This is a genomic window from Leisingera sp. ABM4_101, assembly GCF_056158725.1.
The window spans coordinates 1-111326 of record NZ_JBSWTV010000001.1 but is presented as its reverse complement, the minus strand read 5'-3'; the positions used below and the strand labels follow the sequence as shown (position 1 = coordinate 111326).

102 protein-coding genes and 1 pseudogene (1 of these 103 running past the window's edge) are annotated in these 111326 nt (G+C 62.9%); 61 read left to right on the top strand and 42 right to left on the bottom strand.

Annotated features, from left to right (window positions below; genetic code table 11):
* The 3 genes in view from ACXAEK_RS00515 to ACXAEK_RS00505 are tightly spaced (each overlapping or abutting the next) and all read right to left on the bottom strand, a layout consistent with a single transcriptional unit that may run on beyond the window.
* Positions 1 to 843, bottom strand: partial view of a flavin reductase gene (locus ACXAEK_RS00515; RefSeq protein WP_475039093.1) — the 5' portion only. It extends 84 nt beyond the left edge of the window; the window shows 843 of its 927 coding nt (coding positions 1–843); it begins with the start codon at positions 841 to 843; the stop codon falls past the left edge of the window.
* Entirely contained in the window at positions 840 to 1643 is an 804-nt protein-coding gene (locus tag ACXAEK_RS00510) for an alpha/beta fold hydrolase (protein WP_475039091.1), read from the bottom strand. Before ACXAEK_RS00510 ends, ACXAEK_RS00515 begins: the two co-directional genes overlap by 4 nt.
* Positions 1615 to 2217: an amino acid synthesis family protein gene (locus tag ACXAEK_RS00505; protein ID WP_475039090.1), complete on the bottom strand. Its 603-nt coding sequence runs from the start codon at positions 2215 to 2217 to the stop codon at positions 1615 to 1617. The genes ACXAEK_RS00510 and ACXAEK_RS00505 overlap by 29 nt, the downstream gene beginning before the upstream one ends.
* Positions 2218 to 2325: 108 nt before the next feature.
* Between ACXAEK_RS00505 and ACXAEK_RS00500 the strand changes: the two genes are divergently transcribed.
* On the top strand, positions 2326 to 3012 hold the full coding sequence (locus ACXAEK_RS00500; RefSeq protein WP_475039089.1) for a GntR family transcriptional regulator: 687 nt from the start codon (positions 2326 to 2328) through the stop codon (positions 3010 to 3012).
* Between the two features lie 65 nt (positions 3013 to 3077).
* Here ACXAEK_RS00500 and ACXAEK_RS00495 read toward each other — a convergent pair whose 3' ends face one another.
* Entirely contained in the window at positions 3078 to 3821 is a 744-nt protein-coding gene (locus tag ACXAEK_RS00495) for a creatininase family protein (RefSeq protein WP_475039087.1), read from the bottom strand.
* Between the two features lie 66 nt (positions 3822 to 3887).
* Between ACXAEK_RS00495 and ACXAEK_RS00490 the strand changes: the two genes are divergently transcribed.
* Positions 3888 to 4496: a helix-turn-helix domain-containing protein gene (locus ACXAEK_RS00490; RefSeq protein WP_475039086.1), complete on the top strand. Its 609-nt coding sequence runs from the start codon at positions 3888 to 3890 to the stop codon at positions 4494 to 4496.
* A 30-nt stretch (positions 4497 to 4526) separates the two neighbouring features.
* Here the strand turns inward: ACXAEK_RS00490 and ACXAEK_RS00485 are convergent, their stop codons facing one another.
* Positions 4527 to 5297 carry a transporter substrate-binding domain-containing protein gene (locus ACXAEK_RS00485; RefSeq protein ID WP_475039085.1) on the bottom strand — a complete coding sequence of 257 codons (771 nt, stop codon included), beginning with the start codon at positions 5295 to 5297 and terminating at the stop codon, positions 4527 to 4529.
* A 115-nt stretch (positions 5298 to 5412) separates the two neighbouring features.
* On the opposite strand from ACXAEK_RS00485, the gene ACXAEK_RS00480 reads away from it, so the two are divergent.
* The 4 genes from ACXAEK_RS00480 to ACXAEK_RS00465 are packed head-to-tail and all read left to right on the top strand — an operon-like array spanning position 5413 to position 8365.
* Entirely contained in the window at positions 5413 to 6186 is a 774-nt protein-coding gene (locus ACXAEK_RS00480; RefSeq protein ID WP_475039083.1) for an amino acid ABC transporter ATP-binding protein, read from the top strand.
* A 16-nt stretch (positions 6187 to 6202) separates the two neighbouring features.
* Positions 6203 to 6964, top strand: coding sequence for an amino acid ABC transporter permease (locus ACXAEK_RS00475; RefSeq protein ID WP_475036135.1), 762 nt, complete (start codon positions 6203 to 6205; stop codon positions 6962 to 6964).
* Between the two features lie 10 nt (positions 6965 to 6974).
* Positions 6975 to 7319 carry a carboxymuconolactone decarboxylase family protein gene (locus ACXAEK_RS00470; RefSeq protein WP_475039082.1) on the top strand — a complete coding sequence of 115 codons (345 nt, stop codon included), beginning with the start codon at positions 6975 to 6977 and terminating at the stop codon, positions 7317 to 7319.
* Entirely contained in the window at positions 7316 to 8365 is a 1050-nt protein-coding gene (locus tag ACXAEK_RS00465) for an aromatic ring-hydroxylating dioxygenase subunit alpha (RefSeq protein WP_475039081.1), read from the top strand. The genes ACXAEK_RS00470 and ACXAEK_RS00465 overlap by 4 nt, the downstream gene beginning before the upstream one ends.
* Positions 8366 to 8439: 74 nt before the next feature.
* Here the strand turns inward: ACXAEK_RS00465 and ACXAEK_RS00460 are convergent, their stop codons facing one another.
* Positions 8440 to 9543, bottom strand: coding sequence for a hypothetical protein (locus ACXAEK_RS00460; RefSeq protein WP_475039079.1), 1104 nt, complete (start codon positions 9541 to 9543; stop codon positions 8440 to 8442).
* A gap of 147 nt (positions 9544 to 9690) precedes the next feature.
* On the opposite strand from ACXAEK_RS00460, the gene ACXAEK_RS00455 reads away from it, so the two are divergent.
* Positions 9691 to 10272 (top strand): carboxymuconolactone decarboxylase family protein, encoded by a 582-nt coding sequence (locus ACXAEK_RS00455; RefSeq protein WP_475039078.1) that lies wholly within the window; start codon positions 9691 to 9693, stop codon positions 10270 to 10272.
* Between the two features lie 3 nt (positions 10273 to 10275).
* Here ACXAEK_RS00455 and ACXAEK_RS00450 read toward each other — a convergent pair.
* Positions 10276 to 11191, bottom strand: a pseudogene (locus tag ACXAEK_RS00450) (LysR substrate-binding domain-containing protein).
* Between the two features lie 139 nt (positions 11192 to 11330).
* On the opposite strand from ACXAEK_RS00450, the gene ugpB reads away from it, so the two are divergent.
* The 6 genes from ugpB to ACXAEK_RS00420 all read left to right on the top strand — a co-directional run bounded on the left by ugpB (position 11331) and on the right by ACXAEK_RS00420 (position 17345).
* The gene (ugpB, locus tag ACXAEK_RS00445) at positions 11331 to 12638 is read left to right on the top strand and encodes a sn-glycerol-3-phosphate ABC transporter substrate-binding protein UgpB (protein WP_475039077.1); all 1308 of its coding nucleotides are present in this window, start codon (positions 11331 to 11333) and stop codon (positions 12636 to 12638) included.
* Positions 12639 to 12708: 70 nt separating this feature from the next.
* Complete coding sequence (gene ugpA, locus ACXAEK_RS00440; RefSeq protein WP_475039076.1) at positions 12709 to 13590, top strand: sn-glycerol-3-phosphate ABC transporter permease UgpA; 882 nt, start codon at positions 12709 to 12711, stop codon at positions 13588 to 13590.
* On the top strand, positions 13590 to 14441 hold the full coding sequence (ugpE, locus tag ACXAEK_RS00435; protein WP_475036123.1) for a sn-glycerol-3-phosphate ABC transporter permease UgpE: 852 nt from the start codon (positions 13590 to 13592) through the stop codon (positions 14439 to 14441). Before ugpA ends, ugpE begins: the two co-directional genes overlap by 1 nt.
* 12 nt (positions 14442 to 14453) lie before the next feature.
* Complete coding sequence (locus ACXAEK_RS00430) at positions 14454 to 15509, top strand: sn-glycerol-3-phosphate import ATP-binding protein UgpC (RefSeq protein ID WP_475039074.1); 1056 nt, start codon at positions 14454 to 14456, stop codon at positions 15507 to 15509.
* The gene (locus ACXAEK_RS00425) at positions 15509 to 16459 is read left to right on the top strand and encodes a glycerophosphodiester phosphodiesterase family protein (RefSeq protein WP_475039073.1); all 951 of its coding nucleotides are present in this window, start codon (positions 15509 to 15511) and stop codon (positions 16457 to 16459) included. Before ACXAEK_RS00430 ends, ACXAEK_RS00425 begins: the two co-directional genes overlap by 1 nt.
* A 1-nt stretch (position 16460) precedes the next feature.
* Complete coding sequence (locus tag ACXAEK_RS00420; protein WP_475039072.1) at positions 16461 to 17345, top strand: HAD-IIA family hydrolase; 885 nt, start codon at positions 16461 to 16463, stop codon at positions 17343 to 17345.
* A gap of 45 nt (positions 17346 to 17390) precedes the next feature.
* Here ACXAEK_RS00420 and hutU read toward each other — a convergent pair whose 3' ends face one another.
* The 4 genes from hutU to hutI are packed head-to-tail and all read right to left on the bottom strand — an operon-like array spanning position 17391 to position 22538.
* Positions 17391 to 19073 carry a urocanate hydratase gene (gene hutU / locus ACXAEK_RS00415; protein ID WP_475039071.1) on the bottom strand — a complete coding sequence of 561 codons (1683 nt, stop codon included), beginning with the start codon at positions 19071 to 19073 and terminating at the stop codon, positions 17391 to 17393.
* Entirely contained in the window at positions 19070 to 19855 is a 786-nt protein-coding gene (gene hutG, locus ACXAEK_RS00410; protein WP_475039069.1) for an N-formylglutamate deformylase, read from the bottom strand. Before hutG ends, hutU begins: the two co-directional genes overlap by 4 nt.
* Entirely contained in the window at positions 19852 to 21375 is a 1524-nt protein-coding gene (hutH, locus tag ACXAEK_RS00405; RefSeq protein WP_475039068.1) for a histidine ammonia-lyase, read from the bottom strand. The genes hutG and hutH overlap by 4 nt, the downstream gene beginning before the upstream one ends.
* Positions 21372 to 22538: an imidazolonepropionase gene (gene hutI, locus ACXAEK_RS00400; RefSeq protein ID WP_475039290.1), complete on the bottom strand. Its 1167-nt coding sequence runs from the start codon at positions 22536 to 22538 to the stop codon at positions 21372 to 21374. The genes hutH and hutI overlap by 4 nt, the downstream gene beginning before the upstream one ends.
* Before the next feature lie 786 nt (positions 22539 to 23324).
* Here hutI and ACXAEK_RS00395 point away from each other — a divergent pair.
* A complete protein-coding gene (locus ACXAEK_RS00395; protein WP_475039067.1) occupies positions 23325 to 23618 on the top strand; it encodes a hypothetical protein in 294 nt (97 codons plus the stop codon).
* 31 nt (positions 23619 to 23649) lie between these two features.
* On the opposite strand, the gene repC is transcribed toward ACXAEK_RS00395, so the two are convergent.
* The 3 genes from repC to repA form a co-directional block, all read right to left on the bottom strand.
* Positions 23650 to 24792 carry a plasmid replication protein RepC gene (gene repC / locus ACXAEK_RS00390; RefSeq protein ID WP_475039065.1) on the bottom strand — a complete coding sequence of 381 codons (1143 nt, stop codon included), beginning with the start codon at positions 24790 to 24792 and terminating at the stop codon, positions 23650 to 23652.
* Between the two features lie 181 nt (positions 24793 to 24973).
* Positions 24974 to 25948, bottom strand: coding sequence for a plasmid partitioning protein RepB (repB, locus tag ACXAEK_RS00385; protein WP_475039064.1), 975 nt, complete (start codon positions 25946 to 25948; stop codon positions 24974 to 24976).
* Positions 25948 to 27123, bottom strand: a complete 1176-nt coding sequence (gene repA, locus ACXAEK_RS00380; RefSeq protein WP_475039063.1) for a plasmid partitioning protein RepA — start codon at positions 27121 to 27123, stop codon at positions 25948 to 25950. Before repA ends, repB begins: the two co-directional genes overlap by 1 nt.
* Before the next feature lie 480 nt (positions 27124 to 27603).
* On the opposite strand from repA, the gene ACXAEK_RS00375 reads away from it, so the two are divergent.
* From ACXAEK_RS00375 to ACXAEK_RS00355, 5 genes are all read left to right on the top strand, one after another.
* Positions 27604 to 29160 carry a trimethylamine methyltransferase family protein gene (locus ACXAEK_RS00375; protein WP_475039061.1) on the top strand — a complete coding sequence of 519 codons (1557 nt, stop codon included), beginning with the start codon at positions 27604 to 27606 and terminating at the stop codon, positions 29158 to 29160.
* Positions 29161 to 29283: 123 nt separating this feature from the next.
* Positions 29284 to 29835: a TetR/AcrR family transcriptional regulator gene (locus ACXAEK_RS00370; protein ID WP_475039060.1), complete on the top strand. Its 552-nt coding sequence runs from the start codon at positions 29284 to 29286 to the stop codon at positions 29833 to 29835.
* 37 nt (positions 29836 to 29872) lie between these two features.
* Positions 29873 to 30976 (top strand): mandelate racemase/muconate lactonizing enzyme family protein, encoded by a 1104-nt coding sequence (locus tag ACXAEK_RS00365; protein ID WP_475039059.1) that lies wholly within the window; start codon positions 29873 to 29875, stop codon positions 30974 to 30976.
* A gap of 14 nt (positions 30977 to 30990) precedes the next feature.
* Entirely contained in the window at positions 30991 to 31725 is a 735-nt protein-coding gene (locus ACXAEK_RS00360; RefSeq protein ID WP_475039057.1) for an SDR family NAD(P)-dependent oxidoreductase, read from the top strand.
* Complete coding sequence (locus tag ACXAEK_RS00355) at positions 31722 to 32456, top strand: SDR family NAD(P)-dependent oxidoreductase (protein ID WP_475039056.1); 735 nt, start codon at positions 31722 to 31724, stop codon at positions 32454 to 32456. Before ACXAEK_RS00360 ends, ACXAEK_RS00355 begins: the two co-directional genes overlap by 4 nt.
* A 97-nt stretch (positions 32457 to 32553) precedes the next feature.
* Here the strand turns inward: ACXAEK_RS00355 and ACXAEK_RS00350 are convergent, their stop codons facing one another.
* The 4 genes from ACXAEK_RS00350 to ACXAEK_RS00335 are packed head-to-tail and all read right to left on the bottom strand — an operon-like array spanning position 32554 to position 37021.
* Positions 32554 to 33894 carry an NAD(P)/FAD-dependent oxidoreductase gene (locus tag ACXAEK_RS00350; RefSeq protein WP_475039055.1) on the bottom strand — a complete coding sequence of 447 codons (1341 nt, stop codon included), beginning with the start codon at positions 33892 to 33894 and terminating at the stop codon, positions 32554 to 32556.
* The gene (locus ACXAEK_RS00345; RefSeq protein WP_475039054.1) at positions 33891 to 35387 is read right to left on the bottom strand and encodes an aldehyde dehydrogenase; all 1497 of its coding nucleotides are present in this window, start codon (positions 35385 to 35387) and stop codon (positions 33891 to 33893) included. Before ACXAEK_RS00345 ends, ACXAEK_RS00350 begins: the two co-directional genes overlap by 4 nt.
* A 3-nt stretch (positions 35388 to 35390) precedes the next feature.
* Positions 35391 to 36302, bottom strand: coding sequence for a dihydrodipicolinate synthase family protein (locus tag ACXAEK_RS00340; protein ID WP_475039052.1), 912 nt, complete (start codon positions 36300 to 36302; stop codon positions 35391 to 35393).
* An 8-nt stretch (positions 36303 to 36310) separates the two neighbouring features.
* Positions 36311 to 37021 (bottom strand): GntR family transcriptional regulator, encoded by a 711-nt coding sequence (locus ACXAEK_RS00335; RefSeq protein ID WP_475039051.1) that lies wholly within the window; start codon positions 37019 to 37021, stop codon positions 36311 to 36313.
* Between the two features lie 159 nt (positions 37022 to 37180).
* Between ACXAEK_RS00335 and ACXAEK_RS00330 the strand changes: the two genes are divergently transcribed.
* The 16 genes from ACXAEK_RS00330 to nqrF all read left to right on the top strand — a co-directional run bounded on the left by ACXAEK_RS00330 (position 37181) and on the right by nqrF (position 53874).
* Positions 37181 to 38263 (top strand): quaternary amine ABC transporter ATP-binding protein, encoded by a 1083-nt coding sequence (locus ACXAEK_RS00330; protein WP_475039050.1) that lies wholly within the window; start codon positions 37181 to 37183, stop codon positions 38261 to 38263.
* Positions 38264 to 38275: 12 nt separating this feature from the next.
* Entirely contained in the window at positions 38276 to 39211 is a 936-nt protein-coding gene (locus ACXAEK_RS00325; RefSeq protein ID WP_475039049.1) for an ABC transporter permease, read from the top strand.
* 53 nt (positions 39212 to 39264) lie between these two features.
* A complete protein-coding gene (gene proX, locus ACXAEK_RS00320; RefSeq protein WP_475039047.1) occupies positions 39265 to 40257 on the top strand; it encodes a glycine betaine/L-proline ABC transporter substrate-binding protein ProX in 993 nt (330 codons plus the stop codon).
* 70 nt (positions 40258 to 40327) lie between these two features.
* Positions 40328 to 41278: a GlxA family transcriptional regulator gene (locus ACXAEK_RS00315; RefSeq protein WP_475039046.1), complete on the top strand. Its 951-nt coding sequence runs from the start codon at positions 40328 to 40330 to the stop codon at positions 41276 to 41278.
* A gap of 169 nt (positions 41279 to 41447) precedes the next feature.
* A complete protein-coding gene (locus ACXAEK_RS00310) occupies positions 41448 to 42362 on the top strand; it encodes a LysR substrate-binding domain-containing protein (protein WP_475039045.1) in 915 nt (304 codons plus the stop codon).
* 95 nt (positions 42363 to 42457) lie between these two features.
* Positions 42458 to 43612, top strand: a complete 1155-nt coding sequence (locus tag ACXAEK_RS00305; RefSeq protein WP_475039043.1) for an aromatic ring-hydroxylating oxygenase subunit alpha — start codon at positions 42458 to 42460, stop codon at positions 43610 to 43612.
* Positions 43609 to 45060, top strand: coding sequence for an aldehyde dehydrogenase family protein (locus tag ACXAEK_RS00300; RefSeq protein WP_475039042.1), 1452 nt, complete (start codon positions 43609 to 43611; stop codon positions 45058 to 45060). The genes ACXAEK_RS00305 and ACXAEK_RS00300 overlap by 4 nt, the downstream gene beginning before the upstream one ends.
* Before the next feature lie 3 nt (positions 45061 to 45063).
* A complete protein-coding gene (locus tag ACXAEK_RS00295) occupies positions 45064 to 45303 on the top strand; it encodes a hypothetical protein (protein ID WP_475039041.1) in 240 nt (79 codons plus the stop codon).
* Positions 45304 to 45398: 95 nt separating this feature from the next.
* Positions 45399 to 46493: an alcohol dehydrogenase family protein gene (locus tag ACXAEK_RS00290; protein ID WP_475039040.1), complete on the top strand. Its 1095-nt coding sequence runs from the start codon at positions 45399 to 45401 to the stop codon at positions 46491 to 46493.
* A complete protein-coding gene (locus ACXAEK_RS00285) occupies positions 46490 to 47614 on the top strand; it encodes a mandelate racemase/muconate lactonizing enzyme family protein (RefSeq protein ID WP_475039038.1) in 1125 nt (374 codons plus the stop codon). The genes ACXAEK_RS00290 and ACXAEK_RS00285 overlap by 4 nt, the downstream gene beginning before the upstream one ends.
* 404 nt (positions 47615 to 48018) lie before the next feature.
* Positions 48019 to 49362 carry a Na(+)-translocating NADH-quinone reductase subunit A gene (locus ACXAEK_RS00280; RefSeq protein ID WP_475039037.1) on the top strand — a complete coding sequence of 448 codons (1344 nt, stop codon included), beginning with the start codon at positions 48019 to 48021 and terminating at the stop codon, positions 49360 to 49362.
* Positions 49363 to 49367: 5 nt separating this feature from the next.
* Entirely contained in the window at positions 49368 to 50576 is a 1209-nt protein-coding gene (locus ACXAEK_RS00275; protein WP_475039035.1) for an NADH:ubiquinone reductase (Na(+)-transporting) subunit B, read from the top strand.
* A complete protein-coding gene (locus ACXAEK_RS00270; RefSeq protein ID WP_475039034.1) occupies positions 50569 to 51372 on the top strand; it encodes a Na(+)-translocating NADH-quinone reductase subunit C in 804 nt (267 codons plus the stop codon). Before ACXAEK_RS00275 ends, ACXAEK_RS00270 begins: the two co-directional genes overlap by 8 nt.
* A complete protein-coding gene (locus tag ACXAEK_RS00265; protein WP_039132586.1) occupies positions 51372 to 52025 on the top strand; it encodes an NADH:ubiquinone reductase (Na(+)-transporting) subunit D in 654 nt (217 codons plus the stop codon). The genes ACXAEK_RS00270 and ACXAEK_RS00265 overlap by 1 nt, the downstream gene beginning before the upstream one ends.
* Positions 52025 to 52633, top strand: coding sequence for an NADH:ubiquinone reductase (Na(+)-transporting) subunit E (gene nqrE, locus ACXAEK_RS00260; RefSeq protein ID WP_019296950.1), 609 nt, complete (start codon positions 52025 to 52027; stop codon positions 52631 to 52633). Before ACXAEK_RS00265 ends, nqrE begins: the two co-directional genes overlap by 1 nt.
* A gap of 17 nt (positions 52634 to 52650) precedes the next feature.
* Positions 52651 to 53874, top strand: a complete 1224-nt coding sequence (nqrF, locus tag ACXAEK_RS00255) for an NADH:ubiquinone reductase (Na(+)-transporting) subunit F (RefSeq protein WP_475039033.1) — start codon at positions 52651 to 52653, stop codon at positions 53872 to 53874.
* Between the two features lie 136 nt (positions 53875 to 54010).
* Here nqrF and ACXAEK_RS00250 read toward each other — a convergent pair whose 3' ends face one another.
* Positions 54011 to 54592, bottom strand: a complete 582-nt coding sequence (locus tag ACXAEK_RS00250) for a YceI family protein (RefSeq protein WP_475039031.1) — start codon at positions 54590 to 54592, stop codon at positions 54011 to 54013.
* A gap of 151 nt (positions 54593 to 54743) precedes the next feature.
* Between ACXAEK_RS00250 and ACXAEK_RS00245 the strand changes: the two genes are divergently transcribed.
* Complete coding sequence (locus ACXAEK_RS00245; protein ID WP_475039030.1) at positions 54744 to 55187, top strand: MarR family winged helix-turn-helix transcriptional regulator; 444 nt, start codon at positions 54744 to 54746, stop codon at positions 55185 to 55187.
* Between the two features lie 177 nt (positions 55188 to 55364).
* Here the strand turns inward: ACXAEK_RS00245 and ACXAEK_RS00240 are convergent, their stop codons facing one another.
* Complete coding sequence (locus ACXAEK_RS00240) at positions 55365 to 55907, bottom strand: winged helix-turn-helix transcriptional regulator (RefSeq protein WP_475039028.1); 543 nt, start codon at positions 55905 to 55907, stop codon at positions 55365 to 55367.
* Positions 55908 to 55946: 39 nt separating this feature from the next.
* Here ACXAEK_RS00240 and ACXAEK_RS00235 point away from each other — a divergent pair, with 39 nt between their 5' ends.
* Positions 55947 to 56327, top strand: a complete 381-nt coding sequence (locus ACXAEK_RS00235) for a VOC family protein (protein WP_475039026.1) — start codon at positions 55947 to 55949, stop codon at positions 56325 to 56327.
* Between the two features lie 263 nt (positions 56328 to 56590).
* Here the strand turns inward: ACXAEK_RS00235 and ACXAEK_RS00230 are convergent, their stop codons facing one another.
* Positions 56591 to 57115 carry a CBS domain-containing protein gene (locus ACXAEK_RS00230; RefSeq protein ID WP_475039024.1) on the bottom strand — a complete coding sequence of 175 codons (525 nt, stop codon included), beginning with the start codon at positions 57113 to 57115 and terminating at the stop codon, positions 56591 to 56593.
* Positions 57116 to 57227: 112 nt separating this feature from the next.
* Between ACXAEK_RS00230 and ACXAEK_RS00225 the strand changes: the two genes are divergently transcribed.
* From ACXAEK_RS00225 to nqrM, 3 genes are all read left to right on the top strand, one after another.
* Entirely contained in the window at positions 57228 to 57416 is a 189-nt protein-coding gene (locus ACXAEK_RS00225; RefSeq protein WP_475039023.1) for a hypothetical protein, read from the top strand.
* Positions 57417 to 57495: 79 nt separating this feature from the next.
* Positions 57496 to 58542, top strand: a complete 1047-nt coding sequence (locus tag ACXAEK_RS00220) for an FAD:protein FMN transferase (RefSeq protein WP_475039022.1) — start codon at positions 57496 to 57498, stop codon at positions 58540 to 58542.
* A gap of 35 nt (positions 58543 to 58577) precedes the next feature.
* Positions 58578 to 58820: a (Na+)-NQR maturation NqrM gene (gene nqrM, locus ACXAEK_RS00215; protein WP_222482227.1), complete on the top strand. Its 243-nt coding sequence runs from the start codon at positions 58578 to 58580 to the stop codon at positions 58818 to 58820.
* Between the two features lie 102 nt (positions 58821 to 58922).
* On the opposite strand, the gene ACXAEK_RS00210 is transcribed toward nqrM, so the two are convergent.
* Positions 58923 to 60329 (bottom strand): efflux transporter outer membrane subunit, encoded by a 1407-nt coding sequence (locus tag ACXAEK_RS00210; protein WP_475039019.1) that lies wholly within the window; start codon positions 60327 to 60329, stop codon positions 58923 to 58925.
* A 394-nt stretch (positions 60330 to 60723) separates the two neighbouring features.
* Between ACXAEK_RS00210 and ACXAEK_RS00205 the strand changes: the two genes are divergently transcribed.
* From ACXAEK_RS00205 to ACXAEK_RS00185, 5 genes are all read left to right on the top strand, one after another.
* Positions 60724 to 62145 (top strand): aldehyde dehydrogenase family protein, encoded by a 1422-nt coding sequence (locus ACXAEK_RS00205; RefSeq protein WP_475039018.1) that lies wholly within the window; start codon positions 60724 to 60726, stop codon positions 62143 to 62145.
* A gap of 270 nt (positions 62146 to 62415) precedes the next feature.
* Positions 62416 to 64515 (top strand): hydantoinase/oxoprolinase family protein, encoded by a 2100-nt coding sequence (locus tag ACXAEK_RS00200; RefSeq protein ID WP_475039017.1) that lies wholly within the window; start codon positions 62416 to 62418, stop codon positions 64513 to 64515.
* The gene (locus tag ACXAEK_RS00195; RefSeq protein WP_475039016.1) at positions 64515 to 66191 is read left to right on the top strand and encodes a hydantoinase B/oxoprolinase family protein; all 1677 of its coding nucleotides are present in this window, start codon (positions 64515 to 64517) and stop codon (positions 66189 to 66191) included. The genes ACXAEK_RS00200 and ACXAEK_RS00195 overlap by 1 nt, the downstream gene beginning before the upstream one ends.
* Positions 66188 to 67255: a pyridoxal phosphate-dependent aminotransferase gene (locus tag ACXAEK_RS00190; protein WP_475039014.1), complete on the top strand. Its 1068-nt coding sequence runs from the start codon at positions 66188 to 66190 to the stop codon at positions 67253 to 67255. Before ACXAEK_RS00195 ends, ACXAEK_RS00190 begins: the two co-directional genes overlap by 4 nt.
* The gene (locus ACXAEK_RS00185) at positions 67252 to 68004 is read left to right on the top strand and encodes a maleate cis-trans isomerase family protein (RefSeq protein ID WP_475039012.1); all 753 of its coding nucleotides are present in this window, start codon (positions 67252 to 67254) and stop codon (positions 68002 to 68004) included. Before ACXAEK_RS00190 ends, ACXAEK_RS00185 begins: the two co-directional genes overlap by 4 nt.
* 106 nt (positions 68005 to 68110) lie before the next feature.
* On the opposite strand, the gene ACXAEK_RS00180 is transcribed toward ACXAEK_RS00185, so the two are convergent.
* The 7 genes from ACXAEK_RS00180 to ACXAEK_RS00150 are packed head-to-tail and all read right to left on the bottom strand — an operon-like array spanning position 68111 to position 76912.
* Positions 68111 to 69649, bottom strand: coding sequence for a trimethylamine methyltransferase family protein (locus tag ACXAEK_RS00180; RefSeq protein ID WP_475039010.1), 1539 nt, complete (start codon positions 69647 to 69649; stop codon positions 68111 to 68113).
* Positions 69650 to 69653: 4 nt separating this feature from the next.
* Positions 69654 to 70619, bottom strand: coding sequence for a D-2-hydroxyacid dehydrogenase (locus ACXAEK_RS00175; RefSeq protein WP_475039009.1), 966 nt, complete (start codon positions 70617 to 70619; stop codon positions 69654 to 69656).
* Positions 70619 to 71164: a hypothetical protein gene (locus ACXAEK_RS00170; RefSeq protein WP_475039007.1), complete on the bottom strand. Its 546-nt coding sequence runs from the start codon at positions 71162 to 71164 to the stop codon at positions 70619 to 70621. Before ACXAEK_RS00170 ends, ACXAEK_RS00175 begins: the two co-directional genes overlap by 1 nt.
* 2 nt (positions 71165 to 71166) lie before the next feature.
* Complete coding sequence (locus ACXAEK_RS00165) at positions 71167 to 74007, bottom strand: 2Fe-2S iron-sulfur cluster-binding protein (RefSeq protein ID WP_475039005.1); 2841 nt, start codon at positions 74005 to 74007, stop codon at positions 71167 to 71169.
* Positions 74004 to 74270: a sarcosine oxidase subunit delta gene (locus ACXAEK_RS00160; RefSeq protein ID WP_475039003.1), complete on the bottom strand. Its 267-nt coding sequence runs from the start codon at positions 74268 to 74270 to the stop codon at positions 74004 to 74006. Before ACXAEK_RS00160 ends, ACXAEK_RS00165 begins: the two co-directional genes overlap by 4 nt.
* 1 nt (position 74271) lies before the next feature.
* Positions 74272 to 75513 (bottom strand): FAD-dependent oxidoreductase, encoded by a 1242-nt coding sequence (locus tag ACXAEK_RS00155; RefSeq protein ID WP_475039001.1) that lies wholly within the window; start codon positions 75511 to 75513, stop codon positions 74272 to 74274.
* A gap of 46 nt (positions 75514 to 75559) precedes the next feature.
* Positions 75560 to 76912 carry an MmgE/PrpD family protein gene (locus ACXAEK_RS00150; protein ID WP_475038999.1) on the bottom strand — a complete coding sequence of 451 codons (1353 nt, stop codon included), beginning with the start codon at positions 76910 to 76912 and terminating at the stop codon, positions 75560 to 75562.
* Positions 76913 to 77134: 222 nt separating this feature from the next.
* Here ACXAEK_RS00150 and ACXAEK_RS00145 point away from each other — a divergent pair, with 222 nt between their 5' ends.
* From ACXAEK_RS00145 to ACXAEK_RS00135, 3 genes are all read left to right on the top strand, one after another.
* A complete protein-coding gene (locus tag ACXAEK_RS00145; RefSeq protein WP_475038997.1) occupies positions 77135 to 78022 on the top strand; it encodes a LysR substrate-binding domain-containing protein in 888 nt (295 codons plus the stop codon).
* Positions 78023 to 78095: 73 nt separating this feature from the next.
* A complete protein-coding gene (locus tag ACXAEK_RS00140) occupies positions 78096 to 78320 on the top strand; it encodes an AbrB/MazE/SpoVT family DNA-binding domain-containing protein (RefSeq protein WP_024092785.1) in 225 nt (74 codons plus the stop codon).
* Complete coding sequence (locus ACXAEK_RS00135; RefSeq protein WP_475038995.1) at positions 78317 to 78703, top strand: type II toxin-antitoxin system death-on-curing family toxin; 387 nt, start codon at positions 78317 to 78319, stop codon at positions 78701 to 78703. Before ACXAEK_RS00140 ends, ACXAEK_RS00135 begins: the two co-directional genes overlap by 4 nt.
* Positions 78704 to 78730: 27 nt before the next feature.
* Here ACXAEK_RS00135 and ACXAEK_RS00130 read toward each other — a convergent pair whose 3' ends face one another.
* On the bottom strand, positions 78731 to 79264 hold the full coding sequence (locus tag ACXAEK_RS00130) for a GNAT family N-acetyltransferase (protein ID WP_475038994.1): 534 nt from the start codon (positions 79262 to 79264) through the stop codon (positions 78731 to 78733).
* Between the two features lie 106 nt (positions 79265 to 79370).
* The gene (locus ACXAEK_RS00125) at positions 79371 to 81788 is read right to left on the bottom strand and encodes a GcvT family protein (RefSeq protein WP_475038992.1); all 2418 of its coding nucleotides are present in this window, start codon (positions 81786 to 81788) and stop codon (positions 79371 to 79373) included.
* A gap of 497 nt (positions 81789 to 82285) precedes the next feature.
* On the opposite strand from ACXAEK_RS00125, the gene ACXAEK_RS00120 reads away from it, so the two are divergent.
* Positions 82286 to 83383, top strand: a complete 1098-nt coding sequence (locus ACXAEK_RS00120; protein ID WP_475038991.1) for an AAA family ATPase — start codon at positions 82286 to 82288, stop codon at positions 83381 to 83383.
* A 335-nt stretch (positions 83384 to 83718) separates the two neighbouring features.
* Here the strand turns inward: ACXAEK_RS00120 and ACXAEK_RS00115 are convergent, their stop codons facing one another.
* Both ACXAEK_RS00115 and ACXAEK_RS00110 read right to left on the bottom strand, forming a co-directional pair.
* Entirely contained in the window at positions 83719 to 83934 is a 216-nt protein-coding gene (locus tag ACXAEK_RS00115; protein WP_475038990.1) for a hypothetical protein, read from the bottom strand.
* Between the two features lie 212 nt (positions 83935 to 84146).
* A protein-coding gene (locus ACXAEK_RS00110; protein ID WP_475038988.1) for an IS3 family transposase occupies positions 84147 to 85273 on the bottom strand; the annotation gives its coding sequence in 2 pieces (ribosomal slippage) (positions 84147 to 85009 and positions 85009 to 85273; 1128 coding nt in all).
* 92 nt (positions 85274 to 85365) lie between these two features.
* Here ACXAEK_RS00110 and ACXAEK_RS00105 point away from each other — a divergent pair.
* From ACXAEK_RS00105 to ACXAEK_RS00095, 3 genes are read left to right on the top strand one after another with little or no spacing between them, the layout of a single operon-like run.
* Entirely contained in the window at positions 85366 to 85575 is a 210-nt protein-coding gene (locus ACXAEK_RS00105) for a hypothetical protein (RefSeq protein ID WP_475038986.1), read from the top strand.
* A gap of 18 nt (positions 85576 to 85593) precedes the next feature.
* On the top strand, positions 85594 to 86901 hold the full coding sequence (locus ACXAEK_RS00100; protein WP_475038984.1) for a trans-sulfuration enzyme family protein: 1308 nt from the start codon (positions 85594 to 85596) through the stop codon (positions 86899 to 86901).
* The gene (locus tag ACXAEK_RS00095; protein ID WP_475038983.1) at positions 86898 to 87893 is read left to right on the top strand and encodes a ketoacyl-ACP synthase III family protein; all 996 of its coding nucleotides are present in this window, start codon (positions 86898 to 86900) and stop codon (positions 87891 to 87893) included. Before ACXAEK_RS00100 ends, ACXAEK_RS00095 begins: the two co-directional genes overlap by 4 nt.
* Positions 87894 to 88658: 765 nt before the next feature.
* On the opposite strand, the gene ACXAEK_RS00090 is transcribed toward ACXAEK_RS00095, so the two are convergent.
* From ACXAEK_RS00090 to ACXAEK_RS00065, 6 genes are all read right to left on the bottom strand, one after another.
* Entirely contained in the window at positions 88659 to 89273 is a 615-nt protein-coding gene (locus tag ACXAEK_RS00090) for a hypothetical protein (RefSeq protein ID WP_475038981.1), read from the bottom strand.
* Between the two features lie 419 nt (positions 89274 to 89692).
* Entirely contained in the window at positions 89693 to 90946 is a 1254-nt protein-coding gene (locus tag ACXAEK_RS00085; RefSeq protein WP_475038979.1) for an aminotransferase class V-fold PLP-dependent enzyme, read from the bottom strand.
* Between the two features lie 254 nt (positions 90947 to 91200).
* Positions 91201 to 91929 carry an aspartate/glutamate racemase family protein gene (locus ACXAEK_RS00080; RefSeq protein WP_475038978.1) on the bottom strand — a complete coding sequence of 243 codons (729 nt, stop codon included), beginning with the start codon at positions 91927 to 91929 and terminating at the stop codon, positions 91201 to 91203.
* Positions 91926 to 93209 (bottom strand): NAD(P)/FAD-dependent oxidoreductase, encoded by a 1284-nt coding sequence (locus ACXAEK_RS00075; RefSeq protein WP_475038976.1) that lies wholly within the window; start codon positions 93207 to 93209, stop codon positions 91926 to 91928. Before ACXAEK_RS00075 ends, ACXAEK_RS00080 begins: the two co-directional genes overlap by 4 nt.
* Positions 93206 to 95431: a TRAP transporter permease gene (locus tag ACXAEK_RS00070; RefSeq protein ID WP_475038975.1), complete on the bottom strand. Its 2226-nt coding sequence runs from the start codon at positions 95429 to 95431 to the stop codon at positions 93206 to 93208. The genes ACXAEK_RS00075 and ACXAEK_RS00070 overlap by 4 nt, the downstream gene beginning before the upstream one ends.
* Before the next feature lie 123 nt (positions 95432 to 95554).
* Complete coding sequence (locus ACXAEK_RS00065) at positions 95555 to 96565, bottom strand: TAXI family TRAP transporter solute-binding subunit (RefSeq protein WP_475038973.1); 1011 nt, start codon at positions 96563 to 96565, stop codon at positions 95555 to 95557.
* A 155-nt stretch (positions 96566 to 96720) separates the two neighbouring features.
* On the opposite strand from ACXAEK_RS00065, the gene ACXAEK_RS00060 reads away from it, so the two are divergent.
* From ACXAEK_RS00060 to ACXAEK_RS00050, 3 genes are all read left to right on the top strand, one after another.
* Positions 96721 to 97653, top strand: coding sequence for a LysR family transcriptional regulator (locus ACXAEK_RS00060; protein ID WP_475038971.1), 933 nt, complete (start codon positions 96721 to 96723; stop codon positions 97651 to 97653).
* Positions 97654 to 97883: 230 nt separating this feature from the next.
* Positions 97884 to 99575 carry a thiamine pyrophosphate-binding protein gene (locus tag ACXAEK_RS00055; RefSeq protein WP_475038969.1) on the top strand — a complete coding sequence of 564 codons (1692 nt, stop codon included), beginning with the start codon at positions 97884 to 97886 and terminating at the stop codon, positions 99573 to 99575.
* A gap of 203 nt (positions 99576 to 99778) precedes the next feature.
* Positions 99779 to 100894 carry a cystathionine gamma-lyase gene (locus tag ACXAEK_RS00050; RefSeq protein WP_475038967.1) on the top strand — a complete coding sequence of 372 codons (1116 nt, stop codon included), beginning with the start codon at positions 99779 to 99781 and terminating at the stop codon, positions 100892 to 100894.
* Positions 100895 to 100965: 71 nt separating this feature from the next.
* Here ACXAEK_RS00050 and ACXAEK_RS00045 read toward each other — a convergent pair whose 3' ends face one another.
* Positions 100966 to 101718: a sulfotransferase-like domain-containing protein gene (locus tag ACXAEK_RS00045; RefSeq protein WP_475038965.1), complete on the bottom strand. Its 753-nt coding sequence runs from the start codon at positions 101716 to 101718 to the stop codon at positions 100966 to 100968.
* 14 nt (positions 101719 to 101732) lie between these two features.
* The gene (locus tag ACXAEK_RS00040; protein ID WP_475038963.1) at positions 101733 to 102563 is read right to left on the bottom strand and encodes an aspartate racemase/maleate isomerase family protein; all 831 of its coding nucleotides are present in this window, start codon (positions 102561 to 102563) and stop codon (positions 101733 to 101735) included.
* Positions 102564 to 102664: 101 nt separating this feature from the next.
* On the opposite strand from ACXAEK_RS00040, the gene ACXAEK_RS00035 reads away from it, so the two are divergent.
* Positions 102665 to 103591: a LysR family transcriptional regulator gene (locus tag ACXAEK_RS00035; RefSeq protein WP_475038961.1), complete on the top strand. Its 927-nt coding sequence runs from the start codon at positions 102665 to 102667 to the stop codon at positions 103589 to 103591.
* On the opposite strand, the gene ACXAEK_RS00030 is transcribed toward ACXAEK_RS00035, so the two are convergent.
* Positions 103563 to 104453 carry a LysR substrate-binding domain-containing protein gene (locus tag ACXAEK_RS00030; RefSeq protein WP_475038960.1) on the bottom strand — a complete coding sequence of 297 codons (891 nt, stop codon included), beginning with the start codon at positions 104451 to 104453 and terminating at the stop codon, positions 103563 to 103565. The two genes, ACXAEK_RS00035 and ACXAEK_RS00030, sit on opposite strands and share 29 nt — an antisense overlap.
* Before the next feature lie 102 nt (positions 104454 to 104555).
* Here ACXAEK_RS00030 and ACXAEK_RS00025 point away from each other — a divergent pair, with 102 nt between their 5' ends.
* The 5 genes from ACXAEK_RS00025 (at position 104556) to ACXAEK_RS00005 (ending at position 111311) form a co-directional block, all read left to right on the top strand.
* A complete protein-coding gene (locus ACXAEK_RS00025) occupies positions 104556 to 106214 on the top strand; it encodes a GMC family oxidoreductase (RefSeq protein WP_475038958.1) in 1659 nt (552 codons plus the stop codon).
* Positions 106215 to 106227: 13 nt separating this feature from the next.
* Entirely contained in the window at positions 106228 to 107436 is a 1209-nt protein-coding gene (locus tag ACXAEK_RS00020) for a mandelate racemase/muconate lactonizing enzyme family protein (protein ID WP_475038957.1), read from the top strand.
* A 644-nt stretch (positions 107437 to 108080) separates the two neighbouring features.
* On the top strand, positions 108081 to 108848 hold the full coding sequence (locus ACXAEK_RS00015) for an inositol monophosphatase family protein (RefSeq protein ID WP_475038956.1): 768 nt from the start codon (positions 108081 to 108083) through the stop codon (positions 108846 to 108848).
* Between the two features lie 4 nt (positions 108849 to 108852).
* On the top strand, positions 108853 to 110550 hold the full coding sequence (locus ACXAEK_RS00010; RefSeq protein WP_475038954.1) for a Na/Pi cotransporter family protein: 1698 nt from the start codon (positions 108853 to 108855) through the stop codon (positions 110548 to 110550).
* Positions 110547 to 111311 (top strand): N-formylglutamate amidohydrolase, encoded by a 765-nt coding sequence (locus ACXAEK_RS00005; RefSeq protein ID WP_475038952.1) that lies wholly within the window; start codon positions 110547 to 110549, stop codon positions 111309 to 111311. Before ACXAEK_RS00010 ends, ACXAEK_RS00005 begins: the two co-directional genes overlap by 4 nt.
* Positions 111312 to 111326: the final 15 nt, after the last annotated feature.

The window sequence follows — 111326 nt, the reverse complement described above, 5'->3', positions numbered from 1 at the left end:
GGCCTCACTGGCGAACCGCTCCAGCATGGTGCACATCGCCGCGTCGGCAATGTCCATCAGCGTGGATTGGGTCAGGGCAGTGAAAACACCCTTGGCCGGTGTGCCGCCAGCCGATTGGCACAGAAACGAGATGTGCTGATGTTCGCGCGCTTTGTCTTCGTAGACGGAATAGATGAACCCCGGCTCAGCCTCGACGCCAGTGTCCGCGATCAGCTTGGCCAGGGCGGCAGAGGCGCCCTCCTTGCCAACCCGGATTTCCGGCAGCGTCAGCTTGCCCTGCTCATTGCCCATGAGCAGCACCTTGCCCTCATGCTCGATCAATGCCGAGACGATGAGCTTGGCACCCTGGCTCAGTGCCTCAGCCTCTGCGGCGGCGGTCACATAGGCGCCGCGGGCATAACCCAGCCCCGGCGCGGGTGAGGTCTCGAACGCCTCGACCCGGCCGATCAGGATCAGGTGATCACCGGCCTCAACCCGGTTGTGCATGGAGCAGTCGAACCAGGCAGAGACGCCCTCAAAGACCGGGCTGCCTTGCGGCCCTTTCTGCCAGCTGACGGCGGCAAAGCGGTCCTCAACCGGCCGGGCGAAGGTGTTGGAGACGTCCTTCTGGTCCTCCGCCAGCACGTTGACGGCAAATCCCGCGGCCTGATCGAAGGCAGCGTAGTTGCTGGAGGAGTTTGCAATGCACACCAACACCAACGGCGGGTCCAGCGACACGGAGGTGAAGGAGTTGGCGGTAAAGCCAATGGGGCTTCCGTCCGGGTCATGGGTTGTCACCACGGTGACGCCGGTCATGAAGGTGCCGAATGCATTGCGCAGGGCGCGCGGGTCGATATCGCTCATGACGTCGCTCCTTCGGTGTTCAGCCAGTCCCGCAGGGCGGCGTTGACCTCGGCGGGGGCTGTCAGGTTGACCATATGCCGGTGGCCTTCGATGACAACCGCCCTGCCCTGCGGCGCGGCAGCGGCCATCGCATGCGCCATATCGGGCGTCGAGTTCGGATCGCCATCGCCGGTCAGCGCCAGCAGCGGGCAAGCGATACCAGAAAATCCGTCCGCATAGGTGCTGTCACCCCAGGCAAATGCGGAATACGCTGTCGCGTACCCCTTGAGGTCCACGCAGGACAGCCATTCCGCCACCAGCTTCCGGGCCTGCTGGTCTGACTCGCTCTCCCCGAACCAGCGGGCCAGCGGGGTTTCCAGATCAAAGCTGCCGTCGCGGATCTGCTTTGCGCGGGCCACGACTGCCTCCCGCGCTTTGGAGGAGCGGCGGTAAACGCCGTTCAGCAATCCAACACGCGCAACAGCCTCGGGATGGGACACCGCATAACCGCCGGCGATCAGCGCGCCCATGGAGTGGCCTGCCAATGAAACAGGCCCCAAGCCCAGCACCTGCAGCACGGCGTGCAGCCAGGCCACGTATTCCGGCAGCTCCGCGCCTGCAGGCAGCGGTGCGCTGCCGCCATGGCCGGGCATGTCCAGCGCAATTACTTCATGGGTCGGCGCAAAGGCCTCAATCTGCGGCCCCCAGGCTGCCGACTGCATGCCGACCCCGTGGATCAGCACCAGCGGTGCGCCTGTTCCTGCCCGCTGGCAGGTGACAGGCCCAAAAGGCTCAGACAGCGGCAGGGTTGTCGGCGTCATGGCCCAGTTCCTTCAGGTCCTGATAACGGTCACCGATGCGGTGATGCGGCCGCCCGCCGATAGAGGCGCCAAGCGCGATCACGATCTCGTCCGGGGCCGGCGCATCCGCGACCGACAGCTGGATGGTCAGATAATGGCTGCGCCTGCCGCCGTCGTTCTTGTCCATCAGCGGGATCTGTAGCGCGGCATTGGCCGGCCCGCGGGTGTTGGTAAAGGCGAGGTAGGATTTCGCGCCCACGGCCTCGCGGAAGTGGTTGCCGAAGCGCAGCGTGTGAATGAGGGCAGAGGCATGCTCCACCTCGCCATTGACGCCGACGATGGCGGACTTGCCGTAGCCCTCGACCTTATCGCCGCCGCCTGCGGCTTCCAGGATCATCGCGGTCAGCTTTTCGCCCAGACCCGGCGCGCAGTCATGGATCGCCGGGCGCAGATCCTCGACAAAGCCCTGCCCGGCCCAGGGGTTTTTGATCACCGCCACCGCGGCAATCATCTTGAGCGGCTGTTCCGCTGCCTTGCCGCCCTCGATCAGGGTTTCTTCGACATGCAGCAGCGTCTTGCGGATTTCGGCGGGCATAGGCGGGTCTTTCCTGTCTGATTCCAGTTGCCGTAATATGGTATACCATCTGACCGTATGTCAATGCACACTTGTTCCCTTCTGACTGGGCTGCTATCGGAGATAGTCATGACCAGCCCCGTAATGCGCAAAATTGAACAACCGCCGCAGACCCTGCGCGATATCGTGCAGGAGCGGATGCGCGAGGCGATCATCTCCGGTCAGTTTGCCCCCGGCGAACGGCTGGTGGAGCGGCCGCTGTGCGACCAGCTTGGCGTCAGCCGCACTGTGGTGCGCGAGACGATCCGGTATTTGGAGGCGGAGGGGCTGGTGGAGATCCTGCCCGGCAAGGGGCCGATCGTGGCGCAGCTCACCTGGGCCGACGCACGGCAGATCTACGACATCCGCCAGATGCTGGAGACCGCCGCCGCCACCGCCTGCGCACGCAACATGACCCCGGATCTGGCAGCACAGCTGAGAGACGCGCTGCACCAGCTGCAAGAGGCCGTGGTGTCAGGCGTGCCCGGCCCGATGCTGCGGGCCACGACGGATTTCTACCGGATCATCTTTGAAGGCGCCGGCCACAGCGTCGCCTGGGAAGTCGCTCAGCGCTTGAACGGGCGCATCAGCCGGCTGCGGGCGGTCACGCTGTCGACCGGTGACCGCGAAAAACCCGGCCCGGCGCATATGCAGGACATTTGCGAAGCCATCGTCTCGGGTGATGAAGCGGCGGCGCGGGCGGCGATTGAACAGCATCTCAGCGATGCCAAGCGCACCGCGCAGCGGCTTTTGGCCGAAGAAATCCCGGCCAGCTGACTGCGTTTTCCGCATGGGCAGCCTGCCCTGACCCATGCGCCCGAACGGCTGATCAACCGGTTGCTTCAGACATCCGCACCGGTCGAGAACGCGCGGAAATCTTCGCAAATCCCCCGCGCTGCCGCTTCCAGCAGCCGCGCCCCGTCCGCCGGATCAGCCAGGGCGGAATGCGAACCGACCCGCCCGTCCGGAAACTCCGCCCGGTGCTCCTCCGGGGGGCCGTGACGGTCGCCGGCATGGGCCTTGATGAACTCCGGGGTCAGCCTGCGCGGCGGGTCTGCTGCCCCGCCTGCAGGCAGCGCGCCCAGCAACGCCTGGGTGATCGCGACCTCGGACGGGGTGGCGTGCATCCCTTCCCATGCGCCGTACAGATCCTTGCGCATGGCGTTGACCTCCGCCGGCTCCCACCAGCTGCGGATTTCCACCCGTCCCGGCGCCAATTCCTGCGACACCTGCTGCAAGGGCGCCACATTCGCACCGTGGCCGTTTACAACAAAGACGCCAGCGAACCCCTGTGCCAGCAGCCCGCGGAACACCGTGGCAGCATGGGCCTGAAACAGGTCCTTCGGCATCGAAACTGTGCCGGGAAAGGCGGTGTTGAACGGCGCCGGCGTATAGGCCAGCGCAGGCGCAACAATCGCGTCGCACAACTCCGCCGCCCGCAGCGCCACCGCCTCGGCGCAGATCGTATCGGTGCCGATCATGCCCATCGGCCCGTGCTGTTCGGTCGACCCCACCGGCACCATCACCGCCACACCGCGTTCCAGATGCGCCTCCACCTGCTGCCAGGTCATATGGGCAAGCTGCATGTCAGTCTCCTGTCTATTGCCCACGCGCTGCTTTTCCTTTGCGCGCGCGCGGCATAGTCTGAGGCCATGGAAGATTCATCGCCGACAGAAATCGAAAAACCCGCGCTGGACCAGATGGTCGGCGCCGCGGTCAAAACCCACCGGATGCTGGCCGGGCTGACACTTGCCGGCCTGTCGGAACGCGCGGGCGTCTCCACCGCGATGATCTCCAAGATCGAACGCGGCCAGGTTTCGGCCTCGCTCTCCACGCTGGAGGCCTTGGCCGCTGCCATCGGCGCGCCGCTGATCAACTTCTTTGCCGGCACTGTAGAGCATTCCGACGTGTCCTTTGTTGCCGCGGGCGAAGGCATGACCGTGCAGCGGCTCGGCAGCGGCTTTGGCCATACCTACAAGATGATCGGCCGGGCCGAGGGCAGCCACGTCAGCTTTGAAAGCTTTTCCGTGACCCTGGAACGGCCGTTGAAACCGCGCCCGCTGTACCGTCACCGCGGGCTGGAGTTCATGCATATCACCAGCGGTGAGATGGTGTTTCAATGCGGCGATGCCACCTATGAGATGAAGCCCGGCGACAGCATCAGCTTTGATTCCAGCAACGCCCACGGGCCAGTGGAGCTGAAAACGGACAAGGTGAGTTTCATCACCATGGTCACCAAGCCCGAATCCAGCGAGGTTTGACGCAGCCGCCGGAGCGGCTGCGCGGCAGGCTCACAGCCCCCATTTCTCGCGGTTGGCCTCAAAGAAGCCGGTGGCTTTCTTCACCTTGACCCAGTTGTTCACGTAGTTGATCCAGACCTGATCATCCTGCGGCAGCAGCATCGCAATCGGCGACGGTGCGCGCGGGCCTGTGTCCGGAACGCGGGTCACCGGGAATTTCGCCTCAAGGGTGGAGCCTTCGATGTTGGAGGTGATGAACACATCGGCACGGCCTGCCAGCACTTCCTGGAAGCCCCGCGCGGGCGCCTCGACAACCTTGATGTCCGCATCCGGGAACCACTCGCGTGCCAGCTTTTCAAAGGTGGTGCCCAGCGTGGTGGCAACCTTCACCCCCGGCTGGTTGATCGAGTCGTAGCCCGAGAAATTCCCCGCCTTGTCCTTGGTGGTGAACGGAAAAATCTCCACCGCGATATAGCTGTCGGAGAAGCCTGCAACCTTCATACGCGGCGGCGAGATCGAGGCCGAGCCGGTGAGATGATACTTGCCTGCAACCACGCCATTCACCAGGGTTTTCCAATCGGTGGGCACAAATTCAACCTCGACGCCCAGATCCTTGGCAAGCTCGGCCATGATATCAATGTCATAGCCCTTGTAGCTGTTGGTCGCCGGATCGCGCAGCGTCATTGGGTTCCAGTCGCCAGTGGTGCCGACCTTCAGCACGCCGGTATCCAAAATCTCGTTCAGGGCAGACTGCGCCTGCACAGCCCCCGCCAGCGCCACAGTCACAGCCGCAGCTGCCACGGCCTTGATAAAGCGTTTCATTGATATCTCCCGTTGGTGCGTTTCTGGTTGCCTAGGAAAAGTAGCAGATTTGATGCTTGATTTAACGGCAAGCAGGCAGTTAACCTCAAGAAAAATTTTTCTTGGGAAGAAAAATATGCCAGGGAACGCCCAGCCAAATACGGATACCGCGCCGGAAACCGCAATTGAATTGCGCGGTGTCAACAAGTGGTATGGCACGTTTCATGTGCTGAAGGACATCAACCTGTCGATCCGCTCCGGTGAAAAGGTTGTGATCTGCGGGCCGTCCGGCTCCGGCAAGTCCACTGTGGTCCGTTGCATCAACCGGCTGGAGGAACATCAAAAGGGCATCATCCGTGTCGACGGGATCGAGCTGACCAACGATCCGCAATCCGTGGCCGCGATCCGGTCCGAGGTCGGCATGGTGTTCCAGCAGTTCAACCTGTTCCCGCATCTGACAGTGCTGGAGAACCTGACGCTGGGGCCCATCAAGGCCCGCGGCATGTCCAAGGCGGAGGCCGAGGCAAAGGCGATGCACTATCTGGAGCGTGTCCACATCCCGGATCAGGCGCGCAAGCGCCCCGGCCAGCTGTCCGGCGGCCAGCAGCAGCGGGTAGCGATTGCGCGTTCGCTTTGCATGGAGCCCAAGGTCCTGCTGTTTGACGAGCCAACCTCCGCTCTGGATCCCGAGATGATCTCCGAAGTGCTGGATGTGATGGTGGAACTGGCCGAGGAAGGCATGACCATGGTGGTGGTCACTCACGAAATGGGCTTTGCCCGCAAAGTGGCCGACCAGATGGTGTTCATGGACGCAGGCGAAATCGTCGAACAGGGCCCGCCAGAGGAATTCTTCGGCTCCCCCCGCTCGCCGCGCTGCCAGAAATTCCTGTCGCAGATCCTGCAGCACTGACCGGAAGGATCCCGAAATGAAAAAGACCCTGATCCTTTTGCTGCCGCTGCTGGCGCTGGCCGGCTGTTCCAGTTCCTCGACCTGGGGTTGGTATGTCATCAACCCGATGACCCCCAGCGGCTGGGTGAATGTGAAATTCCTGATTTCCGGCATGGGCGACACCATCCTGATCTCGGTGATCGCCGCCGCGATCTCCATTGGCCTTGGCCTGATCGTCGCCCTGCCCGGCCTCGCCAAAAGCCGCGGCTGGCGGATGGTGAACCGAATCTATGTGGAGTTCATCCGCTCGATCCCGCTGCTGCCGATGCTGTTCTGGGTCTTCTACGGCCTGCCGATCATCTTCCGCGAGATGGGGATGAACGTGCCGATCGACCCGTTCTGGGGCGCGATCATCACCCTGGCGCTTTCCGACAGCGCCTTTACCGCCGAGATTTACCGCGCCGGTATCCAGTCGATTGCCAAGGGCCAGACCGAGGCCGCTCAGACCATCGGCCTCAACTACCTGCAAACGATGCGTTACGTGATCCTGCCGCAGGCGATCCGCCGTATCCTGCCACCGCTGGCAAACCAGTTCATCTACATCGTCAAGATGAGCGCCTTTGCCTCCGTCATCGGCATGCAGGAACTGACCCGCCGCGCCAATGAGCTGGTGGTCAGCGAATACCGCCCGCTGGAAATCTACACCCTGCTGATCCTCGAATACCTGGTGCTGGTTCTGATCATCAGTGCCGGCGTGCGCTGGCTGGAACGCCGCATGGGATCGGACGAAAGAGGCTGAGGAGAGACACATGGACTGGAAAACTTTCATGGCCGAGACTGAGGCCAATATCGGCACCTTTTCCAAGGAAGTCCCCGACACCGTGCGCGGTTTCGGCATCATGGGCCAGGCCGCCAAAAAGGACGGCGCGCTGAGCGAGAAGACCAAGGAATTCATGGCGCTCGGCATCGCCATCGCCACCCGCTGCGACAGCTGCATCGGCTTTCATGTGCGCTCCCTGGTGCGCCTGGGTGCCACTCGCGAGGAGCTGTGCGAAGCGCTCGCCATGGCCACCTACATGGGCGGCGGGCCGTCTTATGCCTACAGCGCCAAGGCGCTGAAAGCCTTTGACGTGTTCTCAGAGGGGCAGCCATGAGACCGGATCTGATCGGCGGCGAAGGCTATGTGAAAAACTGCTGGTATGTGGCCGGGCGCAGCGAGGATTTCGGGCGTGAGCTGACCGCGCTCACCATGCTGGAAGAGCAGATCGTGATCTACCGCGACACCCAAGGCAAGGCGATTGCGCTGGAGGACGCCTGCCCGCACCGCAAACTGCCCCTGTCGCGCGGCACCATCGAGGGCGACCATGTGGTCTGCGGCTATCACGGGCTGACCTTTGACTGCAGCGGCGAATGCGTGATTGCCCCGACCCAGCTCGACAACCCGCCGCGCCGGGCAGCGGTGCATTCCTACCCGGCAGAGGACCGCTGGGGATTCCTGTGGCTGTGGATGGGCGATCCGCAACAGGCCGACCGCGGCCAGATCATCGACATTCCCAATTTTGACAATCCGTCCTGGGGCAAGACCCAAAAGGGTGCGATGGAGATGGCCTGCCACTATCTCTACATCACCGACAATCTGCTGGATCCCAGCCATGTGGCCTGGGTGCATCTGACCTCATTCGCCGGGGCCGGCACCGACAACCGGCCGCTGGATCTGGAAGAAACGGAGGACGGCGTCATCGTCTCCCGCTGGGTGCTGGATGAGGCGCCGCCGCCCTATTACAAACCGATGCTGCCCTTCGGCCCCACATGCGACCGCAAGCAGCATTACGAATGCCGCCTGCCCGCCACCGCCATCAACATGTCAGTCTATGCGCCCCAGGGCGAAGGCGGCAAGGACAAGCCCCTGTCGCCGAATGCCTTCGTGAACATCTCTTATAACTTCATTACCCCGGTGGACGCAGGACACTCGCGCTATTTCTGGTTCCAGCACCGCAACATGCACGCAGACGACGAGGCGATGTCCCAGCGCATGTTCGAAGGCGCCATCATGGCCTTTACCGAGGACAAGGACGTGCTGGAATACGTCCAGACCGGCATGGCGAAACGCAAGACCCCCTATATCAATCTCGGGCTGGACGCAGGCGCGATGCGCTTCCGCACCCGGGTTGCCCGGCAGATCAAGGCTGAGGCCGGCTGACAGCGTCGCCGTTTCCCTGCAAGGGAAACGGCCATGAAAAATCGATTTTTCATGGCTGAAATCCGCGCCGGATTTCAGCTGGCGAGCCGCCCGCCAGGTCCCTGCCCCACCGCCTGTGCCGGGCTGTCGAACACCGCCCGGATGCAATCGTGCTGCGCCAGGATCTCTGCCCCGCCGGGCACCAGATGCGGGTCGAACACCCCGTCTTTCCAAACCGCCGCGCCGTCCACCTCGATTGTCGGGTCCAGCACGTTCAGCGAAATCTCCCCCGGTGCATAGTGCCCGCAGGTATGGAAATGCATCAGCCGCGGATTACCAAAAGCGCCGCCGCTCCAGCGTTCGTAATTCTCTGCCGCCGCCATGCCATAGGCACAGCCCGGATGAATGCCCGCATGCCAGGAGTGCATCGTCATCGGGTCCAGCCCGAATTGCTGCCCCACCTTGGCGTAGTGCATCCGGGCGCAATGCACATCCATCGCATCGCCCCCGAACCGTTGCAGCCCACTGCCCTCGAAATGCACCGCCAGCGGTTCGCGCAGATCGCAGCCATAGGGCTCATAAAATTTCGATCCCGTCCCGACCAGGAACCCGTCCTGCATCACCACACCGGAAAACCCCTGTGCCGGCACCGGTGCAAAGACCGACATCGGAAACCGCGTTACCGAAACATCTGCGGCGCCGGATTTGGGATAACCCGCCCCCGGCCCGCTGAAATCGGTGCCCAGCGGACAGGTCACCCGGATATGCTGCGCTGATGCCATCAGCGCATTAACCGCATCCTTCAGCGCCACAAACCCCTGGTAATTCGCGCGGCCAAAGCCCGAGGCCAGCATCCCCGCATCCAGCGCATAAGACATGATCGGGCGGATCCCCTGCATATCCGCGCTGAACCGAATCTGGTCACCGCTGCGCGACAGGAACAGCACACGGTCTGCGGCCTTCATCCGCGCCACTAGTTCAGCCGGCAGGGCCGTCCCCATGGGATCAAACGGCAGCACCTCAGACGCAACCCCGATCCCTAGCGCCTGGGCCGTGTCCTGCACCGCCTCCGCAATGGCGGCATCGTAATAACCGTTTGCAGGATCCTCCCGCAGGATCAGCAGCTGATTGCCGGCCGCCAGCCCGGCGCAGGCCACAAGCAGGTTTTCCGCGCCTGCGCGCAAATCCGCATCCTGCATCCCGCAATCCTCTCTCCTGATCTTCACGCGGATGTTATCCGCAGCGGCCCCTCCCGATCCAGACAAATTTCACTGCAGTAGAATTTTCTACTGTCATTCCGGTCACCCCTTCCCCTATCCTGCCACCGGAAACCGCGGAGGAAGATGATGAGCGCATGGATTGAGATGATCCCGGACGAGAAGGCCGAGGGCCGGCTCAAGGAACTGCTGGACAAGGCGCGCACGCCGCACGGCACCGTCGACACGGTGATGCGGGTGCATTCGCTGCGGCCCGAGACCATGAACGGCCATGTGACCCTCTACCGGTCGGTGCTGCACTCGGACGACAACAAGCTGCCGTTCTGGTTCCTAGAGGTGATCGCCAGCTACACCTCGATCCTGAACGACTGCACCTATTCGCTGACCCATCATTTCATGAACGTGCGCAACTTGTTGAAGGACCAGCCCCGCAGCGACCGGATCTTCACCGCGCTGAAAGCCCACCGGCCCGAGGATGAGTTCGCGGGCAAGGAACTGGCCCTGCTGCGCTATGCCGGCAAGCTCACCACCGATGTGGGCAAGATGGTGAAATCCGACTTTGAAGCGCTGAAAATCGCAGGCTGCGATGATGGCGAGATCCTGGAGGTGAACCAGGTCTGCGCCTATTTCAACTATTCCAACCGCTTGCTGAACGGCCTTGGCGCCACGACGGAGAACGACGTGATCGGCTATTACAAGGGCGACGAATAGGCCCTAGCGCTGCGCCGGTTCCAGATCGGCGCGAAACGGCGCCAGGCTTTCGGTAAAGGCATCCAGGAAATCCAGCGCCAGCAGCGACCGGCTGCCCGACACCGGGCGCAGGATCGACAGCCGGTGGTGGATAGCCGGGCTCAAATGGCACAATCGCAATGTTCTGGCCGCGGAACTGCTCTGCGTCCAGGGCGCTGACGACTGAGGCGCCCTGCCCCTGGCTGATGATAATGCAGGCGGTGGAGAACTGCCGCACCTCGATCCAGCTGTTCAATTCCACCCCGGATTCGGAAAACGCCTTGTGCAACCGGCGGAAAAACGGGCTGTCGCGGCGGGTGTGGATGATCTTGCGATACCGCAAATCGTGCGGCGTGATAACATCCTGTTCTGACAGCGGGTCATTCTGGGGCAAAACGCAAACACTGCGGACAGGTATGTCGATATTCTCCACCGCCGGATGCGAGGCGAAACCGTCGGTGATGCCGCAGTCATACTGCTCGCCGATGATCCACTCCAAGATCCGCTCCGGCCGGTCCGGCTCCAGCGTCAGCCGCACACCGGGGCGATGCTCCAGAAACCCGGCCAAGAGCTTGGGCAGCAGCGCCGTTGCAAACCCCGGCAGACAGGCGATGCGCAGGTGGCCGGCGGTGCGTTCGGTCAAGTCCCGGTTGAGCTCTTCCAGGTGGTTCAGACTGTCGAACACCCGCCCCACCTCAGACAAGAGATACCGCGCCTCGCTGGTGGGAATCAGCAGCCCGTCCTTGCGGGTAAACAGCTCCACCGCCACCGTTTTTGAAAAATCGGACAACAGCCGGCTGGCCGCGGGCTGGGAAATCCCCAGGCTTTCGGCGGCCCGGGTGACAGAACCTGTGCGGGCAACAGCCTGAAAGGCCTCAAGCTGGCGAAGTTTAAATTTCAAGGGGTTAGCCGTTCCTGGAAGAGTTCAATTACGGCACGGCATAACATCATGTTATGAAATTTGTCAAAAAACTTTTGCTTGAATTATCTTTTCCGGCAGACAAAAGGTATCCGCAGAGCCAACTTTGGGAGAGAAGCTCATGTCCGTTAAATCCTTGCTCTGCGCCTCGGCTGTTCTGGCCGTTGCTGGCAGCACCGCATTTGCAGAAACCGAAATTCAGTGGTGGCACGCCATGGGCGGCACCAACGGCGAACGCGTCAACAAGATCGCCGAAGACTTCAACGCGACCCAGGACGAGTACAAAATCGTGCCCGTCTACAAGGGCAACTACACCGAAACCATGACCGCGGCGATTGCCGCCTTCCGCGCCAAGGAACACCCGCAGATTGTGCAGGTCTTCGAGGTCGGCACCGCCACCATGATGTCCGCCAAGGGCGCCATCTACCCGGTGGAGAAACTGATGAAGGACGCAGGCGAACCGTTTGACGGCGACGCCTTCCTGCCCGCGGTGGTTTCCTATTATGAGACGCCGGAAGGCGAACTGCTGTCGATGCCCTTCAACAGCTCCACCCCCGTCCTGTGGTACAACAAGGACGCGCTGGACGCGGCAGGCGCAGAAGTTCCGACCACTTGGGATGAAGTCAAAACCGCCTCGCAGAAGCTGGTGGATAACGGCATGAAATGCGGCGTCTCCTTTGGCTGGCAGTCCTGGGTGATGATCGAGAACTTCTCGGCCTGGCACAACCTGCCCACCGGCACCCAGGAAAACGGCTTTGCCGGGTTCGACACTGAACTCACCTTCAACAACGCCAGCGTGGCTGCGCGCCTGGATGACGTCGCCTCCATGGGCAAGGACGGGTTGTTCGTCTACGGCGGCCGCCGCGGCGACAGCCTGCCGATGTTCACCAACGGCGAATGCGGCATGTGGATGAACTCTTCGGCCTATTACGGCTCGATCTCCTCGCAGGCGGAATTCGAATTCGGCCAGTCTATGCTGCCCCTGGACACCAAGGTGGCCGACGCACCGCAAAACTCGATCATCGGCGGCGCCACCCTGTGGGTGCTCGCAGGCCATGACGAGGCGGAGTACAAAGGCACCGCCAAGTTCCTGACCTATCTGTCCTCGCCCGAGGTTCAATCCTGGTGGCACCAGGAGACCGGCTATGTGCCGATCACCACCGCCGCCTATGAGCTGTCCAAGGAACAGGGGTTCTATGACAGCAACCCCGGCACCGACACCGCGATCAAGCAGCTGAGCCTGAACACACCCACCGCCAACAGCCGCGGGTTGCGCTATGGCAACTTTGTTCAGGTGCGTGACGTGATCAACGAAGAGCTGGAAGCCCTGTGGGGCGGCGAGAAGTCCGCACAGGAAGCACTGGACGCTGCGGTTGAGCGCGGCAACGACCTGCTGCGCAAGTTCGAGCGCACCGCCAACCCCTCCTAACCGATCCTGACGACCTGGCCCTGCCGCCCTTTCCAGGGCGGCGGGGCTACTTTTCTGACTGGGGCCTTTCATGCTCAAACGGGTGCATTTCCCAACCTCGGCGCTGCCCTATCTGCTGGTCGCGCCGCAGATCCTCATCACGCTGGTGTTTTTCATCTGGCCCGCCAGCCAGGCGATGTATCAGTCCTTCCTGATCGAAGACGCCTTTGGCCTTGGCACCGAATTCGTCTGGTTCGAGAATTTCGAGGTTTTGGCCAGCGATCACCACTACCTGGCCAGTTTCCAACGCACCGCGGTGTTCTCACTGCTGGTGGCCGCACTGTCGATGGGCTTTGCCCTGATCCTCGCGGGCTTTGCCCAGCGGGTGGTGCGCGGCGCCATGTTCTACCGCACCCTGCTGATCTGGCCCTATGCGGTGGCTCCGGTGCTGGCCGGTGCCCTGTGGGTGTTCATGTTCAACCCGACCCTCGGCATCTTCCCTTATTTCCTGGAATTCGCAGGCATCACCTGGAACCACTACTTGAGCGGTACCCAGGCGATGGCACTGGTGATCCTCGCCGCCGCGTGGAAGCAGGTGGCCTATAACTTCCTGTTCTACCTCGCCGCCATGCAATCGATCCCGAACTCGGTGATCGAGGCCGCCGCCATCGACGGCGCAGGCCCGGCGCGCCGCTTCTGGACCATCATCTTCCCGCTGATTTCGCCCACCACGTTTTTCCTGCTGGTCATCAACATGGTCTACGCCTTCTTCGAGACCTTCGGCATCATCCACGCCGTCACCCAGGGCGGCCCCGGCACCTCCACCACCATTTTGGTCTACAAGGTGTTCAACGACGGCTTTGTCGGCCTCGACCTCGGCGGCTCGGCGGCGCAGTCGGTGGTGCTGATGGTGCTGGTCATCGCCATGACCGTGGTCCAGTTCCGCTTTGTTGAAAGAAAGGTGGCATACTGATGGTCGAACACCGCCCTCTCACTGCTTTCCTCACCCATCTGGTGCTGGTGCTTGGCGTTCTGGCCATTGCGCTGCCGGTGTGGATCACCTTTGTCGCCTCCACCCATGATGAGCTGCGCATGAACCAGGCGCCGCTGCCGCTCTGGCCCGGCGAGTATTTCCTGGCGAACATGAAGCAGACCCTGTTCGGCTCCGGCCTCAGCGGCACCGAGCAAGCGCCGGTATGGCTGATGCTGCTGAATTCCTTGGCAATGGCGCTGATGATCTCCACCGGCAAGATCGCCATTTCGCTCTTGTCGGCCTTTGCCATTGTCTACTTCAAGTTCCCATTCCGCATGGGGTTCTTCTGGATGATCTTCATCACCCTGATGCTGCCGGTCGAAGTGCGGATCCTGCCCACGTTCGAGGTCGTCGCCAACCTGGGAATGCTGAACAGCTACTGGGGCTTGTCGATCCCGCTGATCGCCTCGGCCACCGCAACCTTCATGTTCCGTCAGGTCTTCCTGACGGTGCCGGATGAGCTGCTGGAAAGTGCCCGTATCGACGGCGCCGGGCCGCTGAGGTTCTTCTTCGATATCCTGCTGCCCCTGTCGCGCACCAATATCGCGGCGCTGTTTGTGATCCTGTTTATCTTCGGCTGGAACCAGTACCTCTGGCCGCTGCTGATCACCACCGACACCTCGATGACCACCATCGTGATGTCGATCAAGCAGATGCTGGAAGCGGCGGAGCAGAGCCCGCAATGGAACATCATCATGACCACAGCCCTGCTGGCGATGATCCCGCCGGTGTTTGTGGTCATCGCAATGCAAAAGCTCTTTGTGCAGGGCTTGACGGAAACTGATAAGTAAGGCGCCTGACAGATGGCAGACATTCAACTCACAGACCTGGTGAAATCCTACGGGCCGACCGAGGTGCTCCACCATATCGAGGGCGACATCAAGGATGGCGAATTCATCGTCATCGTCGGCCCCTCCGGCTGCGGCAAATCCACCCTGCTGCGGATGGTGGCGGGGCTGGAAACCGTCACCTCCGGCGAGATAGCCATCGGCGGGCGCCGGGTGAACGAGCTGGAGCCTTCGGCACGCGATATTGCCATGGTGTTCCAGAACTACGCGCTCTATCCGCATATGTCGGTGCGCCAGAACATGGCGTACGGCCTGAAGATCCGCAAACTGCCGAAGGACGAGATCAACCGCCGGGTTGAGGAAGCCGCCGAGATCCTGGAGATCAAGCAGTACCTCGACCGCAAGCCGCGCCAGCTGTCCGGCGGCCAGCGCCAGCGGGTGGCCATGGGCCGCGCCATCGTGCGCGATCCGCAGGTGTTCCTGTTTGACGAGCCGCTCTCCAACCTCGACGCCAAGCTCCGGGTGCAAATGCGCCTGGAGATCCGCAAGCTGCAGCAGCGGCTGGGGGTGACCTCGATCTACGTGACCCATGATCAGGTCGAGGCGATGACCCTGGGCGACCGGCTGATGGTGCTGAACGGCGGCTATGTCGAGCAGTTCGGCACCCCGATTGAGCTCTATGACCGCCCCGCTTCGATGTTTGTGGCCGGTTTCATCGGCAGCCCGTCGATGAATTTCCTGCCGGTTGAGGTCAGCGGCGGCAGCGCCGCCCTGCCGGGCGGCGCTGCGGTCCCGGTTGCCTCGGCCCATGCGGGCACAGCCACCCTGGGCCTGCGCCCGGAACACCTGACCGCGGATGACAGCGGCCCCATCGCCATCGAGGCCGACATGCTGGAACAGCTGGGTGCCAACACCCTGATCCACGGCCGCCTGCACGGCACGGATCACAGCATCACCGCCAGCGTCCCGGGCCACGCCAGTGACGGCATCGGCAGCATCCGCCGCTTCTCGGTGGCGGCAGAGCTGACCCACCTGTTCGACACTGCGTCCGGCAAACGTCTGGAAGACTGATGCATTACCCCCAGATAGCTGCCTTTGCAGGCGAACCAGGCGTCATCCGCCTGGCCGGCCACCGCGGCGCCCGCGGCATTCTGCCGGAAAACACCATGGAAGGCTTCGAGTTCACCGTGAACGCCGGGGTGAAACTGCTGGAGCTGGATGTCTCCGCCACCCAGGACGGCGTGGTGGTGATCACCCACAACCACCACCTGACCCGCTCAATGGTGCGCGATGCGGACGGCAACTGGCTGCAAGGCGAAGAACCCAAGGTCTCCGCCCTCACCTACGGCGAGCTGCAGCAATACGACGCCGGCGGGCTGGATAGCTCCAGCGCATATGGCCAGCGGTTCCCCGATCAGGCCTTCCTCAGCGGCGTGCGCATCCCGCGGCTGGCGGAGCTGCTGGCGCTGCTGCAGCAGCCCGCCCACCGGGATGTCCACCTGTTCCTCGAGATCAAGTCCGACCCGGACCTGCTGGCCGACACTGCCGCGCGCCAATCGCTGGTCGAGGCCGTCGTGGCCGAGGTCCGCGCGGCCGAAATGCAGCCGCGCACCGTGCTGCACAGTTTCGACTGGGAGCTGCTTGCCGACTGTCAGCGTCTCGCACCGGAAATGCCTGCCTCCTTCCTCACCCAACTGCCAGAGAATGCCGCGGATGTGGGGGAGGACTCCTCCAAGGAGGTGAACCCTGTGGCGGGCTGCAGCGTGCTCGACCTGCCAGCCCGCGTTGAAGCAGCCAATGGCCAGTTCTGGTGCCCCTATTACCTGGACATCACGGGCGAGGCACTGGCATTGGCCCGCGATCTGGGCCTCATCACCATGGTCTGGACGGTCAACGAGCCCGAGGACATCGAACACATGATTTCCCTCGGCGTCGATGTGATCTGCTCAGACTACCCCGGGCGGGTGCAGCGCCTGCTGCTGAAACACGGCCTCCACTGGCTGCCCGCAGCCGGGCGCTGACATGCAGACGGTCCACAGCGTTTTTGCCCGCTACGAGGAGCTGCGCCCCCGCCTGCCGGAAAACCGGACCCGGCCGGGCACCCGGCCCATCGCATCGCTGCTGGACCTGCAGGACCAGGCAGACGCCTTTGTCTTTGATGCCTTCGGTGTGCTGAATGTCGGCACCGAGCCAATCCCCGGCGCCGCCAGGCGGCTGGACCAGTTGCGGGCCGCGGGCAAGGCGATCCGCATCCTCTCCAACGCGGCCAGCAACGGCAGGGCGCAAACGCTGGAGAAATTCCGCGCCCTGGGAATGCAGGTCGCGCCCGAAGAGATCATCACCAGCCGCGACGCCGCCCTGCGCGCACTGGACAACCGCCTGTGGGGGGTGATCGCCGCCCCGGACGACGGGCTGGAGGATATCCCCTCCCCTGCCTTGCGTCTGGACCGGGATGCTGCCGCCTATGCCCGTGCCGAGGGGTTTCTGTTCCTCTCGAGTGCCGAATGGGATGCGGGCAAACAGGCGATGCTGGCCGCCAGCCTGGCCCAAGTGCCGCGCAGGGTGGTGATCGCCAACGCCGATCTGGCCGCCCCCCGCAGCGATGGATTGTCGCTGGAGCCCGGTTACTTCGGTCATCAATTGGCGGATCAGGGGCAGACGGACGTGCAGTTCTTCGGCAAACCCTACGCGGATGTTTACGCACTGGCAGCCCAGACACTGGCAGGCATCCCGCCAGAGCGCATCGTGATGTGCGGCGACACGCTGCACACCGACATCCTGGGCGCCGCGGCGCAGGGATGGAGAACGGTGCTGGTCACCCGGGACGGGGTGCTTGCAGGCCAGAACCCGCAAAATTTCATCGCGGCATCAGGCATCCATCCCGATTACAGGCTCGAGCGGATCTGAAAAAACGGAGGCCGAACTTCGATCTCGAAGTCCGGCCTCATCAATTCAGCCCAGAATTCCGGGCAGGTTCAGCCCGTGCTCCCGCGCGCAGTCCTTGGCAATGTCATAGCCTGCATCCGCGTGGCGCATCACACCGGTTGCCGGGTCGTTCCACAGCACGCGCCCGATGCGGCGGTCGGCGTCTTCGGTGCCGTCGCAGCAGATCACCACGCCGGAATGCTGCGAGAAGCCCATGCCAACGCCGCCGCCATGGTGCAGCGACACCCAGGTCGCACCGGAGGCGGTGTTCAGCAGCGCATTCAGCAGCGGCCAGTCGGACACCGCGTCGGAACCATCCTGCATTGCCTCGGTCTCGCGGTTTGGGGAGGCCACGGACCCTGAGTTCAGATGGTCGCGGCCGATCACCACCGGCGCCGACAATTCGCCATTGCGGACCATCTCGTTGAAGGCGAGGCCCGCCTTGTGGCGGTCGCCCAGACCGATCCAGCAAATCCGCGCGGGCAGACCCTGGAAGGCAATCCGCTCCTGCGCCATGTCCAGCCAGCGGTGCAGATGCTCGTTCTCGGGGAACAGCTCCTTCATCTTGGCATCGGTCTTGCGGATATCCTCCGGATCGCCCGACAGCGCGCACCAGCGGAACGGGCCGATGCCTTTGCAGAACAGCGGCCGGATATAGGCGGGCACGAATCCAGGGAAGTCGAATGCGTTCTCCAACCCCTCTTCCAGCGCCATCTGGCGGATGTTGTTGCCGTAATCGACGGTTGGGATGCCCATCGCATGGAATTCGCACATCGCCGCGACCTGCACGCGCATACTGGCGCGGGCGGCTTTTTCCACCGCTTTAGGGTCTGTTTCGCGTTTCTCTTTCCACTGCGCCATGGTCCAGCCCTGCGGCAGGTAGCCGTTGACCGGATCATGCGCAGAGGTCTGGTCGGTCACGATATCGGGCTTCACGCCGCCTGCCTTGGCGCGCTCCACCAGCTCGGCAAAGACACCCGCTGCATTGCCCAGAAGGCCCACCGATTTCGCCTCGCCTGCCGCGGTCCAGCGCTCGATCATCTCCAGCGCTTCGTCCAGGGTTTCGGCCTTTTCATCCAGGTATTTGGTGCGCAGGCGGAAGTCGATCGAGTCCGGGTTGCACTCCACCGCCAGACAGCAGGCGCCCGCGAACACGGCTGCCAGCGGCTGCGCGCCGCCCATGCCGCCAAGGCCGCCGGTCAGGATCCACTTGCCCTTCAGGTCGCCGCCGTAATGCTGGCGGCCCGCTTCGGCAAATGTCTCATAGGTGCCCTGCACAATGCCCTGGGTGCCGATGTAGATCCACGACCCGGCGGTCATCTGGCCGTACATCATCAGGCCCTTCTTATCGAGCTCGTTGAAATGGTCCCAATTGGCCCAATGCGGCACCAGGTTGGAGTTTGCGATCAGCACCCGCGGCGCGTCCTTGTGGGTCTGGAACACGCCGACCGGCTTGCCCGACTGCACCATCAGGGTCTGGTCCTCTTCCAGGCCTTTCAGGCTCTCGACGATCATGTCGAAATCCTTCCAGGTGCGCGCGGCGCGGCCGATGCCGCCATAGACTACCAGCTCATGCGGGTTTTCGGCGACGTCCGGATGCAGGTTGTTCATCATCATCCGCATCGGCGCCTCTGTCACCCAATGCTTGGCGGTGATTTCCGGGCCGGTGGGCGGGAAGATGTCGCGGGTGTTCTTGCGGGGATCGCTCATGCCGAGGGCCTCCAGTTTTTGAGATCAGTCAGAATTTTGGTGAGATGGGTGCGCAGCTGTTCCGCGCGCTCCGGCAGATAGGTCCAGGGGGGGCTTTCCTGGCAGTAGGTCGCCTGCGCCAGCTCCATCTGGATCGCGTGCAGGCCCTCAGCCGGCTGCCCGTAATGGCGAGTGGTCCAGCCGCCTTTGAAACGGCCGTTCAGAACCGAGGTATAACTCTCCGCCGCCTCGCAATGGGCCACGGTCAGGGCCTCGATTGCGGGGTCGCAGGTGGTGCCCAGATTGGTGCCGGTGTTGAAATCCGGCAGGCGACCTTCGAACAGGAACGGAATGTCGCCGCGGATCGAGTGGCAGTCATAGAGGATGGCAAAGCCGTGGATCGCCTTCACCCGCTGCATCTCCGCCGCCAGCGCCGCGTGATAGGGCGCGTGATAGGTGTCGCGGCGGCGGGTGATCTCCGCCTCATCCGGCTCCTTGCCCTCCTGCCAGATCGGCAGCCCGTCAAAATCCGTCAGCGGCACCAAGGTGGTGGTGTTTTGCCCGGGGTAGAGACTGATACCGCTAGGGTCGCGGTTCACGTCGATCACATAGCGGTGGATCGGCGTGCGGACAGTTGTGATGTCCTCCACCAGCCCGGCATAGAGCTCATGGATATGCCAGTCGGTGTCCGCCAGCGCCCTGCCCGTCTCGTTCAGGCAGTCCCAAATCTCCGGCGGCACATCGGTGCCGGTGTGGGGCAGCCCCAGCACCAGCGGCGAGGCCCCTTGGGTGACTTCGATCATGCGGCGACCTCCACACCTGCCGCCGCCGCCACACGGCCTGCGCGCACCATGGCGCTGGCCGCCTCGATGTCGGGCGCCAGGTAACGGTCCTCCGCCAGCGCGGGGATGTCCCCGCGCAGCATCGCCAGCACGTCCTGCAGCCGGGCCGAGGTTTGCAGCGGCGCGCGCGCCTCCACCCCTTGCGCGGCACAAAGCATCTCGACGCCGAGGATCACCGACAGGTTGGCGTTCATCTTCGCCAGACGCAGCGCGCCGTGGGCGGCCATCGACACATGGTCCTCCTGGTTGGCGGAAGTGGGCGTCGAGTCGGTCACGCAGGGGTTTGCCAAGTGCTTGTTTTCACTCATCAGCGCCGCGGTGGTCACCTCGGCAATCATGAAGCCGGAGTTCAAACCGGGATCAGGCGTCAGAAACGGCGGCAGGTCGTGGCTCAGGGTCGGGTCGACCATCAGCGCCACCCGGCGCTGCGCGATGGCGCCAATCTCTGCCACCGCCAGCGCGATCTGATCCGCGGCAAAGCCCACGTATTCGGCGTGGAAATTGCCGCCTGAGACGATGCGGCCCTCACCCACCAGCACCAGCGGGTTGTCGGTAACGGCGTTGGCCTCAATCTCCAGCGTTTTGGCGGCCATCCGCAGCACGTCCAGCGCTGCGCCCACCACCTGCGGCTGGCAACGGATGCAATAGGGATCCTGCACCCTTGTGTCGCCCTCGCGGTGGCTTTCGCGGATCTCGGAGCCATCCATGATGGCACGCATCTGCTGAGCCACGTCGATCTGCCCGGCATGGCCGCGCAGGGTGTGGATGTCGGCAACCAAAGGCGCGGTGGAGCCCATGATGGCGTCCGTCGTCAGCGCCGCGATGGTCATCGAGGCCTCTGCCATGCGCCAGGCGTCAAACAGCCCAGCGAGTGCACAGGCGGTGGAGAATTGGGTGCCGTTGATCAGACCCAAGCCCTCCTTGGGGCCGAGCACAATAGGCTCTAACCCGGCCTTTTTCAGTGCTTCAGCACTGGACATCCGGGTGCCTTCGTATGTGGCCTCCCCTGCCCCGATCATCGCCGCCGCCATATGCGCCAGCGGCGCCAGGTCGCCGGATGCGCCAACCGAGCCCTGCGACGGGATCACCGGGATCACGCCATGGGCCAGCATCTTCTCGATCTGGTCGATCACCAGCCAGCGCACGCCCGACGCACCGCGGCCCATCGACAGCAGTTTCAGCGTCATCATCAGCCGGGTCTTGTCTTCCGGCAGCGGCTCCCCTACCCCGCAGCAGTGGCTGAGGATCAGATTGCGCTGCAGGGTGGCAGTGTCTTCCGGCGCGATCTTGGTCGAGGCCAGCTTGCCGAAACCGGTGTTGATGCCATAGACGGCCGCCTCGCCCGCAGCGGCCTCGGCCACCATCTGCGCCGCGGCCTCCACCGGCTCACGCGCCGAGGCATCGAGCCTGGCCGGTGTCAGATTGCGGTAGATATCTTCCAGCGTGGACAGCGTCACCGTGCCGGGGATCATCTCGATCATTGTTTGCCCTCATAGATACGGGTGTGAAGGGGGTTGAAGCCGATGCGGTAGGCGAGCTCGCCGGGCGTTTCCACATCCCAGACCGCCAGATCGGCGCGCATACCGGCGGAAATCTCTCCGCGGTCCGTCACCCCCAGCGCGCGGGCTGCGTTGCGTGTGACGCCTGCCAGCGCCTCCTCCGGCGTCATCCGGAACAGGGTGCAGCCCATGTTCATGGTCAGCAGCAAAGACGTCAGCGGCGAGGACCCGGGGTTGCAATCGGTCGCCAGCGCCATCGGCACGCCATGGGTGCGGAAATGTTCGATCGGCGGCGCCTGGGTTTCGCGGATGGTGTAAAAGGCGCCGGGCAGGATAACGGCGACAGAGCCCGCTGCGGCCATCGCCTTGGCATCCTCCTCGGTCGCGTATTCCACGTGATCGACTGACAACGCGCCGTATTTCGCGGCCAAGGCCGTGCCGCCCTGATGGCTCAGCTGTTCGGCGTGCAGTTTCACCGGCAGGGCCAGCTCCTGCGCCACCTTGAAGACCCGTTCGATTTGCGCCGGCGAAAACGCGATGTTTTCGCAGAACCCGTCGACCGCATCCACCAGCCCTTCTGCATGGGCGGCGCGCAGGGCGGGAATGCAGACCCCGTCGATATATTCATCGTCGCGGCCCTTGTATTCGCCGGGTGTGGCATGGGCGCCAAGGAAGGTGGTTTTCACCGTCACCGGGCGCAGTTCCCCCAGCCGGCGGGCGGCGCGCAGCATGTTCAGCTCGGTCTCCCGGTCCAGCCCGTAGCCGGATTTCACTTCCACCACCGTGGCCCCTTCGGCAATCAGCGCATCCAGCCGCGGCAGCGCGTCCTGCACCAGAGCCTCCAGCGAGGCTGTGCGGGTGGCCGAAACGGTGGAGACGATGCCGCCCCCTGCCCTGGCGACCTCTTCATAAGAGGCCCCGTTCAGGCGCATCTCGAACTCCATCGCCCGGTTGCCGCCAAAAACGATGTGCGTGTGGCAGTCGATCAGGCCCGGCGTGACCAGCCGTCCGCCCAGATCGCGCTGCTCCCACGAAAAATTGTCAGCTGACAATTTTTCCCGCGGCCCGGCCCAGACAATCCTGCCGCCAGAAACCGCAACCGCGCCGTCCTCGATCAGGCCATAGGGCGCATCCGTGCCGGCCATCGTGGCCAGCCGCGCCCCTGTCAGAACAAAATCCTCTGCCACAGAATCTCAAATCCCCTTACTGCCGCTTTTGGATTAAACTACGGATTTAGGTCATTATGTCTAGTCATAAAATGAAACGAACAGCCCTGCTAAAACCGCCTGTGATGTGCGGAAATTGCAGGTGCTGATTAACGGGTGCCGTTCTTCTGAACGGGCTGACCGCATCTGCAAGCCTTCGGAGGTATCAGCTCGTCAGAAAACTCAGGTCTGTCATCATCTGGCTGATTGCCAGCCGTCCAAAGCCCGGCCGAGCAGCAATCGCAACGGGGCTCAAGACCGGAAACGGGCGGCGGCTCTACAGTCACCTGCCGATTGCTTCTAAGGATAAAGGCGTAACCGCAGCCCGATCATCGCAGTTCCCAGGCAGCAGACAGAGGCTGATTTGGTTAAGGACCAGCTCCGGCTTGGCGTTGGAGATGGCGCGGCCCGCGGCCGCAGCGTGATGCGCAGGCAGGGTGTTTCATGCCCGGTCGTTGAGATTATCCTTTGCAGTTTGTTCGGCTCTTATCCTTGCTGCGTAATGTTATTAGCAGCAAGGGATAGCGGTGTGCCTGGGGAGGCGCGGCCGTCCTTTAAGTGGAGAACCAAATACCGGAGAGGCTGCGGGAAATTGAACCTGATGCGCCGGATGGAGGCGGCCTTCCGGAAAATTGTCAGCTGACAATTTTTACGTTCTCATCCCTTGCAAGCATGTTTCAACCTGCGCCAGCGGCGAAAACCTGCATAGAAAGGGAAGCCAGATCAATGTGCAGTTCGTTTCAAAAATTGCCAGCTGACAACTTCACCGCAGCGCATTTCCGCCTGGCCCGAAAATATGCTTCCGGGCTGGAGGTTGCCGCAAATACCTGCCGCCGTCCGGTCAGTCGGTCACGCGCTGCTACACCAATGTTTCCAAGCGAACAGAAGAAATTGTCAGCTGACAATTCTGTCTGCTCTGCCTTTGAACAAGAAGAAAGTGCCCGAGTAGTGCTGCGTCCTTTTGCGGCAGGTTTGGATGCTGCGGGCAAGCGAATTCACACCAATGCGGTCCCGGATTGATAGGCGCGGCTGGTCGCATCCTGCAAAATTGTCAGCTGACAATTTCTGCAGGCCGGGATATCTGAAGCAACGCATTGAGCATCGGACCGATGGAAAACTGGCCTGCACGGGCCTTCTGCGCCAGACGCCGCAAATAGGCCCCTGGGCTGCGGATGGTTTCCAGCTTCTCCAGGATGCACATCACGGCTGCTGCCGCGTCCTTGCGGCCCATGGCAGCCCGTGCGTCGCTCAGAACCGGCATTTCAATGCCGATCATCGGGGAAAGGTCGTCTGCAATCCTGTCTGCGTCCTGCCAGCTGCGCAGCTTTCCTGGATAATAGGCCTGAACCTCCGGGCAGGCCCGCAGCAGGGTGGACAACTCATGTGTCTTCTCAGCGATGCCGGCCTCTATCGGGAGGGGCTGGAGCTGTTCAGATCCCCAATCGGGTTGCGCCGCTTCAGAGTCAAAATCTTTTTTTACTGAATCCTGTATGTGCCGCTCATTTTCGCCGCCGCTGCCGCTCATTTTGCGTGCGGCGAGTGTGGTTTCCTGTGCGGTTTCTGACGGCGCACGGCTGGCAATTTCATGCTGCAGCGTGCGGGCCATCTGGGTCAGACCGGCCTCGCAGGGCTTGCGGCGCAGCAGTTTGCGGGCGGTTTCCAGCAGATCATCCGCCTGGCCCTGAGCGCAGTCCAGCAGCTGCTGGCGCAGAACGGCAACCTTGTCGCGCAGAACTGCCAGTTGTTCCGCACGGGTGCGGGCGGTCAGGGCTGCGTCGAAAACCTGACCGGCATGGCGGGCGAGGGGGGACAGGTCGAAACCAAAGGCCAGCGGCATGTCCGAGCCGCAGCGGCGGGCATAGCGTTTGCCGTTGGGGCTGTTTTTCCGGCTGACAATCCCGGTCCGGGCGAGGGCGGCCAGATGGCGGCGCAGGGTGCTTTCGGGCATTCCATTGAGCCGTTCCATCAGTTTGCGGTTCGAGGGAAACACAATGGCGCTGTCCGGCTCTGCCGGCAGCGCGCGCTGGGGGTAGAATGTCAGCAAGGCCTTGAGCACGCCAAGGGTGCGGTGGCTCAGGTCGAATTCCTCTGCGGCATGGGTGAGCGCAGCCAGAAGGTCCCACTTGTCATGGGTACCTGCCAGCTGGCCGCACTGATCCATCCGCCCAACGGTAATTTGGGACGCATGTTCCATCTTTTTTTCACGAAAGACAAAAAATACCCGCCCCTGTGCAGCGCACAGAGTTGACAGTGACGAGTCTGAGAGGCTATTCCAAAGGTGCTAAATCTGAGAACGGCCTTCTGGGATGTAATGTCCTGGGGGGCTTTTCTTTTGCCTGTTTACGTGCCTCCTGTCCTTATTTCTGCTCTTCTTCTTACTCTTCCGGCTGCTCAGGCTGGTCTTGCTGCCAGCGGCCGTGAAGCTCTGCCATGATCTCCTCTGCGTTGGCATCGAACCAGGTGTCGAAACCGGGCGCGTCCTTGGCGGAGATCGTGAGGGTGATGCCCTTTGCGGTGGTTTTGATCCCGGCCACCTCAGCACCGTTGCTGCCGGGCAGGGCGCGGGTTGCCGCCGGGGCAGGGGCGGGTTTGGGGTCTTGCGGCACGCCTTGGGCATGTTTCAAAACCGCCTCGAACCGCCCGTCGGAGTTAAACATCGTAAAGTCAGGCCGGTTTGTCCTGATGACCGCCCGGGACCGTGCGGCGGGATCGTCGAACAGCTTGACCAGCATCATCCAGCGGTCGCGGCCAATGCCGGGGGCTGAACCGATCGTCCGCAGGAAGGGCAAATCAAAGGCGGTGCCGACCTTGAGCATCCGCGACACCATCGGCAGGTCGATCGACAGCGCGGCGGCAATTGTCTGCCGTCCATAGCCATCCGCCTGCAGCTGCGCCGCAAAGGCCGCCTTTTCGATAAAGCTGAGATCCTGGCGCGAGGTGTTTTCCTGGCCCTGGGCCATCACCAGCGCGTGGTCGTCCAGCTGCCGCACCATCGCCTTGACCGGCAGCCCCAGTTCGCGCAGCGCCTTCAGGCGGCGGCGGCCGTAGACGATTTCGAACCGTCCTGGCGTCTTGGGGTGCGGCCGCAGCAGCACCGGAACCTGCTGGCCGTAGGTCTGCAGGCTGTCCTTCAGCTGGTTGAACGCTACCCCGTCCATGCCCAGGCGGTCCTCATAGCCCGCGTCGTCGATCAGCGCGGTGTCGATTTCCTGCACCGCGCTTTCCTGCAGCTTGCTGAGCGAGGATTGCAGCGCCCCGACCGCACCGCGCGGCATCATCTTGGGTTTCGGCCCCGGAGCGGCTGCTGCGGGGCTGTTCAGGGCTGTGCTGAGAATACCTTTGCGTGCCATCAACGCCTCCATGATTGTTGCAGGAGGGATTCTATTTCATCGTTAACTTGATTCAGTGAATCCACCGCACGGTCGTAGGTTGACCTGTGAAACTGGGATCTTTCGACCTCATAGACCGTTTGCTGAGTCAGCCCGGCGTCGGAAATCGCAGTGGATTTCAGCATCGGGGCAACCATGACTTCCTCGCCGAACAACTGCCGCATGAATGCAACCACCTGTTGCTGTGGACCGTCGTTCGGCTCGTACCGGTTGATCAGAAAGCGCAGGAAATCGAACTCCAGCGCGGCGCCCGCGTTGGACACGACATCCAGCAGTTCGGCTGACATCTGCAGGAACTGCGACATCGACGCGATGTCGAGCATGTTTGGCACCACGGTGATGATCACACCGGTCGAGGCGCAGAGCGCCGACATCGTCAGATAGCCCAGCTGCGGCGGGCAGTCGAAGATGATCACGTCGTAATCCTTCTCGACCTCCTCCAGCGCGGCGGCCATGCGGGCAAAGAAAGCGGGCTGCACGTTGTTGATCAGCGCCTGCGGGGTTTCATGCTCGAATTCCTGCAGGATCAGACCGCCCGGCGCCAGGTCCAGGCCGGTGAAATAAGTCTGTTGGATGATCTGGCGCAGGGGCAGGGGGTCGTCATAGCGGATTGCGTCATAAATCGTCCCTGTTTCGAGGAAATCGACCTCTGGACGGTAGCCGAAAAGCGTCGTCAGCGATGCCTGCGGGTCAATATCCACAGCCAGCACCCGGTAGCCCTTCAGGGCCAGCCGCTGCGCGGTGTGAATGGACGAGGTGGTCTTGCCCGATCCGCCCTTGAAGTTCAGGAAGGACAGCACCTGCACCTTGTCGCCCTCGCGGCGGCCGCGCAGGTAAGTGCCGGGCGTTTTGGCTGAGGCATCCAGGATCTTGCGCATTTCCAGCAGATCAGCCGCGGAATAGTGGCGCCGGCCGCCCGGCGTGGTGTGCACCTCGGGGAATTTACCGTCAAAATGCAGCTTGCGCAGGAAGCTGGGCGAGATCCCCAGCATTTCTGCCGCTTCGCCGGCGCTGAACAGACGCAATTCCTTCCTTGCGTCCGGCGCAAAATTTGCCAGCATGTGGCTTTCTAGGGCCGCACTGAGGTTCTCCGCATTCTCGCGGATTCGCTGATTGATGTGGAGTGCTACTGCCAACTGCTGCCCTCTCGATAGTAACGCTGTTTTGCGTCAGCGCTTTATTTATCGTTTCTATACGCAATGCGAACGCAGTTGTGCAATAAATTCCTTCAGTTACAGGTTGCAAGCCCGGTGTCCAGATTGGCGCCATGTTCCGGAAAAAGGCTTCAAATTCATCTTAATCATCTGGAAATAAACAAAAATCCTGGCTGCGCCATTGGATGCCGCATCTGTGGATAATTTTTCTGCCAGTGTGCAGGATGCGAAAGCAGCAGCCGCGCAGCGAGTTGCACAGGGTCAGAGTTTTCCGGGAAATTTGCCTGTTTAGGCTCTGTTCCGTGGTTTCGCTGTTCCCAACCGGATCCAGCGTTCGCAGTATTACCGTCCCCCAAGACGGTTCCAGCAAACGGAGTGTCGGTTTCTGCAAGCGGATTTCGGAATCCTGCAGGCCGGGCTGCGCCGTCTCAGCCAAACTCTCCTCCAAAGGAGAACACTGCCATGACTGAGCAAGCCACCGCGACCCGCTCGCGTTCCGGCGGCCGCCACGCCCGCCGCGCCCTGCGCACTGCGCCGAAGTTTGACATGCTGCCCGGCCTCACCCGCAATATCCCGCTGTGCGAGGTGATGGACGGTGCCCAAGTCGAAAAGATCGACAATGCCTCGATGGACATTTTGGAGAACGTCGGCGTCCAGTTCCGCGACCCCATTGCGCTGGAAGACTGGAAACGCGCGGGCGCCAAGGTTGTTGGCGAGTTGGTCTATCTGGACCGCGGGCTGGTGCGCGAGCTGATCAAGACCATCCCCAGCGATTTCACCTACCACGCGCGGGACCCGAAAAAGAACGTGCGCCTGGGTGGCAAGCATTCGATCTTTGTGCCGATGACCGGCGCGCCCTTCCTGCGCGACCTGGAGGACGTGCGCCGCAACCCGATGCTGGAAGATCTGGCGATGTTCCACAAGCTGGCGCATATGATGCCGGCCCTGCATTCCTCGGCGCACCATATCGTCGAACCTTACGACCATCCGATCAGCCAGCGGCACCTGCGGATCACCTACTCGTCGATGAAATACTCGGACAAGACGTTCATGGGCATGACCACCAGCCCCAAGAACGCCGAGGACGTGATGGACATGTGCGCCATCCTGTTCGGTGAAGACTTCATCATGAACAACCCCGTCACCACCGGCAACTGCAACGGCAACTCGCCGCTGGTCTGGGATGAGACCATGCTCGGCGCCATGCGCGCCTTTGGCGCCCGCCGTCAGCCGGTGCTGTGCTCACCCTTTGTTCTGGGCGGCGCCAACACGCCGGCCTCGGTTGCCGCGTCGGTTGCGCAGCTGAATGCTGAGGCATTGTCGGCTCTGGCCTATACCCAGGTTTGCAACCCGGGCACCCCGGCGATTTACGGCCACTACCTGTCGACCGTCAGCATGAAATCCGGCGCCCCGATGGCGGGCACGCCTGAGATCAGCCTGATGAACTTCATGATCGGCCAGATGGCGCGCTATTACGATGTGCCGTGGCGGACCTCCAACACCCTGGGCGGCGCCAAGACGTTCGACGCGCAGGCGGGGTACGAATCCGCAACCACCCTGTCGGCCGTCATGCACGCGGGCGCCAACTATATCTGGCACTCGGCGGGCTGGAACGAGGCGGGTATGCACTGCTCGGTCGCGAAATTCATCGTCGACGCCGAGCAATGCGCGATGGCCTACCGGATGGCGGAAGGCCCGAAATGGGACGATTTCGATCAGGCCATTGCCGCGGTGCCGGACGTTGGCCCCGGCGGCCACTACCTGGGCCACCCGCACACCCAGGAGAACTTCCAGCAGGCGTTCTTCATGCCCGACATGTTCGACAACAACTCAATCGAGCAGTGGCAGGCCGAAGGCGGTGTCGAAATCACCGAGCGCGCCCTGAAACACGCCAAGAAACTGCTGGCCGAGTATCAGGAGCCCAAGCTGGACGAGGCCAAGAACGAAGAACTGCTGGACTATATCGCCCGCCGCGAGCGTGAAATTCCCGCCGCGGACGAGCTGAACCAGGATTACTGATCCCACCCTCCTCCCCTGACTGACCCGCCCTGCAAAGGGCGGGTTTTTTTATGTCGGTTGGGGCCAGGGCAGGGGTCGGATTCCTGCAAGTCCGGTGTAGAGCGATCGCTCTACCGTATCCCCATGACTGAAACACAGCACAGAATTGCCGAGAGCCTGGACCGCCAGTTTGCCGAGATGGGGTTTGCTACCCAGGGCGTTGAGGCCCTGCGCGCGGGCGCCGATGTCTCGCTCAGAACGCTCTACAAGTACTTTCCCAGCCGCGAAGCGATGGTGGTCGGTGCACTGGCCTACCGCGACCAGGCCTATGGCGACTGGATCGCAGGCGGGCCGGGGCAGGGGGCTGAACATGTGCTTTATCCGCTCAAGCGCCTTGGTGAATGGCTGGAGCAGGTCTCCAGCACCGGCTGCCTGTTTCTGAATGCGCTTGCCGCCTATCCGGACAGTGTTGCGATCCGCCAGACGGTCGAGGGCCACAAGACCCGGCTTCAGGCACAATTCCGCACCCGTCTGCTGGACGCGGCGCCGGGTTGCGATGCCGGGGGTCTCTCGGCCGCGCTGTTCCTGCTGCACGAAGGGCTGACCGAGGCGGCCCGGTTCCACGGACCGCAGGCCGCCGCTGCCACCGCCCTCAGCAGCGGCAAAACCATTCTGCTGGCTGCAGGGATCGACTGACACCGCCAGCCCCCTCACTCCAACACGGGAAACAACCATGAAAATCGCAGAAATCCACATCTATCAGCATGATCTGCCGGTCAAAAACGGCCCCTACACGATGGCCAACGCCGAGGTCTGGGCGCTAGACACTACGCTGGTGAAACTGGTGGCGGACAATGGTCAGGTCGGCTGGGGCGAAACCTGCCCGGTTGGTCCGACCTATGCCGAATCCCACGCCGCCGGCGCCCGTGCGGCGCTGAAAGCGATGGCCGAAGGTTTGATCGGAGCCGACGTAACGCCCATGACCCTGCACCGGCGCATGGATGAGCTGCTGACCGGCCACAACTACGCCAAGGCCGCCATCGACATCGCTGCCCATGACCTGCTGGGCAGGCATCTGGGCGTCAGCGTCTCGACCCTCTTGGGCGGCGCGGCCACGGACCGGGTGCCCTCCTACTACGCCACCGGCGTCGGCGCCCCCGATGACATTGCGCGCCTCGCCGCCGAGAAACAGACCGAGGGCTATCCCCGCCTGCAGGTTAAGGTCGGCGGCCGTCCGGTGGAGCTGGACATCGAGACCATCCGCAAGGTCTGGGAGAAGGTCCGCGGCTCCGGCATGAAGCTGGCGGTGGACGGCAACCGCGGCTGGACCACCCGCGATGCCCTGCGCGTCAGCCGCGAATGCCCGGACATTCCGTTCATCATGGAACAGCCCTGCAACACGCTGGAAGACTTGCAGAAAATCCGCCCGCAGATCAGCCATGGCCTCTACATGGATGAAAACAGCACCAGCCTGAACACGGTGATCACCGCGGCGGGCACCGGGCTGGTCGACGGTTTCGGCATGAAAGTCACCCGCATCGGCGGGCTGCAGCCGATGCGCGCCTTCCGCGACATCTGCGAAGCCCGCAACCTGCCGCACACCTGCGACGACAGCTGGGGCGGTGACATCATCGCCGCCGCCTGCACCCATATCGGCGCAACCGTGAAGCCTGGCAATCTGGAGGGCGTCTGGCTGGCCGCCCCTTACATCGAGGGCAACTATGACGCCGAAAACGGTATCCGCATCGAAGGCGGCCACATCGCGTTGCCGCAGGGCCCGGGCCTGGGCATCACCCCGGACGAAAGCCTGTTCGGCACCCCGGTTGCATCCTTCTGAGGGAGAAGAGATCCATGGAATTCCAAGAAAAATGCGCGCTGGTCACCGGCGCGGCGGGTGGCATCGGCGCCTCCATTGTCCAGCGTCTGCGCGCCGCCGGTGCCAAGGTGGCGGTCGCTGACCGCGACACCAGCGGCATAGAGGCCGAGGCGCATCTGCCCGGCGACCTGCTGGACGCGGATTATGCCAACATGCTGCCGCAAGCAGCTGCCGAGGCGCTTGGCGGGCTGGATATTGTCATCAATAACGCCGGTGTCATCACCCGCGGCCCGGTGACAGACACCTCGGACGCCGACTGGGACCTGTCGATGGGGGTGAATGTTCAGGCGCCCTTCCGCATCTGCCGCGCCGCGATCCCGCTGATGGCTGAAACCGGCGGCGGTGCCATCGTCAACACCGCGTCGTGCTGGGGCGGCAAGGCGCCGGGGCCGAACCACGCGCTTTACTGCATGACCAAGGCGGCGATTGCCTCGCTGACCCAATGCATGGGGATGGACCACGCCCATCAGGGCATCCGCATCAACGCGGTCTGCCCGAATGAGGTGAACACGCCGATGCTGCGCACAGGGTTCGCCAAACGCGGCTTTGACCCGGACAGCGCGGTTGCGGAGCTGGGCAAGACCGTGCCCCTGGGCCGCATTGCCCAGCCGGAAGACATCGCTGATGTGGTCATGTTCCTGGCCTCGGACGCCGCCCGCTATATGTGCGGCGCGCTGGTGGAGGTGAACGGCGGGAAACCGGTGTCATGAACCGGTTTGACGGCAAGGTGGCACTTGTCACCGGCGGCCGCAGCGGCATCGGCCAGGCCATTGCCCGCCGTCTGCGCGGCGAAGGGGCGCGGGTTTTCACTGCGCAGCGCGGAGAGGATGCCGAGTTCGAGGCAATCGCCGCCGATTTCACCGATCCGGACAGCCCGGCGCAGGTGGTGGCAGAGGCCGTCAGCCGGGCAGGGCGCCTGGATGTGCTGGTCAACAATGCCGGCATGATGCAGGAGGCCGGTGTCGAGGAGATGTCCCTCGCCGACTGGCAGCGCAATCTGACGGTGAACCTGACGGCACCTTTCCTGATGATCCAGGCGGCGCTGCCGCACCTTCGCAAGACCAAGGGCAGCATCGTCAACACCGGCTCCATCGAAGGCCTGGGCAGCAACCCCGGCCATGCCGCCTATTGCGCTTCCAAGGCGGGCCTGCATGGCCTCTCCCGCGCGGTGGCGGTGGACCACGGCCATGAGGGCATCCGCTGCAACGCGGTGGCGCCGGGCTGGATCGACACCGAGCTGAACATGGATTTCATCGAAAGTATGCCCAACCCGGAGGCCTTCCGCCGCGAAATAGGCCGCATCCACCCGGTTGCCCGCACCGGCAAGCCGGAGGAAGTGGCAGCTTTGGTTGCTTTCCTGGCGTCTGAGGATGCCGGCTTCATCACTGGCCAAGTCTACACGGTGGACGGCGGCCGCATGGCCAAGCTGAGCCTGCCTTGAACAAAGAAACGGGCCTCAAAGGCTCGGATCCCCTGTTCATCTGGCTGAAAATATCCCGGGGGAGGCCGCAGGCCGGGGGCAGAGCCCCCACTGCCCTCTATTCCTTGCCGGACCGCCATTCCTTCCACATCAGATAGGTATTTGCGCCCAATGAGGCAAAAGGTTCCGGCGGCAGCCTGGGCGGTTCGGGCTGGGCCAGGAAATGGCTGGCAATCTCCGATCCCCCTTGCAGAACCAGTTCCGCAATGCCCATGCCCTGCAAGGTGCCGCGGGCAATGCCGAGGCCGTTCTGGCAGCAGGCGGAATAGACGCCCTGGTCCAGCTCACCGAAAGCTGCCGAGCCGTTGCGGCTGAGGCACAGCATCCCGGCCCAGCGGTGTTCCATCTGCACGCCTTCCAGATGCGGAAACCGTTCCCTGAACTTGCGGTCATGCACCCAGCCCGCGTTGCGCAGGCGCATTTCGCTGGTCTCGATGGTGGGGTGGAAGCTGGAACAGGTGCGCACCAGGATCCGGTCGCCGTAAGAGCCGGAGATCCGCCGCACAGAGGTGCCCATCGGGTCCGCGGGAGTAACTGACCAGCGGGCCTCGCCACCCAGGCGCTGGACCTGTTCCGGTGTCAGCCGTTCGGTCATCGAGGCATAGAGGCAGATGTGCATCAGGCGGCGCTGGTAGAAGCCGAAACTTTCCAAATGGCCGTTGTTGGCCAGGATGATCGAACCGGTGGTGACGCGCCCCTTAAGGCTTTTCACCAGCCATCCGTTACCCTGTTTTTCAAACCCAATAACCGGGGAGTTTTCAAACACGCTGATCCGGCCCGCCAGATGCGCCGACAGGATCCGGATATAGGCGGCGGGCTGAATCATCACCGTGCCCGGTGCATAAAGGCCGGAAGTGTAGTGCGGACTGCCGGTCAGCTCTTGCATTTCGGCCTGCGAATAGAGCGTATGCGGCTCTCCCAGCCGCTCCAGATGGGCGGCGAAATCGCGGTTGTGCTTGTCGCCCGCGCGGGTGGCGGCGGCGTTGATCTTGCCTGCGGGATCGAACATCTCCTGCGGCAGGGCGCAGTCTTCGGCGATACTGGCGGCAAAACGGATTGCCTGCCGGTTCAAGGCAATCGCTGCCTTGTCAGCCTCCAGCCCTGTGCCTGCGTAATTGTCTGAGGCCAGATCATGCGGCAGGTCGATCATGAAGCCGGAATTGCGCCCGGCGGAGCTTTCGGCAAAGGGTCCTGCCTCCAGCAATGCGATCTTCAACGAAGGGTCCAGCTGGTGCAGGCGGCGGGCTGCCGACAAGCCTGCAAATCCGCCGCCGATGATGGTCACATCAGCGGTCAGATCGTGGTCCAGCACCGGCAAAGGCGCCTGGGGCGGCAGGATGGCATTCCATCCCGCAGCACCAGTCTGCCGGGGCAGGCGTTTGGCGTCGTAGCGGCTCAATCCACGGCCTCGTCTGCGTCATCGGCCAGGTCGATCCAGATGGTCTTCAGCTGGGTGTACTGGTCGTGGGCATGGACCGAGTTGTCGCGGCCGCCAAAGCCCGACTGTTTGAAGCCGCCGAACGGGGTGGAGATGTCGCCTTCGCCGAAGCTGTTCACCGTAACGGTGCCTGCGCGCAATTGACGGGCGCCACGGATGGCGCGTTTGGCGTTGGCGGTGAAGATCGACGCGCAGAGGCCATATTCGGTGTCGTTGCCAACCTCGATTGCCTCGTCAAAACCGGAGACCTCGATCACCGACAGCACCGGGCCAAAGATCTCCTCGCGTGCCAGCAAGGCGTTGTTATCCTCGACTTCGACCACGGTGGCCTCGACAAAACCGGCCTCAGCCTTGCCGCCGATCACCACGTTTTCGGCCTTCTCCAGGTAAGAGCAGACCTTGGTGTAGTGGCCTTCGCTGACCAGCGCGCCCATACGGGTTTCCGGGTGCAGCGGGTCGCCGATGTTCCACTGTTTGGCGTGGTGCGCGATGCGCTCCAGGAGCTCCGCCTTGACGTCCTTGTGCACGATCAGGCGGGACGAAGCCGAGCAGTTCTCACCCATGTTCCAGAAGGCGCCATTGACCAGATGCTGGGCCACGCGGTCGAGGTTCTCGGCGTCGTCCATGACGATGGCGGGGTTCTTGCCGCCCATCTCCAGCACCACTTCCTTGGCGTTGCTTTCCGCCGAATAGGTCAGGAACTTCTTGCCGGTCACGGTGGAGCCGGTGAAGGAGACCATGTCGATGTCCATGTGGCGGCCAATCGGTTCTCCCACCTCGCCGCCGCCGCCGGGCAGGATGTTCAGCACGCCTGCCGGGACGCCTGCCTCAGCCGCCAGTTCCGCAATCCGCAGCGCGGTCAGGGTGGTTTCCTTGGCGGGTTTCACCACCAAGGAGCAGCCCGCCGCCAGCGCCGGGCCGATCTTCCAGGCCAGCATCAGCAGCGGGAAGTTCCAGGGCAGCACCAGGCCAACCACGCCGATGGGTTCGCGCACCACCATGGCGATGTGATCGTCAGACGCCGGCGCCACTTGATCATAGATCTTGTCGATCGCCTCGGCGTGCCATTTCAGGCAGTGGATGGTCTCCGGCACATCGACGGTTTCGCAGTCATAGATGGTCTTGCCGCTGTCGATGCTTTCCATCACCGCCAGCTCGCGGGCGTTGCGGGTCATCAGCTTGCACAGGCGGATCAGCACATCCTTGCGCTCGGACGGGTGCAGTTTCGACCATCGGCCGTCGTCAAAGGACTCGCGCGCCTTCTCCACCGCAAAGTCGACGTCCGCGGCACCGCAAGCTGCAATATCCGCCAGCTTTTCGCCGGTGGCCGGGTTCAGGGTCTCAAAGGTCTTGCCCGAGGCCGCGGGGCAGAACTTGCCATCGATGAAAGCCGCCGTCGGCAGATCCAGGCCGGCGGCAATGGATTTGTATTCGTCATGAGTAAGCAGCGACATGGATCAGCCCTCCGCCTGGATATCTGCGATTTTCTGTTTCAGCACCCGCACAACCTGTTCCAGCGCGCGTTTGTCGTCCTTATTGAGGCCGGTCAGCGGCGCCCGCATGGCGCCTGCGTCAAAGCCGTTCATGGTGACGCCGTGCTTGATGGTCTGGATGAACTTGCCGCCCTGCTCCAGCACCCGCATCAAGGGCAGCATCGCCGACATGATCCGGCGGCCTTTGGAGAAGTTGCCCTCGACCACGCAGGCATTGTACAGCGCCACGTGTTCTTCCGGCAGGAAGTTCGACCCGCCGCAGACCCAGAAAGGCGCGCCCCAGGCAAAGAACTCCAGCGCCTGGTCGTCCATGCCGCAGCCCAGCTGGATGTGCGGATAATCCCGCGCCAGCAGATGCACCCGGTTGATATCGCCGGAGCTTTCCTTGATGCCGCAGAAGTTGCGCGAGCGGCAAACGCGGTCCAGGAACTCCTCGCCCATCATGGTGCCGGTGCGGTGCGGGTAGTTATACAGCATCACCGGCAGATCGGCCGCCTTGTCGATGGCCAGCGCATTCAGCGCGTTTTCGCGGTCGGTCGGAACCGAATAGGCGGGGCTCGCAAGCAGGATGCTTTCTGCGCCCAGCTTGGCGGCGCCTTCGGCCAGCGCGATGGAATCGGGCGTGCGCATGGCGCCGGTGCCGACAACCAGCGGCAGCTTGCTGTGCTCGCGGGTGAACCGCGCCAGCTCCAGCCGTTCCTCAACGGTCTGGGCATAGTTCTCGCCGGTCGAGCCGCCGGAGATCAGGCCGTGCACGCCGCTCTCGATCAGATAGTCGATCACTTGGGCCAGGGCGTCCCAGTTGACGCTGCCGTCCTCGTGATAGGGCGTCACCACGGGGGTGTAGATCCCTTCAAACTTGAAAATAGGGGTCATCTGCGTCCTCATGCAGGGGTTTTACGCGCCACCGTCCCAAGCGGCAGGTCAAGCCCGGCGGGCATGACAAACAGCTCGATCTGATCGCGCGACAGGTTCCAATGGTCGATCGCCAGCTGCCCCGCCGCCGCCTCGTCGCCGGCCTCGATGGCGGCGATGATGGCGTCGTGCTGGGAGCTGGCCTCGCCCAGGTTCTCCGCCATCTGGCGGTCCTGGGGGCGGTAGAAGGTCATGCCGATGCGGGCATGATCGATCAGCAGGCGCTGAAAGGACGGGGCGAGATAGATGTTGTCGGCCATCTCGCCGGTGATCTCGTGAAAACGGTTGTTGGCCATCGCCCGGTCGGCGCCCGAGCCGGTGCGCAGCGCCGCCTTGAAGGCCTCCTGCGCCTCCTTCAGCTCGGCAATCTGCGCCTCGGTCGCGTTTTTGGCCGCCAGCTGCAGCACCGCGCCGTACATCATCGGCGCCGCCAGGAAGAAGTCCCGCAAAGTCATATGCGACATCTCGCTGACCCGCGCCCCGCGGTTTTCCCGCAGATCGACATAGCCCTCGCCCGCCAATTGCCGCAGCACTTCGCGCAGCGGCGTGCGGGACAACTCGAACTCTTCCGACAGCTTTGATTCGTCGAGATCGGCGCCCGGCCGCAAGGCAAGCGTCATGATGGCCGTTTTCAGATGGCCATAAAGCTCTGCCTTTCTGCGTTTGGACGCGTCCTTCATTCCAGTCTCCATCGTTGCGTTTGAACCTGTCCGGGCAGGATGACCCGGCTGTTCAGCTTCGGCAACCACATTGCTCATTTTGTGTTAGGAGAAAATACAATTTGTGTACAGAGAAAAAATATGCAGTATGCACGAAATGTTTTCGGAGGAGGGGAACAGGTGACGACCCATACGGAAGACGCCGTGATCGACTGCCGCAATTTGTGGAAGATCTTTGGCCGCCGCGCAGATGAGGCAATGAAAGCCGTTAAGGAACAGGGGCTTGGCAAGCTGGAAGTGCGCGACCGCTTTGACTGCGTGGTGGGGGTGCAGGATGCCACCTTCACCGTCGGCCGCGGCGAGATCTTCTGCATCATGGGCCTGTCCGGCTCCGGCAAATCGACCTTGATTCGCCATGTGAACCGGCTGATCGAGCCGACTTCCGGCCAGTTGTTCATCGAAGGCCAGGACGTCAACAAGCTGTCCGCGAAGGATTTGCGCGAAGTGCGGGCCGAGAAAATCGGCATGGTGTTCCAGAACATGGCGCTGATGCCGCACCGCACCGTGCTGGAAAACGTCTCCTTCAGCCAGGAGGTGCGCGGCCACGATCCCAAGGAACGCCGCGAAAACGCGATGCGCGCCATTGATGCCGTGGACCTCAACGGCTGGGACCAGAAATACCCGGATGAACTGTCGGGCGGTATGCAGCAGCGCGTCGGCCTGGCCCGTGCCATTGCCGCCGATCCCTCGATTCTGCTGATGGACGAACCTTTCTCGGCGCTTGATCCGCTGATCCGCCGCCAGTTGCAGGACAAGTTCATGTCGCTGTCGGCAGAGATGAAGAAGACCACCCTGTTCATCACCCACGACCTGGACGAGGCGATCCGCATCGGCGACCGCATCGCCATCATGAAGGATGGCGCCCTGGTGCAGGTTGGCACGCCAGAGGACATCGTGACCAACCCTGCAGACGATTATGTCGCAGACTTTGTTGCCGGCATCTCCAAGCTAGAGCTGATCTCGGCGGCCAAGATCATGACACCTGTCGAGCAGTATGAGCAGAGCAATGGCCCGGCAAATGTGGACAGCTGGCCCGAGGCGCATCCGGACCATTCGCTGGACGATCTGGTGAACCTCTCCATCGCCACCCAGCACCCGGTGGTGGTCAAGGCTGACGGCAAACCCATCGGCATCGTCACCAAGAACGCCTTGCTGCGCGGCATCCAGGGCGATGTCGAAGACGCAGCCAGCCTCAAGCACTAAGGAGCGGGACCCATGGCAGACAAAGAATTCAGCATCCTGGACCCGTTTTCCTCGATTGATCTTGGGCTGGCGGAATTGGCGGACGGCGTAAAGCAATGGGCGATTGCCAACCGCGGCATCATCCAGCCGATCAAGAAGTTCTTTAACGAGATGATCGTCGGCATCGACACTGCGCTCAATGCAGTGCCGCCGATGATCATGCTGGCGATCCTGATCCTGATCGCCTGGCAGGCCGCGGGCCGCCGGGTGGCGATCCTGGTCGGCGTGGCGATGTTTGCGCTTGGCTTCCTGTCGCCCAACGCCTGGGGGCTGGCGATGACCACGCTGGCGATTGTGGTTTCGGCGGTGATCCTCTGTTTCATCATCGGTCTGCCGCTGGGGATCCTGGCGGGCAAGAACGACCGGTTTGAGACCGCCATGCGGCCGGTGCTCGACACCATGCAGACCATCCCGGCCTTTGTTTACCTTGTGCCGGTGGTGATGCTCATTGGCATCGGCAATGTCTCCGGCGTGATTGTGACGATCATCTTCGCGCTGCCGCCGCTGATCCGCCTGACCTCGCTGGGCATCCGCGGCGTGAACCCTTCAGTCGTCGAGGCCGCCCGTGCATTCGGCGCCAACCCCCGCCAGATCCTGTTCAAGGTCGAGCTGCCGCTGGCGACTCCCACCATCCTGGCCGGCGTCAACCAGACCATCATGCTGTCGCTGTCGATGGTGGTGATTGCCTCGATGATCTCGGTCAAGGGGCTGGGCAACGAGGTGCTGCGCGCCATGGGCCGGCTGGATGCGGGCAAGGCGCTGGTCGGCGGCCTTGGCATCGTGATCCTGGCTATCGTGCTGGACCGCATCACCCAGGGCATGGGCCAATCGGGCCGCGAACGCGGCCACCGCCACTGGTGGCAGGGCGGCCCCGTCGGCGCAGTGCTGCGCCTGGCGGGCAAGGCCTGACGGGCAAGACCGGACTTTCAATTTCATCTGAACACCTAAGGGAGGACACATATATGTTCAGAAAAACCGCACTGGCTGCGCTGGCAGCCTCGACTATGCTGGCAGGCGCGGCGTTTGCTGCAGACAACCCCGGCGAAGGCGTCACCGTGCGCCCGGTGATCCAGCCGACCGTCGAGGAGTTCTTCCAGGCGCGCATCGTGTTCCAGGCGCTTCGCGACCTCGGCTATGACGTGGCAGAGCCGGAAGAAGTGCTGGCCCAGACCATGCACCTGGCCCTCGGCACCGGCGACGCGGATTTCACCACCGCCTCCTGGAACAAGCTGCATGACAACTTCTTTCAGGAATCCGGCGGCGACGACGTGCTGGAGAAGGTGGGCCACCTGATCGACGGCGCACTGCAGGGCTATCTGGTGAACAAGGCAGCCTATGATGCCGGCGTGCAGAACCTGGGCGACCTCAAGGACCCGGCAAAGGCCGCCATGTTCGACGCCGATGGCGACGGCAAGGCCGATCTGGCCGGCTGCGTGCCCGGCTGGGGCTGCGAGCGCGTGATCGAACATCAGCTGACCGAGTTCGGCCTGCGCGACACCGTGAATCACAACCAGGGTGAATATAACGCCATCATCGCCGACACCATCGCCCGCAACGCAGGCGGCGAAAACGTTCTGTACTACACCTGGACGCCTTACTGGGTCTCCGGCGCACTGGTGCCGGGTGAGGACGTGGAATTCCTGGCCGTGCCCTATTCCTCGCTGCCCGATGGCGCCACCGCGGAGACCACCTTCAACGGCAAGGACCTGGGTTTTGCGGTGGACAGCATCCGCATCGTCGCCACCGATGAGTTTCTGGACGCCAACCCGGCAGCTGCAAAACTGTTCGAAGTGGCGCAGATCAACATCAACGACATCTCCATCCAGAACAAGAAGGTGGCGGATGGCGAGGACAGCTCGGAAGACATCGACCGCCATGTGGCCGAATGGATCGACGCCAACCGCGCCGCCTATGACGGATGGCTGGACGCGGCCCGCGCTGCAGCCAAGAAATAGGGGATAGACCCGACTCACTGGACTGCGCGGGGCTTTCTCCGCGCAGTCCGTTTCATTTCTGGGGCAAACCATGACCAAGACACAGCATTTTGCCTTTCTCCTGGTGGAGGAATTCTCCCATCTCGCCTTCTCCTGCGCGGTGGAGCCCTTGCGCATCGCCAATCTGGTCAGCGGCAAGGATCTGTATGATTGGTCCTTCGGATCGGAAAACGGCGAGACCGCAGTCTGTTCCAACGGCTCGGTGACCCTGGTGCACTACGGCTTTGACGCGATCCCGAAATGCGACCAGCTGTTTGCACTGTCGGGCATCCACATGCGCAATCATGTGACCAAACCCCTGCTGGCCGCTTTGCGCCGTGAAAAGGCGCGCGGCATTTCGGTTGGTGCGCTGTGCTCCGGCGCCTGGGTGCTGGCGGAGGCCGGATTTCTGAAAGGCATGCAGGCGGCGATCCACTGGGAATACCACGACAGCTTCATGGAGGCGTTTCCGGAGGTGAACCTAGTGCGCAGCGTCTTCGTGGCGGACGAAAAACACATGACCGCCTCTGGCGGCACGGCCACGGCCGACCTGATGCTGCACCTGATTGAGCGCGACCACGGCTATGACCTGGCCGTCGCGGTGGCCGATCAGATGGTCTATAACGCGGTGCGCAATGCAACCGCTGAACAGAAGGTCTCGCTGCAATCGCGCAACGGCATGCGCAACACCCATCTGGCCCGCGCTATCCAGATGATGCACGACCACATCAGCGATCCGGTCTCTCCCACGGTGATTGCCGACGACATCGGTATCTCCACCCGCCAGCTGGAGCGGCTGTTCGGCAAATACCTGAACACTTCGCCCAAGAAGTATTTTATGGAAATGCGGCTGGAGCGCGCCCGCAACCTGCTGATCCAGACCGAATCCTCGGTGACAGAGGTGGCGCTGGCCTGCGGTTTCGACAGCCCGGGCCATTTCTCCCGCGTTTACCGCGCTGCCTTCAACGTGACGCCGATGCTGCAGCGCGGCCGGATCAGCTGAGGCCGCCGGAAACCGGCGCGGTTTCCGGCCATGAAAAATCGATTTTTCATGGCCGTTTTCATTGCATGAAAACGGCGGGCGCCCGGTGCAATCTCTGCTGGCTTTCAAAGCTGTATTTCCCATATTGAAATGAAGCCCGTTCATCCCAGCCACAGGCCAGGAGCCGCCAATGTCCCGCCGCCATTACAACCTGCCGCCACTCACCACCTTGGCTGCCTTTGAGGCCGCGGCCCGGCATCTGAGCTTCAAGAACGCGGCACAGGAGCTGTCGGTGACCCCAGGTGCAGTCAGCCACCAGGTCAAGGCGCTGGAGGCGGAGCTGCAGGCGCCGCTGTTTCAGCGCAAGCACCGCGGGGTTGAGCTGACAGAGGAGGGCGAGGCGCTGTTTGAAACCCTGGCCTCCTCGTTTTCCAAGATTTCGCTCAGCCTCAAGACCATACGCGACCGCCGCACCGGCGGTACCGTCACGATCGGCTCCACCTCCGCCGTTGCGTCGCTGTGGCTGTCGCCCTCAGTGGTACGGTTCTGGGGCAGGCACCCGGATGTGAACGTCAATCAGATCGTTAACGACCGGCCCCTGCGCAGCATGCCGGATGTGGACTTTTACATTCGCTATGGGCGCGAGCGGGATACCAGGCTGGAACAGGCTGAGCTTTACCGCGATCACCTGGTGCCAGTTGGGAACGCGGAGCTGGCAGACAGGCTGACCGGCTGCGCTCTGGAGGAATTGGCGCAGCAGCGGCTTTTGCATCTGGAGTCGGACGATAGAAGCTGGACCACCTGGGCCGACTGGTTTTTGCAGCTGGGTTATGACGGGCCCATCGCGCCGGGGGTGCGGGTGAACAACTATTCGGTGGCGCTGCAGGCGGCGCAGGACGGGGTGGGTCTGGCGCTGGGGTGGCAGCGGCTGCTGACACCCTTGCTGACCACTGGCCAGCTGGTGCCGATCGGGCCGCATGTTCTGGCCGCACCTCATGGCTTCCACCTGGTGGGCCGTCCGGACGCGGAATTGTCGGAAACCGCCCGTTTGCTTCGCAATTGGGTGATTGACGAGGTCCGTCAGGGGTCGGATGAGCTCAGCTAATCTCAGCGTGAAAATTCCTGATATTGAGTAAATCCGCCGTCTCCCTTCAATGGCGCAAAATCCGCACATCTTTTTCCTGCCTTGGAGAGACCCAGATGAACAAGCATGACACGCTTGCCCCGGTTATGGCTCCGGTCAACGTCGCAAACGGCCTGCCGAACGCCCATTACATCGACCCCGCCGTTTTTGCCGAAGAGAAACGCTCGGTTCTGTTCAAGAACTGGTCCGGCATCGGCTTTGGCAAGGACGTGCCGGAGCCGGGCTATGCCAAACCGGTGGATTTCCTCGGCATGCCGCTGTTGATCGTGCGCGACAAGGACGGCGAGATCGGCGTTTTCCAGAACACCTGCCGCCACCGCGGCATGATCCTGGTCGAGAAGGCCGGCAAGATCCGCGGCGCCATCCGCTGCGCCTATCACAGCTGGTGCTATGGCCTGGACGGCCGCCTGGTCTCCACCCCGCATGTGGGCGGCCCCGGCAACAACAAGCATGAAGACATCAAGCTGGACGAGCTGGGCCTGGTGCGCATCCGTTCCTACGTCTGGCGCGACGTGGTCTTTGTGAACGTCGACGGCACTGCACCCGAATTCGAAGAAGCCCACGCCACCCTGCTGGAGCGCTGGAAGGAATTTGAAACCCCGGTGCATCACGGCGGCGAAGGCTCCGGCTTCAAGCTGGAAGTCAAAACCAACTGGAAGCTGGCGGTCGAAAACTATTGCGAAAGCTACCACCTGCCGTGGGTGCACCCGGGGCTGAACAGCTATTCCCGCCTGGAAGACCACTACAACATCGAAGTGCCGGGCCACTACTCCGGCCAGGGCACCCTGGTCTACCGCCAGCTGAAGGGCGAAAACGGCGAGCTGTTCCCGGATTTCGAAGGCCTCAGCAGCAAGTGGGACGAGGGCGGCGAATATGTGGCCGTCTACCCGAACGTCCTGCTGGGTGTTCAGCGCGACCACGCCTTTGCGATCATCCTGGAGCCGGTTGATACCGAAAACACCGTCGAACATATCGAACTCTACTATTCCAAATCTTCCGACGACACGCCGGAGCTGGAAGATCTGCGCACCGAGAACGCGAAGCTGTGGAAGACCGTGTTCGAGGAAGACGTCTTTGTGGTCGAAGGCATGCAGAAGGGCCGCCACGGCGAGCTGTTCGACGGCGGCCGGTTCTCCCCGGCGATGGACGGCCCGACCCACAATTTCCACGCCTGGGTGGCCGATCAGGTGACCAAGGGCCGCGAGGCATGAGTTCTTTTCTGAACGGCGGGCTGGCCAGGAACTTCCTGGCCGGCAAATGGGTCGAAGGCGACGGCGGCAGCCGCATGGCTGTCGAAGATCCCGGCAATGCCGAACACGTGGCCGACTGCGCACTGGCAGGCGAGGAAACCCTGGCGAAAGCGCTGGACGCCGCCCGCGCCAGTTATGAACGCGGCGACCTGGCTGCGATGCAGCCCTCCAAGCGCGGCCAGCTGATGCAGCGCATCGCCGCTGAAATCCGCGGTATCGCCGATGAAGGCGCCAGGCTCTTGTGCCGCGAAAGCGGCAAGAGCCTCAGCGCTGCGCATGATGAATTCGAGGAAGCCGCGCAGTATTTCGAATACTACGGCGGCATGGCTGACAAGATCGAAGGCAAGTCGATCCCGCTCGGCCCCGATTACGCTGATTACACCGTCTATGAGCCCTATGGCGTCTCCGCCCAGATCGTGCCGTGGAACTTCCCGGTGTCGATTGCCGCGCGTTCGCTGGCACCGGCCATGGCGGCTGGCAACTCCGTGATCATCAAATCGCCGGAGCTGGATCCGATGGCGCTGGCGATGCTTGGCGTCGCACTGGAACGCGCGGATGTGCCTGCGGGAACAGTCTCCATTTTGAACGGCATCGGTGCAGACCTCGGCGCGCGGCTGGTGGAAAGCTCCGCCGTCGATCAGATCGTGTTCACCGGCTCGGTTCCGACCGGCCAGGCGATCTTGCGCGCGGCGGCCAACCCGGTGACGCCCGCGCTGATGGAGCTGGGCGGCAAATCGGCAGCGGTGGCCTTTGAGGACACCAACCTCGACACGCTGATGTCCTCCTTGCAAAGCGGCATCTTCTATAATGCGGGCCAGGTCTGCTCTGCCATGTCGCGAGTGCTGGTGCACCGCTCGATCTATGACGAGGCCGTCGAACGCGCCGCCGCGCTGGCAAACGGCCTCAGCGTCGGGCATGGCTTGGAAAACCCCGGCCTCACGCCGGTGATTTCGGCCAAGCAACTTGACGGCATCGAAACCCTGACCGCCACCGCCCGCCAAAGCGGCGCCCGCGCGGCTTCGGGCGGCGCCCGGCTGGAGCGGGAGGGCTATTTCATGGCTCCCACAATTCTGGCCGATGTGGACCCTGCGTCCCGCGTCGCACAGGAGGAGATCTTTGGCCCCGTCACCTGCTTCACACCCTTCGACACCGAAGCCGAGGCAATCGCCATGGCCAACGGCACCGAGTTCGGGCTGGTCGCCGGCGTCTTCACCCGCGATCTGGCGCGGGCACATCGCGTGGCGAACCGTTTGCGCGCCGGGCAGGTCTTTGTGAACGAATGGTTCGCGGGCGGCATCTCCACCCCGTTCGGCGGGGTCGGAAAATCCGGTTTCGGCCGTGAAAAGGGGCTGGAAGCGCTTTATAATTATGTGCGCACCAAGAACATCGCGATCTCGCTGAAGGGCTGAGCCATGGACCGCGACGACCTCGACCGCGCGCTGCTCAAGGCGCATGAGGACAACGACCACACCGTGCTGGTCCGGCTCTACACGCTGGCCGGTGACCGGGCCGAGGAAGCAGGCGACATCGACGCCGCCTGTTTCTTCCTGACCCATGCCTTTGTCTTTGCGCTGGAGGCCGGGCTGCCGGAAGCCAAAGAGCTGAACCGCCGCCTGGCGGCGCGGGGCCGGGCGCATCCGCTGGAGCTCTGATACATGTTTCAGGCTGCTGCCCCCGCAAGGGCAGCGGCCTGTTTTGGCCGGCAGGGGAGGGCCGGCCAATCTATTTTCCAAAGGGAGAGGCAATCATGATCCCCAATAAAATGGCGGCGGTCCTGCTGACTGGCCACGGCGGTATCGAGAAACTGGACTACCGCACGGACGTCGATGTGCCGCAGCCCGGCCCAGGCGAGGTGCTGATCCGCGTCGCGGCGGCCGGCATCAACAACACCGACATCAATACCCGCATCGGCTGGTACTCCAAGGCGGTGGATGCCGACACCAACGCGGGCGGCGCCACCGGATTTGACAGCGTCAACGACGACGACGCCAGCTGGTCTGGCAAACCGCTGGAATTCCCCCGCATTCAAGGCGCGGATGCCTGTGGCCATATTGCAGCCGTGGGGGAAGGGGTCGATCCCGCCCGTATCGGCGAGCGGGTTCTGGTACGCAACATGCTGCGCACTTATGTGGACTACCGCCCCTATGAATGCTGGACCTTCGGCAGCGAATGCGACGGCGGTTTTGCCCAGTTTGCAGTTGCGCCCGCGCGCGAAACCCACGCGGTGAATTGCGACTGGTCCGACGCGGAGCTGGCCTCGATCCCCTGCGCCTATTCCACGGCTGAAAACATGCTGCACCGGGTTGGCCTGGGGGCTGAGACCGTGCTGATCTCCGGTGCCTCCGGCGGCGTCGGCTCTGCCGCCGTGCAACTGGCGAAACGCCGCGGCGCCACCGTGATTGCGCTGTCCTCTGCCGCCAAGGCGGATGAGGTTCTGGCGCTTGGCGCCGACCGGGTTGTCGATCGCAACGCCGATCTGGTCAAGGAACTGGGCGAAGGCTCCATCGACGTGGTGGTCGATCTGGTGGCGGGTCCGCAGTGGCCGTCTTTTCTGGACGTGTTGCGCCGAGGCGGGCGTTACACCACCGCTGGCGCCATCGCCGGGCCGATTTCCGAGATCGACGTGCGCACGCTCTATCTGAAGGATCTGACCCTGATGGGCTGCACCTTCCAAGAGGATGAGGTTTTCGCCAATCTGGTCTCCTACATCGAGGCGGGCGAAATCCGCCCGCTGGTCGCCAAGACCTATCCGCTGAGCGAGATTGCGACCGCGCAGGAGGATTTCCTGAGCAAGGCCCACACCGGCAAGCTGGTGCTGATGATCCCGGACGTGGCGCCATGAAGATCAAGAAGATCGAGCTGTATCAACTGGACCTGCCGTACTCGGGCGGCGTCTACATGCTGTCGGGCGGTCGGGAGTACCGCAGCTTTGATGCGTCCTTCGTGCGCATCACCACGGATACGGGGCTGGAAGGCTGGGGCGAGAGCACGCCGTTCGGCTCCACCTATATCGCCTCCCATGCCTTGGGCACGCGGGCCGGTATTGCCGAGATTGCGCCCTACCTGCTGGGCCGCGATCCGCGGCAGATGGACCGCATCAACGAGGCGATGGATGAGGCGCTGCTGGGCCACAACCATGCCAAATCAGCCATCGACCTCGCCTGCTGGGACCTGTTCGGCAAGTCAGTGAATATGCCGGTTTGCGAACTTCTGGGCGGCTCCACCGGCAAACGCCTGCCGGTGATCTCATCAATCTATGCGGGCTGCCCCGAAGACATGCGCGCCCGCGTCGCGCAGCACCGGGAGATGGGGTATCTGGGCCATTCGGTGAAGATCGGCGCGCTGGACAGCGAAGGCGGCCCGGCGCTGGACGCCGAGCGCATCCGTGCGTCGCTGGCCGACCGGCAGCCGGGCGAGTTCTTTCTGGTCGACGCAAATGGCGGGCTGACGCCGGAAACCGCGCTGCGGATGCTGCGGATGCTGCCCGAGGGGCTAGATTTCGTGCTGGAGGCGCCCTGCAAGACCTGGCGCGAGACCCTGTCGCTGCGCAAGCGCTGCACTGTGCCGATCATCCTGGATGAGCTGGTGCAGCAGGATGAGGACATCGCCCTGATGCTGGCGGAGGACGTGGCCGATGGCATCGGCCTCAAGATCTCCAAGGCAGGCGGGCTGACCCACGGGCGGCGGCACCGGGACATGTGCCTGGCCGCGGGCGCGACCGTCAGCGTGCAGGATACGGTGGGGTCTGTGGTGGCGTTTTCCGCCATCGCCCATTTGGGCACCACGGTGCCGGAGCGGTCCCTGCGCTGCATTCTGGACTGCCGCGATATGGTGACGCTGCAAACGGCGGAATTCGATGCGCCTGTTCAGGACGGCGGCGTGCTGGTGCCGGACGCGCCGGGGCTGGGCATTACCGTCGACCGCGATCTGATGGGCGCGCCGCAGGCGGTCTGGGAAGCATGACAGCATCGTAAAATGCGGCAGCTGCCGCGAATTATATTCCCAATGTCGCAAACGTTAGCGCCATCAAACTGACTCGCCCCGGCAGACCCAGGTTTGCCGGGGTGTTTTGTCCACAGGCCGGAGCTTTGGTTGCCGGTTCCGCGGGCTGGATCTGACGTATTAACAGCCCCCGGATGCGGCATTCTGGCTTAGAAGCTGCGATCACGGAGGAATTTACCCGGGAGGCGGGGCGGCGCCCTTGCCATTCGGCGGCAAATTTGATTCGAGTGCGCCCGATCAAACAGGGCCGGACCCGGCTGGTAAAGAGTCAAAAGCGACCGCTGACCCGCGTTTTCTTTGTCTCCGCCGCCGGAAACAGATAAGAACCGCCACGGGAATCGGCCTCGGAAGGACGTAGCGCAAACATGAAAACATTTAACTTGAGGAAGGGGCTGGATCTGCCGGTGACAGGCGCACCGGAACAGGTCATTCACCCTGGCCCGGCCATCACTTCGGTGGCGGTGCTGGGCCCCGACTATCTGGGTCTGAAACCCCGTATGCTGGTGCAGGAAGGCGAGGAGGTCGAACGCGGCACTCCGCTGTTCTGCCACAAAGATGCCGAGGCCGCGATGATGGTGGCGCCGATGACCGGCAAGGTCGTGGCGATCAACCGCGGCGCCCGCCGGGTGCTGCAAAGCGTGGTGATCGCGGTATCTGATGCCGAAGACAGGGGCATCGACTTCTCCGCCACCGGCAATGCCGATACTGCCGAAGGGCTGACCGAGAAGCTGTGCGCGGCCGGTCTGTGGACCTCTTTCCGCACACGTCCCTATTCCAAGATGCCGGTGCCGGGCTCCAAGCCGGGCGCGATTTTTGTCACCGCGATGGACAGCGAGCCGCTGGCCGCCGATGCCGCGCTGATCATCAACGACGCTGCTGAGGCGTTCGAGGCCGGCCTGAAGGCGCTGACGCTGCTGACCGAGGGCACCACCTACCTGTGCCAGAAGACTGGCGACAGCATTCCGGGCGCGAACCTTGCGGGCGTTGAGGCGGCTGCTTTCTCCGGCCCGCACCCCTCCGGGCTGGCTGGCACCCACATCCACTTCCTGAACCCGGTGCGCGCCGAGGATCAGGTCTGGACGATTTCCTATCAGGATGTGATCGCCATTGGCCGTCTGCTGCAGACCGGCCACCTGGACCCGTCCGTTGTGGTTGCGCTGGGTGGTCCCGCTGCGCGGTCGCCGCGGCTGGTTCGGACCGTGATGGGCGCCTCCACCGATGAGCTGACCCGCGGCGAGATTTCCGAAGACGGCCCCGTCCGTGTGATCTCTGGTTCGATCCTGTCGGGCCGCCAGGCGGCTGGCCCGGTTGCTTACCTCGGCCGGTTTGCACGTCAGGTTGCCCTCATCAAGGAAGACCGCGAGCAGATCCCGCTGGGCTGGATCCGCCCGATGGGCAGCAAATACGCGGTTCAGCCGGTGCTGGGCTCGGCCCTGACCAGCAAGCTGTTCGGCCTGACCAGCAACCTGAACGGCGGCCGCCGTGCGATGGTGCCCACAGGCACCTTTGAGCAGCTGATGCCGCAGGACTATCTGCCGACGCAACTGCTGCGCGCGCTGCTGGTCAAGGACACCGACACCGCACAGGCACTGGGAGCGCTGGAGCTGGACGAAGAGGACATGGGCCTCGTCGGCTTTGCCTGCCCGGCCAAGTACGAATACGGGCTGGCGCTGCGCGACTGCCTGGCCAAGATTGAAAAGGAGGGCTGAGCCGGATGGGATTGCGCAGCTTCTTTGACAGGATCGAGCCCCATTTCGAGAAGGGCGGCAAGTACGAGAAGTACTTCCCCGTCTACGAGATGGTGGAGTCCTTCCTGTATACCCCGAAAACCGTCACCACCGTGGCGCCGCATGCCCGCTCATACGTGGATATGAAGCGGATCATGACCTATGTGGTGATTGCCACCATCCCCTGCATCCTGTGGGGCATGTGGAACACCGGCTACCAGGCGAACTCGGCGATTGCCGCACTTGGTGCCGATGCCGCCACCGGCTGGCGGATTGCCATCCTGAACACGCTGGGTGTGTCGCTGGATGCGGCCAACCCGCTGGCGAATATTGCCCATGGGTTCTTGTATTTCCTGCCGATCTACATCGTGACGCTGGTTGCGGGCGGTATTTTCGAGGTCATCTTTGCCACCGTGCGCGGCCATGAAGTCAACGAAGGCTTCCTGGTCACCTCGATGCTTTACACCCTGATCATGCCGGCCTCGACGCCGCTGTGGCAGGTGGCGCTTGGCATCATCTTTGGCGTGGTGATCGGCAAGGAAGTCTTTGGCGGCACCGGCAAGAACTTCCTGAACCCGGCGCTGACGGGCCGTGCGTTTCTGTATTTCGCCTATCCGGCAAACATGTCGGGCGATAGTGTCTGGACTCCGGTTGACGGCTTCTCCGGCGCAACAGCGCTGGGTGTTTCTGCTGCTGAGGGCGTGCAGGCGCTGGCGGCCAAGGGCATCGAATGGTCCGACGCCTTCTATGGCACCATTCAGGGCAGCTTTGGCGAGACCTCGACCCTGGCCTGTGCCATTGGCCTCGCGTTCCTCTTGGCGACCAAAATTGCCAACTGGCGCCTGATCGCGGGCTGCCTGGGCGGCATGATTGCTTTCTCGCTGCTCTTGAACGTCATTGGTTCCGATACCAACCCGATGTTTGCCATGCCGTGGTACTGGCATCTGGTGCTGGGCGGCTATGCCTTTGGCCTGGTGTTCATGGTGACCGAGCCGGTTTCCGCGTCGCACACCAACGTTGGCCGCTACATCTATGGCGCGCTGATCGGTGTGATGGTGGTGCTGATCCGGGTGCTGAACCCGGCCTTCCCCGAAGGCATGATGCTGGCCATCCTGTTCGGCAACGTCTTTGCACCGCTGATCGACTACTTTGTCGTGCAGGCAAACATCAAACGGAGGGCGCGCCGCCATGGCTGAGACCCAAAGCAAAGGCCTGATCGGCCGCTTCCTCGCCGCGTCTCCGGACTCGGTCGGCAAGACCCTGGTGATCGCGGTTGGCGTCTGCCTGCTGGCTTCGATGATCGTGTCCACCGCCGCCGTGTCCCTGCGCCCGGTGCAGGAGATCAACAAGAAGCTTGATAAGCAGCTGAACGTTCTGCAGGTGGCGGGTCTTTACCAGCCTGGCCAGGATGTGGCCGAAGCCTTCAAGGCGTTTGAGCCGCAGGTGCTGGACCTGCAGACCGGCCAGTTCACTGATCAGTTCGACGCCGCCAGCTTTGACGACCGCGCCGCCGCGCAGGACCCGGAGCTGAGCCGCGCGCTGGATGTGGATCCCGCGGGCATCGGCCGCCAGTCGCGCTACAAGACCGTTTACCTGCTGCGCGACGAAGCAGGCGCACTGGACAAGGTGATCCTGCCGATCCACGGCTATGGCCTGTGGTCGACCCTCTATGGCTTCATCGCGGTAGAGGAGAACGGCAACGACATCTTTGGCCTGCAGTTCTATCAGCACGGCGAAACCCCGGGCCTGGGCGCCGAGGTGGACAACCCGCGCTGGAAATCCCTGTGGAGCGGCAAGAAGCTGCATGATGACAGTGGCGAGCTGCAGATCAGCGTTGCCAAGGCACAAGGCCCCGCCGGACCCGACCACCATATTGACGCGCTGGCCGGTGCCACGCTGACCTCGGTGGGTGTCGATAACCTGGTGAAATTCTGGATGGGCGAAGAGGGCTACGCACCCTTCCTGGCCGCCCTTAAAGCGGGAGAGCTCTGATGGCGCAGACCAAGAAAGAAATGCTGGTCGACCCATTGGTCGACAACAACCCGATCACTCTGCAGGTTCTGGGCATCTGCTCGGCGCTGGCGGTGACCTCTTCGCTGCAAGTGGCCTTTGTGATGACCCTGGCGGTGACCTTTGTGACCGCGTTCTCGTCGATGTTCATCTCGATCCTGCGGAACCAGATCCCCAGCTCGATCCGGATCATCGTGCAGATGGTGATCATCGCCTCGCTGGTGATCCTGGTGGACCAGGTGCTGAAGGCCTACGCCTTTGAGATCTCAAAAACCCTGTCGGTCTTTGTGGGTCTGATCATCACCAACTGTATCGTGATGGGCCGCGCCGAAGCCTTTGCCATGAGCAACCCGCCGGTGGCCTCGTTCATCGACGGCATCGGCAACGGCCTGGGCTACGGCCTGATCCTGATGCTGGTGGGCGTGATCCGCGAGCTGTTCGGCTCCGGCTCCCTGTTCGGCATCACCATTCTGGAGACCGTGAACAACGGCGGCTGGTATGTCCCGAACGGCATGCTGCTGCTGCCGCCCTCGGCGTTCTTTGTCATCGGCCTGCTGATCTGGGCCTTCCGCACCTGGAAACCCCAGCAGGTGGAAGAGCGTGAATATAAAATCCAATCCGTGGAGGCGCACTGATGGAAGGGCTGATTTCACTCGCCGTCAAGGCCATCTTTGTCGAGAACCTGGCGCTCTCCTTCTTCCTGGGCATGTGTACTTTTATTGCGGTGTCCAAGAAGATCTCCACAGCACTTGGTCTGGGGATTTCGGTGATGCTGGTGCAGGCCATCACCGTGCCGACCAACAACCTGCTGCTGACCTACCTGCTGAAGCCGGGCGCGCTGGCCTGGGCGGGCTTCCCGGATGTGGATCTGACCTTCCTCGGCCTGATCTCCTATATCGGGGTGATCGCGGCGATGGTGCAGATCCTGGAGATGATCCTCGATAAGTATTTTCCGCCGCTTTACAACGCGCTGGGGGTCTTCCTGCCGCTGATCACGGTGAACTGCGCGATCCTGGGTGGCTCGCTGTTCATGGTGGAGCGCGATTACAACTTTGCGGAAGCAACGACTTACGGCCTCTCCTCCGGCTTTGGCTGGGCGCTGGCGATCACCGCGATGGCGGGCGTGCGCGAGAAGCTGAAGTATTCCGACGTGCCGGACGGGCTGCAGGGCCTGGGCATCACCTTTATCACCGCGGGTCTGATGGCGATGGCCTTCATGTCCTTCAGCGGCGTCAAACTGTAAGGGAGCGTTATCAAGTTATGGAAACTTTTTCGCTCGGCGTTGTCCTGTTCACGTTGATCGTGCTGGCGCTGGTGGCCATCATTCTGGCCGCCCGCTCCCGCCTGGTCTCGACCGGCAATGTCAATATCACCATCAACGGTGAAAAAACCATCTCGGTGCCTGCAGGCGGCAAGCTGCTGCAGACGCTGGCGGCCGAAAAACTGTTCGTCCCCTCCGCCTGCGGCGGCGGGGGCACCTGCGCCCAGTGCCGGGTGCGTGTGCATTCCGGCGGCGGCTCGATCCTGCCGACCGAGGAAAGCCACATCACCAAGCGTGAGGCGTCTTGCGGCGACCGGCTGTCCTGTCAGGTTGCGGTCAAGCAGGACATGGAAGTTGAAGTTCCCGAGGAAGTCTTCGGCGTCAAGAAATGGCGCTGCAAGGTGCGCTCGAACGACAACGTGGCGACCTTCATCAAGGCGCTGGTTCTGGAACTGCCGGAAGGCGAAGACGTGAACTTCCGCGCCGGCGGCTACATCCAGATCGAGGCGCCCGCGCACCAGCTGTCCTACACCGATTTCGACGTGCAGGAAGAGTACCGCGAGGACTGGGACCGCTTTAACCTGTGGCAGTATAAATCCGTCGTGGACGAGCCGGTTGAGCGCGCCTATTCGATGGCTAACTACCCGGATGAAAAGGGCATTATCATGCTCAACGTCCGTGTTGCCTCGCCGCCGCCGGGCTCCAGCGACATTCCGGCCGGTAAGATGTCGTCCTATATCTTCAACTTGAAGCCGGGTGATGAAGTCACCATTTCTGGCCCGTTCGGCGAGTTCTTTGCCCGCGACACCCAGAAGGAAATGGTCTTCATCGGCGGCGGTGCCGGCATGGCCCCGATGCGCAGCCACATCTTTGACCAGCTGAAGCGGCTGCAGAACCGCGACCGCAAGATCAGCTTCTGGTACGGTGCGCGTTCGAAGAAGGAGATGTTCTTTGTCGAGGACTTCGACCAGCTGGCCGAGGAGTTCGACAACTTCGACTGGCACGTGGCCCTGTCCGACGCGCAACCTGAGGACGACTGGAAAGGCTACACCGGCTTTATCCATAACGTGCTGTTCGAGGAATACCTCAAGAACCACCCGGCGCCGGAAGACTGCGAGTTCTACATGTGCGGCCCGCCGATCATGAACCAGTCGGTGATCAACATGCTGCTGGATTTGGGCGTGGATCGCGAGGACATCATGCTGGACGACTTCGGCGGCTGAGCCGGAGCGCAGAGCGGAATATCAAAAGCCCCGGATGGAAACATCCGGGGCTTTTTCTGTTCTCATGAGCGGGCCGGGGAGGGGGGTGCCATGCGTGCACCCCCTGTACACCCCCCGTGCACCGGCTGTGCAGCAATTACTCCGCTTTCAGCTCGCTGACGATATTGATGGTGATTGGCCCGGTGGAGAAGCCGCCGACGCCGAACGCCTGGTGGTCGATGGTGGTGGAGGCCTCAAACGCTGCCCAGTCGCCCTGGTAGTATTCGATCGCGCCGCCCAGCGGGTGCGGGCCGAGGTGGGTCATGGTGGTATCCAGCACCACGGACTGGGTGGTGCCGTGAATGGTCAGATCGCCGGTCACCTTGGCGGTCTTGTCGCCGGTCTTCTCGATCCCGGTGCTGACAAAGGTGATCTCAGGGTAGGTGGCGACCTCCAGGAAATCGGCGCTGGACAGGTGATCGTCCAGCGGCCCGAACCCGGTGGCGACGCTGTCCGTCTTGATGGTGACATTCAGGGTGGAGGCTTCGGGGTTTTCCGGATCCAGAACCAGCGTGCCCTGGGCGTCGGTGAACTCGCCGCTCTGCATTGAGACGCCGGCGTGGCTCCAGCTGAACTTGACTTCGGTATGGCCCTGGTCGGTCTTGTAGGTGGTGGCGGCAAAGGCGGCGGGGGCGGCCAGCAGCGCGGCGGCGGCGAGGGAGGCAATCCTGATCATCATGGCAGTCTTCCTGTCGGATGGGGTTGGGCCGGGAACGGCTCTTGTTACGTGAGGATGCGATTGATCCAGGATGGATGCTATGACATCTATTTCTGAGCATCCACTGGCAACGGCGGAACCGCTCTCTTGTTCACCAATTCGTGAAGACGTGATGACCCCCAGCCCACGCGAAACCGCAATCTGGATCCTGTTGAACCGCGCCCACCGGCAGACGCACCGCGACATGGAGGCCAAGCTGCGCGCGGCAGGCCTGCCGCCGTTGCGCTGGTACGACGTACTGTGGGGGATCGAAATGGCGGGCGAGGACGGCGTGCGGGCCTATGAGCTGACCCGCAACCTGCTGTTCGAGCAATCCAACCTGTCGCGCATTCTGGCGCAGATGGTGAAACAGGGTCTGGTGCGCGAAACCGTGTTCGAACGGGACCGCCGCGGCAAGCTGCTGCATCTGACAGAGGCCGGCGCGGCGCTGCGGCTGGAGATGTGGCAGATCTACGGTGCGGCGATCAAGCAGGCGATGGAACCGCTGGACAGCGCGGGGGATCTGGAGGTGTTTCTGGAGCGCTTGCAAAAGACCGGCGGCGGCCCGTTTCCGTGACCATCAGGCGCCGGGCTGAAGAGGCCATGCGCTGGTTTCCAGGGCAGAACTTACTGGCCCCTGGATCGCAGGCTGCCAGGCTAATCAGAGGCGAGCCAGACCTTCAGAACGGGACATGCTGGAAATAGAACGCGGCCTTTGCTGATTTTGGTCATTTTTCAACTAGCGGCCGATTTTCTAAATGAAGCTAATTTCAGGCGCGATGAGCTGGCTGATTTGGCCACCAGTGTTCACCGCACAATAGATAGGCCTGGGCGGGCGGGCGACGCCATCTACGCTGCGGCACACCCAGTTTCTTGCCTTCATGGATTTCAATGATTGCGACAACGCACGATCTGTTATCGCCGGCAGGTTTCGCTTGATGTCGCTGAAATGGCTTGGTGTGTGGAGCGATGTCAGAATCGGCAAAGTCCATGACCGGCGCAGCAAAGGTTGATCTTCTTCTGCCGAAACATCGTGGATCTTATGGGCAATGGCCGCCGCTGCAATCCCCAGCTGTGTAAGGCGGAATTCTGGACGCAGCGGATGGCCATACCCAGGATTTCGTTCAATCAATCCAATTTCAATCAGGTGATCCATGCTTTGCGCGAAGGCGGTTCTGCCTGCACCGGTCGCAGCCAATAGGGGCGCCTGCCGCCCGGCGACACCCGAATGCAGGCACGCGAGTATGGGCATCGCCCAAGCCTTTGATGTGATGTTGACAAACACTTTAATGTCCATAAAGTATAGTTAGTATATTTTAAGACATAAGGAAAGCCCATGTCACTCGTTGCAGTCGACCAAACCATCACCATCGCAATGTCGGTCAAGGATCGCCATGCGAGCGCAAAGTGGTACGAATCCATGTTGGGATTTGAGCTGCTCTACCATGCCGATGAAGCGGGCTGGTCCGAGCTTCGGACGAACACGCCCGGTGTTGCCATCGGCCTTGGCGAGCACACCAAGCCAGCACCCGGCAATTGCGTGCCAGTCTTTGGGATCGCTGATCTGGACACGGCCCGGCAAAAACTGGAGCAGGCCAAAGTCAAGTTTGATGGCGAGACGGATGTTGTCGAGGGCATGGTCAAAACCGCGACTTTCTACGATCTTGATGGCAATGCGCTGATGCTTGCACAGGATTTGACCGGTGGAATTGAATAACACGCGAATTTCTTGCGGCCACTGCGGCGTGTGTGCTGTTGGCAGACACGTCCTGAATTGCACCTTACGGCACTTCTTCAGGGCATTATGTTCAGCTGTAGCCGTCAGGTGTTATCACCATAGCGGCCGCCAGAAACCTTCGCGGCTTTGGCCTGAATGGGCCCAAAACGGAGTTTTGCTGCATCAGGCGTGAATGGCGGCAAGATGCAGCAAAACCTGCTGCCAGAGGTGATCCGCCCGAAGGCGGACCATGTGGTTTAGGCCTAGCCGACGATCATCTGCTTCATGCGCAGGGCTTCGTATTCCAGCTCCTTCAAGCGGAAATTCACCACGTCGCCGACGGTGATCATGCCCGCCAGCTTGCCGTCCTTCAGCACCGGCAGGTGGCGGAAGCGGCCCTCGTTCATCACTTTGGCCACGTCGATCAGCAGGTCGTCAGGCGCGCAGGTCTGCACCTCGCGGGTCATGATCTCTTCGACCAGCTGGGGCAGGGTGTGGCCGGGGGTGTCTGCCAGGCGGCGCACGATGTCGCGTTCCGACAGGATGCCCTGCAACGCGCCGTTCTGGTCGGTGACCACCAGCGCGCCGATGCGTTTCTCCTTCAAGGCCTCGACCGCGTGGCCGACCGTATCGTTGGGGCGGATCGCAAAGATCGCATCGCCCTTGGTGTCCAGCAGACTGGCGACAGTGGACTGGCCGTGCGACAAATTCAACTCGGGCGATTGGCTGTGGCTTTCCTGCCCGGCCTTGTCGCCCCGGGTGGGAGGCTGGTATGAGAACGGTGCCATGCGCGGGGTCTCCTCCTGTATCCTGCATCAGGTCATACCCCCATCTTAGCGGCGGATTATGATCCGGGAAGGGGCGAAATGACGCGAGCGCTAACAACAGCGGAAAAACAACATGTTCGAAAGCCTCTACCTGACCCCTGTAACCGGCGCGCTGACCGTGTTCCTGGTGGTGGTCTGCGGCCATCTGTACCGGCAGAACTGGAAGTCCGAGGCGCCGAACGCGCGGTTGCGGGCCTGGCTTTACGGGCTGCCTGCGGCGGTTGGCCTGCTGGCGCTGGCTTTTCTGCCGCTGAAGTTCTGAGGCTTGCCCCGGCGCTCCGTTTGACTCTGGCACAGGGCAGGGGCATAGCTGCGCCAGTTTTGCTGCCGGAGGTTGCCGAATGCCCAGCCTGATGCCCAGAAAGTTCCTGATTGCCCTGACCCTGCCCGCGGTGCTGGCCGTGTCCGGCTGCTGGTTTGGTTCTGAGCCGGAAGAGGTGCGGCTGACCGGTGAAACCATGGGCACCACTTACAGCGTGATTGCCATCGGCGATGAGCTGGACCAGGAGGCGCTGGGGGCCGCCGTGGAGGGCACCTTGGCCGCGGTCAATGCCAAGATGTCGAACTGGGATCCAGCCTCGGAGGTTTCCACCTTCTCGGCTGAACGCAGCACTGCGCCGGTGCGGGTGTCGCCGGAATTTGCCCATGTGCTGGCGGCGGCGGGGGATGTGCACGCCAAGACCGGCGGCAAGTTCGATGTGACCCTTGGCCCGCTGATTGAGCTGTGGGGCTTTGGCCCGCGCAAGCCGGAGGACCCGGTGCCCTCTGACGCCGCCATTGCCAAGGCGCTGGAAGGCGTCGGGCAGGCGCGGCTGCTGGTGCTGGATGCCGAGGCGGGCACCCTGAAAAAATCCGCGCCGGAGACCGGCATCAACCTGTCGGCCATCGCCAAGGGCTATGGCGTGGATGCGGTGGCGGAGGCGCTGCAGGGGTTTGGAGTCGAGCATTACATGGTGGAGATCGGCGGCGATCTGGTGACCAAGGGTGAAAACGCCAAAGGCGAGGCCTGGCGCATCGGTATCGAAAAACCGGATGCGGCGGCGCAGACGGTGCAGCTGATCGTGCCGGTGAGCAATCACGGGCTGGCGACCTCGGGCGATTACCGCAATTACTTCGAGCATGAGGGCAAGCGTTATTCCCACATCCTCGACCCGGTTGCGGGGCGGCCGGTGACCCATGCCACCACCTCAGTCACGGTGATTGCGGAAAACGCGATGCTGGCGGATGCCTGGGCCACCGCAATGCTGGTTTTGGGCCGCAAAGAAGGGCTGAAGCTTGCGGAGGAGCATAAACTTGCCGTGTTTTTCATTGATCGGGACGTGCAAGCCGGGCCGGATGCCTATATGACAGCGGCAAGCAGTGCCTTTGAGGCGCTGACCGCAAACTGACGCCGCGTATTGAGCGGGACCGCGAGGGACTAAACATGAGCACCTTTCTTCTGGCCTTCATCCTCTTGCTGATCGTCACCCTGGGCATGTCGCTGGGGGTCATTTTGATGGGCAAGAAGATCAAGGGCAGCTGTGGCGGCCTGAATGCGATTTCGGGGGCCGACAAATGCGTGGTCTGCTCCAAGGACATCGACCCCGACAGCCCGCTGCGCGACAAGCTGCAGTGCAAGCGCGCCCGCAAGATGGTCGAGCAGATGGAGCGCGAAGCGCAGGCCTGACCGCTGTTCGCGGGCTGAAATCCGGCGCGGATTTCAGCCATGAAAAAACGCATCCTTTTCCTGCCTCCGGCGGCCGGGGCTGTATGCGGCTGCCGGAACTCTCTATTCTGATGCGGCGGCGGCTGCAGCGCTTGCCGGGGTCTGGTCCGGCGCCCAGCCCTTGCCCAGCGAGATCTGCAGGTTCGCCCAGGCCAGCGCCAGATCCCGGCGGGCGGAGATCAGGTTCAGCTCATTGCTGCGCAGGGCCTCTTCGGTGTTCAGCAGATCGAACAGGGTAATTTCATTCGCCTTGAACGTTTCCCGGGCCAGATCCGCAACCTTGGTGCCCAGGTTGACAGCCCGGACCTGGGCTGCGGTACGCTGGCGTGCCGCACGCAGGGCGCTTTGCTGGGACTGAACTTCTTCCACCGCACTGCGCACGGCAGAGCGGTAGTCGTATTCTGTGGCCTTGGCTTCTGCGATTGCCTGTTCATGGAAGGCGCGCAGGACGGGGCGGTTGAACAAGGGAAGGTTCACGGCGGGGCCGATCTGGTACAGATCCGGCACGCCGCGGGTTGCCTGCACGGTTCCGGTGATTTCCAGCGAGGGATAAAGCTCTGCTTCGGTGACCCCGATATCGGCTGTTGCACTGCGCATCTGCGCTTCGGCCAGCAGAACATCCGGGCGGTTGCGCAGCAGGGCCGCCGGCACGCCGAGTTCGGGCTGGGTCGCGGGGTAGGGCTGGCTGTAGCTGCCCTGCATCAGCGAAAAGACTTCGGAGGCGTCGCGGTCCAGCAGCGTGGCCAATGCAAAAACAGAGGTTTCGTAGCTGGCCAGGAATTCCGGCAGGTCGGCCTTGGCGCTGGCGACCTGCAGCTTGGTGCGCTCCACATCAAGCGCGAGAACAGCCCGGGCCGCCTGCAGATCTTCCACGGTTCGCAGGATTTGTTCCCGCAGGCGTATGGTGTTGCGGGTGACAGCGGCACCGCGCTGGAAGAAACGGGCCTGAATATAGGTGCGGGTGATCGCGTCGATGACGGCGAGCCGGCTGGTGGCGAGCTGATAGAACTGCGCGTCCCGGTCGGCGACGGCGCGTTCCGAGCGGCGCTGGAACTCGCCGAACAGGTCGAACACATAGGTGGCGCCGATTTCGGCGGTGTCGGTGCTGGTGGAGCCGTTCTGCGATTCGCGGCGCGAGAAGATTGAACTGCCTTCCAGATCACCGCTGACCTGCTGCGGGCGGCCGCTGCCGCGGCGCAGCGCCTCGGCTGCCCTCAGCCGTTCGCGGGCTGCCTTGAGGCTGAGGTTCTGGGCCAGCCCGGCGTCGACAAGCCGGTTCAGGGTGGCGTCGTTCAGCCCCTGCCACCAGGCCTCTGTTGCGCCCTGCACCGTTGCATAGTTGCGGGACTGGTAATAGGCGGGCGGCACCGCGAAATCAGGGCGGTGATAGTCCACACCGACAACGGTGCAGCTGCACAGGAATGTCCCGGCCAGCAGCACGGAACGGGCTGTCCAATTAGATCTGCTCATGTCTTGCCTCTCGGCGCCCGGTTATTCTGCGTGCCGGGCTTTGGGAGGAGCGTAGACGACTGCGGGCAGCCGGGCGACCCTATTCCTGACGTATTTGCGGCCTTCGCCTGGCACTGATGCGCGCAACCCACAGGCTGGCGGTTTCGCAATTTGCCTGCAACCTGCCGCTTTTGACGCATCTTGGCGGTTGCAAGACGGTCATGCTGCGGCGTCAGAACGGGCGCCGGGCAAGGACATAAGGAGTTCGGCGGCGCCATGCACCACGCTTGACCGGGGGATTGCCGCGGTCCACTGTTTCCAGCACCGAAGCCGGAGCAGGGGGCCGGGGAAACGTCCTTGAAGGTCACTGCGAAACGAGCAACGAAATCACCAGCCAAACAGAGAGAAGCCCCTGATGGATCTGCAGAAATTCTATATCGGCGGCGCCTGGGTGACGCCTCACTCCAGCCGCGAATTCCCGGTTCTGAACCCGGCAACTGAAGCACAGACGGGCACCATTATTCTTGGTGACGAAACGGATGTGAACAATGCGGTGGCAGCGGCCAAGACCGCGTTCGAGAGCTTCTCGCAGACCTCGCGGGAGGAACGGATTGCGCTGCTGGAGAAGCTGCTGGAGATCAGCAATGCGCGGCGCGAAGAGCTGGCGCAGGCGATGAGCGCCGAGATGGGTGCGCCGATTTCCATGGCGCGCGACGCCCAGGCCGATTCGGGTATTGGCCATCTGGAGGGGATTCTGGAGGCGCTGAAGGCGCAGGAATTGCGCGAGACGCTGCCCAATGGCGATATCCTGGTGCGCGAGCCGATCGGGGTTTGCGGGCTGATCACGCCGTGGAACTGGCCGGTGAACCAGATTGCGCTGAAGGTGCTGCCGGCGCTGGCGACCGGTTCGACTTGCGTGCTGAAGCCATCGGAGCACACGCCGGTGTCTGCCGCCGTTTATGCGCAGATGATCCATGACGCGGGCTATCCGGCGGGCGTGTTCAACCTGATCCATGGCGACGGGCCGACGGTAGGAGCGGGTCTGTCGTGCCATCCTGATGTGGACATGATGTCCTTTACCGGTTCGACACGGGCGGGCATCGCGGTGTCCAAGGACGCTGCCGACACCGTGAAGCGGGTGACGCTGGAGCTGGGCGGCAAGTCGCCGAACCTGGTGTTTGCCGATGCCGATCTGGAGGAGAAGGTCACCGCCTCGGTGCTGGAGTGCATGTATAACACCGGCCAGAGCTGCGATGCGCCGACCCGGATGCTGGTGGAGCGCAGCTGTTATGACCAGGTGCTGGAGATTGCCAGAGCCGCGGCGGAGGGCCAGGCGGTGGGCGACCCGGGCCAGGAAGGCGATCACATCGGCCCGATGTTTGACCGTATCCAGTTCGACCGGGTGCAGAGCATGATCCAGAAAGGGATCGACGAAGGCGCCAGGGTTCTGGCCGGCGGGCTGGGCCGGCCAGAGGGGCTGGACAAGGGCTGGTATGTGCGCCCGACCGTCTTTGCCGATGTGACCAACGATATGGCGATTGCCCAGCAGGAGATCTTTGGCCCGGTCTTGGTGATCATCGCGTTCGAGGATGAGGAAGACGCCATCCGCATCGCCAATGACACGCCTTATGGCCTGGCGGCCTATCTGCAGACCGGCGATCCGGAGCGGGCAGAGCGGGTGGCCGCCCGCCTGCGCGCCGGTGCGGTGCATATCAATGGCGGCGGCTTCAACTATGGCTCGCCCTTTGGCGGCTACAAGCAGTCCGGCAACGGGCGCGAGGGCGGCATGCTGGGGCTGGAGGATTACCAGGAAGTGAAAACCCTGCATTTCGGATAGGAAACAAAGGTTTCCGGCCGGGTGTGCTGCCTGGCCGGGGGCCTTGGCGGAGTCGCAGGGCGCCGCATTGATGCCGTTATCAGGCAGTTTTCATGTCGCTATCCGCAAAGCTGCCCCGCCGGCGGCGCCGCAGGATGCGGGCATGAAACACGCATTCATTCCCAAACGCATGGACCGCCGCGCCACAGGGTGCAACCTGGTCACTGTCTGAGACTGCCGCCCGTTTGCGGGCTTTTGGCAGATCCTCAATGACAGACTTTGGAATGATAGATGACAGCATCAACAGCGCTGCGCCTTGCCATTGATATTGGCGGCACCTTTACCGACACCGTGCTGGTGGCCGGGGAAGACAGAATTCTGGCCTCGACCAAGACCCTGACCACGCATCAGAACCCGGCAGACGGCGCGATGGAAGGCGCGGCGCGGGTGATGGCGCAATCGGGGCGCAGCTTGGGCGAGGTGACGGGATTTATCCATGGCACCACCCTGGCCACCAACGCGCTGATCGAGCGGCGCGGAGCGACGGTGGCGACGGTGACGACCGAGGGGTTCCGGGACATTCTGGAAATCGCCTACGAGCGGCGCTATTCGCAGTATGACATCAATCTGGAAAAGCCCGACCTCCTGGTGCCGCGCGAGCGCTCGCTGACCATCCGCGAGCGGATGTCGGCCGAGGGCGATGTGCTGATCGGCATGGAGGACAGCGCGGTTGAGGCGCTGATTGCGGAGCTGGATGCCTGCGGCGCCGATGCGGTGGCAATCTGCCTGATGCATTCTTATGCCAACCCGGATCATGAGCGCTGGCTGCGCGACACCTTGGCGGCGCGGCGTCCGGGCCTGACGGTGTCGATCTCCTCGGAAGTCAGCCCCGAGGCGCGGGAGTTTGACCGGCTGTGCACCACGGTGGCGAACGCCTATATCCAGCCGCTGATGGAGACCTATCTGGCCCGCTTTGCCGAGCGGTTTGCGGCGGAAGGCGTGACCTGCCCGATCCTGATGATGACCGCGGGCGGCGGCATGTGCACGATCCAGACCGCGGCACGGTTTCCGATCCGGCTGGTGGAGTCGGGCCCTGCCGGCGGTGCCATCCTTGCTGCGCGTATCGCGGCGCGGGCCGGGCTGGACGAGGTGCTGTCCTTTGACGTTGGCGGCACCACCGCCAAGCTGTGCCTGATCGACAATGCCCGCCCGCAGACCTCGCGCCAGTTCGAAATCGCCCGCGCGGCGCGGTTCATAAAGGGCTCTGGTATGCCGGTGCGCATACCGGTGATCGAGATGATTGAGATCGGTGCCGGCGGCGGTTCCATCGCCGGGGTGGACCGGCTGGGGCGGCTGACCGTGGGGCCGAAGTCGGCAGGGTCCGAGCCTGGGCCGGTGGCGTTCGGGCGCGGCGGCACCGAGCCGACGGTGACCGACAGCGACATCACGCTGGGCTACATCGTGCCGGATACCTTTGCCGAGGGGCATATCAAGATTGATCCGGAGGCCTCCAAGGAAGCGCTGAGCCGGGTGATCGGCACGCGGCTGGATCTGGATGGCGTTGGCGCGGCGGATGGTGTCAGCCGCATCGTGGATGAGAGCATGGCCAGCGCCGGGCGGATGCATGCGGTGGAATCGGGCAAGGACCTTGGCCCGCGCACGATGATCGCCTTTGGCGGCAACGGCCCGCTGCATGCCAGCCGGGTGGCGCGCTCCGCCGGGGTGTCCCGCATCGTGATCCCGCCGAACCCGGGGGTTGGCTCCGCTGTTGGCTTCCTGTTTGCGCCGGTGTCGTTCGAGATTGTGCGTTCGCGCTATTCGCTGCTGGAAACCATGGATATGGGGCAAATCAACAGCCTGTTCGCCCAGATGATCGACGAGGCGAAATCGGTTGTGGCGCAGGGCGCGGGCGATGCTGCGACAGAGGTCCAGCGCACCGCCTTCATGCGCTATAACGGGCAGGGGCATGAGATTGAGATCACCCTGCCGGACCGCGATCTGACGGCTGAGGATCTGGGGCCGCTGACTGCGGCGTTTGAAACCGAATACGCCAAGCAGTTCTCGCGCCCGGTGCCAGGCATGAAGATCGAGATCCTGAACTGGGCAGTGCGGGTGGCAACGCCGGATGCGGCCACCACTGCGGTGCCGGAGACGCCGGAGCTGAAGACCATTGCCCCCGCTGCGCACCGTCCGATCACCTGCGACGTGGACGGCACCGCCAAACAGGCAGCTTTTGTGCCGCGCGACAGTTTGAACCCCGGCGACCGTGTCTGCGGCCCGGCGCTGATCACTGAGCCGCAAACCACCACGCTGGTGTCGGCGGATTTCTCTGCCCATGTGGATGCAATTGGGAACCTTGTCCTGATCCAAGACCAAAAAGGAGACGCATGATGGCTGCCGATCTTTCACAGACCCATTCGCCGGCCCTTTCGCCGGCCCGCCTGCAAGTCATGTGGAACCGCCTGCTGGCGGTGGTCGAGGAGCAGGGGCAGACCCTGATCCGTGCCGCGTTCAGCCCCATCGTGCGCGAATGCGGAGATATTTCCGCCGGCATTTTCGACGTGCAGGGCCGGATGCTGGCCCAGGCCGTCACCGGCACGCCCGGCCATATCAACACCATGGCCGAAGCCGTGATGCACCTGGGCGAACGCTTCCCGGTGCAGACCATGAAGCCCGGCGACATCTATATGACCAACGATCCCTGGCTGGCTTCGGGGCATCTGAACGACTTCCTCTTGATGATGCCTGCGTTCAAGGACGGCAAGGTGGTGGGCTTTACCTCCTGCACATCGCATCTGGTGGATCTGGGCGGCTTGGGCATGGGGCCGGAAGGTTCCGACATCTATGACGAGGGCCTGCTGATCCCGCCCTGCAAGCTGGTCGAGGAGGGCGAGCCTAATGCGCTGCTGATGGATATCATCCGCGCCAACAGCCGCGAACCGATTGCCAATGAGGGCGACATCTATGCGCTGATTGCCTGCTGCGAGGCAGGGGTAACGCGTCTGGTCGACATGATGGAGGAGTTCCGCATCGGTGATCTGGACGCTTTGGGCGCCTATATCATCGAGACCTCCCGCCGCGGCACGCTGGAAGCCATCGCCGAGGTGCCTGAGGGTGTCTACAAAAACGTCCTCAAGATGGACGGCTATGAGAATGAGCTGGAGCTGCACGCCACGCTGACTGTCACCAAGGACGGTATGCATGTGGATTTCACCGGCACCTCGGGCTGTTCCAGGAAGGGCATCAATGTGCCGCTGAACTATGCCACTGCTTACACGGTGTTTGCGCTGCGCTGCATCGTGGGGCCGGATATTCCGAACAATGCCGGGTCCTTGGAGCTGTTCACGGTGGACGGCCCCAAGGGCTGCATCCTGAACGCGCAGCGCCCGGTGCCGGTGGCGATGCGCCACACGCTGGGGCAGGTGACGCCGGATCTGGTGCTCGGCTGCCTGCATCAGGCGCTGCCGGATCAGGTTCCCGCGGAAGGGGCGTCTTGCATGTTCGATCTGCCGATGCGCCACGCGCCGGAGGTGGCCCGCGACGGTGGCCGAGAATTTGCCATCGAGCCGGTCCACAACGGCGGCACCGGCGCGCGGCCCCATGCGGATGGCTTGTCGGCAACGGCTTACCCGTCCGGCGTCTACGGCTCGCAAGTTGAGATCACTGAGGCGGTGGCCCCGGTTGTCATGTGGCGGCGCGAGCTGCGGCCCGATAGCGGCGGGGCTGGAAAATACCGTGGCGGCCTTGGCCAGCGGATCGAGATGACGGCCTCCAACGATGCGCCCTTCATCGTGTTCCTGTCGGTGGAGCGTCTGAAGTTCCCGGCGCTTGGCCGCATGGGGGGGCAGCCCGGCGCGCCGGGCCGCATCCGCTTCCGGGACGGCGAACAGGACATCCCCGGCAAGGGCGAATTGCGGGTGGAGGCAGGCGACTACCTGATCTTTGAAACCCCAGGCGGCGGCGGTTTCGGCGATCCAGCGGAACGCGATCCGGACGCCCTGGCGCTGGACCTGAAACGCGGGCTGGTGACGCAAGAGGGCGCAAGCGCCTATGGAGGTGCAAAATGATCCGCGCGGTTCCCCATGTTGCCGCCATGGCGCCTTATGCGCTGGCGGATCTCGGCGGCGAGGGGGTCATTTCCCTCGCCCAGAACGAAAGCGCCTTTGCCGCCAGTCCTGCCGCGATTGCGGCGGGCAAGGCAGTGCTGGAGCAGATGCCGCTCTACCCCGACCCGGAGTGGCCTGACCTGCGGGCAGCGGTGGCGGAGGTGCACGGGCTGGACCCGGCCAAGGTGCTGTGCGGCGCCGGCTCGATGGAGCTGATCGGCTGCCTGATCCGGGCCTTTGCCGGTCCGGGCGACCGGGTTCTGGGGACGGACTATGGCTATGCCTTTGTGTCCTCGGCCTCGGCCCAGGTGCAGGCGGATTACGTGAAGGCGCGGGAGCGGGATCTGACGGTGTCGGTGGATGATGTCCTGGCGGCGGTGACGCCTGAGACCCGTATTGTCTTTGTCTGCAATCCGGGCAACCCGACGGGGACGCTGATCCCCAACGCCGAAATCCTGCGCCTGCGTGAAAGCCTGCCTGGGGATGTGCTGCTGGTGGTGGATCAGGCCTATGCCGAGTTCGCCGATGCGCAAAACGATCCGGGCGAAATCTTTGCTCTGGCAGAGCGCGGCGATACCGTGGTGATGCGCACGCTCTCCAAGGCCTATGGGCTGGCGGGCGCGCGGGCCGGCTGGGGCTATTTCCCGCCTCAGATTGCCGGCGAAGTGCGTAAGCTATTGAACCCCAACAATATCTCGATCCCGTCGCAGGCGATGGCGGCGGCTGCGATGCGGGATCAGGCGCATATGCAGGACGTGGTGGCGAAAACCGCCGCCATCCGCGACAGCTTTGCCGAGGGCTGCCGGGCGCTGGGGCTGGAGGTGCCGCAGAGCCATACCAACTTTGTGCTGATGCGTTTTGCCTCGGCGGAGCAGGCGCAAGCGGCTGACACCGCGCTGCGGGCGGAAAAACTGCTGATGCGCGGCATGGGCGGCTATGGCCTGGGTGACTGCCTGCGCGCCACCATCTGCAGCCAGCAGATCATGGACCGCGCCCTGGAAGTGCTGAAAGGAGTGCTGAATTGACCCCGGGGTTCAACTACGAGACCCGTACCCGCGCCAAAATCGGCGTGCTGGTGCCTTTCACCAACACCAACCTGGAACCGGACATGATGCTGATGCGGTGCCCGGATACAACGGTGCATTTCCAGCGCATGGGCGGTTACGATGTGGACGAGATCCCCGGCTCCGACCAGATGGCCGGGCTGGGGGCGTCCGACATAAGCCATGACCTCAGGATGATCTCTGGCGTGCGGCCTGATGTGGTGCTTTACGGCTGCACCTCCGCGACGCTGACCCATGGGCCGGGGTTCGACGAGCAGCTGGCACGGGACATCAAGGCGGGCTCCGGCGCGCTCACTTTCACTGCTGCCGGCGCGCTGGTTGCCGCGGTCAAGGCCCTGGGCGCAACCAAGGTGGGCTTTTCCTCGCCCTATCTGGGGGAGATCAACGAACAGGCGATGGATTTCCTGGCACAGAACCAGATTGCAACAGTGAAATGCGCCGATGTGGGCCGCGAGCTGGGCAACTATGGCCAGGGCGAGCTGACTCCGGATGAGGTCTTTGACCTGGCCTGCCAGGCAGACCACCCGGAGGCGCAGGCCATTGTGCTCAGCTGCACCGACATGCGCTCGGTCGAAGCGGTTGACCGGATCGAGGCGGCGCTTGGCAAGCCGGTGGTGACCTCCAATCAGGCGATGATGTTTGCCGTTATGCGGGCGCTTGACCTGCCCCGGCAAGGCAATGTGCCGGGCCGGCTGTTCGATCTTCTGTAAATCCTCCAATGAGAAACCCGGCACCTGAATGGGCGCCGGGTTCTGCTTCTTTCTGGTCTGAAATACCCCGGGGAGCGCGAGGGGCTGGCCCCTCGCTCCTGCCCGCTCAAGGTTCGTCCGAGCCGATTTCTTCTTTGCGCTTGGCCACATAGGCCTCTAGCTCTTCCTTTACGCCTGGGTCCATGGCCGGTTCCTCGTAATCCTGCAGCGCTTGCTGCCAGAGGCCGGTGGCCCGCTGCAGCGCATCCTTGGCGCCTGCCGCTTCCCAGTTCTCGTAGTTCTGCCAATCCGACAGCATCGGCCGGTAAAACGCTGTTTCGTACCGCGCCATCGTGTGTTCGGCGCCAAAGAAATGGCCGCCGGTGGGCACCGATTGGATCGCGTCAAAGCCCAGCTCATCCTCGTCGAACTTCATCGGCTTCAGAAACTCGATCATGTTCTGGATGATCTCCACATCCATGATGAATTTCTCATATGACGCGGTCAGCCCGCCCTCCAGCCAGCCGGCCGCGTGGTACACGATATTGGCGCCGCCCAGTACCGCGCCCCAGCTCGCCATCATGGTCTCATAAGCCGCCTGCAAGTCGACCGCGTTAGAGGCATTGGCGTTGGAGGTCCGGTAAGGGATGCCGTAACGCCGCGCCAGCTGGCCGCCGGCGATGTTGGCCTTGGCGTTCTCGGGCGTGCCGAAGGCCGGCGCGCCGGAGCGCATGTCGACGTTGGAGGTAAACGAGCCGTACATCACCGGCGTGCCGGGGTTGACCAGCTGGGTCAGCACCACGCCAAACAGCGCCTCGGCATTCTGTTGCGCCAGGGCGGCGGGCAAGGTCACCGGGGTCATCGCCCCCATCAGGGTGAACGGCGTGACCGAGACCGGCTGGCCGTGCTCGGCCATGGCTATCAGCCCGTCACCCATCGCATCATCGAACAGCCGCGGCGAGTTGACCGAGATGATGGTGATCACGCCCGGATCGCCGTTCATCTCCTCCGGCGTCTGGCCGCGGGTGATGGCCATCATGTTGATGCCGTCAATCGCCCGGCCGCGGCCGATGGCGGTGCAGTGGAAGGACAGGTCCGAATAGGTCAGGTTCGCCAGATAGGTGTCCAGATGGCGGTTGTTGGCGGGCAGCTCCAGCGGTGCGGTCACCTGGTTGCCGATCAGGTGGATGGCGTTGAAGTGATGCGCCAGCTTGATGAAGTTCTGATAGTCGGTGAGGTTGCCCTGGCGGCGGCCATTGATGCAGTCGTGCACGTTGGGCGGGCCTGCCACCAGGCCGAAGTTCACGTTGTTGCCGCCCATGGTGATCTGCTTGGCCCGGTTGCGCGCGGTCAGGGTGAAGGTGCGCGGCACCGTCTTCAGCGCTTCCATCACGAGGCTTTCATCCATGCGGATGGTCTTGGTGTCCCGGTCGACGATGGCGCCCGCACCTTCGAAGATGTCCATGACATTGTCGCCCATCACCCTTATGCCGGCCTCTGACAGGATCCGCATTGAGGTGGCGTGCAGCTGGTCCATCTGGTCGGGGTTCAGCAGCTCATACGCCGGGTAGGTGTTTTTCACCTGGGTCCAAGGCAGCTGTTCGATGCTGCCGCCGGAACGGGTGGATTTTCCGCGGCGTCCGCCGCTGCGCCGTTCACGTGCCATGGGTTCAGTATCCCCTTTCAGGATTGACGATATTGCTCAGCGCTTCGCCCTTGCGGTAGCGCATCAGGTTTTGTGAGAACATCTCCACCGATTTCAGGTCCCAGCCCTGGTAGACCGAGGAGCAATGCGGCGTGATGATGACGTTTTCATAGGCCCAGAGGGGGTGTTCCGCGGGCAGCGGCTCGACGGTGAAGACATCCAGCGCCGCACCGCGGATGCGGTTTGCGCCGAGGGCTGCCAGCAGGGCGTCCTCGTCGATCACGCCGCCGCGGGAGACGTCGATGATTACTGCGGTGTTTTTCATTGCGGCGAAGGCCTCCGCACCGACGATGCCGCGGGTGCTGTCCAGGAGCGGCACGCAGGTGACGATGAAGTCAGCGCGGATCCAGAGGCCGGGCAGGGCGTCCATACCGTGGACCTCATCCACGTTGGGGGTGTCCTTGGGCCGGGCGCGGACGCCGATGGTGCTGAGGCCCAGGGCCTTGGAGCGTGCCGCCATGGCCTCGCCGGTCTTGCCGAGGCCGATGATCAGCACGGTTTTGCCGTCGATGGGTTCGACCTGCGCCGAGAGCCATTCACGCCGGGTTTGCGCGGTGCGGAAGGCGGGCAGGCCGAGGGTGAAATGGAACATCGCCCCCAGCGCATATTGCGCCATCATATCGGCGGCGACGCCGGCCGAGTTGGTGACAGTGAGCGCCGCCGGGTCCCAGGGGTTCATGTGGTCGGTGCCGGAGCCGCCGACCGAGACCCATTTCACGGTTTCCGCGTTGAGCAGAGCCTTGCGCGGGAAGGCGGGGGTGCCGTTGAAACGCACGGAATAGACCACCTCGGCACTGGTCTCGGCGACCATGGCGGGCAGGCCCTCGTAGCTGTCGCAGGTGTGGATCTGCAGGTCCGGGTGGCCCTTGGCCAGCACCGCACGCGCCGGGGCGGGATTGTCAGTGTGCAGGATGACAACAGGGGATTTCATTATGCGGTCTCCCTTTCAAACTCGCCCGCTGCGGTGGCCACAGTATTGGCAAAGAAGGCGGTAGCGGCGATGTCGAACAAAACCGAGAAGCCGGGGCCGCCCCGGTCGTCGCGCCAAGTGATCGCCTCGACATAGCCGACGCGGGTCTGGGCGATCTCACCTTGGGCAAAGGCGCCTTCGGCAAGGTTTACCGGGCAGATCTTGGCCATTAGGTCGAACAGGCGCGGGCCGGACAGATGCATCATCGCCCAGGTTTCCTCACGCCAGGAATAATAGCCCTTTGGCGCTTCGGCGGCATCCCAGCGGGCGCGCAGGTCCTCTGGGTGGTTCAGAACCACCGCCTCCTCGCGGCCCAGGCGCAGTACGCCGCCTGATATGCGGTTCACCCCGGGCACCTCAAAGCCCTGCGCCTGCAGGAAGCTGACGCTGCCGCGGCCCTTGAGGCCAAAACGGGGCGTGCGGCTGTCGTCGCGCAAGCTGACGGGGCCGGTGATCAGGGGGGTGCCCTCGGCAGCGCCTTGCGGGTCCAGCGGATAGAGGCGCATGGTCAAAGCTCCTGCCGTTTGTTGCCGGGGTCAAAGAAGGCATGGCCGCGCACCGGTGTTGTCACCCGGGTGCCATTGCGGCATTTCACCGTGATCGGCGTGCCCTCGGCGGCGTCATCACCGTGGACGTAGGCCAGCGCGATATGGGTCTTGAGGGTCGGCGACCAGAGGACCGAGGTGACGTGGCCGACGGGTATGTTGTCCTTCAGCACCAGGCAGCTTTCGCCCGGGATGTCCGGGCCGTCGAAGGTGAGGCCGACCAGCTTGCGCGGCAGCCCCTTGTTGCGGCGCATCTCGATGGCGCGTTTGCCGGTAAAGAACGGTTTGGTCTTGGAGACCGCCCAGCCAAAGCCCAGTTCATCCGGGGAGGTCAGCGCGTCGGTGTCCTGGCCGATCAGGATATGGCCCTTTTCCAAACGCAGGATGCGGCTGGCCTCCAGCCCGTAGGGGCGCAGCCCGTGCGCCTCACCTGCCTGCATCACGGCATCCCACAGGGTTTTGGCGTAAGATGAGGGGCAGTGCAGCTCATAGCTCAGCTCGCCGGTGAAACCGATCCGCATGGCGCGGACCGGGACGCCGGCCACGGTGCCGGTCCGCCCGTCGAGATAGGCAAAACCGTCGCGCGAGAAGTCGATATCTGTTTCCAGCGCCTCGACCACGGCGCGGGCCTTGGCGCCGGTGATGTTGAGGCCGCTGAAGGCGGAAGTCACGTTCAGCACATCCACATCCAGCCGCCACTGGGCGTTCCAGAACAGCATGTCGGAATAGACCCGCGCCACAGCGCCGGTGGTGGCGGTGACGTAATACAGATCCTCGGCCATCCGGTAGGCAACGCCGTCGTCGATCACCGTGCCCATCTCGTTTGTCATCAGGCAGTAGCGGCAGCGGCCTACGGGCTGTTTCTTGTAGGCCATGGTGTAGATGCGGTTGAGGAATTCACCTGCATCGGGGCCGCGCACTTCCAAGCCGCCGAGGGTTGAGACATCCAGTACGCCAACACCGTTGCGGACTGCGTGGACTTCTTCCTCGATCAGCCGTTTGGCGTCTTCTTTCGGGCCATAGAAATAGGGGCGGCGCCATGCTCCGACGGGCCGCATATCGGCGCCAAGGCGGATGTGTTCCTGATGCAGAGCCGAGCGGCGTTCGGCCGGGTGGTGGTGGCCGGAGAGCACGCCCAGCGTTTCCGGCGCAAACGGAGGCCGGGCAGTGGTGACACCGACCTCTGCCACCTTGCGGTTTGTCGCCTTGGCCACAGTGCGGGCGGTTGCCAGCGCCGAGTGGCGGCCCTGCGAGGGGCCCATGCCGACGGTGGAGAAACGCTTGACCAGTTCCAGCTCGCTGTAGCCTTCCTTGACCGCGTTCTGCAGATCCTTGACCTGCAAGTCTTCGTCGCGGTCGATGAAGTCCTTGCCCTTGGGGTGGGCGCTGATGGGGAGTTCGAAATTGGCGAGCGCCGCTTCTGTGTCCGGGATGGGGGCGATGTCGCGGCTGTCCTTGCCCAGGCGGGCGAGGGCGGTTTGGGCAGCGGCCTGCGCGCTGGCAGTGACGGCGTCTTCGCTGAAGAGGCCGGTTACGCCGCCCGCTGCACCAATCGGCGCATCCGGCAGGGTCAGTGAGAATTGCGCGGTGTTCTCGTCATAGCCGAGCTTGGCGCCGGCGTGGCAGGGCAGCTGCCACATCGGGGCGTAGCCGGCCGAGACCACGGCAAGATCGCAGGGTATCCATTCGCCGGCCACTTTGACCGCAGAGACATGGGATTTGCCACGGGCTTCCTCGAACTGGCCTTGGACAATGCGGACGCCTTTGGCGCGGAGTTCGCCGGCCAGGTCGCCGCCGCTGCCGCCGGGGCGCGGGTCGGCGAGGAGAGCGACGTTGACGCCGGCCTCCAGCAGGTCCAGCGCCACGCGGTAGCCGTCGGGGTTGGCGGCCATCACTGCGGCGCGGCTGCCGGGTTTGACCGCGTAATGCCGCATCAGCCTCTGGGCTGCGCTTCCAAGCATCACGCCGGGCAGGTCGTTGTTGCGGAAGATCGCGGGCTGCTCGATGCAGCCGGTGGCCAGGATCACCTCCTGCGCGCGGGTCTTGAAAAGTTTGCGCCCCTGGATCAGCGGCAGCCAGTTGTCCTCGAACCAGCCGTTCACCGTGGTGGAGGCCATCAAGCGGAGGTTGGGGAGCTTGCCGGCTTGATCCAGCAGGTCCTGCAGCAGCGCATCGCTGCCGCGCCGGTAGGTCAGGGCGCCGCCGAGTTCAGGCTCCATCTCGGCCAGGATCACGTCGGCGCCGCCCTGCGCAGCCTCGATCGCGGCGGTCAGGCCGGCATGGCCGCCGCCCACCACCAGCACGTCGCAGTAGAGGTTGGCCTTCTCGTAGTCCTGATGCGGCGCGTTCAGGTCGATGACGCCGAGGCCCGCCTTCTTGCGGATCAGCGGCTCCCACAGTTTCAGCCAGCTGGAGCGGGAAGGCCCCATGAAGGTGCGGTAGTAGAAGCCGACCGGCATGAAGCGGCCGAGCTTGTCCATGAAGGCGTCGCGGTCGTTCGCCAGTGAACCGTTCACGTTCTGGGCAGTCACCCGCAGTCCCTCGGTGACCGGGGTCAGGTCGGCCTGGGCGTTGGGATCAGATGGCAGCTGCACCAGCGTGTCGGCCTCGGCGCCTGCCATCGACATCAGCCCGCGCGGGCGGTGGTACTTGAAGGACCGCGACAGCATCCATTGGCCGCCTGCCGCCAGGGCGGAGGCGATGACATCGCCTTCGAAACCTTCGAAAGGTTTGTTTTCAAAGGAGAACCGTACCGGTTTCGCGCGGTTGATCCGGGAGCCATAGGGAGCGGGAAGGCGGGTCATTGGGTGGCCTCCAGCTCAGCCGGGTCGAAAGTGCGGATCACCTCGTTTGTGGTGGCGTTGCGTTCGGCCAGGAAGAAGTAGTTGGACGGCACATGGCGCCACCATTCGACGATCACACCACGTGTGTTGTCGGCGCGGAACAGGTGGCGGGCCCAGTCCTGATCCGACGTTGTCTCCGGATCCGGGTTGGCCTTCAGCGGACCGAAGCTTTGGAATTCGTTGATGTTGCGGGGCCCGTTCATCGGGCAGGTCAGGATCTTCATGTCAGTGGCTCGCGGCGGTGGCGCCCATTTCGTTGAGCAGATCGAAACTGGCAAAGCGTTCCATGGTGAAGGGCTCCAGCACCGGCGCGACCTTCTGATCGGCGATGGTCTGGGCCATGTATTTGCCGGCCACCGGCGTGGCCTTGAAACCCCAGGTGCCCCAGCCGCAGTCGAGCCAGAGGTTCTTCAGGGGGCTGGCGCCCATGATCGGCGAATAGTCCGGGGTCATGTCGGTGATGCCCGCCCACTGACGCAGCAGCCGCACCCCGTGCAGGAAGGGGAACAGATGGGTGGCGCCCTCGGCAAGGTGTTCCTTCATGTCGAGCGTCGAGCGGGTGGAATAGAGCTGGTAGGGGTCTGAGCCGCCGCCGATCACGATCTCGCCGCGCGAGGATTGCACCAGGTAGGTGTGCAAGGAGACGGAGCTGACCAGCGTGTGCAGCCAGGGTTTCAGCGGCTGGGTGACCATCGCCTGCAAGGGGAAGCAGCGGATCGGCAGCTCGACACCGGCCTTCAGCGCCATGTCGTAGTTCATACCGCCGACGGCGATCATTACTTGCCCTGCGCTGATGGTGCCGCGGTTGGTGCGGACTTTGGTGATGTTTCCAGCCTCAATGTCGAAGCCTTCGACCTCGGTGCGCTGGTGGATCTCGACACCCCGGCGCGACGCTTGTGCGGCATAGCCCCAGGCCACCGCATCATGGCGGGCGGTGCCGCCGTCGGAGTGCCAGAGGCCGCCGATGATCTCCAGCGGGCCGCCTTCGTCCATGTTCAGATGCGGCGACAGTTCCTTGACGGTTTGGGCGTCGACCACCTCGATGTTCGTCCCTGCGTGTTTGCCCATCTCGGCGCGCAGATGGAAGGAGCGCAGGGTCGCCTCGGTATGCGCCAGAGTCAGCTGGCCGCGCTGGCTGAACATCACGTTGAAGTCCAGCTCCCCGCTCATCTCCTCGTAAAGCTGCACACCTTCCTTGTAGAAGGCGATGCCCTCCTTGGTGATGTAGTTGGAGCGGATGGTGGTGGTGTTGCGGGCGGTGTTGCCGCCGGCCAGGTAACCCTTTTCCAGCACCGCCACATTGGTGATGCCGTGGTATTTCGACAGGTAATGGGCGCAGGCGAGGCCATGGCCGCCGCCGCCGACGATGACCACATCGTAAGAGGGTTTCAGATCGGGGGTCGCCGGAATATCGCCGGTGACCGGGTAGTCCTTGGACAACCCGTATTTCAATAGCCGGAGGGGCATGGCCGGTCCTTCAAATGCCGCGCCCGTTGCCCGGGCGCTGTTGTTATCAGTTGGCAGGCGCGTCGTAGATCAGGCGGCCGAGATCAGAGAACTTGCTGCCTTCGCGGGTCATGCCCAGCACCGCGTCGCGGATTTCGCCGGCGCGCGATTCACCCAAGGACGGCGAAGCGAACTCCATGAATTTCTGGACCACCTGATCGCGGCTGAGCGGCGCCTCGGGGCCGCCGCGGGCATGGACGTCGCCGCTTTCGATCACCCGGCCGTCGGTCAGGGTGACCACCACATCGGCAACCCGGCACATCGGGAAACGGACCGAGTGGCGCGCGGCCTCGGACACCGAGATACGCTCGTGGATCGAGGCGACCAGCGGATCGTTCAGGCCTTCGCCCGAGATGTGCTCAACCCCGATGCGGCCATAAGCGGCCTGGGTCGCAACCGCGAAGGGCAGCGAGTACTGCGCCTGGCTGGTGGTGGTTGGGATGCCCGGGTAGAGGCAGGCGCTTTCGTGGAAGGTGTTTATGTGGATCTTGGCGATCTGCTCGTGGGTCAGGTTGTTGTCCAGCATCACCTGGCGCACCGCGTCGATCGGCGCATGGGCCCAGCGGCAGATCGGGTAGGGTTTCACATACTGATGCTCCATCTGCCAGAAGCTGCCCAGGTCCTTCCAGTATTCCGCCACCCGGTCTTCCTCGAGGGTGATGGCGGGGGCGCCGGTGAAGCCCTTTTCGGCGAGGATCGCCGAGGACATGCCCACCATCGCGCCCCAGCCGGAGCCGTCATGCAGCATCGAGGGGTTGGCGATCTCGCGCATCATCTGGCTGCGGGGGCCGTGGTATTCGGCGATTCCCAGCGCCTGACGCAGCTGATCACGGGAAAGGCCGCGCATCCGGGCCGCCATGGCGGCGACCCCCAGAGCGTTCCAGGCGCCGGAAGTGTGGTAGTCGCTGACGGTGTTGTGCAGCGACAGCGCGGCGCGGCCTGCCAGTTCGTAGCCGAGCGTGGTGATCGCCAGGGCCTCGGGGCCGGAGAAATCCGGCACGGTTTCCGCCAGCGCCGCAATCGCCGGGATCACCACCACGCCGATATGGCCCTTGGTCGGGTAATAGCCGTCGTGGCCGTCCAGGTTGTCGGTGGCAGTGGCCGAGGCATAGGCGGCGCCGGCGACGCTGACCTTGCGGCCGTCGAACATCATCCGCGCGCCCAGGCCTTCCTCGCCGCAGCCGTAAAGCGCCACTGCGGTTTCGCGGGCGATGCGGCCGGCCTCCATGGGTCCTGCGCCGATGGTGATGCCGATGGTATCGAGGAACATCAGCGCCGCCGCCTCGCGGGTGGTTTCCGGCAGGTCGCCGGGGGCGAGGTCAAAGGTGAAATCGGCGGCGCGGTCGAAGGTGGCGGTCATGGCGGCTCTCTCGCTGAGGCGTTCGGGGGCAGTTTTCACGCGTCAGGCTAGGAGGAATGGCCGCAAGTGACACACAAATTAAAGCGGGTCATAGCCTTGGATTATTTCGTGAAAGCGGTGATAGACGTCGTTTTCTGACAATTGCGGGCCGCTAACCATTGGGAATTGCGGGCCAATCCAAAGCATGGGAACATGGCCCCCGAAACCGCTGCCGGACCCATGATGAAGAATCTCCCCCATCTGACCTTTCTCCGTTCGTTTGAGGCCGCCGCGCGGTATCTGAGCTTTACCTCAGCGGCGGATGAGCTGAATTGCACCCAGTCGGCGGTCTCCAACCATGTGCGCAGCCTGGAGGAATTCATCGGCCGGCCGCTGTTTGTGCGCCACCCGCGGTCGCTGTCGCTGACCGATGTGGGGGAGGCTTATCTGCCGTCCGTGCGCCATGCGCTGCAGGAGATTGATTCAGCTACGCAGCTGCTGATCTCGCAAAGCCACAAGCGGGAGGTGGTGATCTCCTGCCCGGTCAGCCTGGCGGAAAAATGGCTGATCAACGTGGTTGAAGACTTCACCAAAACCCACCCGGACATAGATCTGACCATCCACAGCACCATCTGGGTGGATGTGGAGACCAATGTCTCGGACATTTCGATCACCATCAACCACGTGGATGATGTGATGGGCCCGGCGGTGAAGCTGTGGGACGAGAAGCTGGCGCTGGTGTGCTCGCCGGACTACCGGGTTGGCGGCGAGCCGGTGACCCGGCCCGAGCAGCTGGCCGATGCCAAGCTGATCCACATCCTGGGCCGCCCGATCTATTGGGAGAAAATCGCCAAGCATTACGGGCTTACGGGGATTGAGCATAAGGGCGGACTGCAGACCAACTCCTCCAACATGGGGCTGGAGTTTGCAGTGCAATCGCTTGGCTGCGTGGTGCTGCCGAAATCGTTGGTGCGGGCGCATGTGGCGGACGGGCGGCTGGTGGAGCCGTTTGATTTCGACCTCGACTGCCCCTGGACCTATTTCGCCACCTTCAAGGACAAGGCCGCCACGCCTTCGGTCAAGCATTTCAAGGCCTGGCTGCTGAAAGCGGCGGCGGATATGGAACTCTGACGCAGAACGAGGCGGGCATTGAAATTCCGCGGTTTCCAGCGTATATACGAAGATATATACGCGAGGCCTGCCCATGATTGAGACCAAGATCAGGAAAGTTGGAAATTCTGCCGTTATCACGCTGACGACAGAGATGCTGACGATGCTGGACGCCAAGGAAGGCGACACGCTGTTTGTGGTGCGCGGCGATGACGGCAGCCTGAGGGTGATGGCGCATGACCCCTCGGTGGCTGAGGCGCTGGCCGCGGCCGAAATTGTGATGGATGAGAACCGGGATCTGCTGCAGGCGCTGGCGTGAGCCGTTACACTTGGGTGCCGCTGGCAGCTGTTACTGTCATACATGACCGCCAGATTGCCCGCCACGGCGGCGCGGCGGGGATGCGTGACAAGGCGCTCTTGGAGATGGGCTGTGCCCGGGCAATTAACCTGGCGGCCTATTCTGACGCGGGTGTGGCGGAGGTTGCGGCGGCCTATGCCTTTGGCATCGCCAAGGCGCATGCTTTTGTGGATGGCAACAAACGCACGGCTTTTGTGACCGCCGTCACCTTTCTGCGCCTGAACGGTTTTCAGTTCCGTCCTGACCCTGTTGAGGGGGTGCGGATGATGGAGGATCTGGCCACCGGCGATGTGGATGAGGCTGCATTTGCCGAATGGCTGAGCAAGGGAATGCAGCCGCTCTGATGCCCGCGTGCCGGGACACGTGCTGTGCTACCCGATGTTTTTCACAAAGAAATGCAGATGCGGGCGCAGCATTGGCTGGTCGAGATAGGTGGTTGTCTCCAGCGGTGTCTTAAGTTCTGTAAAGCCCAGTTTGGGATAGAGGCTGCGCATTTCGACATTAGGTGTCAGCGTGTCGGCCACCAGCCGTTTGAGGCCCATGGCACGTGCCGCATCCTCGCGCGCTTCGATCAGTCGCCGCCCGGTCCCGGTGCCGCGCGCGGCCTCGACAACAAAGACCCGTTTCAGCTCTCCGGTTTCCGGGTCCAGCCGTTTCAGCATGCCGCATCCAACGATTTGCCCTGTTTCATCCCGCGCCAGCAGCAGGCAGCCGTTCGGGGGCAGGTAATCGCCGGCTTTGGCCCAGAACTCCGCCAGTGCGCTTTGCGGGGCAGCCGGGTCGATGGTGAACCCCATGCTGCCCATCCGCTGGACGATGAGATCGTAGTACTGGGTTAAAATGCCGTTCAACTCCTGCTCTGACGGCAGTGTATCGCAGTGGATGATTTCGATCTTTTCGGTCATGCTGTGCTCCCCTGGCTGTTAATATAGTCAGCCTTACCGACGGGCCAAAGCACGGCAGCCCCGGCCGTCGGGCCGGGGCTGCGTGTTGATTAGGTTCAATTGAAGCTCAGGCCCGCAGGCGTGCGCCCGAAGGGTCGAAGGCGGCGGATTCCAGAATGCGCGCCTTGTGCGGCTTGCCCAGGATATAGACCTCGACCTCATCCCCCGGCTTGGCGGTTTCGGGATTGGCATATCCCAGCGCCAGCGATTTGCCGACCGAATAGCCATAGGCGCCCGAGGTGACCCGGCCCACCGGCTTGCCGTCGGTGGTGAAGATCGGTTCGCCGCCCGATGCATCGGCGTTGTTCACGGCGTCGATCTCGAACCCGACCAGCATTTCGCGCGGGGCGTTATCCTTGATCTTGAGGTAGGCTTCCTTGTTGAGGAAATCCTTGTCCAGCTTGATAAGACCGGCCAGGCCAACCTCCTGCGGCCAGTACTCCTGGCTGTACTCGCGGCCCCAGGAGCCGTAGCCCTTCTCGATCCGCAGGGAGCCAAGTGCACGGCCGCCGACCGGGCCGCCGTCGAACTCCGCGGCGGCTGCCAGCAGCGCGGAGTAGAGCTTGACCTGGTCCTCTTCGGCGCAATGCAGCTCCCAGCCCAGATCGCCGGTGAAGGACACGCGGATCGCCAGGCATTCCACGCCAGCCACGTCGATGGTGCGCGAGCGCATGAAGCGGAAGTTCTCGTTCGACAAGTCCGCATTGGTCATCCGCTGCAGCATGTCGCGCGATTTCGGGCCGGCCACGTTGAAGCCTGCGATACGGTTGGTGGCAACCTCGAAAGTGGTGCCTTCCGGCAGCTCAACCATGTTGAAGAAACGCTGGTGATAGCGTTCCGCCATGCCGGAGCCGACCATCATGTATTCGTCATCTGCGACCTTGGTGATGGTAAAGTCACCAGCCACACCGCCGCGCACGGAAATCAGCGGGGTCAGGCAGCTGCGGCCCACCTCGGTCGGCACCTTGTTGGCCACCAGCTGATCCAGCCAGTCATAGGCGCCCGCACCCTTGATCACGTAGTTTGCGAAGTTCGAGATGTCGATGACGCCGACGTTTTCGCGCAGCATGTTCACTTCGCGGCCAACCGGTTCCCACCAGTTCTGGCGGGTGAAGCTGTTGGTGTCGGTGGTGCCGGGCACGCCGGAGAACCACAGAGGATGTTCCCAGCCGCAGTTGAGGCCGAAGACGCAGCCCATTTCTTTTTGCATCTCATAGGTGGGGCGCACGCGGGCCGGGCGGCCGGCGCTGCGTTCCTCGTTCGGGAAATGGATGGCAAAGCGGTGCGCGTACTGGTCCTCGACGCGGGCCTTTGTGAACTTCTTGTCGGCCCAGTCGCCGAAGCGTGCCAGATCCCAGGCGAACATGTCGTATTGCGGCTCGCCCTCGATCATCCACTGCGCCGCCAGCAGGCCGAGGCCGCCGGACTGCGAGAAGCCGGGGATGATGCCGGTGCAGCAGAAATAGTTCTTCAGCTCCGGCACCGGGCCCCAGATGGCGTTGGAATCCGGCGACCAGATCATCGGGCCGTTGATCACCCGCTTGACGCCTGCGGTCTCGGCGCAGGGAACACGTTCGGTGGCGCGGATTACGTTCTCCATGATCCGGTCCAGATCGTCGGGGAACAGTTCGTGGGCAAAATCCAGGGGGGTGCCGTTTTCGGCCCAGAACCGCATGTCCTTTTCATAGGCGCCGATCAGGAAGCCATTGCCCTCCTGGCGGAAATAATACTCGCCGTCGCGGTCTGCGATCGAGGGCAGGCGGCGGCCCAGGTTGGCGACCTCGTCGATGGTCTCAGTCACGAAATACTGGTGCTCGGTCGGCTGCAGCGGCAGGGTGAGGCCGGCCATCGCCGCCACCTCGCGGCCCCAGAGGCCGCCTGCGTTCACCACCCACTGGGTGTGGATGTCGCCCTTTTCGGTCTTCACGATCCAAGAGCCGTCCGGCTGCTGTTCGGTGCCGATCACCGGGCAGAAGCGTTCGACCTGGGCACCCATGGCGCGGGCACCGGCGGCATAGGCCATGGTCACGCCCGAGGGATCGACGTTGCCGCCGTCGGGTTCATACATGATGCAGCGGATGTCGTCGAACTGCGCCAGCGGGTGCAGTTCCTTGGCCTGCTCGCGGCTGACCTCGTGGAAGTTCAGGCCATAGTATTTCGCCTTGGCCTCCTGCAGGCGCAGCTGGTGCTCGCGCTCTTCGGTCTTGGCCAGATACAGCGAGCCCGGCTGGAACACGCCGCAGCCCTGACCGGTTTCCTTCTCCAGCTCCTTATACAGGTTCATCGTATAGTGCTGGATACGGGTCACGTTGTTGTTGTCGTGCAGCCCGTGGATGTTGGCCGCCGCGTGCCAGGTGGAGCCGGCCGTCAGCTCGTCGCGCTCCAGCAGCACCACGTCGGTCCAGCCAAGCTTGGCCAGGTGGTAGAGGATCGAGCAGCCGACCAGCCCGCCGCCGATGACAACTGCCTGTGCATGGGTTTTCATGCGTCATATTCCCTTGCCTGCGTGCCTGAAACAGCGCGCCCTGCAGGCCGGGGCGGGCCGTCAATTTCTTCCCGGCGACCCTATCGGCGGCGCGGCTGGATGACCCGTGAAGAATTCAGACCCAATGGCCCCGGATTTGTTGGGTCATCGGAGGCGGGCGGTAAAGGGCCGGCTATGTCCAAGATCAAGTTCATCTGTCGGACCCGTGAAATAACTGCCATTGATGGGGGTTTTCTGCCATTCCAACACGAGATTATTTGCCATTGACCGAGCTTCGGCTGATGGTTTTGTTTTAAAACAATGGCTTAGCAAAAGTTACTTTTAGCCCACTGCGTAGGCTTTGTTCACCAGCGTTGGTCAGCGCCTCCTGTTGACAGAAGCGACCGTATTGAGCAGGTCTGAAGCTCAAACCTGGCCAGGTTCTTTCCTCCATTTTCCCGAGCGCACTGTGTGTAATCGGGAGCTAGACGGCGCTGCGCGCCGGGAAAGGGCCAGCTATGTCCAAGATCAAGTTCATCGAAGCAGAGTTCCACAATGCCGACAAAGACCGGCGGGCAATACGGCATCGCCTGCAGCGGTTCCTGAAAACGCGCCGCGCCCTCGAGAGGGGTATCGTGCCTCCGGACCCTGAGGATCCTGAAGACCGTCTTCGGTGGGAGAATGAATTGATGCAGGTTGGTCTTAGGCGCGAAGGTCAGGACCGAGTAGATCGCCGGGTGAGCAGGCTAGCGGAAAGGCGGGCTGCGGCCGCAGGCCTCTCCCACCTCAAGCTTGACGACCGGAGAGCCTTGGAGGTTCTGCGCAATGGTGTGGAGCTGATCCGGATCCGGACAGAGCATCAGGCGGATGAAATCGCCGCCGGGATCCATGCCGACATGCCCTGGATGGCGCCCGCGACAGATCTTCTTTGGAAGTCGATGCGGCGCTCGGTCCGCAATGGTGACGCGGGCTTCCGCCTGCCTCCGGTTCTTCTCGACGGACCGCCGGGGATTGGAAAGAGCATGTGGGCCCGTCAGCTGAGCACCGCACTTGGCGTGCCCCGCTGTGGTGTGGAGGCGACGGCGGAGCAGGCGTCGTTCGGTATCGTGGGCTCTCAACGCGGCTGGTCCAACGCGCAGCCGGGACGCCCTTTGATGACGATCCTGAAACACCTAATTGCGAACCCGGTGGTCGTTGTTGATGAAGTGGAAAAGGCCGGGGTTGCAACCTCGACCAAAGGAAACAGCTTCGGCCTGACCGAGGGGTTGCTTTCCCTCCTGGAGCCATCTTCTGCAACTTCGTGGCAGTGCCCCTTTTACCAGGTGGGTTTCGACATGTCTTGGATCAGCTGGGTGCTGACCTCCAATACCTTGGTCACTCTACCAGCCCCTCTGCTAAGCCGCCTGGAGGTCATCCGCCTCCCGCCGGTTTCAATGTCTGAACTAGCCGCTTTTGCTCGCCGTGAGGGTTGCAGGCGCGGCATGACGCAGGCATCTGTCGAGGCAGTGACCGAGGCGTTGGAAATTGCTGAGCGAAGAGTTGAGCTTAACCTGCGGTATGTCAACCGAATGCTGACCAGGGGTGAAGCGATGGAGGCGGCTGGGATCCATCATTGAGCACGAAGTTTCCGGACATTGCAAAAATTGGTTGGCAGGTAGTATGGGTTAACCAAACCAGCCCAATCCAATCCCGCTGTTCACCAAGCAGACGCGATTCTGCATTGTGACCCGTCATAGCTTCCGTTCGCTGCATGTGCGAAATGTGAGCATAGGGGCACTCTGCGGACAGGGTGTTAATCAAGGTAAGTCACCACTCCTAGTACGAACGCTGGAAACTGCGGCGAAGCGCAAGTTCGCAGCAAGCCGGGCTACCGCAGTGTCCGGCTAAGAAAACGGACATTTTTTTGCCATGTCGATCAATGCCACGAGGCCATGAGGCTCGGTCCTTGTTGTTAATCAGCTTCTCGAGACAAATTTTGCAGGCGATCCTCGTCGAATTTCATAATGGACAAGCGGTCTAAAAATTGAATTCCCTTGTTGGCCAAAGCGGTCCCTGCATACCACCCTGTGGTTGCGTTGTGCCCACAATCAATCAGCGCTCGCCGTTCGTTACTGGTTGTAACCAGGGCACAAGCACCGTGTTCTACATTAAAAATCTCGAGCAGCATTAGATTTTTCACAATATGTGCGACTCGGGTTCGTAGCATGCACTATATTTGGATGCATCGGGATACAATTTGCGTTCATGGCGAGCAAGCACGCCTTTCTGAGGAATGCTCCGGAACGAATTTCTCCCGCAATATCTGGGGGATTTGAAGTGCCATCTTCTTATATATATTGATTGCCTGATCAGCCCCACCTGAGTGGTCCGGTTTGATTGTTAGTGCATGACCGGCCTCGGGTCCATCGGGACGAGTGTTTCCGGAGCCGGTGGGCGATAGCGCAAGGCGCTGTGTGGTCTTTTTGTGTTGTAGTGCTTCCTCCATTGTTCGATCAGGATCTGAGCCTCGCGCAGGCTGTAGAAGATTTCTCCGTTGAGCAGTTCATCGCGGAACCGGGCGTTGAAGCTTTCACAGTATCCGTTCTCCCAGGGGGATCCCGGCTCAATGTAGGCGGTCTTGGAGCCGACCGCAGCAATCCAGTCCCGGACAGCCTGTGCCACGAACTCAGGACCGTTGTCGGACCGGATGTAGGCCGGGACGCCCCGCAGGATGAACAGGTCACTCAAGGCATCGATTACGTCACCTGAGTTCAGCTTCCGCTTCACCCGGATAGCCAGGCACTCCCGGCTATGTTCGTCGAGGATGTTCAGCGTGCGGAAGGCCTTCCCATCATCGGTCCGGCAATGCACGAAGTCGTAGCTCCAGACGTGGTTGCGATATTCGGGCCGCAACCGGACACAGGAGCCGTCGTTCAGCCAGAGCCGTCCTTTCTTCGGTTGTTTCGCAGGCACTTTCAGCCCCTCACGCCGCCACAGGCGTTCGACACGCTTGTCGTTCACTTGCCAGCCTGCATCCCTCAGCAGGGCCGCGATCCGCCGGTAACCGTAGCGGCCGTATTGGCGCGCCAGCTCAATCATGTCCGCGATCAGGCGCGCCTCGTCGACCCGGCCTCGTGGCAATTTTCTCTGCGTGGAACGGTGCTGCCCCAGGACACGGCAGGCCTTCCGTTCCGACACGCTGAACCGACTGCGCACATGATCTATGCAGGCCCGGCGGCGAGCGGGGCTCAGAAGTTTCCCTTTGCGGCCTCCGACAGGATGAGCTTGTCCAGGGTCAGATCCGAAACGGCGCGACGCAGCCGCTCGTTCTCTTTCTGCAGCCGTTTGAGCTCTCTGAGTTGGTCGGTTCCCATCCCGCCGTATTGCTTGCGCCAGCGGTAGTAGGTCTGCTCGGTGATGCGCACTTCGCGGATCGCATCCACGCGCTGCAATCCCTGACCGACAAGCACCTCAACCTGCCGCAGCTTCGTGACAATCTCTTCCGGCTTGTGTCGCTTCGTTCCCATTCTGATCCTCCGTTTTCCTAAACATAACGGCGGACCACTTCATTGGGGGAGGATCAGCGCAGCTTGCGCTGGACGAGGAAGGCTGCGTTCAGGTGGACCGCTCTTACCGCGCGCAGCTGCAGCCCAAATATGCCGGCGCCGGCGCACTGGTGCTGAACGGGCTGTGCGAAGCGACCCACGGCATGGGGGATGCGGGTTCCCTGTCGCTGCTGGCGCCGAGGGCGCAGACCATCGCCAATGCGCTGCTGCAGCAGGATCACGATGCGGCTGCCGGCGTGGCGGGCGGCGTTGCGGCCCAATAGGCGGAAGGGCCTTTCAACATGCGTTTTGATACAATCGCGGTGCGCGGCGGCTATGGCGAGCCGTCGGCGCTGGCAAACGAAGGTGCGATCTGCGAGCCGGCCTATCTGTCGCCTGCCCAGCATTTCGCCTCTTCCGAACACATGCGGCAGGCGCTGAGCGGCGAGGCGGACGGCTGGGTCTATACCCGGATCGACAATCCGACCGTGCGCCAGCTGGAGACCACAATCGCGGCGCTTGAGGCCTATGGCGGCGGGTTCAGCGCCACCGCCACGGTGTTCTCCTCTGGCATGGCGGCGCTGTTCATGGCGGCCACCGCGCTGGTTGCCGATGACCCGGCCCGGCCCATGGCGAACATCGTGCTGCCCGCGGCCTGCTATGGCGGCAGCTTCATGCTGTTCCGGGAACGGTTCCAGCAGGACCGCGGGATTGAGCTGCGCTGGATCCAGGACACGCTGGATCTGGGCGAATGGGAGCGCGCGATTGACGGCAACACCCGGTTCGCGCTGTGCGAGGTGCCGTGCAACCCGCTGCTGCGCATGACTGACATCCCCGCGCTGGCGCGCATCACCGCGGCCCAGGGCGTGCCGCTGATGGTGGATGCCACCCTGTCCAGCCCGGCAGTGATACGGCCGCTGGTCCTGGGGGCCGATATCGTGGTGCATTCGGTCAGCAAATCCATGTCGGCGAGCGGGCTGAGCATTGCCGGTGCCGTGGTGTCGCGGCCCGGTATCTGCTGCCCGCACCCGCGGCAGGAGATGCGCGACGACTTTGCCGGGTTCCTCAAGCGCGGGCCGCAGCGCGACACCGGGGTCATCCTCAGCCCGTTCAACGCTCTGCAAAGCCTTGCGGATCTGCGCAGCCTGCGCAGCCGGATGCAGACCATGGGGCGTTCAGCCCGGCGGCTGGCGGAGGTGCTGGCGGCGCATCCGGCGGTCGCAGAGACCTTCTATCCCGGGTTGCCGGACATGCCCGGCCATGAGATCGCCCGGCGTGACATGGTGCTGGTGGACAGTGAAATGGAGCCGGGCGGGCAGCAGAACTGCTTTGGCTATCTAATGTCGGTGCGTATGCGCGGCGGCATTCCGGCGGCCCGGGCCTTTCTTGACGGGCTGCAGATCTTCTGGCGGGCAAATGATCTGGGGCGCATCAAGAGCACAGCAACTATCCCTTCGATTTCGACCCATTCCCAGCTCAGCAAGGCGGAGAAGAAGCTTGGCGGCATCCCCGGCGATCTGGTGCGTCTCAGTGTCGGCTGCGAGCATGAGGACGATATCATTGCCGATGCCGCTCAGGCGCTGGATCAAGTCCGCAAGGTGGCAGCATGACAGCAGAGGTCTATGTCTCCGGCGTGAGCGCCTGGCTGCCGGACACCGTTTTCACCGTGGAGGAGGCCATTTCGCAGGGCTGCTATGACGCGGCCCGGGCCGCTACGGACGGGTTCACCTCGGTTTGTATCGAACAGCATCTGAGCCCGCCGGAAATGGCGGTGCGGGCGGCGCGGCGGCTGCTGCGCCCAGAGGATGCAAACGCCATCAATTCGCTGTACCTCTGCAGCATTCACCGGCATGGCCACAAGCTGCTGTGGCCGCCGGCCAGCTATTTGCACCGGGTGCTGGAGCTGGACAGCCGCACCCGTGCCATGTCGGTGAACCAGGGGTGCAATGGCGGGTTCACAGCGGTTTCGCTGGCTTATGATTTGATCCGGTGCGGGCTGCCGGGCGACCAGCTGGTTCTTGGCGCGGACCGGTTTTCGGGTTCGGCGTTCGACCGGTTCAATTCGGACCTGGGAACGCTCTATGGTGACGCCGCATTTGCGCTGCGTCTGAGTGCTGATCCTGGTTCCTACCGGATTGTAAGCCTGGAGCTGGAGTCCGAACCGGCGCTTGAACCGATGTACCGGGCCGCCAAGCCAGAGCCGGAGGGGCCGGGTGACCACGATGTCAAATCCGCCAAGAAAGCGTATCTGGAGGCGTATGGCCGGGACGGATTCAACGCGCTGTTCATCCCGGCCTTGCAGCGGTTGCGCCGCAGGCTGCTGGACAGTGCAGACCTTGAAACGCGTCCCGCGGACTATGTGATCTATCCCAATGTCGGCGCCGGATTGAGCGCCCAGTTGTACGCAGGCACCTTTGCGGATCTGGCGCGGCAGGATCTGTGGGGCTTCGGCCGCAGCATCGGGCATACGGGGACAGCTGACCAGTTTCTGGGCCTGTGGGAGCTCGACCGGAGGCAAGTGCTTCGCAAGCATGACCGTGTGCTGATGATTGGAGCTGGAAACGGTCTTGGCCTTGCCGGTATGCTCGTGGAAAAGATCTAGCAGACCGCTGAAGAAGTCGGGGCTCGATGCGGCTTGAGGAACATGGTGCCCTGTTAGCGTGGGTCTGGTTCTTTAGGACACTGCTTTTGCCGATGCAGATTGGTCGGCCTCACCTACTTGGAAGGGCTGAACAGGCCACGTCAAACTTAACGAAAAAATATTTCCGGAAAATACTGACGGCATGATGCGTGGTGGCTGGAAAACTTCCAACAACAGGCAGAGGCTGCAGCATGGCAATGGTCAATCAAATGAGAGCAGGGCTCGCGCGTGTTTCCGGCTGCAGTGAAATGCGGCTGAAAGCCCCGAGACAGAGCCTTGCAGCCGCCGGCCTCCGTACTGAAGGGGGCTGGGCTGAGATGCGGCCGGGCATGCAGGCTGGAGATATGCAGCCAACGGTTTCAGGAACGCATTGAAGCAGCTATTGGAATGTGCCCGGATGCCGGCGGATGGCCCCCTGCGGCGCGTGCGGGCGTATGGCACGTTGTACTCTTGGCTCGGGTCCTCAAAGCTGCCAAAAGACCCTGGCTCTTTAAGAGACACCCTTCGAGAGCATATTCTGGACAGCATGGACGTGCAGGTTGGCCGGCTGCTTGGAACGGTCGTGGTGGATCCGCTCCGGAGCGCCATTGCCTCCTTGGCCGCTTCAGAAGGCGTGCATGGTGCCACTTTGAAAAATGCTGTTCTGAACAAAGGCTTGATCACATAAGCCGACGCAGAGCTGCCTGGTTCCCACGTCCTGGTGAACTGTGAGGCCGGTAAAACCGCTCAGAGGAAGTGAAACGGGCTGTTGCGGTTACCCTGCTGCCCCAAATGCTCAATGCATCCAAAAATATGGTTGCAGCGCTTTTGGACGGAGGGATCTTGACCCCGTTGCACGATGGCGGTCTGTTGGTCGATCCGAAAGAGATCAAGGCTCTTACATCTCACGGCCGGCCTGGAATGACTGTAAGCTGTGCATTTATAATACAGGGTATTGGGTAAGCGGCTGATTGCGGCAAAAAAGGCGAAGCTGTTCTGGAAACGGTTTCCGTACCGGGTGAGGCCGAGCAGCGGGTCACGCCTGAAGCCATGGCCTGGTTCGGCAGCAAGTACGTGGCCTGCAAGGATCTTCTGATCGAGGCGAAATGCAAGGAAAGGCAGTTGAAACAAATTCTGGCTGCTCAAGAAGTTGAGCCGGCTTTCGACCCGAAGACACTGGGCGCGATTCTTTTTCGAAGGGCCGACCTGCCGAAATCCTGGGAAATCCAACCTGCCAACATATGCACCATCCAGATTGCCGCCTTCGGGCGGCACCTTTTGGAACTTTTGATAGAAGATAATTCCGTGGAAAGTGGCAAAAAGCCGCCCCGGCTGGTTTTGTGCAGAAATGATCCAATTCAAATCGATGACTTACAAGGTAGGTGTGGGCAAAAACGGCAGTTTTTTAAGTGGCCCCGATAGCGAAGAAAAGACAAAGCTGCTGACAGCGATTGTAGATCTAACCAACAATCCGGCCTGCATCGCCATCATCGCAAAAGGGTGCCAATTCGGTTAGCGGAACTTTTCTTCTGTGCCAGGCAGCCCATCGAATAAAGCTACTGAGATCATCGCTTTTAAGCTGGCAAAAGCCCCAAGGGTTGCAATAAACAGCAACGCTGGAAAAATGCTCTTTTACTTCATGCAGGACGTTAGTCACCGTGGGCAGTAAAAGTAAAGTATGCGGCGCCCACAGTACTATCTGTGAGCGCCACTGCGAATTCAAACAGGAAGTCTCTCGTTCTAACACCGGCTTCGGCCTGAGCAGTACGGAGAACGCATAGTTACCCAGTGATTTCTTTCATCACGCCGAGGAATTTCGCCACTTCGCCGATGCTGTTGTAGTGGCACATGGAGACACGGACGCAGCTGTCCATGCCCAGGGGCGTCAGGATATTGCCGGAGTAATGGTCCGCCTTGCGCAGATGGGTGCGGATGCCCTGTTCGTTCAGCCGCTTCACTACATCCACCGAGGGCACACCGTCCACGGTTAGCGACACCAGCCCCTCGCGCGCGGGGTTGTCTGCACCGCCCAGGATGGTGACACCCTCCATCTCTGCCAGGCCGGGCAGATTGCCGGTGCCGTGGATCATCGCATCGGTCAGGGCCTTTTCATGCGCGTGGATCGCCTCGCCCGCCGCCACGAATTTCGCGCGCCGGTCCGTGGCATCGCTGACTTCGCCGCCGAGCCACTCCAGGTAATCGGCCACATCGGAGAGCGTCGCATAGCTGCCGGTGTCGCGGGTGCCCATTTCCCAGTTGTCTTCCGGCCCGTCGATCAGCGCGTTATGCGGCACATGCGTCAGCCGGTCCGAGATCCAGGCCAGCCCGTAGCCATGGCGCGAAAACATCTTGTAGGGGGAGATCACATAGCCGTCGACGCCGTAGGCCTCGAGGTCGATGCGCCCGTGGGCGGCGTGCTGGATGCCGTCGACAATAATCAGGCAGTCCGGCGCCACCTCGCGGATGGCGGCGGCGCAGGCCGCCAGGTCCACGCCCATGCCGGTGACTGGCGAGGTATGGACGATGGTCGCGACCACGGTTTCCGGGGTCACGGCCTTGGCATAGGCATCGGCAGTCAGGGTGCCGCTGGCGTTGCCATGTTCGATCAGCACATGCTTCTGCCGCGCCACCCCGGCCCAGCGGGCGCAGGCAGAGCGGGTGGCAGGGTGTTCCAGCGTCGAGCCCAGAACGGTGCCGCCCTCGGCCGAGCCGAGGCAAGCGTTCATGATCAGGCGGAACAGCAGCTCGGTGCCGCTTTCGCCGGCGAAAAACTGGCCGCCCGGCGCATTCATGAAGACGCGCATGTCGTCCTTGGCCTTGTTGATCACCCGCACCAGCTCATGGCTGCCGGGGTTGTCGCGCCCCTGGTTGTCGGCGATGGCGGCATATTGGGCCGAGGTGTCGACCACCGATTTCAGCGTCAGCGCGCCGCCGGCGTTTTCAAAGAAGATGCGGCTGCCCTGCTGCGGGCAGCTGTCGACCTGGGCAAAGCGGTCCCGGATTTGTTCTAGCAGGGTTTCGGTGATCTGGCTCATGACGGTCCTATCAGGCGGAAATTGCGTTTCCGCGTCAGATTAAGGGCCAGAGCTGCGCATCACATGCAAAAGATTTAGGGGCTGAGAGCCGGAAATCTCTGTGGGAGAATGGCCGGTGAAAGCCAATTACCGCTGTGGGACACGGTAGTTTTTCACGGTAAGCTTTCGCCTGGGCGGGAGCGGAACGCGCCCGCCGTGGGGCGGGCGGACGCGTGCCCGCCACTTGCGTGACGGGCTGGTGACCTAATTCGAGGTTAGGTGATGAAGCCGCCAAACGGCGCGCGCAAGGCCGCCCTATGCACCATCTCCGACAAGGTGATGATGTCGAACACTGGCCGGTTCAGCTTTGCCTGCAGCGCATGGGCATAAGGCGGCAGGTCGGTGCATTCCAGCACGATTGGGCCGATCTCCGGGTTGCGGGCGATCATGCCCTTGGCGGCGGCCAGCAGCTCGGCCTCGACCTTGGCCAGATCCATCGAGGTGCGTTCATTGCGCAGGATCACGGTGGAGAACTCCTCCGCGTCATCCAGCCCCTGCACCACAATCGGGGTGTGTTCGGCGCCGACACCTTGCAGATGCGCGTCGGTCAGGCTGCCGGCGGAGGCGGTGATCACCCCCACCGTGCGCCCGGTCATCTGATGCGCCAGCGGCACCTGGATCAGTGAGGAGACAAACACCGGCACATTCACCGCCGCCGCGATCTCCCGTTGGAAAATCGCCAGGAACCCGCAGGAACCGGTGATCGCCCGCACACCCTTGGCCTCCAGCCGCTTGGCGGCGTCGATCAGCCGGTCCTTCATTTCGCCGGTGGGGTTGGCCAGCAGTTTCGGCACGGTGATCCCGTCCAGCATTTCATAAAGCGTGGTAAACCCCAGGCTGGAGGGGTTCTTGATATGGCCGGGGGGTTTGGGGAAATAGCTCTCCAGCGCCAGGACGCCGATGGAGACGCCGCAGATGTTTTGCCCGCCGGGGTGGATGGTCATGTCTTGATCCTTTCATACCGCCGCGCGCGAAACGGCGCGAGGTCTTCGTTCATCGGGGTTTGGCTCACGATATCCGCCACCAGCCGCCCGGTTTTCGGCGCCATCATCAGCCCGTAATGGCTGTGGCCAAAGGCGGCGATCAGGTCCGGGAAGCCCTCGACCTCGCCAATGCAGGGTAAGCTGTCGGGCAGGCTGGGTCGCTGGCCGGACCAGGTGTCCATGTCGCCGGCTTGCAGGTCCGGCAAAAGTGCCTTGGCCAGTTCCACCAGCCCGTCGAGCCGTTTCTGATTGAGCGGCTGATCAAGGCCCGCAAACTCGGCAGTACCCGCGACCCGCAGCCCTTCCTCCATCGAGGAAGCCACGAATTTCATGTCCATATCCATGATCGAGTTGTTCAGCGCAACGCCCGGGTTTTTGAAAGACACATGGTAGCCGCGCTCTGATTCCATCGGGATTTTAATGCCAAGGGGCTTAAGCAGCTCTCCGGACCAGACACCCATGGCCAGGACCAGCTTGGGCGTCCATTCCTGGCCTGCGTCGGTGGTATAGGTCCAGCCGCCGCGCTCGGCGGGCAGGATGCCCCGCACGGTTTGGGCCAGGATCTCGCCGCCCATTGATTGGAACTTCTCTGCCAGAACAGTGCCGATCCGGCCCGGCGAGGTTGCCCGCGCCTGGCCCTTGATCAGGACCGCGGCCTCGAATTCCTGCGTCAGCGCCGGCTCCAGTTTGCGCAGTTCCGCCGCGCCAATCCGCTCCAGCTCCGCGCCGCGTTCACGGCGCATCCGGTAGTCGACTGCGTCCAGATCGGCATCTTCCGCATTGCGGAAGGCATGAACGTAATAGCTGTCCTGCACCAGATCCTCGTGGCCGGTGCCGGCCAGATGCAGCCGGTACATCTCCACACAGTTGCGGTTCAGCGTGTCCATCGCATCTGAGATCTGCTGGATCCGCCCTTCGCGCCCTTCGGACAGGAACCGCAGGCCCCAAGGCGCGACCTTGGGCAGGTAGCCGGGCTTGACCGAGACCGGCCCCAGCGGGTCCAGGAGCCAGCCCGGCACTTTCTTCCACAAGCCAGGCATCGACTGCGGCACCACCGACCAGGGCGAGATGATGCCGGCATTGCCGTATGAGGTTGCCTGGCCCGGCGCGTCGCGGTCGATCAGCCGGACCCTGAGGCCCCGCTCGGCCAGGGAGAGTGCCGAGCAGATGCCGACGATCCCGGCCCCCAGGACCGTCACGTCCGGCGCGGAAGGGCTGCCGGGGGTGGCCGGGCCGCTCATTGAGCGGCCTCAGCCTGAAGTTTGCGCTGCTGGCCCAGCTGCTGCACCAGCGCAGGCGCCATGATCACAAGTGCTGCGATGTCCGACCCGCCGGAGGGGGCCACCAGCAGCAGCCCGCCAATGGCCATCAGCAGCCGCCAGATCCCGCTCAGCGGTGCCAGGAAGTAGGCCGAGACGGCCGTGGCAATGGCAAACACACCCAGTGCGCAGGTGCCGGTCACCTGGATGAAACCGACCCAGGTGAAATACTCCGGCAGCACGATCAGCATCACCGGCGCATAGACAAACACCATCGGCACCATCAGCTTGCCCAGCCCCAGGGTGAAGGCATTCAGTCCGGTGCGGAACGGGTTGGAGCCCGCAATCCCCGCCGCCGCATAGGCCGAGGCGCAAACCGGCGGGGTGATCTCGGAAATCACACCGTAGTAGAGCACAAACATATGCGTCGCCAGCGGCGGCACGCCCAGCTGGCTGAGGGCCGGCGTCGCAACCGCCACCAGCATGATGTAGAGCGCAGTGGTCGGCAGGCCGGCACCCATCAGGATACAGGCCATGGCGATCAGCACCAGCGACAGGAACTGCTGGATCGACGGCTGGCTGAAGGCCTCGATCGATGTCCAGTCCAGGAACGGCGCCAGAGCAGCCGCCATATCCGCCGCCCCGCCGGTGACCATAAAGCCCAGGCGGAATCCGACGCCGGTGGTGTTGATCACACCCACCACGATACCCACAGCCGCCGAGGCCGCACCCACCGCCAGCGCATACTGCACGCCGACATGGAAGCTGTCGAACAGGTCGCGGAAGTTCTGGCGTTCATTGCGGTGCAGACAAGCGAGGATGGTCAGCGCCGCTAGCATCCCGGCCATCACCGGGCTGTAGCCTTCACCGGAATAGGGTGAGGCCTTCCACAGTATGAACCCGAGCAAGGCAAAGGGGATCAACATGGTTGCAGGCTTGTTGAAGGCACAGAACCCGGTCACCACACAGAGGCTGAGGCCGATAAAGGCCGCCATGTTCGGCGAATAGCCCGAGAACAGCACCAAGAGGAGCGCGATCAGAGGAATGATCGTGTACCAGCCGTCTTTCCAGACCTGCAGGAACTTGGGTAGCTGATCCTTGGGATAGGCGGTCAGCCCCAGCTTCTTGGCGGTGAAATGCACGATCGAGATCACCCCGATATAGTGCATCATCGCCGGCACAATCGCCGCAATCACGATGGTGGTGTAAGGCACCTCCAGATACTCGGCCATCAGGAAGGAGGCCGCGCCCATAATCGGCGGCGTGATCTGCCCGCCGGCCGAGGCCGCAGCCTCAACCCCGCCAGCGAAGTGGCCGGGATAACCCAGTTTCTTCATGTTGGGGATGGTCAGCGAGCCGGTGGAAACCGTGTTGGCGATGGAAGACCCGGAAATCGTGCCGAAGAAGGCCGAGGAGACAACCGACACTTTCGCCGGCCCGCCAGTGTAACGGCCAGCCAGCAGCATGGCGTTGTCGACAAAAAACTGCCCCAGCCCCATCCGCTGGGCCACAACGCCAAACAGCACAAAGTGGAACACCACGGTGGAAACCACCCACAGCGTCACACCGAAGATGCCTTCGGAGGGGAAATACATGTTGTTGACGAACTGCTGCCAGTTCACACCCGGATGTTTGAGGATCTGCGCCGGCATATAAGGTCCGAACAGCGCATAGAACATGAACACCAGAATGATCAGCGGCAGCACAAAGCCGATGGTGCGCCGGGCGATCTCCAGCACTGTCAGGATCAGAACCGAGCCGAAGAACACGTCGAGGCCGGACGGGTTGCCCTGCCGCAGAGCCTGTTCGGCGATGTCAAAGCCGAACGTATCAAAGCCGCGCCAGCTGACCCAAAGGAACAGCGCCGCCGCCATGCTGAGGCCGGTGAGCGCCCAGTCATACAGCGGCACATTGCCCGGGCGCAGAGGGTTCGGCCCGCGCCATTCCAGGCTGCGCGCCGATTTTATCAGCGGGAAGCCCACAAAGATGAACAGGAACAGCCCTGCCAGGTGAATGCCCATATGCACATGGTCCACCGGCGTGCCGAACCCGGCCGTCCACAGGTGGTACAGGGCAAAGGCGATGGAGGCCCAATAGATGACGCCGGTCAGCTTGGGTCCGTTGTCGCGCGTGTTCAGAGCGGAGTCGTACTGCTTCTCCAGCTCCTCAAGCGCCTTGTTGTCGAGATGCGTGTCCAGGGACATCTAGGTCTCCAATCCAGGAGTGCCGCCGGTGCAAACGCCGTGCATCCGCCGCAGCAGACAGGGGCACCGGGAGATAAAAAACGGCAGCAAGGCGCACCCTGCTGCCGCAGTTCAGGGGAGGAATTACTTCAGCAGGCCCACTTCGCGGTAGAAGCGCTCCGCACCAGGGTGCAGCGGCACACCGATGCCCTCGATGCCGTCCAGCGCGGTTTCCAGGGTGATCGCCTTGCCTTTCGGGTGGCCGTTGTCCAGCAGTTTGCGCGCGGTGTCGGACCACATCGCCTTGGTGATCTCATAGATCAGCTCTTCGGACTGGTTCGCGTTGGTGACCAGCATGCCGGAGACCGCCACCGTGTTCACGTCATAATCCACACCCGGATAGGTGCCCGCCGGAATGGTCGAAGGGATATAGTATGGCACGGTGGTGTTGGCCTGCTTAATCTCTTCCTCGGACCAGTTGTGCAGCTCCATGCCCTTGGTGTTGTCGAGCTGGATCATCGCTGCAACCGGGGTGCCTGCCGCATAGAAATAGGCGTCCAGCTGGCCGTCGGCGATACGCTCGGCGGACTGGGCGTTGTTCAGTTCGGCCTCATCCATGTTGTCGCGGTTGACGCCGTGGTCGCCCAGGATCAGCTCCACCGCGATCTGGGTGCCGGAGCCCGCCTGAGCGATGCCCACGCGCTTGCCCTTGAGGCTGGCCAGGCCGTCCAGCTTGTGGCCCTCGGGCAGCACCAGGTGCAGGTCTTCGGGGTACAGGTTGGCAATCACCCGCAGGTCGGGCTTGGCGTTGCCTTCGAACTTGCCTTTGCCGTGATAGGCAAAATGCAGGGTGGCGGCACCCGACAGGCCCGCTTCCATCTGGCCGTTCTGGATCGCATTCACGTTATGCGCCGAGGCGTTGGTCGATTGCGCCATCGCCACCAGGCCGGGCACGCCGCAGTTGCCGCCCTCACCGCACTCGCGCGAGCCGGGCGGGTTGGAAATCGCGTTGGCGATGATGCCGCCGATCGGGAAATAGGTACCGCCCGCACCGCCGGTGCCGATGCGGAAAAAGGTCATGTCCTGCGCCACAGCAGCGCCGGTCAGCATGGTACAGGCCAAGGCCGCCCCGGTCAGTTTCGTGAAAAATCCCATTGTCTCTTCCCTTGTCATTGAGGCCGCAGCTTGCCTGCCGCAGCTCACTCCTCCGATCCTTGCATCATGGGAAAGGAAAAGCATAAGTACAAATTTAAAATTATACTGTATGTATAGATTGAATTTATGTTGGCTTTACGCCAGGAGGCCGGAAAATGAACTCCCACCAGCTTGCGGTGTTTCATGAGGTGATGAAGACCGGCTCGGTCAGCCAGGCGGCGCGCAATCTGCACCGCACCCAGCCCGCGATCAGCGCGGCGATAAAGACGCTGGAGGAGGAGCTGGGCCTCACCCTGTTCCTGCGCGAGGGCCGCCGCCTGGTGCCGGTGCCGGAGGCGCAGTATCTGATGGAGGAAGCCACCGAGATCCTGTCGCGGATGGAAACCGCGCAGCAGAACCTGGCCAATATGCGCGACCGGGTGCAGGGCTCGATCCGCATCGTGGCGATGCCGGGGCCCTCGACCTATCTGCTGCCGGAATTCATCAGCCGCTTTGTGGCGGGCAAGTCTGAGGTGCGGGTGACGCTGGCGACACGTTCGTCGCCGCAGGTGCGCAGCCTGGTGGCGGCCAGCAGTTTCGACATCGGCTTTTGCGATATGACCCGCTTTCGCGGTGATCGAAAACTCTATGCGGCGGAAGAGCTGCCCAGCAATTGCCTCTGTGCGGTGCCCGCCAGCCATCCGCTGGCAGCGCGCGAAGTGATCACGGCGGCCGATCTGAATGGCATGCCGATGGGCGCCCTGCAGCCTGATCACAACACCTATCAGGCGACGTCGCAGGCGTTTCTGGCGGCGGGTGCCGAGTTCAACCTGCGGTACGACGCGCAGTATTTCCTGCCGCTGTTCCACTTTATCGCTGCGGGCCAGGCCTGTGCCGTGGTCGATGTGCTGAGCGCTGAAAGCTACCGCCGCAGCAATGCGGGTGAAGACCGGATCCGGTTTCTGCCGTTTGAGCCGCAGATCCCCTTTGGCTACTCGATCCTGACCCCCAGCGAGCGGCCCTTGTCGCAGCTGGCTGCCAGCTTTGCCGAAGCCTGGCAGGACTATGTGCAGGAAATCCTGGCGGTATCCGCTGAAAGCAGAACGTAAACGCCTCAAAAGTTCAGCCGGTTAGATTAATCCACGGAGCGTCCGGCCGGGTGGGCGCGGGAACGCGCCCGCCGGGGGGCGGGCGGACGCGTGCCTGCCGCTGGCGCGACAGGCAAAGTACCACGTCAAATTTGGTCTTCACATCTATCTACAGAATTGTATACAGTTTGGAGTACGAATCCCGGGCCACTGCCCGGGTCAGGATTTGACCACGGTTTCAGGGGGCTCCCATGAAGAACACTATGAACGGCGCAGAGGCGATGGTGCGCTCCTTGGAGGCGCATGGCGTCACCCATATCTTTGGCCTTTGCGGCGACACCACGCTGCCATTCTACGATGCAATGAACCGGCTGGAGCATGGCATCACCCATGTCCTGACCCGCGACGAGCGCAGCGCCGCCTACATGGCCGACGGTTTCTCCCGCGTGACCGGACGTGTTGGCGTTTGCGAAGGTCCCTCCGGCGGCGGCGCTACCTACATCCTGCCGGGGCTCATTGAGGCCAATGAAAGCTCCTATGCGGTGCTGGCGATTACTACCGACATTTCCGTGGGGTCTTACGGCAAATACCCGCTGACCGAGGTTAACCAGGAGGTCCTGATGGGGCCGCTGACCAAGTTCAACACGGTGATCAAACGCGCCGACCACATACCGCGCATGGTGCGTCAGGCGTTCCGGGCGATGACCACCGGCCGCTCCGGCTCGGCGCATCTGGGGCTGCCCTATGACATCCAGTATGACGCTGTGCCCGCCGATGACATCTGGGGCGATCCCAAGCATCATAGCTATCCGTCCTACCGCGCCGCCCCGGAACCGGGCGCCGCCGAGGCCGCCGCCGAGGCCATCCTCACCGCCAAATCGCCGCTGATCGTCTGCGGCGGCGGTGTGGTGATTTCCGGCGCCATGGAAGAACTGGGAACGCTTGCCTCCCGCCTGGACATCGCCGTCGGCACCTCGATCTCCGGCAAGGGATCGCTGGCTGACACCCACCCGCAGTCGCTGGGCGTGGTCGGCTCCAACGGCGGCACAGATGAGACCTGGGAGATGATGGAGGGGGCCGATCTGGTCGTTTTCATGGGCTGCCGGGCAGGCTCCACCACCACCTCGCGCTGGGAAGCGCCGAAGCCCGGCCAGCGCATCGTGCACTTCGACAACGACCCGATGACCATCGGCGCCAACTACCCGACCGAGGTTGGTGTGGTGGCCGACTTGAAGCTGGCCTTGCAAGCGGTGAACGCCTATCTGGACAGCCGCGAAGGCGACGTGCCCTCATTCGGCGGTGCTGCCAAAGTGGCCGACATCAAGCGGCGCAAGTTTGCCAAATTCGAGGAACTGGCAAACAGCAAAACCGATCAGGTGCTGCCTGAGCAGATCATTCATGCACTGAATCAGAACCTGCCGGAGGATGCCATCGTGGTTTCCGATCCCGGCACCAGCTGCCCGTATTACAACGCCTATTCGCAGCAAAGGCATCCGGGCCGCCAGTACATCACCAACCGCGCCCACGGCGCGCTGGGGTATTCGCTGTCGGCGTCGCTGGGCGCCTGGTTTGGGCGTCCCGGCGCCAAGGTTGTGGGGATGATGGGCGACGGCTCCTTCAACTTCACCTGCGGTGAGCTGGAGACCGTGGTGCGCTGCAATGCGCCGATAACCTATGTGGTGTTCTCCAATGCCAACTTCGGCTGGATCAAGGCCAGCCAGCGCGACGACTGCGGCAAACGGTATTACAACGTCGACTTCAACCGCACCAACCACGCGGCAGTGGCAGAGGCGTTCGGCGTTAAGACCTGGCGGGTGGAGAAGCCGGAAGACCTGGACCAAGCAATCAAGGAAGCCTTTGCCCATGACGGCCCGACCCTGATCGACGTGGTCTGCCAGGCGCTGGAAGAGGCCGCCGCGCCAGTGCGCCGCTGGATGGGGTGAACTGTTTCGGAGTTGCACCGCCCGGCTGCAGGCCGGGCAGCGCCCGTCCGCCCCCATGGGCGGGCGCTACGCTTCCGCCCGCGGACGGTCACTGCCCTTAGCACTTTGTTCCAAAACCCTGTTGGCTTGCAGCAACCGATTTTCTTTCTGTCTTTAGCCCGCTATCAATCCTGAAAACCCGATTTCAGGAAAGGCGCCCGCCCATGGACAGACCCACCGCCCCCAAAGCCGGAGCCATGCTGCACCTGCGCGGCAACACGCTGACCGAGGGCGACCCGGTGGCGCTGCCGCTGACCCACAGCTCAATGTACCACCTGCCGGGCGACTGGAGCGGCGGCCCCAGCTATGGCCGCGCCGACAACGCCACCTGGGAGCATCTGGAGCACGTGCTGGGCTACCTCGAGGACGCCCCGGTTCTGGCCTACCCCTCCGGCATGGCGGCCATCTCGGCGTCGCTGTTTTCCACGGTCAAGGCAGGTTCCCGCATCCTGATCCCGTCGGATGGCTATTACGTGACCCGGCGCCTCAGCGAACGGTTCCTGCAAAACCTCGGCGTGCAGGTCGAGCAGCGCCCGACCAGCCGCTTTGCCGAAGGCGGATTTGAGGGTTTTGACGTTGTTTTTGCGGAGACCCCGTCGAACCCCGGCCTGGACCTTTGCGATCTGCGTGCGATTGCCGGGGCCGTTCATGCCGCTGGCGGGCTGCTGATCGTCGACAACACCACCATGACCCCGCTGGGACAGCGCCCGCTGGAGCTGGGTGCGGATGTGGTGGTGGCCTCGGACACCAAGGCGCCGGGCGGACATTCGGATGTGCTGATGGGGCATCTGGCCACCCGCAACGAAGAGATCCTGCAAGCCGTGCGCGAGTGGCGGACCTTCGGCGGCGGCATTCCGGGCCCGCAAGAGGCCTGGCTGGCGCACCGGGGGCTGGAGACATTGGACGTGCGCTTTGACCGGATGTGCAGCACAGCCGAGGTGCTGGCCGAACGGCTGGCGGCGCATCCGCTGGTGCAGCAGATCCGTTTTCCAGGGCTGAAATCCGACCCGTCGCATGAACTCGCCAAACAGCAGATGTCCCGCTTCGGCTTCCTGATCTCGATCACTTTGGACAGCGCGGAACAGGCGGATGCCTTCATCAATGGCTGCCCGCTGATCCGCGCGGCGACGTCATTTGGCGGGGTGCATACCTCTGCTGAGCGCCGCGCTCGCTGGGGTGATGCGGTGGCGCCGGGGTTCATCCGCATTTCGGTCGGAACCGAGCCGGCGGAGGAACTTTGGAGCGCGATGGCGGCTTCGCTGGATGCGCTGAGCGGGTAAAGCGCAGGCCAAGGAAGAAAAGCTGTCCCCGTGGGAACAGCTTGGTGAAACGCGCGATATTGACTGACAGGTCAGGCCATCTGCGGCACGCGGATGCGGTGCTGGTGCATCTTCTGGTAGTGCGGCAGCATCCGGCGGTGGACGCGGCGGACACGTTCGGGCGTGTTCTCGATCTCAACATATTTGCGGGTCTGGCGGGTGAGGCCGGTGGATTTCGCCAGATTGGCATGGAATGAGCCGCCGTCCCACCAGCTGTGCGCCGATGGGTCGCCGCCGGGCGCCCAGGTTAACGCTTCCCTAATGAATGGAATGCCGACCGCCTCGCAGAAGGCTTGCGTGATCTCCTCGGGGTTTTCCAGCAGGTCGTCGCTGTCCACCACCGGCGGCGGGGTGCCATTGAGGGCTGTCAGCAGGTCAAAGAGCGCGCGCTGCTCGGGGAAGCCGACCTCCAGCTCATCGAAATCCGGCCATTTGTTGTACATCGAGGTGATGGTCTTGGCCGGGTCGCGGATCAGGAAGGCGTGGGTGAAGTGGCTGAGGAACTCAGGATCCCACATGTGGTTGATATAATGGGGGAAATCCTTGAGGAACACCGGCCCCTTTTCGGCCCGCGCCTTGATGTCCTCCCAGACGCTTTCCAGGGTCAGGCCGGGGGTGGTTTTCTCGCCCTCGGTGTAACGCGGCCACAGCGGATCCTCGCCCTGATACCAGGCCTCGCCAAAGGGTTCGTGCAGGCAGTCGAGGTCGCCGCGTTGGCGCATCATCCATTCAAACGCGGTGGAGGTGGAGCGGGGCACAGCCCACAATGCGACAATCTTATGCATCAAGGGATTCCTTATCAGAGAGAAGACAGCAGGGAGCCCTGCGGGGTTTCGGGCGCCAGGCCCAACGTCTTGAAAATCCGCCAGTACAGCGCGGTGTCATGGCCGATGACCGGCTTGCCGAGGCGTTCCTCCAGCTCTGCCGTGTAATGCACCGGGCGCTGCGCGATGCCGTCGGAGGCACGGCGGTAGTTGCTCATGCCGTTGATCAGATAGGCGTCGGCTTTGGGGGCCTGTTCGGCGGTGTAGTTGAAGGATTTCCAGATCAGGTCCTCGTCAAAGCACCAGATGCAATTGTCGACCTCTTCCTGGGTTTCAAACCAGCCCTGGTCATAGAAATTTCCGGCCCAGACCACGTCAAACCCAGCCTCTTTCAGGAAGCCGACGGTGCCCTTGTACCAGCTGTCCGGGTGGTAGCAGGCGTTCAGGGCGACCTTCTCGACGTTCTGGTCGCGCAGGGCCTCGACCATGGCGTAGCCGGCCATGTGGAAGGGGGTTTCATACTTGTCGCTGAGCATTTCGCAGTGCTGGCGGATGCCCTCGACGCCTTTGCCCGAGGCATGCACCCAGTTGGAGCCGACCTGGCCGCAGACGTCGGCGCCGTTGTTGGCCATGCATTCGACGAATTCCTCCAAGAGGCCAAAATTCTTCTGCCGCTGGTCCAGCTGATGGGCGTAGTCCGGCACGTGCAGCATCCGCCCATGCACCCCGACCGAGCGCGGCGCCATCCGCAGGAAATCCGAAGGTGCGGCGTCAAAGTCGTGCGGCGGGCCGGTGAAACCGACCTGATGCGGGAATAGCTTGTTCTTTGGATTGGCCCAATGGGCGGGCTTTTTATAGTCGGGCATTCCACCTCTCCCTGTTTGCGCTTGGGGGACACGCTGCGGCAGAGGTGAGAGTCTGTCTATTGCTTTCGCGTGCATCCCAACATATCCGTTCTGATATGGCGATGCGGAGATACAACCTGCCTTCGGTGAATGCGCTGGCGGCCTTTGAGGCGGTGGCGCGGCTGCAGGGGTTTGCGCGGGCGGCGGAGGAGCTGAACACCTCGCAGCCCGCGATCAGCCGTCATATCCGCAATCTGGAGCTGCGGCTGGGAGCGCCTTTGTTCGACCGCAGCGGCGCGCAGATCCGGCTGACGCGGAAAGGCGAGGGGTTTTATGCCTCTGTGGTGCAGGCTTTGGACGGACTGCAGCGGGCGGCAGGGGAGTTTGCCAAGCCCGAGACCGGGGTAACGATTACCTGCTCTTACTCGGTTTCGCATCTGCTTCTGCTGCCGCGCCACAGCGCGCTGCGGGCGGGTCTAGGGGCGGAGACCCAACTGCGGTTTGTGACCGCCGAATACAATCTGACCGGGGCCGCTGTTGATACCGGTGCGGATATTGTCTTTGAGTATTCGCAAGTACCGCCTGAGCGGGCGCATGTGGTGGTTTGCCCAGAAGAGGTAAAGCCGGTCGGAACGCCTGAGGTGATTGCCCAGGCGGTTGCAGCGCTGGCGGGGCATGGTGCGCCTCCGGGGGTGCTGGGGTTGCGGCAGGAAAACTTTGGCTGGCTGCGCTGGGAGGATTGGCAGGCGGCCAACAGCGGCGCCCTGGACTGGCCGCAGGCGGAGAATTTCGACAATTACGTGTTTCTGCTGGAGGCGGCGGCGCAGGGGCGCGGGCTGGCGCTGGGGTGGCGCGGCTTTGCCGATCCGTATCTGGAACGCGGCCAGTTGCAGGATCTGCCGGGGGATTGGTTTTCCCGGGATACCTGTCTTTATGCGCGGCTGACACGGTTCGGAGAGCAAAACCCGGCGGCCCGCAAGTGTTTGGCGCTGCTGGAGGATATCCGGCGGCTGGGCGAGTTCAGGTCAGCGCCTGGTAAAGCGAGGTGATCCAGTTGCTGACCGCCTTCACCTCGTCCCGCTGACCCGCGCGGTCGTTGATCACCATATAGTGGGAGCGGCGTTTGGGCAGTTTGTATTCTGTCGGAACGATGACCAGCCCCTGTTCGATGTATTGCCGGGCAAAGCTTTCCAGCACCATGGTCACGCCATGGCCGGCCGCCACCGTCTGCAAGGCCAGCAGGGATGAGTTGGCCTTGAGCCAGTCGGTGGTGACCTGCAGGGTCAGCCCGTGCAGGTCAGCAAGGCGGCCCCAGTCGGTTTCCGAACCGATGATCTGCACCACATCGGCGCGGGCAAGATCCTCGATCGACGGGCTGCCGCCGAGGGCTGCCGCATAGGCCGGGCTGCAAACGGGGATGGCGCTTTCGTGGCCGAGGTGCTGGATCTGCGCCTCCTGCCAGTCGCCAGAGCCGTAGCGGATGTCGATGTCCAGCGCCTCCTCGTCGAATCGGCTGGCCCAGACGGTGGTGGAGAGCTGCACGAAGATATCCGGGTGTTCGGCCTGAAAACGGGCCAGCTGCGGTGCGATCACCAGCGCGGCACAGGAGATCGTGGCGCGCAAGCGCACCACCCGTTTGCGTTTCTTGCTGAACAGCCCGGTGGTGGCGCGCTGCATGTCGTCAAAGGATTTGCGGATCGGCTGGGCATAGGCCTGGCCGGTGTCGGTCAGCACCACGCCGCGGGGCAGGCGTTTGAACAGCTGGGTATTCAGGTGTTTTTCCAGCAGCCGGATCTGCTGGCTGATGGCAGCGGGCGTGAGGCCCAGTTCCTCCGCTGCGGCAGAGAAACTGCTGAGCCGCGCGGCGGCTTCAAAGGCCTTGAGCCAGGTGACATGGGGCAGGTCGGTCATAGGCATCTTTAAGCACAGTTTAGCCTTAGGGGTAAAACGCATTGTTTGAATTGTGCCTAAGGCACTGTGCATGGTTGCCGGATAGGAAGAGGCGGCAGGGGCATGGCGCAGACATTTGACTTCATTATCGTCGGAGCCGGATCGGCGGGCTGTGTGCTGGCGGACGAGCTGACGGCCAATGGCCGCCATAAGGTGCTGCTGATCGAGGCCGGCGGTACCGACCGGCGGTTTTGGGTCAAGATTCCGGTGGGTTACGGATTCACTTTCTCGGATCCGGCGGTGAATTGGCGGTATTCCGCGGCTGCTGATCCGGGGCTGAACGGGCGCGAGGCCTATTGGCCGCGGGGCAAGGTTCTGGGCGGGTCAAGCTCGATCAACGCGATGGCCTATGTGCGCGGACTGCCGCATGATTTTGATGACTGGCAGGCAGCAGGCGCCGCAGGCTGGGGCTGGGACACCGTGCGGCAGACCTATGAGATGATGGAGAGCCATGACGAGTGGCAGGGCTCCAGCCGCCGGGTTCGTGGCAGCGGGCCGGTACGGGTTACGGATCTGAGCGAGCGGATGCATCCCTTTGCGCGGAACTTTCTGGCGGGAGCCAAGGAAATGGGCTGGCCGTATTTGCAGGACATGAATGCACCCGCGGATGCCTGTGCCAAGACGTTGCCAGGCGAGGGCGTGGGGTATGTACGCAGCACGGTGAAGGCCGGGCGGCGCTGGTCCTCGGCGGATGCGTTTTTGCGGCCTGCATTGCGGCGGGGAAATCTGACTGTGGTGAGCGGGGCCTTGGTCGAGAAAGTGCTAACTTCTGGCAAGCGCGCCACCGGTGTCGCCTACAGGGTGATGGGCCGGCTGCAGCAGGCGCTGGCGGCGCGGGAGGTGATCCTGAGCGCAGGCGCCGTGAACTCGCCGCAGTTGCTGCAACTGTCCGGCATCGGGCCGGCGGCGCTGCTGCAGCGGCATGGGATCGAAGTTGCGCATGACTTGCCGAAGGTCGGGCAGGGGCTGCAGGACCATCTGGCGGTCTCGCATTTCTTCTGGGCCAATACCGCGACCCTGAACGCGCGACTGGGCAGCTATGCCGGGCAGCTGAAGGCGGGGCTGCAATATGTATTGACCCGCAGGGGGCCGCTGAGCGTGCCGGTGAACCAATGCAGCGGTTTTGTCCGCACCAAAGGCGCCGCACTGCCGGATGTGCAGGTTTATTGCAATCCCGCGTCTTATTCCACACGGCCCAATGGCAAGCCGCAGATCGACAGGGACAACGGCTTCCTGCTGTGCGTGCAGCCGAGCCGGCCGACCAGCCGCGGGCAGATCAATATCCAGTCTGCCGATCCGGGCCAGGCGCCGCTTATCGAGCCGAACTCGCTGTCGTCTGAGGCGGACAAGGCGACGGCGGTGCGAGCCAGCCACCTGCTGCAAGCGCTGGCGCAGACCCCGGCCATCAAGGCGGTCACGCGGGAGCGGCGGGCACCGGATATTCTGGAGATGGACGATGCGGCGCTGCTGGAGAACTTCCGCGCGCGCGCCGGCACCGTGTTTCATCCGACCTGCACCTGCCGGATGGGCAATGACGCGCAGGATTCGGTTCTGGATGCGCGGCTGCGGGTGCATGGCATGGGTGGTCTGCGGGTGATTGATGCCTCGGCGTTTCCGAATGTGACCTCGGGCAATACCAACGCGCCCACCATGATGCTGGCGCACCGCGCGGCGGATCTGGTTCTGGAAGACAATGAAAACAGGCCCTTGGCGGCGGAATGACAGGGAACGTCAGATGAAACTCGACCAGATTGAAACCTTTGTGTTCGGCAACCCGCCGCCGCGCCACGGCGGCCGGTATTTTATCTTTGTGCGCCTCACCACCGCTTGCGGCATCACCGGGGTGGGGGAGATATACAACGCCACTTTCGGCCCCGACCTGTGTTGTGCCATGGCCGAGGAAATGTTTGCCCGCCAGTTTGAGGGCTGCGATCCGCATCACATCGAGAAGCTGTGGCGCAAGTCTTATGGCGCAGGCTATACGCTGCGCCCCGATGTGACGGTGATGGGGGTCCTCAGCGGGCTTGAAATGGCCTGCTGGGACATCATCGGCAAGGCGGCGGGCAAGCCGGTTTATGAGCTGATGGGCGGCCAGGTGCATGAGCGGCTGCGCAGCTATACCTATCTGTACCCGCCGGAGGGGGATGTGTATCCGGACCCGGAGGCGCCCAATGTCTATAACGACCCGGATATTGCCGCCGAAGTAGCCTTGCAGCGGGTGAATGAGGGCTTCACGGCGGTGAAATTCGATCCCGCCGGCCCTTATACGATCTATGACGGGCACCAGCCACGGATGGAGGATCTGGAGCGCAGCGAGATGTTTGTGAAGCGCATCCGCGAGGCAGTTGGCACCCGTGCGGACCTGTTGTTCGGCACCCATGGGCAGTTCACCGTCTCTGGCGCCAAGCGGATGGCGCGGCGGCTGGAACCCCATGAGCCCCTGTGGTTTGAGGAACCGACCACGCCGGAGAACCCCGCCGATATGGCCGAAGTGGCGCGGTTCACCTCGGTGCCGATCTCGACCGGTGAGCGGCTCTGCACCAAGCATGAGTTCGCGCGGGTGCTGGAGGCCGGTGCGGCCTCGATCCTGCAGATGGATCTGGGCCGGGTCGGAGGGCTGCTGGAGGCCAAGAAGATCGCCAGCATGGCAGAAACCCGGCAGGCGCAGATCGCGCCGCATCTGTACTGCGGGCCGGTGGTGGCGGCGGCGAACATCCAGATTGCCGCCTGCAGCCCGAACTTCCTGATCCTGGAGTTGATTGGCAAGTTTGACGGGCCTTACATGTCCTGCCTGAAGTCCACCATCACCTGGGATGAGGGGTATGTGATCCCCTCCGCTGAACCAGGTCTTGGGGTTGAGCTGGATGACGCGGCGATTGCGGCTAGCCCGTATACCGGCAGCAAGTTGCACTTGGAGTTATCAGACGTTCCAGTTGTCCAATGATGTTCCGCCGCGTCCTTGGCGGTGCTGGAATGGCATCCTGAACCAGCCGCGGCCATAGCAAGCCGCGGCTGGCTGAATTTCTGCATTGGAGCTGTTCCAGCAGGTGCAGGACGGCCAGTTGCAATTCTTGAGAGCGGGCCAGGGGTTTGCTGCGCCCACTTCCTAAAATTATTCAATTCCTTCAAGGAGTGAAGCCCGCCCCTTTCTTGGGAGCGGGCCAAAGCTGTGAACGGCCAGTTGGAGCATTGACCGGAAGGCTGCGGCTTCCGGGTGGCTGCCCTATGGAGGCAGCGTGCAAGTAGCAGCCGCTCGTCGCTGGCGTCCGCGTTATTGCATGGGATCCTGCCAGCTTTTTCCGGCGAAAACGGTCAAAAGCATGCGAAAATTCGGTTATGTTTGGGCGTTCTTGACTGTTGCTCGATCAAATTCGGGCATTTTCCAACTTTTTTGTTGACCGATCCCACATTTTTGAGAAATTTGACTGCAAAGTTGGGATTCGCGGCTTTCCGGTGAGGGATTTTCCGCAATTCCGGTAATGCGCGTATTTCGGGGCCTGGCCGGCACCAAATGTGCGGACAGCGCTGGCAGATGTGCCCTTTGCAAACCGGGCGCAAAGCAAAGGGATGGACCCAGAACCGATGCTGATGAAACAGGATTACGCTGATCATGCCCTCCGGATTGCGGAGATCGCTGCAGAGGCTGCCCGCGGCTACTTCCGGGGGAGGCTGGGCATCGAGTTCAAAGAGGATGAAAGCCCGGTCACCCAGGCGGATAAAGGCGTCGAAGCCAAGGTCCGCGCCTATCTGGAACAGCATTTCCCGGACCATGGCATCTTTGGCGAGGAACATGGATTTGAGGGCGCAGACCGGGAGAATGTCTGGATCATTGACCCGATCGACGGCACCCGTTCCTTTCTGTCCGGCCACCCGCTGTTCGGCTTCCTGCTTGGACAGCTGAAGGGCGGGGTGCCGCAGCTTGGAGTGATCGGGATGCCTGCTTTGGGGGAAACCTATATCGGGGTGCCCGGCAAGGGCGCGGCACTGAATGGCGAGCCGGTGCATGTGTCCGGCCAGACCCGGCTGGATCAGGCGGTTCTGTATGTCAATGAAGGGGACAAGATCCACCGGGATTATCCGGAGCTGTTTGAGCGGCTGATGTATGCGGGCCAAACCCGCCGCTTTGCTTATGATTGCTATCCCCATGCGTTGCTGGCGGCAGGGCATGTGGATGCGGTGATCGACTATGACTTGCAGCCTTATGACTATTTGCCGGTGTCTGCGGTGATCGAGGCGGCTGGCGGGGTGGTTACTGATTGGGATGGCCAGCCGCTGGGGCTAGAGTCAGATGGCAGGGTCATTTCCGCTGCAACCCCAGCGCTTCACGCCGGTATGATGGCGCTGGTCAAGGGCTGACCCATTGGCGATTGTCAGCTTCCTCCTCAGCCTGGCGGGCGCCACGATGCTGCTGCTTTACGCGGTGCGGATGGTGCGGACGGGCATTGAGCGCAGCTATGGCGCCTCGTTCCAGCGGCTGCTGACCGGCCGGCAGAGCCATCTGCAGGCCGGGGCGATGGGGCTGTGCCTGGCGATCGTGCTGCAAAGCTCGGCCGCGGTGGCGCTGCTGACATCCGGGTTTGCCGCCAGCGGATACCTGGCCTTTCCCACCGGGCTGGCGATCGTGCTGGGCGGCGATCTCGGCTCCGCTTTGATCATCCAGATCCTGTCGTTCAAGCTCGACTGGCTGGTGCCGGTGCTGCTGGCGGTTGGCGGCTACCTGTTCGTCAAGACCGAGGCCAAGAAAGCGCGGCAGCTGGGGCGGATCCTGATGGGGGTGGCTTTCATCCTGATTTCGCTGCGTTTTCTGCGCGAGGCGATGGATCCGATCCGTGACAGCGCCTTTCTGCCCGCGGTCGCAGGCTATCTGGCGCGGGATTATATCACCGCGTTTCTGGTTGGCGGCGCGCTGGCCTTTGTGATGCATTCCTCCGTTGCGGCGATCCTGATGTGCGTGACGCTGGTGCAGATCGGCGCGATCCCCTTTGCGGCCGGGCTGTCGCTGGTGCTGGGGGCGAATTTCGGCTCCGCCTTCATTCCGGTGTGGCTCAGCCGCGGCATGGATCTGAAGGCGCGCCGCATTCCTTATGCCAATCTTGCGCTGCGCGGCACCTGGGCGGTGATTTGCCTGTTCGGCGCCAATCTGGCGCTGCGCCAGGGGTGGCTTGGCGATCCGCAGGGCGGCCAGATGCTGGTCAGCGCGCATCTGGCGTTCAATGCCTCGCTCTTGCTGCTGGCGCTGCCGGTCTGCACCCCGCTGGGGTCGCTGTTTGCACGGCTGTTTCCGGAGCCCGCGCAGGTGGAGCCTGTGCAGCCGGGGCGGCCGGTCAGTGCGCTGGAGCAGGAAAATCCGGGCACGTCGGCGCAGGCTCTGTCCAGTCTCAAGCGGGAGTTGCTGCGGATGGGCGACTTGGTTGAGACCATGTTCCAGCCGGCGCTGGAGCTGTACCGCACAGGCGGCAAAGACAGTATCAAGGCGGTTCAGGCGATCGACGAAGAGGTCAACAGCTGCCTGTCCGGGATCCGCAAATTCGTGGCGGCCCAACCGGGCGGGGAGCCGGATACAGATACGGCCCGGCAGATCCAGTATCTGATGGAATATGCCATCCGCCTGGAAACCGCGGGCGACGTGGTGGCCAAACGGCTTGCGGTACTTGCGGGTGAGATGCGCAAAACCGGTGCGGCCTTCTCGCAGGAAGGCTGGGGAGAGCTGGTGCATATGCATGAGAACATCCTGGCCAACCTGAAACTGGCCAAGAACGTGCTGATCTCCGACGACTTGGAAAGCGCGCGCCTGCTGAGCCAGGAGAAGAGCGAAATCAAACGCGCTGAGAGCGACAGCCGCAAGCGCCACCTCAGGCGGCTGCAGCAAGGTACGGTGCAGAGCTTTGAAACCAGCGATATTCATCTGGAAACCCTGCGGGCGTTTCGCGAGTTCAACAGCCATATCGCCGCCGTCGCCTATCCGATCCTCTACCGGCACGGCCAGCTGCTCGAAACCCGGCTGATCGAGGACATGCCGAAACACACTGAGACCGCCACGACGGAGGCAGACAGATGACCGTATTGCCGGGCAGCAGCCCTGTTGAAATCCTGAACAGCGGGGGCACAGGCCGTGTGGTTCTGCTGTGCGAACATGCCAGTTCCCACATCCCGGACGCCTATGGCGGGCTGGGTCTGGAAGAGGCTGACCGCCTCAGCCATGCGGCTTGGGATCCCGGCGCGCGCGATCTGACCTTGGCGTTGTCGGCTGCGCTGGATGCGCCTGCGGTGATGTCGGCCGTGTCGCGGCTGGTCTATGATTGCAACCGCCCGCCAGAAGCCGCCAGTGCGATGCCGGAGAAATCCGAGCTGATCGCTGTGCCCGGTAACCGCAATCTCACCCAGGCAGAGCGGGGCGCCCGCACGGCAGCGGTTTACCAGCCGTTCTGCCGGGCCGTCTCTGAAGTGCTGGACGGGCGCGGAGCGGACACGGTGGTGATGACCGTGCACTCCTTCACTCCGGTCTTTTTTGGAAACCCGCGGGTGGTGGAACTTGGTCTTTTGCATGATGAAGACAGCCGCTTGGTGGATGCCATGCTGGATTATGCCGACCGCCTGCCCGGGCGCCGGGTGGAGCGCAATGAACCTTACGGTCCGGCCGATGGCGTTACCCATTCGCTGCGTCTGCATGCGCTGTCCCGCGGGCTGGCCAATGTGATGATAGAGGTGCGCAACGACCTGATGCGCAGCCAAGAGGATATCGCCGCCCGGGCGCAGGAGATCCTGCAGCTTCTGGCGCCGGCGCTAATGGATATCGCGATCGGGGAGGATGCATCGTGAGCGAACAACTGACAT

Excerpts from the sequence above, each read along its gene's own strand:
- ACXAEK_RS00165 (WP_475039005.1), bottom strand. The coding sequence starts at position 74,007 with ATGACCCGCCTTCCCGCTCCCTATGGCTCCCGGATCAACCGCGCGAAA.
- hutI (WP_475039290.1), bottom strand. The coding sequence starts at position 22,538 with ATGGCCGGCACGGATGCGCCCTATGGCCTGATCGAGGACGGCGCGGTT.
- ACXAEK_RS00195 (WP_475039016.1), top strand. The coding sequence starts at position 64,515 with ATGGCTGCCGATCTTTCACAGACCCATTCGCCGGCCCTTTCGCCGGCC.
- ACXAEK_RS00365 (WP_475039059.1), top strand. The coding sequence starts at position 29,873 with ATGAAAATCGCAGAAATCCACATCTATCAGCATGATCTGCCGGTCAAA.
- ACXAEK_RS00325 (WP_475039049.1), top strand. The coding sequence starts at position 38,276 with ATGGCAGACAAAGAATTCAGCATCCTGGACCCGTTTTCCTCGATTGAT.
- ACXAEK_RS00070 (WP_475038975.1), bottom strand. The coding sequence starts at position 95,431 with ATGTCCCTGGACACGCATCTCGACAACAAGGCGCTTGAGGAGCTGGAG.
- ACXAEK_RS00220 (WP_475039022.1), top strand. The coding sequence starts at position 57,496 with ATGCCCAGCCTGATGCCCAGAAAGTTCCTGATTGCCCTGACCCTGCCC.
- ACXAEK_RS00190 (WP_475039014.1), top strand. The coding sequence starts at position 66,188 with ATGATCCGCGCGGTTCCCCATGTTGCCGCCATGGCGCCTTATGCGCTG.
- nqrF (WP_475039033.1), top strand. The coding sequence starts at position 52,651 with ATGGAAACTTTTTCGCTCGGCGTTGTCCTGTTCACGTTGATCGTGCTG.
- ACXAEK_RS00510 (WP_475039091.1), bottom strand. The coding sequence starts at position 1,643 with ATGACGCCGACAACCCTGCCGCTGTCTGAGCCTTTTGGGCCTGTCACC.
- ACXAEK_RS00460 (WP_475039079.1), bottom strand. The coding sequence starts at position 9,543 with ATGCAGGATGCGGATTTGCGCGCAGGCGCGGAAAACCTGCTTGTGGCC.
- ACXAEK_RS00300 (WP_475039042.1), top strand. The coding sequence starts at position 43,609 with ATGAGTTCTTTTCTGAACGGCGGGCTGGCCAGGAACTTCCTGGCCGGC.
- ugpB (WP_475039077.1), top strand. The coding sequence starts at position 11,331 with ATGTCCGTTAAATCCTTGCTCTGCGCCTCGGCTGTTCTGGCCGTTGCT.
- ACXAEK_RS00480 (WP_475039083.1), top strand. The coding sequence starts at position 5,413 with ATGCCAGGGAACGCCCAGCCAAATACGGATACCGCGCCGGAAACCGCA.
- ACXAEK_RS00055 (WP_475038969.1), top strand. The coding sequence starts at position 97,884 with ATGAAGAACACTATGAACGGCGCAGAGGCGATGGTGCGCTCCTTGGAG.
- ACXAEK_RS00035 (WP_475038961.1), top strand. The coding sequence starts at position 102,665 with ATGCGGAGATACAACCTGCCTTCGGTGAATGCGCTGGCGGCCTTTGAG.
- ACXAEK_RS00225 (WP_475039023.1), top strand. The coding sequence starts at position 57,228 with ATGTTCGAAAGCCTCTACCTGACCCCTGTAACCGGCGCGCTGACCGTG.
- ACXAEK_RS00345 (WP_475039054.1), bottom strand. The coding sequence starts at position 35,387 with ATGTCGCTGCTTACTCATGACGAATACAAATCCATTGCCGCCGGCCTG.
- ACXAEK_RS00160 (WP_475039003.1), bottom strand. The coding sequence starts at position 74,270 with ATGAAGATCCTGACCTGCCCGATGAACGGGCCCCGCAACATCAACGAA.
- repB (WP_475039064.1), bottom strand. The coding sequence starts at position 25,948 with ATGGCACGCAAAGGTATTCTCAGCACAGCCCTGAACAGCCCCGCAGCA.
- ACXAEK_RS00455 (WP_475039078.1), top strand. The coding sequence starts at position 9,691 with ATGAGCGCATGGATTGAGATGATCCCGGACGAGAAGGCCGAGGGCCGG.
- ACXAEK_RS00030 (WP_475038960.1), bottom strand. The coding sequence starts at position 104,453 with ATGACCGACCTGCCCCATGTCACCTGGCTCAAGGCCTTTGAAGCCGCC.
- ACXAEK_RS00015 (WP_475038956.1), top strand. The coding sequence starts at position 108,081 with ATGAAACAGGATTACGCTGATCATGCCCTCCGGATTGCGGAGATCGCT.
- ACXAEK_RS00020 (WP_475038957.1), top strand. The coding sequence starts at position 106,228 with ATGAAACTCGACCAGATTGAAACCTTTGTGTTCGGCAACCCGCCGCCG.
- ACXAEK_RS00150 (WP_475038999.1), bottom strand. The coding sequence starts at position 76,912 with ATGACCGCCACCTTCGACCGCGCCGCCGATTTCACCTTTGACCTCGCC.
- ACXAEK_RS00490 (WP_475039086.1), top strand. The coding sequence starts at position 3,888 with ATGGAAGATTCATCGCCGACAGAAATCGAAAAACCCGCGCTGGACCAG.
- ACXAEK_RS00175 (WP_475039009.1), bottom strand. The coding sequence starts at position 70,619 with ATGAAATCCCCTGTTGTCATCCTGCACACTGACAATCCCGCCCCGGCG.
- ACXAEK_RS00305 (WP_475039043.1), top strand. The coding sequence starts at position 42,458 with ATGAACAAGCATGACACGCTTGCCCCGGTTATGGCTCCGGTCAACGTC.
- ugpA (WP_475039076.1), top strand. The coding sequence starts at position 12,709 with ATGCTCAAACGGGTGCATTTCCCAACCTCGGCGCTGCCCTATCTGCTG.
- ACXAEK_RS00065 (WP_475038973.1), bottom strand. The coding sequence starts at position 96,565 with ATGGGATTTTTCACGAAACTGACCGGGGCGGCCTTGGCCTGTACCATG.
- ACXAEK_RS00075 (WP_475038976.1), bottom strand. The coding sequence starts at position 93,209 with ATGAGCGGCCCGGCCACCCCCGGCAGCCCTTCCGCGCCGGACGTGACG.
- ACXAEK_RS00145 (WP_475038997.1), top strand. The coding sequence starts at position 77,135 with ATGAAGAATCTCCCCCATCTGACCTTTCTCCGTTCGTTTGAGGCCGCC.
- ACXAEK_RS00205 (WP_475039018.1), top strand. The coding sequence starts at position 60,724 with ATGGATCTGCAGAAATTCTATATCGGCGGCGCCTGGGTGACGCCTCAC.
- ACXAEK_RS00080 (WP_475038978.1), bottom strand. The coding sequence starts at position 91,929 with ATGACCATCCACCCCGGCGGGCAAAACATCTGCGGCGTCTCCATCGGC.
- ACXAEK_RS00430 (WP_475039074.1), top strand. The coding sequence starts at position 14,454 with ATGGCAGACATTCAACTCACAGACCTGGTGAAATCCTACGGGCCGACC.
- ACXAEK_RS00425 (WP_475039073.1), top strand. The coding sequence starts at position 15,509 with ATGCATTACCCCCAGATAGCTGCCTTTGCAGGCGAACCAGGCGTCATC.
- ACXAEK_RS00360 (WP_475039057.1), top strand. The coding sequence starts at position 30,991 with ATGGAATTCCAAGAAAAATGCGCGCTGGTCACCGGCGCGGCGGGTGGC.
- ACXAEK_RS00395 (WP_475039067.1), top strand. The coding sequence starts at position 23,325 with ATGTGCAGTTCGTTTCAAAAATTGCCAGCTGACAACTTCACCGCAGCG.
- ACXAEK_RS00265 (WP_039132586.1), top strand. The coding sequence starts at position 51,372 with ATGGCGCAGACCAAGAAAGAAATGCTGGTCGACCCATTGGTCGACAAC.
- ACXAEK_RS00210 (WP_475039019.1), bottom strand. The coding sequence starts at position 60,329 with ATGAGCAGATCTAATTGGACAGCCCGTTCCGTGCTGCTGGCCGGGACA.
- ACXAEK_RS00270 (WP_475039034.1), top strand. The coding sequence starts at position 50,569 with ATGGCTGAGACCCAAAGCAAAGGCCTGATCGGCCGCTTCCTCGCCGCG.
- ACXAEK_RS00170 (WP_475039007.1), bottom strand. The coding sequence starts at position 71,164 with ATGCGCCTCTATCCGCTGGACCCGCAAGGCGCTGCCGAGGGCACCCCC.
- ACXAEK_RS00245 (WP_475039030.1), top strand. The coding sequence starts at position 54,744 with ATGACCCCCAGCCCACGCGAAACCGCAATCTGGATCCTGTTGAACCGC.
- proX (WP_475039047.1), top strand. The coding sequence starts at position 39,265 with ATGTTCAGAAAAACCGCACTGGCTGCGCTGGCAGCCTCGACTATGCTG.
- ACXAEK_RS00120 (WP_475038991.1), top strand. The coding sequence starts at position 82,286 with ATGTCCAAGATCAAGTTCATCGAAGCAGAGTTCCACAATGCCGACAAA.
- ACXAEK_RS00355 (WP_475039056.1), top strand. The coding sequence starts at position 31,722 with ATGAACCGGTTTGACGGCAAGGTGGCACTTGTCACCGGCGGCCGCAGC.
- ACXAEK_RS00505 (WP_475039090.1), bottom strand. The coding sequence starts at position 2,217 with ATGCCCGCCGAAATCCGCAAGACGCTGCTGCATGTCGAAGAAACCCTG.
- ACXAEK_RS00045 (WP_475038965.1), bottom strand. The coding sequence starts at position 101,718 with ATGCATAAGATTGTCGCATTGTGGGCTGTGCCCCGCTCCACCTCCACC.
- hutH (WP_475039068.1), bottom strand. The coding sequence starts at position 21,375 with ATGATCGAGATGATCCCCGGCACGGTGACGCTGTCCACGCTGGAAGAT.
- ACXAEK_RS00295 (WP_475039041.1), top strand. The coding sequence starts at position 45,064 with ATGGACCGCGACGACCTCGACCGCGCGCTGCTCAAGGCGCATGAGGAC.
- ACXAEK_RS00420 (WP_475039072.1), top strand. The coding sequence starts at position 16,461 with ATGCAGACGGTCCACAGCGTTTTTGCCCGCTACGAGGAGCTGCGCCCC.
- ACXAEK_RS00230 (WP_475039024.1), bottom strand. The coding sequence starts at position 57,115 with ATGGCACCGTTCTCATACCAGCCTCCCACCCGGGGCGACAAGGCCGGG.
- ACXAEK_RS00290 (WP_475039040.1), top strand. The coding sequence starts at position 45,399 with ATGATCCCCAATAAAATGGCGGCGGTCCTGCTGACTGGCCACGGCGGT.
- hutG (WP_475039069.1), bottom strand. The coding sequence starts at position 19,855 with ATGATCGAAGTCACCCAAGGGGCCTCGCCGCTGGTGCTGGGGCTGCCC.
- ACXAEK_RS00025 (WP_475038958.1), top strand. The coding sequence starts at position 104,556 with ATGGCGCAGACATTTGACTTCATTATCGTCGGAGCCGGATCGGCGGGC.
- ACXAEK_RS00310 (WP_475039045.1), top strand. The coding sequence starts at position 41,448 with ATGTCCCGCCGCCATTACAACCTGCCGCCACTCACCACCTTGGCTGCC.
- ACXAEK_RS00235 (WP_475039026.1), top strand. The coding sequence starts at position 55,947 with ATGTCACTCGTTGCAGTCGACCAAACCATCACCATCGCAATGTCGGTC.
- ACXAEK_RS00240 (WP_475039028.1), bottom strand. The coding sequence starts at position 55,907 with ATGGACATTAAAGTGTTTGTCAACATCACATCAAAGGCTTGGGCGATG.
- ACXAEK_RS00275 (WP_475039035.1), top strand. The coding sequence starts at position 49,368 with ATGGGATTGCGCAGCTTCTTTGACAGGATCGAGCCCCATTTCGAGAAG.
- nqrM (WP_222482227.1), top strand. The coding sequence starts at position 58,578 with ATGAGCACCTTTCTTCTGGCCTTCATCCTCTTGCTGATCGTCACCCTG.
- ACXAEK_RS00465 (WP_475039081.1), top strand. The coding sequence starts at position 7,316 with ATGAGACCGGATCTGATCGGCGGCGAAGGCTATGTGAAAAACTGCTGG.
- ACXAEK_RS00370 (WP_475039060.1), top strand. The coding sequence starts at position 29,284 with ATGACTGAAACACAGCACAGAATTGCCGAGAGCCTGGACCGCCAGTTT.
- ugpE (WP_475036123.1), top strand. The coding sequence starts at position 13,590 with ATGGTCGAACACCGCCCTCTCACTGCTTTCCTCACCCATCTGGTGCTG.
- ACXAEK_RS00475 (WP_475036135.1), top strand. The coding sequence starts at position 6,203 with ATGAAAAAGACCCTGATCCTTTTGCTGCCGCTGCTGGCGCTGGCCGGC.
- ACXAEK_RS00180 (WP_475039010.1), bottom strand. The coding sequence starts at position 69,649 with ATGGCACGTGAACGGCGCAGCGGCGGACGCCGCGGAAAATCCACCCGT.
- nqrE (WP_019296950.1), top strand. The coding sequence starts at position 52,025 with ATGGAAGGGCTGATTTCACTCGCCGTCAAGGCCATCTTTGTCGAGAAC.
- ACXAEK_RS00060 (WP_475038971.1), top strand. The coding sequence starts at position 96,721 with ATGAACTCCCACCAGCTTGCGGTGTTTCATGAGGTGATGAAGACCGGC.
- ACXAEK_RS00200 (WP_475039017.1), top strand. The coding sequence starts at position 62,416 with ATGACAGCATCAACAGCGCTGCGCCTTGCCATTGATATTGGCGGCACC.
- ACXAEK_RS00130 (WP_475038994.1), bottom strand. The coding sequence starts at position 79,264 with ATGACCGAAAAGATCGAAATCATCCACTGCGATACACTGCCGTCAGAG.
- ACXAEK_RS00335 (WP_475039051.1), bottom strand. The coding sequence starts at position 37,021 with ATGAAGGACGCGTCCAAACGCAGAAAGGCAGAGCTTTATGGCCATCTG.
- ACXAEK_RS00470 (WP_475039082.1), top strand. The coding sequence starts at position 6,975 with ATGGACTGGAAAACTTTCATGGCCGAGACTGAGGCCAATATCGGCACC.
- ACXAEK_RS00375 (WP_475039061.1), top strand. The coding sequence starts at position 27,604 with ATGACTGAGCAAGCCACCGCGACCCGCTCGCGTTCCGGCGGCCGCCAC.
- ACXAEK_RS00485 (WP_475039085.1), bottom strand. The coding sequence starts at position 5,297 with ATGAAACGCTTTATCAAGGCCGTGGCAGCTGCGGCTGTGACTGTGGCG.
- ACXAEK_RS00155 (WP_475039001.1), bottom strand. The coding sequence starts at position 75,513 with ATGCCCCTCCGGCTATTGAAATACGGGTTGTCCAAGGACTACCCGGTC.
- ACXAEK_RS00050 (WP_475038967.1), top strand. The coding sequence starts at position 99,779 with ATGGACAGACCCACCGCCCCCAAAGCCGGAGCCATGCTGCACCTGCGC.
- ACXAEK_RS00115 (WP_475038990.1), bottom strand. The coding sequence starts at position 83,934 with ATGCTGCTCGAGATTTTTAATGTAGAACACGGTGCTTGTGCCCTGGTT.
- ACXAEK_RS00280 (WP_475039037.1), top strand. The coding sequence starts at position 48,019 with ATGAAAACATTTAACTTGAGGAAGGGGCTGGATCTGCCGGTGACAGGC.
- ACXAEK_RS00500 (WP_475039089.1), top strand. The coding sequence starts at position 2,326 with ATGACCAGCCCCGTAATGCGCAAAATTGAACAACCGCCGCAGACCCTG.
- ACXAEK_RS00040 (WP_475038963.1), bottom strand. The coding sequence starts at position 102,563 with ATGCCCGACTATAAAAAGCCCGCCCATTGGGCCAATCCAAAGAACAAG.
- ACXAEK_RS00495 (WP_475039087.1), bottom strand. The coding sequence starts at position 3,821 with ATGCAGCTTGCCCATATGACCTGGCAGCAGGTGGAGGCGCATCTGGAA.
- ACXAEK_RS00085 (WP_475038979.1), bottom strand. The coding sequence starts at position 90,946 with ATGAGCCAGATCACCGAAACCCTGCTAGAACAAATCCGGGACCGCTTT.
- ACXAEK_RS00005 (WP_475038952.1), top strand. The coding sequence starts at position 110,547 with ATGACCGTATTGCCGGGCAGCAGCCCTGTTGAAATCCTGAACAGCGGG.
- ACXAEK_RS00125 (WP_475038992.1), bottom strand. The coding sequence starts at position 81,788 with ATGAAAACCCATGCACAGGCAGTTGTCATCGGCGGCGGGCTGGTCGGC.
- ACXAEK_RS00100 (WP_475038984.1), top strand. The coding sequence starts at position 85,594 with ATGCGTTTTGATACAATCGCGGTGCGCGGCGGCTATGGCGAGCCGTCG.
- ACXAEK_RS00340 (WP_475039052.1), bottom strand. The coding sequence starts at position 36,302 with ATGACCCCTATTTTCAAGTTTGAAGGGATCTACACCCCCGTGGTGACG.
- ACXAEK_RS00140 (WP_024092785.1), top strand. The coding sequence starts at position 78,096 with ATGATTGAGACCAAGATCAGGAAAGTTGGAAATTCTGCCGTTATCACG.
- ACXAEK_RS00250 (WP_475039031.1), bottom strand. The coding sequence starts at position 54,592 with ATGATGATCAGGATTGCCTCCCTCGCCGCCGCCGCGCTGCTGGCCGCC.
- repC (WP_475039065.1), bottom strand. The coding sequence starts at position 24,792 with ATGGAACATGCGTCCCAAATTACCGTTGGGCGGATGGATCAGTGCGGC.
- ACXAEK_RS00315 (WP_475039046.1), top strand. The coding sequence starts at position 40,328 with ATGACCAAGACACAGCATTTTGCCTTTCTCCTGGTGGAGGAATTCTCC.
- ACXAEK_RS00095 (WP_475038983.1), top strand. The coding sequence starts at position 86,898 with ATGACAGCAGAGGTCTATGTCTCCGGCGTGAGCGCCTGGCTGCCGGAC.
- hutU (WP_475039071.1), bottom strand. The coding sequence starts at position 19,073 with ATGAGCGATCCCCGCAAGAACACCCGCGACATCTTCCCGCCCACCGGC.
- ACXAEK_RS00285 (WP_475039038.1), top strand. The coding sequence starts at position 46,490 with ATGAAGATCAAGAAGATCGAGCTGTATCAACTGGACCTGCCGTACTCG.